The sequence below is a fragment of the Streptomyces sp. NPDC012888 genome, assembly GCF_042900645.1.
Classification (GTDB): Bacteria; Actinomycetota; Actinomycetes; order Streptomycetales; family Streptomycetaceae; genus Streptomyces.
This window is the reverse complement of record NZ_JBIBBM010000003.1, coordinates 370,943-485,521: the sequence shown is the minus strand read 5'-3', so window position 1 is coordinate 485,521 and position 114,579 is coordinate 370,943. Positions and strand designations below refer to the sequence as shown.

The window sequence follows — 114,579 nt, the reverse complement described above, 5'->3', positions numbered from 1 at the left end:
CTGGGTGGAGGAGGTCGTACCGGTCACACGGGATGGTAACCGGGTGCCCCGCGCGGGCCCAGGGAGTTTCCGAACCACGGGACGCAGGGCCGCACCGGCCGCCCAGCAGCCCCACGCTCCCCGCGGCCGGCCGGGCCCGGGCCGGTAACTCGCCACCGTGTGGCGACATTTGACCGAATCGGCGTGCGCTCCCCGCCTCGGGTTCCGCTCATGATGAAAAGACTCGTATGTCCAGGGAGGCGTAGTGATCGAACCTGGCAAAGGAACAGCGAGCAACATTCTCAACCCGGTGGGGCCGGCCACCACGCGGCCGCTCACCGTCGGTGTCGAGGAGGAGTTCCTCCTCGTCGACGCCCGCACCTTCACCGTCGTCCCGGTCGCTCCGCTCGTCCTCGCCACCGTCGCCGGGGAGCCAGCGCAGCTGCACGCCGAGGGCACCCGCTACCAGGTGGAGATCTCCACCCCGGTCGCCGATTCCGCCGCCGGCCTGCGCGTGGAGCTCGGGGCGCTGCGACGTTCCCTCGCCCGGGCCGCCCGCTCGCACGGCTGCCGGCTGCTGGCCAGTCCCTCGCCGGTGGTGGCCGTGGCACAGCCGCTGCACCTGACCGACGACGAGCCGCGGCAGCGCGAGCAGCACCGCCGCTTCGGCGCGCTCACCGACACCCTGGTCGGCTGCGGCCGCCACATCCACATCGGCAGCCTCGACGTGGACACGGCCGTGGCCGTGGCCAACCGGGTCAGGCCGTGGCTGCCCACGCTGATCGCGATCGCGGCCAACTCGCCGTTCTGGCAGGGCCGGGACACCGGTCACGCCAGCTGGCGCGCCATGGCCTGGTCGGCCTGGCCCTCCGCGGGCCTGCCGCCGCACTTCACGTCGACGGCCCACTACCGCCGTTCGGTGCAGACCCTGCTCGGCTCCGGGGCCGCCCTGGACACCAAGATGGTCTACTGGGACCTCCGCCCCTCGGGGAACTGGCCCACCCTCGAGATCCGGGCCCCCGACATGTCCCCCGACCTGGAGACCGCGGTGCTCCAGGCGGAACTGGGCCGGGCGCTGGTGGCCACGGCGCTGCGCGAGATCGCCGAGCGGCTGCCGGAACCGGAGGTACGGGACGACGTCCTGCGGCTGGCCCGCTGGCGCGGCGCCCACGACGGCCTGGAGGGCTTCGGCCTCGACCCGTACACCGGCACCGAACTCCCGGCGGCGGCCCTCGCGGAGGCCCTGCTGGACCGGGTGGCCCCCGAACTGGCGGTGACCGGCGACCTCGACCACGCCGCCGACACCCTGGGCTCGCTGCTCCGCGACGGCTCGGGCGCCCACCGCCAGCGCGCGGCGTTCGCCCGCAGGGGCGACCTGACGGACGTCCTGCGCCATCTGGCCGACCAGACGGAAGCCTTCTGACCCACCGGCCCCCGCCCCGCCCCGAGGGGGCCCGACCCCGGCCCCTCCGGACACCCCGACCGGCACCACCCCGCCGGCAAAAGAAGAAGCCGCAGGTGCAATCGTTTCTGCACCTGCGGCTGCTTGCGGTGGGGCGGGTGGGACTCGAACCCACGGCCGACGGATTATGAGTCCGCTGCTCTAACCGGCTGAGCTACCGCCCCTCCACGGCGTGGCGCGTACAAGTGTGCGCGCCGTCTGCCGCAGCATAGCCGCTCATACGATCTCCTGCTCCAGGTGGCTCGCATGATCGGCCGCGCCTGCCCTGTGAGACCACGCCGGGGGCTGCCCGGTTCCACGTCCGGGGGGAAAAGACCGAAAAAAAGACGAGGACCCACTCGGGGGTCCTCGTCTCGATCGCTCCCCCGGCTGGACTCGAACCAGCAACCCTCCGGTTAACAGCCGAATGCTCTGCCAATTGAGCTACAGGGGATCGCGCTCCCCCGACTGGACTCGAACCAGTAACCTGCCGGTTAACAGCCGGCTGCTCTGCCAATTGAGCTACAGGGGATTGCTGCGTTGCATCGAACGGCACTCCTACGGCCTCGCCGGAGGGCGGTCGCTCGTTGCGAGACATACATTAGCGCAAGCAGGGGGGTGCTCCGCCAATCGGTATCGACAGCGGGCCGGGCACCGACTCGACGAAGGGTGGCAGGCATGCGGTACAAGGTCGTGTTCGCCGTCGGACTCGCCTTCGGGTACGTCCTGGGCACGCGGGCCGGGCGTGAGCGGTACGAGGAGATGCGGAAGTCGGCGCGGGAGATCGCACGGAACCCCGCGGTCCGCAACGCCGCCGAGCAAGTGGGGCAGACCGGGCGGGAGGTCGCGGGCAAGGCCTTCGCCGCGGTCGGCGACCGGATCCCCGCCTCGGTGGCCGGCCGGGTTCGCTCGCTGCGGGAGCGGGGCCAGGGCTACGACGACGACTGGGGCACCAGCAACACCTGAGGGCGGCGTGGGGCGGGTGCGGCAGAATTCTCCGCATGGGGATAGTCGCCGGGCTGGACAGCTCTTCCGCCTTCACTCGCATCGTCGTCTGCGACACCGACACGGGTGCCGTACTCCGCCAGGGGTACGCACCCCATCCGCTGCCGACCGGGGAACCCGGTGAGACGAGCCCGTACGAGATCGACCCGCAGGCCTGGCTGCTCTCCCTCGGGGAGGCGGCCGGCGGCGGGATCCTCGAAGGGGTCCAGGCCATCGGCGTCAGCGCGCAGCAGCACGGTCTGCTGGCCCTGGACGCGCAGGGCGCCCTCGTGCGGCCCGCCCTGGTCGGCAGCGACAAGCGGGCGCAGGTCGCGGCCGCGGACCTGGTGGAGCGGCTCGGCGGCCGGGCCGGCTGGGTGGAGGCCGTCGGCTCGGTCCCCCAGCACGCCCAGCCCGTGGCGAAGCTGGCGTGGCTGGCGCGCAACGAGCCGGAGGCCGCCCGCCGCACCGCGGTGCTGATGCAGCCGCACGACTGGCTGGTCTGGCAGCTGCTGGGCCGGCCGGCCCGGCGCACCACCGACCGGGGCGGGGCCTCCGGCACCGGTTACTGGTCGGCGGCCACCGGCTCCTACCGGCCCGATCTGGTCGAGCTCGCGCTCGGGCACATGGCGATGCTGCCGGAGGTGCTCGGCCCGGCCGACGCCGCCGGCACCACCCCGGAGGGCCTGCTGATCTCGGCCGGCACCGGCGAGACCATGGCCGCCGCCCTCGGGCTGGGCGTGGGACCGGGCGACGCCGTGGTCTCGCTCGGCGCATCCGGGTCGGTGATGGCCGTGCACCACGAGGCGCTGGCCGAGCCGGGCGGGCTGATCACCTCGCTCGCCGACGCCAGCGGCATGCACCTGCCGGTGGTCAACACCTCCAACGCGGTGCGGCCGCTGCGGGGCACCGCCGAGCTGCTGGGCACCGACCTGGCGGGCCTGAGCGAGCTCGCGCTGAAGTCCACGCCGGGCGCGCACGGGCTGGTGCTGCTGCCCTACCTCGAGGGCGAGCGGACCCCGAACCTGCCGCACACCGCGGGCACCCTGACCGGTCTGCGGCGGGACTCGATGAAGCCGGAGCACCTGGCCCGGGCCGCCTTCGAGGGCATGCTGTGCGGGCTGGTGGACGCCCTGGACGTGCTGCGCACCCGCGGGGTCCCGATCCGGCGGGTGTTCCTGCTGGGCGCCGCCGCCGAGCTGCCCGCCGTACAGGCCGCCGCGCCGGGGCTGTTCGGTACGCAGATCGTCGTACCGCAGCCGGCGGACTACGCGGCGCTGGGCGCGGCCCGGCAGGCGGCGTGGGCGCTGGGCGTGGCGCAGGGCACGCTCGCCGCGCACACCCCGCCGGCGTGGCCCGCGGCGGCGGCCCAGGTGTTCGAGCCGGACGGGGAGTTGCCGGCCTGGCAGGCGGTGCGCCAGCAGTACGTGGCGACCCGCGAGCAGGTGCACCCCGGGGCGTTCCTGGCCTAGGCGCGGCGTAGGGCGCGGGTCGCGGGCCGGTCGTTCTTTTGGACCGGCTTTGCGAAAAGCGGTGGGGTTCCGGCCGGTGGGTGGCCGAAGATGGGGTGACCCCCCGATCTTGCCGACCCGGAGCCTGCGCGTGCTCATACGACTTCTGCGGACCCATCTGGGCCCGTACCGCAAACCGATCGCCCTGCTGGTGCTGCTGCAGTTCCTGCAGACCAGCGCGAGCCTGTACCTGCCCACGCTGAACGCGGACATCATCGACGACGGTGTCGTGAACGGTGACACCGGCTACATCCTGGGCTTCGGCTCGCTGATGCTGCTGGTGTCGCTGGTGCAGCTGGTGTGCAACGTCGGCGCCGTCTACTACGGGGCGCGGACCTCGGCCGCGCTCGGCCGGGACGTGCGGGCGGCGGTGTTCGACCGGGTGCAGGGCTTCTCGGCGCGGGAGGTGGGGCAGTTCGGGGCGCCGTCGCTGATCACGCGTACCACCAACGACGTGCAGCAGGTCCAGATGCTGGTGCTGATGGCGTTCACCCTGATGGTGTCGGCGCCGATCATGTGCGTGGGCGGGATCGTGATGGCGCTGTCGCTGGACGTGCCGCTGTCCGGGGTGCTGGTCGCGGTGGTGCCGGTGCTGGGCGTCTCGGTCGGGCTGATCGTGATGAAGACCCGGCCGCTGTTCCGGCTGATGCAGGAGCGGCTGGACACGGTGAACCGGGTGCTGCGCGAGCAGATCACCGGCAACCGGGTGATCCGTGCCTTCGTGCGCGACGAGTACGAGAAGGGGCGCTTCGAGCGGGCCAACGCCGAGCTGACCGACGTCTCCCTGGCCTCCGGGCGCTGGCTGGCGCTGATGTTCCCGACGGTGATCGTCGTGGTGAACATCTCCAGCGTGGCGGTGGTCTGGTTCGGTGCCATGCGGATCGACGGCGGCGGCATGGAGATCGGCCAGCTGACGGCCTTCCTCGCCTACCTGATGCAGATCGTGATGGCCGTGATGATGGCCACCTTCATGTTCATGATGGTGCCGCGCGCGGAGGTGTGCGCGGAGCGCGTGCAGGAGGTCCTCGACACCGAGTCCAGCGTGGTCCCGCCGGCGGAGCCGGTCCGCACGCTGGCCCGCCGCGGGGAGCTGGAGCTGCGCGGCGCCGACTTCTGTTACCCGGGTGCCGAGGCGATGGTGCTGCGCGGGGTGGACCTGGTGGCGCGGCCCGGCGAGACCACGGCGGTGATCGGGTCCACCGGTAGCGGGAAGTCCACGCTGCTGGGGCTGGTGCCCAGGCTGTTCGACGCGACCGGCGGCGAGGTCCTGGTCGACGGTGAGGACGTACGGCGGATCGATCCGGCGCTGCTGGCGCGGACGGTGGGCATGGTCCCGCAGAAGCCGTACCTGTTCTCCGGGACGGTGGCGTCCAACCTGCGCTACGGACGGCCCGACGCGACGGACGAGGAGCTGTGGCGGGCCCTGGAGGTGGCGCAGGCCAAGGAGTTCGTCTCGGCGCTGGAGGGTGGTCTGGAGGCGCCCGTCGCCCAGGGCGGCACCAATGTCTCCGGCGGTCAGCGGCAGCGTCTGGCGATCGCCCGGACGCTGGTGCAGCGGCCGGAGATCTACCTGTTCGACGACTCGTTCTCGGCGCTGGACTACGCGACGGACGCGGCGCTGCGGGCGGCGCTGGCGCGGGAGACCGAGGACGCCACGGTGGTGATCGTCGCGCAGCGGGTGTCGACCATCCGGGACGCCGACCGGATCGTGGTCCTTGACGAGGGCCGGGTGGTGGGTGTCGGACGGCACCACGAGCTGATGGCCGGCAACGAGACCTACCGGGAGATCGTGCTCTCCCAGCTGACGGAGGCGGAGGCCGCATGAGCGGGCCCGGTGGACGGATGATGATGGGGTCGTCGGGCCAGGGTGCCCTCGACTTCAGGAACTCGGGGCGGCGGCTGCTGGGGCAGATCGCAGTGGACCGGGGGAAGTTGTGGGGCATGGTCGCGGCCGTGTTCGGCAGCGTGACGATGACGGTGGTCGGGCCGAAGATCCTCGGCGAGGCGACCGACCTGGTGTTCGCCGGGATCGTGGGCCGGGAGATGCCGGCCGGGCTCACCAAGGAGCAGGCCCTGGAGGGGCTGCGGGCCGAGGGCCGGGACGGCGCCGCGGACATGCTCTCGGGCACCGACTTCACTCCCGGCCAGGGCATCGACTTCGGTGCGGTCGGCGCGGTGGCGGTGTGGGCGCTGGTGGTGTTCACGCTGGCGGGGCTGCTGATGCTGGTGGCGACCCGGCTGTCGAACCACCTGATCAACGGCAGCGTGTACCGGATGCGCGAGGAGCTGCAGGCGAAGCTGTCGCGGTTGCCGCTGTCCTACTTCGACCGGCAGAAGCGCGGCGAGGTGCTGAGCCGGGCCACGAACGACATCGACAACATCGGCCAGACGCTGCAGCAGACGCTGGGCCAGCTGCTGAACTCGCTGCTGACGATCGTCGGCGTGCTGGCGATGATGTTCTGGATATCGCCGCTGCTGGCGTTGGTCGCGCTGGTGACCGTGCCGGTGTCGGTGGTGATCGCGGGGCGGATCGGCAAGAAGTCGCAGCCGCAGTTCGTGGCGCAGTGGAAGCACACGGGCACGCTGAACGCGCACGTGGAGGAGATGTACTCGGGGCACGCCCTGGTGAAGGTGTTCGGCCGGCAGGAGGAGTCCGCGGCGGTCTTCGCCGAGCAGAACGAGGAGTTGTTCAGGGCCTCGTTCCGGGCGCAGTTCATCAGCGGGATCATGCAGCCGGTGATGTTCTTCGTGTCGAACGTCAACTACGTGCTGGTGGCGGTGGTCGGCGGGCTGAAGGTGGCCTCGGGCACCCTGTCGATCGGTGACGTGCAGGCGTTCATCCAGTACTCGCGGCAGTTCTCGATGCCGCTGACGCAGGTCGCGTCGATGGCGAACCTGGTGCAGTCCGGGGTGGCGTCGGCGGAGCGGATCTACGAGGTGCTGGACGCGCCGGAGCAGGAGGCCGAGCCGGAGCTGCCGGAGCGGCCGGAGCGGGTCCGGGGCCGGGTCACGCTGGAGAAGGTGGCGTTCCGCTACGAGCCGGACAAGCCGCTGATCGAGGACCTGTCGCTGGCGGTGGACCCGGGGCAGACGGTGGCCATCGTGGGCCCGACCGGTGCGGGCAAGACGACCCTGGTGAACCTCCTGATGCGGTTCTACGAGGTGACCGGCGGGCGGATAGCGCTGGACGGGGTGGACGTCGCGCGGATGACCCGCGAGGAACTGCGGTCCCGGATCGGGATGGTGCTCCAGGACACCTGGCTGTTCGGCGGCACGATCGCGGAGAACATCGCGTACGGCGCCTCGCGCGAGGTGAGCCGGGAGGAGGTCGAGGCGGCGGCGCGGGCCGCGCACGCGGACCGGTTCATCCGGACCCTGCCGGACGGCTACGACACCGTGCTGGACGACGAGGGCGCCGGGGTCAGCGCGGGCGAGAAGCAGCTGATCACGATCGCGCGGGCGTTCCTGTCCGAGCCGGTGATCCTGGTGCTGGACGAGGCGACGAGTTCGGTGGACACCCGTACCGAGGTGCTGATCCAGAAGGCGATGGCCCGTCTGTCGGACGGCCGCACGTCGTTCGTGATCGCGCACCGGCTGTCCACGATCCGCGACGCGGACGTGATCCTGGTGATGGAGAACGGCTCGATCGTGGAGCAGGGCACGCACGAGGAGCTGCTGTCCTCCGGCGGCGCGTACGCCCGCCTCTACGCGGCGCAGTTCGCGCAGGCGGTGGCCGAGGTCGACTGAGCGGTGGGGGCGTCTCCTCCGGGGGCGCCCCCGCCCGTCCCGCCCGCCCGGCCCGGCTCGCGCCCGGCTCGCGCGCGGTGCTCAGTCCAGGTAGCCGCGCAGCTGGTCGGCGAAGGTGTGGTCGCGCAGCTTGTTGAGGGTCTTGGACTCGATCTGGCGGATCCGTTCGCGGGTCACGCCGAAGATCCGTCCTATCTCCTCCAGGGTGCGGGGGCGGCCGTCGTCGAGTCCGTAGCGGAGCTGGACCACCTTGCGTTCACGCTCGCCCAGGGTGGACAGCACGGCCTCCAGGTGCTCGCGCAGCAGGAAGAAGGCGGCGGACTCGACGGGCGAGGCGGCGTCGCCGTCCTCGATGAGGTCGCCGAGGGCCACGTCCTCCTCCTCGCCGACGGGGGCGTGCAGGGAGACGGGTTCCTGGGCGAGCCGGAGCACCTCGCTGACCCGCTCGGGGGTGAGTTCCAAGTGCCGGGCGACCTCTTCGGCGGTGGGTTCGTAGCCGCGTTCCTGGAGCATGCGGCGCTGCACGCGGACGACCCGGTTGATCAGTTCGACCACGTGGACGGGCACCCGGATGGTGCGGGCCTGGTCGGCGAGGGCCCGGGACATGGCCTGGCGTATCCACCAGGTGGCGTAGGTGGAGAACTTGAAGCCGCGCGCGTAGTCGAACTTCTCGACGGCGCGGATGAGTCCGAGGTTGCCCTCCTGCACCAGGTCGAGCATGGTCAGGCCGCGTCCGACGTAGCGTTTGGCCACGGACACCACGAGCCGCAGGTTGGCCTCGATCAGCCGGCGTTTGGCCATGCGGCCCATGACGACGAGGCGGTCGAGGTCGACGGCGAGCTGGGAGTCGAGGTCGGGGGTGCTGCCGAGCTTCTCCTCGGCGAACAGTCCGGCTTCGACGCGGCGGGCGAGTTCGACCTCCTCGGCGGCGGTGAGGAGCGGGATTCTGCCTATCTCGCGCAGGTACTGCCGGAACAGGTCGGCTGACGGCCCCCCGCCGGCGCCCTCCGCCCCCCGGCGCTGGTCCGGTATCCGTTCGATGACCTCCAGCGGCTCCGGTTCGTCGTCTTCGTCCACGGCGTCGACCTCGGCCTCCCCCACGGTTCCGGCCTCGGCTTCGGCTTCGGCCTCGGGCCCGGCCGCCGGTCCGGCCCCGTCGGGGCCGTGGTCGACGGGGTGCTGATGGGTCACGGCAAGGGTCTGGGTCTGCACGGGGGCGACCTCCAGGGCTGGAGAGGACTCAGGCACCGCAACTCAGTGTGGGCCACGGCGCGTTGCCGCCACGAGGGTCGTGCGGGCACTTTCTGCGTCCGGTGCGTGACCGGATGGTTACCCACCGACCGGAAGTCCGATGCGCGTCGCACACCCGTGCGCCCCGGTTCAGTCGTCGAGCGGCTCCAGCCGGACCGCGCAGGTCTTGAACTCGGGCATGCGGGAGACCGGGTCGAGGGCCGGGTTGGTGAGCGTGTTGGCGCGTCCCTCGCCGGGCCAGTGGAAGGGCATGAAGACGGTGTCCGCGCGGATGGTGTCGGTGATGCGGGCCGGGGCGACGGCCCGGCCGCGGCGCGAGACGACGGCCAGCGGGCGGCCCTCGGCCGCGCCGACGCGTTCGGCCAGGCGGGGGTGGATCTCCACGAAGGGGCCGGGTGCGGCGGCGTTGAGTTCGTCCACGCGCCGGGTCTGGGCTCCGGACTGGTACTGGGCGACGACCCGGCCGGTGGTGAGCAGGAACGGGTACTCCTCGTCGGGGACCTCGGCGGAGTCGCGGTGTCCGACGGGCACGAAGCGGGCGCGGCCGTCCTCGGTGTGGAAGCGGTCGAGGAAGAGGCGGGGGGTGCCGGGGGGCGGGGTGCCTTCGGGGCAGGGCCAGAAGACGCCCTGGTGTTCCCCGATGGCGCGGTAGGAGATCCCCGAGTAGTCGGCGGGGCCGCCGGCGGAGGCACGGCGGAGCTCTTCGAAGACCTCCTCGGGAGAGGTGGGGAAGGACTTCTCCAGGGCCGGCCGGCCGAGGCCGGGACCGAGACGGGCGGCCAGGCCGTTCAGCACGTCCAGGTCACTGCGGACGCCGGGGGGCGGGGTGAGGGCCTGGCGCCGGAGCAGGACCCTGCCCTCCAGGTTGGTGGTGGTGCCGGTCTCCTCGGCCCACTGGGTGACGGGCAGGACGACGTCGGCGAGCGCGGCGGTCTCGGAGAGGACCACGTCGGCGACGGCGAGGAAGTCCAGGGAGCGGATGCGTTCCTCTACGTGGGCGGCGCGCGGGGCGGAGACCACGGGGTTGGAGGCCATGAGGAGCAGGGCGCGGAGGTCGGTGCCGAGGGCGTCGAGGAGTTCGTAGGCGCTGCGGCCGGGGCCGGGAAGGGTGTCGGGGTCGACTCCCCAGACCTCGGCGACGTGGGCGCGGGCGGCGGGGTCGGTGAGTTTGCGGTAGCCGGGCAGCTGGTCGGCCTTCTGGCCGTGCTCGCGGCCGCCCTGGCCGTTGCCCTGACCGGTGAGGCAGCCGTATCCGGAGTGGGGGCGGCCGGCCCGGCCGGTGGCCAGGGCGAGGTTGATCCAGGCGGAGACGGTGTCGGTTCCCTTGGACTGCTGTTCCGGGCCGCGGGCGGTGAGGATCATGCCGGTGGGCGGGGCGCAGAACATCTCGACTGCGGCACGGAGTTTGGGGACCGGGACGCCCGTGACGCGTTCGACCAGTTCGGGCCAGTGGGCCATGGCGGCGGCGCGGGTCTCGGTCCAGCCGGTGGTGCGGGCGGCGATGAACTCCTCGTCGGTGCGTCCTTCGGCGACGACCAGGTGGAGCAGGCCGAGGGCGAGGGCGAGGTCGGTGCCGGGACGGGGGGCGAGGTGGAGGTCCGCCTGGGCTGCGGTGCGGGTGCGGCGCGGGTCGATCACGATGAGCCTGCCGCCGTTCTCCTTGAGTTCGGTGAGGTAGCGGAGGGCGGGCGGCATCGTCTCGGCCAGGTTGGAGCCGACCAGGATCAGGCAGCCGGTGTGCGGGACGTCGGACAGCGGGAACGGTAGGCCCCGGTCGAGCCCGAAGGCCCGCTGGTGGGCGGCGGCGGCCGAGGACATGCAGAACCGGCCGTTGTAGTCGATCTGCGAGGTGCCCAGCGCGATCCGGGCGAACTTGCCCAGGGCGTAGGCCTTCTCGTTGGTGAGGCCGCCGCCGCCGAAGACGGCGACGGAGTCCGGGCCGTGGGCGGCCCGCGTCCGGGCCAGGCCTTCGGCGGTCCGGTCGAGGGCCTCCTCCCAGGTGGCCGGTTCGAGCCGTCCCGTGGCGTGGGAGCGGACGAGCGGCCCGGTGAGCCTCACCCGGGAGGAGAGCAGGGCGGGCGCGGTGCGGCCCTTGCCGCACAGTGCGCCCCGGTTGACGGGGAACTCCTCGCGTTCCTCCACCTCCACCGAGCCGTCCCCGGTGGGCCGGAGGTTCATGCCGCACTGGAGGGCGCAGTACGGGCAGTGGGTGGCGGTGGTGGCGGTGGTGTGCATGCACCCAGGGTGTGCCGGGGCTGTTACGCGGACGGCCGCCGCCGGTTACGCCTCCCGTACCGGTTCCTCAGCACCGCCGCCGGCGCCCGGTGAGGGGGGACGCGGTGGTGGCCGGTCGAGCACCTCGACGTAGACGATGCGGCCGTGCACGACGTCCACGTTCAGCATTCCCTGCCGGGGAAGGAGGGCGACCGTGCGGTGTCCGGGTCCGTACGGCGTGCCGGGCGGGTGCGGGTGTGTGTACACGCTCTGGCAGGAGCCGTCACCGCAGCCGCACGGCGCGACGATGCGGAGGTCGTGGGCGACCACGGCCAGGTCCCGTTCGCCCTCTTCCTCCAGGAGGGCCATGAGCTCGGCCGTCAGCTCGGGCAGGACCTCGCGCAGGAGCGGCGGCTCCGGAACGCGGGGCGCGGTGTCCTCTGCCACGCGGGGGTCACCCGCCGGTGAGGTGGCGGACGGTGAGGCCGGCCGTCCAGCCGCCGTCGACGGCGAGTTCGGCGCCGGTCATGTAGCCGGCGGCGTCCGAGAGCAGGAAGGCCACGGCGGCGGCGATCTCCTCCGGGAGGCCGACGCGGCCCAGCGGGGCGCCCGGGTACCCGCCCTCGCCGGCCTGGATGCCGAGCGGGGCGGTCATCGGGGTGAGGGTCATGCCGGGGTGGACCGAGTTGACCCGGATGCGCGCCTCCGCCAGCTCCACGGCCCCGATCTTCGACAGGCCCCGCACGCCCCATTTGGAGGCGCCGTACCCGGCGGTGAGGGCGAGGCCGGTGAGTCCCGCCGCCGAGGACATGTTGACGATCGAGCCGCCCCCGCCGGCCCGCAGCAGCGGGATCGCGGTCCTGATGCCGATGAACACGCCGACCAGGTTGATCTCGACGACCCGGCGGAAGTGGTCGACGCTCTCGTGTTCCAGTGGTGTGCCGGTGGCTATCCCGGCGTTGTTGACCAGGCCGTCGAGCCGGCCGAACTCGGCCACGGCGTGGTCGAGGGCGGCCTGCCACTCGGCCTCGCTGGTGACGTCGTGCTTCAGGAACCGTGCCGCGTCCCCGAGCTCCGCGGCGGTGGCCGCGCCCTCCTCCTCCAGCACGTCGGTGATCAGGACCTTGCCGCCGCCGTCCACGACGGCACGTGCGGCGGCGGCGCTGAGGCCCCGGGCCCCGCCGGTGATGACGACGACCTTGCCGCCGAGATCGGCCATGGCCATGCCCCCCATGCTCCCCACCCCAATATGACTAATCGGAATATCGGCGGCGTCAGTCTGCCAGAGCCGTCAGGGCCCGCGACACCCCTTGCTCCCTCGGTCCCAGGAAGGTCGGTTCGGGCTTGAACGCGGCGTCCAGCGCGGCCTTGCCGGCCGCGAACACCTCGCGGGCACCGCCGTAGTACCAGGTCGCGTCGTGCACATCGGCCACCCCCACGCCGTGGGCGTCGACCCCGGCCGCCCCGCACAGGGCGACCGCCCGGCGTATGTGGAAGCCCTGGCTGATCAGCACCGCCCGGTCCACGCCGAAGATCCGCTTGGCCCGGACGCAGGAGTCCCAGCTGTCGAAGCCGGCGTAGTCGCTGACGATCCGGTCGTCGGGTATGCCGTGGGCCGTGAGGTATCTGCGCATGGCCTCCGGCTCGTCGTACTCCACCCGGCTGTTGTCGCCCGTCACCAGCACCACCTTCACCCGGCCCGCCCGGTACAGCTCGGCCGCCGCGTCCAGCCGCCGGGCCAGGTACGGCGTCGGCCGCTCCCCCAGCAGCCCGGCCCCGAAGACCATCGCCACGTCGGCCGCCGGGACGTCCGCCGTGCCGTGCAGCCGGCCCCCGGACGCCGCGTGCGTCCACGCCGACGGCAGCAGCGCCAGCACGCAGCCCGCCATCAGCGCCTGCACCACCCGCCGCTGCCGCCGCCGTGACCACGCGGACCACCGCGTCCCCGTCCCCATGCCGCTCCCCCTCACTCGTCCCTCCCGCGGCCCTCACGCCGCTCGAACAGTCCGACGAACGGCCCCGGCCCGCCAGTTCCTCCCCCACCCCCTTTCACTCGTACGAATGACCGAGTGAGCTCCCGGAAAACAGCCGTCACGCCCGCGCAACGACCCGGCAACGCGAACCCGCCACCATCGGTGCGTATGCCAGCCACCCTCGTCGCCGTCGCCCACGGCAGCCGCGACCCCCGCGCCCTCACCACCGTCACCGCCCTGCTGGAGCGGGTCCGCGCGCTCCGCCCCGGCCTCGACGTGCGCCTCGGCCACGTCGAGCTCGACACGCCGCTCCTCGGGGACACGCTGCACGCCCTCCCCGCCGGCACCGGGGCCGTCCTCGTACCCCTGCTCCTCGGCCGCGGCCACCACGTCAAACGCGACCTCCCGGACACCGCCGCCCGCGCCGCCCACCTGCGCATCCGCCAGGCCGCCCCGCTCGGCCCGCACCCCCTCCTCGCCGAAGCCCTGCACGACCGGCTGCGCGCCGCCGGCTGGCTGCCCGGCACGGCCGTGGTCCTCGCCGCCGCCGGCTCCCGCGACCCCGACTCCGCCGCCGACACCCGCCGCACCGCCGCCCTGCTCGCCGCCCGCCTCGGCGGCGTCCCCGTCGTCCCCGCGTACGCCTCCGCCGCGGCCCCGTCCGTGCCCGAGGCCGTACGGGCCCTCGCCGCCCGCAGCCACGAGGTGGCCGTCGCCTCCTACTTCACCGCCCCCGGCCGGTTCGCCACCCAGAGCGCCGCCGCCGCGCCCGGCCCGGCCGCGGCCCCCCTCGGCGACCACCCCGCGCTGGCCCGGCTCGTCCTCGCCCGCTACGACCTCGCCCTCCGGCAGCCGTACCGCGGCCCCCGGCCGGAACTCGTCCCGGCCTGATCCCGCTTTGCGGGCCCCTCCGGTTACCGTCTCCTCATGGAAGGCACCGCACCCGCCCCGGCCCTGGACCCCTACGACCCCTCCGACACCGAGCGCTGGGCGGCAGAACCCGACAAACGGCCAGGCCGGACGGCTTTCCAGCGGGACCGGGCGCGCGTGCTGCACTCCGGCGCCCTGCGCCGCCTCGCCGGCAAGACCCAGGTGGTCACCCCCGGCAGCCGCTCCCACGACTGGGACGCCAGCCCCCGCACCCGGCTCACCCACTCCCTGGAGTGCGCCCAGGTGGGACGGGAACTCGGCGCGGCCCTCGGCTGCGACCCCGACCTCGTCGAGGCGGCCTGCCTGTCCCACGACATGGGCCACCCGCCGTTCGGGCACAACGGCGAGGAGGTGCTCAACGAGTTCGCCGCGGACTGCGGCGGCTTCGAGGGCAACGCGCAGTCGCTGCGCCTGCTGACCCGGCTGGAGCCGAAACGGTTCGTGCCCGACCCGGTCACCGGCGAGCCGGTCAGCGTCGGCCTGAACCTGACCCGGGCCGCGCTCGACGCGGCCACCAAGTACCCCTGGCCGCGCGGGCTGCACCCCACCGACCCGGGCTCGGTGAAGTTCGGCGCGTACGAGGACGACCTGCCGGTCTTCACCTGGCTGCGGCAGGGCGCGCCCGGGGACCGCAAGTGCTTCGAGGCCCAGGTGATGGACTGGTCGGACGACGTGGCGTACTCCGTCCACGACTTCGAGGACGGCCTGCACGCCGCCCACCTCGACCCGAACATGCTGCTCGCCGAGCCCGAGCGGCGCGCCATCGCCGAGGTGGCGATCGGCCGCTACGTGCCCGCCGGCACCGACCCGGCGGAGATCGGCGAGGCCCTGGACCGGCTGCTGGAAGAGGACTGGTGGCCGCACGGGTACGACGGCTCGGCCGTCGCCCAGGCCCGTCTCAAGGACGCCACCAGCCAGTTGATCGGCCGGTTCTGCCTGGCCGCCGAAGGGGCCACCCGGGAGGCGTACGGGCACGGCCGGCTCACCCGGTACTCCGCCGAGCTGGTGGTCCCCCGGCAGACCCGCGTCGAGTGCGCCGTGCTCAAGGCCGTCGCCGACCTGTACGTGATGCAGCGGGCCGAGCAGGAACGGGTCCGGGCCGAGCAGCGCATCGTCCTGGCCGAACTCGCGGACGCCCTGCTGGCCCGCGCCCCCGAGGGACTGGACCCCCAGTTCCGCGCCCTGTTCGACGCGGCGCCCGACGACCGGGCGCGGAAACGCGCGGTCATCGACCAGATCGCCTCCCTCACCGACGCCTCCGCCCGCTCGCTGCACACCCGCCTCACGGCCCGCCCGGGACACCCCGCGCGGTGAGCCGATCGGGCCACGGCCCCTTCACGCGGCACGCTCGGTGCGGGACGCTCGCATGTGGTCGCATGTGACGAAGAGGTTATGAGGAGGCATCAGGTGGTCGACGCACACCGGACGTTCGTCATCGTCGGCGGGGGTCTGGCCGGGGCCAAGGCGGCGGAAACACTGAGGTCGGAGGGGTTCACCGGCCGGGTCATCCTGATCGGCGACGAGCGCGACCACCCGTACGAACGGCCGCCGCTGTCCAAGGGCTACCTGCTGGGCAAGGAGGAGCGCGACAGCGTGTTCGTCCACGAACCGGCCTGGTACGCGCGCGCCGACGTCGAGCTGCACCTCGGCCAGCCCGCCGTCCAGCTGGAGCGCGCGGAGAAGCGGGTGGTGCTCGGCGACGGCACGGCCCTCCACTACGACAAGTTGCTGCTGGCCACCGGCTCCGAGCCGCGCCGCCTGGACATCCCGGGCACCGGGCTGGCCGGGGTGCACCACCTGCGCCGGCTCGCCCACGCGGAGCGGCTGCGCGGCACCCTGGCGGCCCTCGGCCGGGACAACGGCCGGCTGGTGATCGCGGGCGCCGGCTGGATCGGCCTGGAGGTCGCCGCCGCGGCCCGCAACTACGGGGCCGAGGTCACCGTGATCGAGCCGGAGGCCACCCCCCTGTACACCGTGCTGGGCCCGGAGCTCGGACAGCTCTTCGCCGACCTGCACCGCGAGCACGGGGTGGTGTTCCACTTCGGCGCCCGGCTGACCGAGATCACCGGCCAGGACGGGATGGTGCTGGCCGTCCGCACCGACGACGGCGAGGAACACCCGGCGCACGCGGTCCTCGCCGCGATCGGCGCGGCCCCGCGCACCGCGCTCGCCGAGACCTCCGGGCTGGCCCTGGTGGACCGGGCGCACGGCGGCGGCGTCGCCGTGGACGCCTCGCTGCGCACCTCCGACCCCGACGTGTACGCGGCCGGCGACGTGGCGGCGGCCCACCATCCGCTGTTCGGGACCCGGCTGCGGGTCGAGCACTGGGCGAACGCCCTCAACGGCGGCCCGGCCGCGGCGCGGGCCATGCTGGGCCAGGAGGTGAGCTACGACCGGGTGCCGTACTTCTTCTCCGACCAGTACGACCTGGGCATGGAGTACTCCGGGTACGCCCCGCCCGGGAGCTACGACCAGGTCGTGGTCCGCGGTGATGCCGGACGCCGCGAGTTCATCGCCTTCTGGCTGTCGGGGGGCCGGGTGCTGGCGGGCATGAACGTGAACGTCTGGGACGTGACCGACCGCATCCAGGCGCTGATCAGGTCGGGGGCCGCCGTGGACCCCGACGCGCTCGCCGACCCGGCGGTTCCGCTGGAGTCGCTGGCGCCGGCCGCGGGGCGGGAGGGCGCCTGACCGGATCGTCGTACTCCGGCCGTAGACTTCACGCGTGGCAGGCAGGATCAACGACGACGACGTGAAGGCGGTACGGGACGCGGTCCCGATCGACGCCGTCGTCTCCGAGTACCTCCAGCTGCGCAACGCCGGCGGCGGCAACCTCAAGGGCCTCTGCCCCTTCCACGACGAGAAGTCCCCGTCCTTCCAGGTCAGCCCCAGCAAGGGGCTGTACCACTGCTTCGGCTGCCAGGCGGGCGGGGACACCCTCGACTTCATCATGAAGATCGACCACCTCTCCTTCTCGGAGGCGGTGGAGCGGCTGGCCGGCCAGGCCGGCATCACCCTGCGGTACGAGGAGGGCGGCTACACCGCCGGAACCAGCGGCCGCGGCGAGCGGATCCGGCTGGTCGAGGCGCACAGGGAGGCCGCCCGGTTCTACGTCGCCCAGCTGGAGTCCCCGGAGGCGGAGATCGGCCGCAGGTTCCTGGCGGAGCGCGGCTTCGACCAGGCCGCCGCGGCGCACTTCGAGGTGGGGTACAGCCCGGCCGGCTGGGACCACCTGACCCGGTTCCTGCGCGGGCGGGGCTTCAGCGACAAGGAGCTGATCCTGTCCGGGCTCGCCCAGGACAGCCGCAGCGGGAAGCCGATCGACCGGTTCCGGGGGCGGCTGATGTGGCCGATCCGGGACATCACCGGCGAGGTGGTGGGCTTCGGCGCGCGCAAGCTGCGCGACGACGACAACGGCCCCAAGTACCTGAACACCCCGGAGACGCCGATCTACCGGAAGTCGCAGGTCCTGTACGGCATCGACCTGGCGAAGAAGGAGATCGCGAAGACCTCCCGGGCGGTGGTGGTCGAGGGCTACACCGACGTGATGGCCTGCCACCTGGCCGGGGTGACCACCGCGATCGCGACCTGTGGCACGGCCTTCGGCGGGGACCACATCAAGATCCTGCGGCGGCTGCTGATGGACAACGCGACCGCCGAGGTGATCTTCACCTTCGACGGCGACGCGGCCGGCCAGAAGGCCGCGCTGCGGGCCTTCGAGGACGACCAGAAGTTCGCGGCGGAGACCTCCATCGCGATCACCCCCGGCGGGATGGACCCGTGCGAGCTGCGGCTGGCCGAGGGCGACGAGGCGGTGCAGGGGCTGGTGGAGTCCCGTACTCCGCTGTTCGAGTTCGCGATGCGACACATCGTGTCCCGGCACAACCTGGACCATCCCACGGGCCGGGCGGCCGCCCTGGACGAGGCGGCCCCGGTGGTCGCCAAGATCAAGAACGTCGCCATCCAGCACGAGTCGGCGGTGCAGCTGGCGGGGATGCTCGGCATCCTCGACGAGCAGTTCGTGGTCAAGCGGGTGGCGCAGCAGGCCCGCTGGGCGCGCGAGCGGGGCTCCGCGGGACCGGGAGGTCCGGGCGGCCGGACGCCGCAGCCGTCGCGCGGACAGGCGTACGACGGGGTCGCCGCGCCCGCTCCGGCCGCGGGCCCGGGCCCGGCGCTGAACCTGCGCAACCCGGCCCACCGGGCGGAGCGGGAGCTGCTCAAGCTGGCGCTGCAGCGGCCGGAGCTGGTGGCCCCGGCGTTCGACGCGTACGGGGTGGACGAGTTCACCGCCCCGCCGTACGCGGCGGTCCGGCAGGCCGTGCACGAGGCGGGTGGCGTGGCGGCGGCCGACGAGGGCTACCTGGCCCGGGTCCGCGACGTGGCGCCGAACGACACGGTCCGGGCGCTGGTGACCGAGCTGATGGTGGAACCGCTCCAGCGGAAGACCGTGGACGAGGTGTACGCGGGCGAGTTCCTCGTCGCGGTGCGGCTGCTGGCGGTGGACCGCCGGGTCAACGAGTTGAACAGCGCGATCGTCCGGCTGAACCCGCAGGCGCAGGCGGAGCGGCACCAGGAGATCAACCAGGAGCTGTGGGTGCTCCAGCAGTACGGGCGGCGGCTGCGGGAGCAGGGCGCGGCCGGGCTGTGACGCGCCCCGCCCGCCGTCAGCGGGCGGGAGGGTTCAGCGGCCGAGCCAGTCGCCGCCGGGGATCGGGGTGCCGGACTCGGCGAGCCGCCGGGCCACCAGCGGCGACGCCAGGTAGACCCACGCCGGGACCGTGGTGCCGTCCGGGCGGAGCGCCGCGCGGGTGACCCGGTCGTAGACGTTCCGCGGGCGGCCTGGGCCGTGGTACTCCTCCAGCCGGTCCAGCGCGCGCAGCAGTTCCCCGTACGCCCCGGGCGCGGCGGTGACCAGTTCGCCGGCTATGGAGGTGCCGGGGTGTTCGACGGCGTACGGGTAGCCGGGGCCCTCGTAGAGCCGCGCGCCGGGGAGCCGGGCGGGTTCCTCGGCGGCGGTGCGGCCGAGGAGGAAGAGGGCGTGGTTGTGTTCCCCCGGGCGGAGGGTGCCGTAGACGAAGAACGGCAGCTCGGCGGTCACGGGGCGACCTCCTCGGCGACCCAGGCGAGGTAGCCGGCGGACCCCCGTACCACCGGGGTGGCGATGACCTCGGGGGTGTCGTAGGGGTGCGCGGCGAGCAGCCGGTCCTCCAGGGCGGGGTAGCGCTCGGCGGTGGTCTTGAACAGGACCTGCCACTCCTGGGTGGTCTCCGTCAGGCCCTTCCACCGGTACACCGAGGTCACGGGGCCGGAGACCTGGGCGCAGGCCGCCAGCCGGGCCTCCACCAGCAGCCGGGCCAGCTCGGCGGCGGCCCCGGCGGAGTCCAGGGTGGTGAGCACGGTGAGGACGGCGGGCTGCGGGACGGGCGGCTGCTCGCCCGGCCGGTCGACTGGTGTCACGGGTTTCCTCCCTGCGGATACGACGGTGGTGCGGCCGCCGGTGCGCGGGGGCCTCCGCTACCGGTCGGAGGCCCCGTCCGGCCCGCCGGGCCACCCTACGCACGCCCGGGCCCGCTCAAACGCCGGTCCGGCCGCAAGGCGCCGGACCGCGCCGGCCGGCCCCGCCGGCGGTTGGGGCGGCCGGGCCGGCGTCGGGGCGGCCGGGCCGGCGTCGGGGCGGGGGTCACCCGTGCGGAGGTCGGTGGGGGCGGCGGTCGAGGGGGGCTCTGACGTGCCCCGATGCGGCCGGCGGCGGGAGCGGGGGCCGGATCTGACGGGGCATCGGCATGCGGCCGGGCCCGTGCCGGGTTTAGCTCGACGCACGACCTTCGTGTCACGAGGAGCGAGGTACTCCCCATGCGCCGACGCACCGCCCGTCTGCTGACCGCCACCGCGCTGACCGCCGCCGCCTTCTCCGGCCCGGTCGCCGGTGCGGTCGCCGGTGCGGTCGCGCCGGTGCCGCTCGCCGAGGGGGACTTCGCGCCGCTGGAGGTGTGGCCCAAGTCGGCCGCGCCGGGCGCCACCGTCACCGTCAACACCACGGCCTGCGGGCCCGGCGGGCACGCCGACGGCGACGCCACCACGGTCGGCGGCGGCCGGTTCCGGCTGGTTCCGGGCACCCACGAGGAGGTGGTCGTGGGACAGTTCCAGATCGCCCGCGGCACCCGGCCCGGCACCTACGACATCGGTGCCACCTGCGCCGACGGCGAGTACGCCACCGGCGACCTGGTCGTCGTCGAACGGCAGGGCCCCCAGGGCCGTGTCCGGACGGGGGTGGGCGGCGGTACGACCACCGCGGCCGATCCCCCCAAGATCGCGGCGGGAGCGGCAGTGCTGGCCGCGGCCGCCGCCGGCGGTACCTGGCTCCTGCGTCGCCGGGCGAGCGGCACGCAGGGCTGACGGGCGCCCACCGCGGCCCCGGCCGCGGCCCGACCGGTACCGCCCCCCGTCGCCCGCCCCGCGAGGTCCCCCCGTTCGCGGGGACGGGCGACGGCCAGTTGACCGTCACACGCGCCGAGGGGGTGCCATGCGAGGCGACATGCGGCCGGCCGGCCGCCGCGGGGCCGACCGGACCGGGCACGGGACCGGGCACCGGACCGCCCGCGGTACCGCCCGCCGTACCGGGATCGCCGTCGACCCCCGCACCCGTACCGCCGGCCGCGCCGGACTCCTCGCGCTCGCCGCCTGTGTCGGCGTCTGGCTGGTCACCAGCGGTTCCGCCGAGCAGGTACGGCCGCCCCAGCCCTCCCCCGCCGAGGCCCTGGCCGGCATCCCGCCCGGCCCGGCCGGCGGGGCACCCGCCCCGCTGCCCGGCTCCCGGCCGACCCGCATCCGTATCCCGGGCATCGGTGTGGACGCCCCGCTGACCGGCCTCGGACTGGAGCCCGACGGCAGCCTCCAGACGCCCCCGGCGCACCGCCTGGACCTCGCCGGCTGGTACCGGGAGGGGACCACGCCCGGCTCCGCCGGCACCGCGATCGTCGCCGGGCACGTGGACCACGCCACCGGGCCCGCCGTGTTCTACCGGCTGGGGGCGCTGCGGCGCGGCGCGCGGATCGAGGTGCCGCGCGAGGACGGGCGCACGGCCGTGTTCACCGTGCACGCGGTGGAGGTGTACGACGCGGACGCGTTCCCCGACGAGCGGGTGTACGGGCAGGCCGGGCGGGCCGAGCTGCGGGTGATCACCTGCGGCGGCCGCTTCTCCCCCGGCACCGGGTACCGGGGGAACGTGGTGGTCTTCGCCCACCTCACCGGGACGTACCGGGAGCCGGGACCGGCGGCGGTCAGGCCCACTGCTCCAGACCGAGCTTGACGACGAGCGCGCAGACCACCGTCAGCAGCACCATCCGGACGAAGCCGCTGCCCTTCTTCAGGGCGAGCCGGGCGCCGGCCATGCCGCCCGCCAGGTTGAAGGCGGCCATCAGGGCGGCCAGCTGCCACAGCACCGCGCCCTGGAAGGCGAACACGGCGAGCGCGCCCGCGTTGGTGCCGGCGTTCACGATCTTGGCGGTGGCGGAGGCGGTGAGCAGGTCGAGGTGGAGCAGGGCGGTGAGGGACAGCACGAGGAAGGTGCCGGTGCCGGGCCCGATCAGGCCGTCGTAGAAGCCGATGCCGAGGCCGGCCAGCAGGATCGCGGCGACCACCCGGCGGCGGGTGACCGGTCCGGAGGCGGGCGCCGCCCCGAACGCGGGCCGGAAGATCACGAAGGCGGCGACCAGCAGCAGCACCACCATGATCACCGGGGTCATGGTCTCCTTCCGGAAGGCCCCGGCGAGCAGCGCTCCGCCCGCCGCCCCCGCCGTGGCGGCCGCGCCGATCCGCAGTGCCACGCGGACGTCCACCGGCGCCTTGCGGGCGAAGGTGACGGCCGCACCGGTGGTACCGACGATCGCCACCGCCTTGTTGGTGCCGAGCGCGTGGGTGAGCGGTACGTTCGCGGGCAGGCCGAGCAGCAGGGCCGGCAGGAGCAGCAGGCCTCCGCCGCCCACCACGGCGTCGATCCAGCCTGCCGCCGCGGCGGCCACGCACAGCACGATGATCATCGTCGTCGATATGTCAGGCACGTCCCGACCTTATGGATCACCGCGGTGCGGCGGGGACCGGCTCCGGGTTTCTTGCGCAAGGTTTGAGGTTTCCCCCGCCCCCCCCGGCCGCGGAGGGGGCCTCACCGGGGCCGTTCCCCCTCTGGGAGGGCGGTGTTCCGTCCGGGTAACAAACGCGATGCGGCGGGGAAACAGCGGCCGCGCAGGCTCTTGGCATGACCTCGCAACAGCGTGTGGTGGTGATCGGCGGCGGCCTGGCGGGCCTGCGGCTCGCCCAGCGGCTCACCGCTCCGACGGCCGCTCCGGCGGTCGCGGCCCCGTCCGCGGCCGCGACCGCATCCACGGCCGCGACCGCGACGGCCGTCACCGTCCTCGGTGAGGAACCGCACGCCCCGTACAACCGGGTGCTGCTCGCCGAGGTCCTCGCCGGCCGGTACGCGCCCGAGGTCGCCGCCCTGCCCGCGCCCGGCCCGGCACTGCGCCGGGGCGTGCGCGCGGTGCGGATCGACCGGGCCGAGCGGCGGGTGCACTGCGACGACGGCTCGGTCGAGCCGTACGACGCTCTGGTGCTCGCCACCGGCTCCAACCCGGTGCTGCCGCCGCTGCGCGGCCTGTTCGAGCCGGAGGGACGGGAACTCCCGGACGGGGTCCACGCGTTCCGCACCATGGACGACTGCCTCGCCCTGTCCGGCGCCGTCCGGCCGGGCCTGCGCGCCGTGGTCATCGGCGGCGGGCTGCTCGGCGTGTCCGCCGCCCGCGCCCTGGCCTCGCGGGGCGCACAGGTGGTGCTGGCACAGCAGGGCGAACGCCTGATGGAGCGCCAGCTCGACGTGGAGGCGTCGGCCCTGCTGCACTCCCACCTGGCCGGACTGGGGGTGGAGATCCACACCCAGTGCCGCGTCCGCGGCCTGGTCACCGCCCGGCCCGCGGCCAGGCGCCCGGCGGGCGAGCGGACCGGTTCCGACCGGCCCGGTGCCGAGCGGACGGGGCCCGGCCGGCGGGTCACCGGTGTCGAGCTCGCCGACGGCTACCGCCTCGACGCCGACCTCGTCGTCCTGGCCTGCGGCGTACGGCCGCGCACCGGCCTCGCCCTGGCCGCCGGGCTCGACGTGCGCAAGGGCGTGGTCGTGGACGACGAGCTGCGCACCTCCGACCCCCGGATCCACGCGATCGGCGACTGCGCCGAGCACGCCGGCCTGGTCTACGGCCTGGCCGGCCCGGCCCTGGATCAGGCGGACGCCCTGGCCGCCCTGCTCTCGGCCGGTCCCACCGGCCCCCGCCGCTACACCGGCACCCGCGCGCTCACCCGGCTCACCCTCCCCACCGGCATCGACCTGGCCGCCTTCGGCGAGACCACCCCCCGCCCCGGCGACGACGTGGTCCGGCTCTCCGACGCCACCCGCCGGACGTACCGGAAGGTCGTCGTCCGCGACGACCGGCTGGTCGGCGGAGTCCTGCTCGGCGAGCTCTCCACCGTGGGCGCCCTCGCCCGCACCTGGGAGGGCGACGAGCTCCTGCCCACCGGCTCCGACCTGTTCCACCTGCTCACCGACGACGGAGGCTCCTGACAATGACCAAGCCCACGATCCTGCTCATCGGGCACGGCATGGTCGGCCAGCGCTATCTGGAAGCGCTCGCCGAGCGCGGGGCGACCGCCACGCACCGGGTCGTCGTGCTCTGCGAGGAGCCCCGCCCCGCCTACGACCGGGTCCACCTGACCTCGTACTTCTCCGGGAGCACCCCGGAGGACCTCTCCCTCACTCCCGCCGGGTTCATGGCCGAGCACGGCATCGAACTGCACCTCGGCGACCCGGCCGTGGCCCTCGACCGGTCCGCCCGCACGGTCACCGCCCGGTCCGGGCAGGTCTTCGCGTACGACGTGCTGGTGCTCGCCACCGGCTCGTACCCGTTCGTGCCGCCGGTCCCCGGCAAGGACGCGCCGGGCTGCTTCGTCTACCGGACCATCGAGGACCTGCTGGCCATCGAGGAGTACGCCGCGGGCCGGACCCGGGGCGCGGTCGTCGGGGGCGGTCTGCTCGGCCTGGAGGCCGCGGGCGCGCTCCAGGGACTCGGGCTGGAGACCCGGATCGTGGAGTTCGCGCCCCGCCTGATGCCCGTCCAGGTCGACGAGGGCGGCGGCGCGGCCCTGCTGCGCACCGTCGAGTCGATGGGGCTGACCGTGCACACCGGTGTGGGTACGCACGAGGTGCTGGCGGACGGACCGGACGGCGCGGTCAGCGCGATGGTTCTCTCCGACGGGCAGGTGGTGGAGACGGAGCTGGTGGTGTTCTCCGCCGGGGTCCGGCCCCGCGACCAGCTGGCCCGCGAGGCCGGCCTGGCGGTGGGCGAGCGCGGCGGCATCGCCGTCGACGAACGCTGCCGCACCTCCGATCCCCGGGTCTACGCCATCGGCGAGTGCGCGCTGGCCGCCGACGGCCGGGTGTACGGGCTGGTCGCACCCGGCTACGAGATGGCCGTGACGGCCGCCGAGGACCTGTTGGGGCGGACCGCGTCCTTCACCGGCGCCGACCTGTCGACCAAACTCAAGCTGCTCGGCGTGGACGTGGCCTCCTTCGGCGACGCGCACGGCACCGCCGAGGGCTGCCTGGACGTGGTGTACTCCGACTCCCGTTCCGGCGTGTACAAGAAGCTGGTGGTCGCCCCCGACGGGGCGCTCCTGGGCGGGGTCCTGGTCGGCGACGCCGACGCGTACGGGATGCTGCGGCCGCTGACCGGCACCGTCCCGCCGGTCTCGCCGGAGCAGCTGGTGCTGCCGGCCGGCGCGGGGGCGCCGGTCGCCCTGGGTCCGTCCGCGCTGCCCGACCACGCGGTGGTCTGCTCCTGCCACAACGTGACCAAGAAGGAGATCGCCGCCTGCTCCACCCTGGCCGAGGTGAAGAAGTGCACCAAGGCGGGTACCGGCTGCGGCAGCTGCGTGAAGGTGATCGGCCAACTGTTGCCGGCGAGCACCGACAAAGGGCTGTGCGACTGCTTCCCGTACACCCGTGCCGAGCTCTACGAGATCGTCCGCACCCGCCGCCTGAGCTCGTACGCGGAACTCCTCGACGGGCACGGACGGGAGTCGGCCCGCGGCGGGGACGGCTGCGAGGTCTGCAAGCCGGCCGTCGGCTCGATCATCGCCTCGCTCGCCCCGGCGATCGGGGCCAGCGGCTACGTCCTGGCCGGCGAGCAGGCCGCCCTGCAGGACACCAACGACCACTTCCTGGCCAACATGCAGCGCAACGGCTCGTACTCGGTGGTGCCGCGGATCCCCGGCGGTGAGATCACCCCGGAGAAGCTGATCGTGATCGGTGAGGTGGCCCGCGACTTCGGCCTGTACACGAAGATCACCGGCGGTCAGCGGATCGACCTGTTCGGCGCCCGGGTCGACGAGCTGCCGCGGATCTGGGCCCGCCTGGTGGAGGCGGGGTTCGAGTCGGGGCACGCGTACGGGAAGGCCCTGCGGACGGTGAAGTCCTGCGTGGGGCAGACCTGGTGCCGGTACGGGGTGCAGGACAGCGTGCGGATGGCCATCGACCTGGAGCTGCGCTACCGGGGCCTGCGCGCCCCGCACAAGCTGAAGTCGGCGGTGTCCGGCTGCGCCCGCGAGTGCGCGGAGGCGCAGAGCAAGGACTTCGGGGTGATCGCCACGGCGAGTGGCTGGAACCTGTACGTCGGCGGGAACGGCGGGGCCACCCCCCGGCACGCCGACCTGCTCGCGCAGGACCTGTCCGATGCCGAGCTGGTCCGGCTGATCGACCGGTTCCTGATGTTCTACATCCGCACCGCCGACCGGCTGGAGCGGACCTCGACCTGGCTGGAGCGGCTGGAGGGCGGGCTGGATCACCTGCGGGACGTGGTCGTGCACGACTCGCTGGGGTTGTGCGACGAGCTGGAGGCGCTGATGGCCGAGCACGTCGCGCACTACCGGGACGAGTGGGCCGAGACCCTCGAGGACCCGGACCGGCTGCGCCGCTTCGTGTCCTTCGTCAACGCCCCCGGCGCCCCGGACCCGACCGTGCGTTTCACCCCCGAGCGGGGACAGGTAAAGCCGGACCTGACCGTACTCACCCTTGGAGGAACCCGATGACCGTCGAACTGCGCGTCGCGGAGGGCTGGCTGACCGTGTGCGAGCTCGCGCAGCTCACTCCCGGACGCGGGGTGGCGGCGCTGCTGCCCGACGGGAGCCAGGCCGCGGTCTTCCTGGACCGGGCCGGCCGCCCGTACGCGATCGGCAACCAGGACCCCTTCACCGGCGCGCAGGTGCTCTCGCGCGGGCTGCTGGGGGCGTCGGCGGGGCGGCCGTTCGTGGCGTCGCCGCTGCTCAAGCAGCGGTTCGACCTGGAGACGGGGCGCTGCCTGGACGACGAGGAGGTGGCGGTCCACACGTATCCGGTCCGGACCGCCGCGACCTCCTGAAGCCCAGTGCGGCCGCCGGGTCAGCCCTGGCCGGCGGCCGGGTCCATCCAGACGAACTCCCACACGTGGTGGTCGAGGTCCTCGAAGGCGCGGCCGTACATGAAGCCGAGGTCCATGGCGGGCCGGGGTTCGTGGCCGCCCGCCGCGAGGGCGGCGTCGAGGACCTCGTCGACCCTGGCCCGGCTGTCGGCGCTCAGGGCGAGCATGACCTCGGTGCTGGTGGCGGCGTCGGATACCGGCTTGGTGGCGAACTCCTTGAACTTCGCCTCGGTGAGCAGCATGGCGAAGATGGTGTCGCTGATGACCAGGCAGGCGGCCGTCTCGTCGGAGAACTGCGGGTTGAAGGAGTAGCCGAGGCTCTCCCAGAAGCCCTTTGCGGCGTCCAGGTCCTTGACCGGCAGGTTGACGAAGATCATCTGGGGCTGGGACATCGCGGTCTCTTCTCTCTCGGGTTCCGCCGGGTCCGGGTGCCCTGCGGTGCGTGCCGTGCGTGCCGTGCTGCGCCGCGCCGTGCGGTGCGGTGCGGTGCTGTCGAGAGTTGGACCGCGGCCGGCCGGGAAACTCATCGCTCCCCGGTGAGGTTTTTTCGTGGATCCCCGATGCGGCCCGAAAACCACAGGTCAGCAGGGGTGCGGGGGCAGACGGCGAAGGAGCGGAGCTCCAGGGCCGCCAGCGGCACGAAGCCCGGGCGCCGCTCGTCCAGCGCGAGGGGGTCGTCGGCGCCGGCCAGGCGGCGGTGCAGGGTCAGCGCGATGCTCTCGCCCTGTGCCTTGGCCCGTTCGGCGAGCGGGCCCTGGTGGAGCCCGTCCACGGTGGCCCGCCACAGCTGCACCCAGCGCCCGAAGTCCTCGCCGGTCATCGGGCGGACCGAGTGCAGGGCGGCGTGCGGGGCGAAGGCGTTGCGCCGGTAGTCCGCGGTGCGGAAGAGCGCGCGCTCCCAGAAGTCGGCGATCCGGGGGAGGTGGGCCTCCAGGTCCGTCCCGGCGATCCGGGTGAAGAACGGGCCGATCGCCGGGTCGGCGAAGGCGGCCGAATAGAAGCGGCGGAGGAGGACCTCCAGGTCCGCCCGCCCGGCGATGTCCCTGCGCTCGTTCATGGTTCGACCATTGTCACCCGGCCGCGGGCGGCCCAGGGCCGGAAGTCACCAAGTGCCGGGCCCATCGGCAGCGTCCGGATGTCCTGAAATAACCCCTGGAAGGACTTCGCCGGGGGATTGAACCCCGACCGGTCGCCCGTGCGTAATAAGGAATTGACGTCCAGTCAACTCTGGACTCCTAGGTTCCCAGGCGCGTGTGACCCCGCGATACCGTCCGGCCGCGGGGCCTTCCTCCCCCAGGAGTGAACCGTGGAACGTCGTACCTTCCTGCGCGGTGCCGTCATCGGCACGTCGGCCGCCGCCTTCGGCGGCACGCTGATGCGCGGCGCCGCCTACGCGGCCCCCGCACAGCCCGGCCCCGGCCCGTACGGGGCCCTGGGCGCGGCGGACGCGAACGGCATCATGCTGCCGGCCGGCTTCACCAGCCGGGTGATCGCCCGGTCCGGGCAGACCGTTTCCGGCACCTCGTACACCTGGCACAACGCCCCCGACGGCGGGGCCTGCTACACGGACGGCACCGGCTGGATCTACGTCTCGAACTCGGAGATCAACCCGGGTGGCGGCGCCAGCGCCGTCAGGTTCGACTCGTCCGGCACGATCACCGGCGCCTACCGCATCCTGTCGAACACCCGGCAGAACTGCGCGGGCGGCAAGACGCCGTGGAACACCTGGCTGTCCTGCGAGGAGGTCAGCCTCGGCTACGTGTACGAGACCGACCCCTACGGGGTGAACGCGGCGGTCCGGCGTCCCGCGATGGGCCGGTTCAAGCACGAGGCGGCGGCCGCCGACCCGGTGCGCCGGGCCATCTACCTCACCGAGGACGAGTCCGACGGCTGTTTCTACCGGTTCCTGCCCACCACCTGGGGGAACCTCTCCTCGGGCACGCTCCAGGTCCTGAAGGCCGGCACGGCCACCTCGGGCAGCTTCACCTGGCAGAACGTCCCCGACCCTGACGGCTCGCCCACCACCACCCGCAACCAGGTGTCCGGCGCCAAGCGCTTCAGCGGCGGCGAGGGCTGCCACTACGCCAACGACACGGTGTGGTTCACCACCAAGGGCGACAACCGGGTCTGGCAGCTCAACCTCACCGACAACACCTACGCGCTGGCCTACGACGACTCGCTCGTGGTCGGCGGCGGCGCTCCGCTCACCGGCGTCGACAACGTCACCGGCTCCTCCTACGGCGACCTGTACGTGGCCGAGGACGGCGGAAACATGGAGATCTGCGTGATCACCCCGGATGACACGGTCTCGCCGTTCCTCCGCATCACCGGCCAGTCCTCCTCGGAGATCTGCGGCCCGGCCTTCTCCCCGGCGGGGAACCGCCTGTACTTCTCCAGCCAGCGCGGCACCACGGGCAGCAGCTCGGGCGGCATCACCTACGAGGTGACCGGACCCTTCCGCGTCTGAGCACCCGGGCCGGCTCGTCCGGCGCACGCACCCCGGCGGGCCCTGCCCGCCGGGGTGCGCCCGCTTCAGGACGTCCGCTTCAGGAGGCCACCGCGCCGCCCTTGAGGAGCGCGGCGCCCAGCGGGGTGACCGTGTGCAGCACCGCGTTGCCGCGGCGCAGGGTGGTCACCAGGCCCGCCTCCCGCATCACGCAGGCGTGCTGGCTCGCCGAGGCCAGGGACACCCCGGCCCGGCGGGCCAGCTCGCTGGTGGTGGCGCCGTCGCCTATGGCCCGCAGCACCACCGAACGGGTGTGGCCCACCAGCTTCCCCAGGGTGCGTACGCGCTGGTCGTCCGAGCCTGCGGGACGGCACGCCTCGATCCCGGCCGAGGTGTGGGACACCTCTGCCGCGGCCGGGTAGACCAGGACGGGCGGCAGCTCCGGGTCGTGCAGGGTCACGGCGGTGCGCCGGCAGAAGAACGACGGCTGGAGCAGCAGCCCGCGCCCGCGCAGGTGGACGTCCCGGTCCGCCGGGTAGTCGCACTCCAGCACCGGGGCCCGCCAGCGCAGTCCGGGCGGCAGCGAGGCCAGCAGCTCGTCCGCGCCGCCGTCGAGCAGCGCCCGGCCGCGTGCGGCCCGCTCGGCCTCGATCTGGGCCTGGATGTGGGTCCAGTACGGCTCCACGGCCGCCCGGTGGTAGCCGCGCAGCTCGCGCAGCAACCGGGGCAGCATCGCGGTGCCGCCGTCCGCGAACTCGCGCAGCCGCGGCGAGAGCGCGGAGCCGCCGCCCACGAGGGCGAGCTCCTTCCGCAGCCGCTCGGCCCGGATGCCGCGCAGCGCGTCGAGGCCGACGTCCCATCCGTACCGGCCCTCGGCCGGGGTCAGGAAATCCGGGAAATAGCCGCGACTCGGGATGAGCGCACCGAGGAGCCGTGTTTCACTATTCAACCTGCTCCGTGTTTCCGTGCGCCATTCACCGAACAACCGGACATCCCGCCGGTCCCTTAAACGGTGAAAACTAAGAATCGTTTCCCACAACGCATCGGGACGCCCTGCCATCCGTACGCGTGCCAGGTCCACTCCAGTGAAATGGATACGCAGCACCGAACCCCCACCTGTGCAACCGCAATCCCCCCGCCCCACGAGTATGCATGCCGTCACACGACGTCACCACGCCCTTTCGGCCACAGTTGAAACCCCTTTCGGCAGGGGCGTGACAACCGAAATGCTGTACTCCGCCGGACACACTCCGGTGCGACCGAAACGCTCCGCGAAGGCCGTGGGGGGCTTTGCGGGGCCTGGCGGTCGGTCGCACCGGGAAGCGCCGACGTGCCCGGCAGATTGACAGCAGGCGGTGGACGGGTGGGGATCCGTCCGCCGCCTGCTGCCGTAAATATTGGTTGAACACAAAAAATTGCGCGTCTGCCCTCGGGGGTCAGGGAACCCGGGGGCAGACGCGCGGTCCGAAGCCGCCTGAGGGTCAGCGGCTGTCGGAGCCCTTGGCCTCGGCGGCGGCCCGGCCGGCCTCCAGGCGCGCCACCGGAATCCGGAACGGCGAGCAGGAGACGTAGTCGAGGCCGACCTCGTGGAAGAAGTGGACGGACTCGGGGTCACCGCCGTGCTCGCCGCAGACGCCGAGCTTGAGGTCGGGACGGGTGGCCCGGCCGTGCTTGACGGCGTGGCGGACCAGCGAGCCGACGCCGTCCTTGTCGATCGTCTCGAACGGGGAGACCCCGAAGATGCCCTTCTCCAGGTAGGCCGTGAAGAAGCTGGCCTCGACGTCGTCGCGGGAGAAGCCCCAGACGGTCTGGGTCAGGTCGTTGGTGCCGAAGGAGAAGAACTGGGCGGCCTCGGCGATCTGACCGGCGGTCAGCGCGGCCCGGGGCAGCTCGATCATGGTGCCGATGGTCAGCTTGAGGCTGGTGCCGGTGGCGGCCTCCACCTCGGCGATGACCGCGTCGGCCTCCTCGCGGACGATCTCCAGCTCCTGGACGGTGCCCACGAGCGGGATCATGATCTCGGCGCGCGGGTCGCCCTTGGCGTTCTTGCGCTCCGCGGCGGCCTCGGCGATCGCCCGGACCTGCATGGCGAACAGGCCGGGGATGACCAGACCGAGGCGGACGCCGCGCAGACCCAGCATCGGGTTCTGCTCGTGCAGCTTGTGCACGGCCTGGAGCAGGCGCAGGTCGTTCTCGTTGGCGTCCTTGCGGGACTCGGCGAGGGCGACGCGCACCGACAGCTCGGTGATGTCGGGCAGGAACTCGTGCAGCGGCGGGTCCAGCAGGCGGACGGTGACCGGCAGGCCGTCCATCGCCTCGAACAGCTCGACGAAGTCCTTCTTCTGCAGCGGCAGGAGGGCACTGAGTGCCTCCTCGCGCTCGCTGTCGGTGTCGGCCAGGATCAGGCGCTCCACCATCTCGCGGCGCTCGCCGAGGAACATGTGCTCGGTGCGGCACAGGCCGATGCCCTGGGCGCCGAACCGGCGGGCGCGGAGCGCGTCCTCGGCGTTGTCGGCGTTGGCGCGGACCCGCAGGCGGCGGACGCGGTCGGCGTAGGCCATGATCCGGTGGACGGCCGAGACGAGCTCGTCGGCCTCGTCGGCGCCGGCGTGCATGCGGCCCTCGAAGTACTCGACGACCGGGGACGGTACGACGGGTACCTCGCCGAGGTAGACCTTGCCCGTGGAGCCGTCGATGGAGACGACGTCGCCCTCCTCGACCACGTGGCCCGAGGCCGTGGTCATCCGGCGGCGCTTGGTGTCGACCTCCAGCTCCTCGGCACCGCAGACGCAGGTCTTGCCCATGCCGCGGGCGACGACGGCGGCGTGCGAGGTCTTGCCGCCGCGCGAGGTCAGGATGCCCTCGGAGGCGATCATGCCGTCCAGGTCGTCCGGGTTGGTCTCGCGGCGGATCAGGATGACCTTCTCGCCCGACCGCGACCACTTGACGGCGGTGTACGAGTCGAAGACGGCCTTGCCGACGGCCGCGCCCGGGGAGGCGGCGATGCCGCGGCCGATCTTCTCGACCTTGGCCGACTCGTCGAAGCGCGGGAACATCAGCTGCGCGAGCTGGGCGCCGTTGACCCGCTGGAGGGCCTCGGCCTCGTCGATCAGGCCCTGGTCGACGAGCTGGGTGGCGATCCGGAAGGCGGCACCGGCGGTGCGCTTGCCGACGCGGGTCTGCAGCATCCACAGCTGGCCGCGCTCGATCGTGAACTCGATGTCGCAGAGGTCCTTGTAGTGCGTCTCAAGGGTCTCCATGATGCCCATGAGCTGGTCGTAGGACTTCTTGTCGATCGACTCCAGGTCGGCCAGCGGCACCGTGTTCCGGATGCCCGCGACGACGTCCTCGCCCTGGGCGTTCTGCAGGTAGTCGCCGTAGACGCCCTGGTGACCGCTGGCGGGGTCGCGGGTGAAGGCGACGCCGGTGCCCGAGTCGGGGCCGAGGTTGCCGAAGACCATGGAGCAGATGTTGACCGCGGTGCCGAGGTCGCCGGGGATGCGCTCCTGGCGGCGGTAGAGCTTGGCGCGGTCGCCGTTCCAGGAGTCGAAGACGGCTTGGACGGCGAGGTCCATCTGCTCGCGGGGGTCCTGCGGGAACTCCCGGCCGGCCTCCTTCGCGACGATCTTCTTGAAGACCTTGACCAGCTTCTTCAGGTCGGCGGCGTCGAGGTCGGTGTCGACGGTGACCTTCTTGGCGGCCTTGGCCTCTTCCAGGGCGTCCTCGAAGAGCTCGCCGTCGACGCCGAGGACGGTCTTGCCGAACATCTGGATGAGGCGGCGGTACGAGTCCCAGGCGAAGCGCTCGTTGTCGGCCTGCTTGGCCAGACCGGCGACGGACTCGTCGGAGAGGCCGATGTTGAGGACGGTGTCCATCATGCCCGGCATGGAGAACTTGGCCCCGGAGCGGACGGAGACCAGCAGCGGGTCGTCGGACTGGCCGAGCTTCTTGCCCATCTTCGCTTCGAGGGCGTCCAGGTGGGCGCTGACCTCGTCGCGCAGCTCGGCCGGGGCCTCACCGCTCTCCAGGTAGACCTTGCAGGCCTCGGTGGTGATGGTGAAGCCGGGAGGGACCGGCAGACCCAGGTTGGTCATCTCGGCGAGGTTGGCTCCCTTGCCGCCGAGAAGGTCCTTGAGGTCGCGGTTGCCCTCGGTGAAGTCGTAGACGAACTTCTGCGCTTTGTTTTCCGACACGGGTCTCGAACTCCTCGAGGACTCGGTGGCTGCCCTGACGGCGAGGAACATACCCAGATCGAAGGCTTCTGGGTATGTCCACTTGGGCGACATACGGATGTAACCACCTGGGTGCCACTGGATCGAAAGTAACTGACAGGTAGCCAAAACCTCCGAAGAGCTTTCACCTCCCGAACACGGAAGCGTCAGGTGAGGCCTGCACCCGCTCGGATGAGCGATCATCGATACATTTGCGTTCAAGTCTTGAACACACAAAGGGTGGCACCCAGTGCCACCCTTTGGAAGTCTTACCCGTGATCTGAGTGCTCATCTGAGCACTCACCTCCCCATGCGTGGCGTATCTCACGCTGGGCGGGGACCGATTTCTCAGCCTCCGGACGTATCCAGCTCGGCCTCTTCGCTCACTCCCGCGCAGTCGTACGGGTCCTTCAGCCAGCCGTCGGGCAGGACAACCCGGTTGTTTCCGGACGTCCGGCCCCGGGGACCGTCCGCACCCTCGGGCCACGGCTGGTCCAGATCAAGCTCGCTCAGATGAGCGGTCAGCTCGGCCAGTGACGAAGTGACGGCCAGCTTCTTGCGCATCTCGGATCCGACCGAGAAGCCCTTGAGGTACCAGGCCACGTGCTTACGGAAGTCGATCACTCCGCGGGCCTCGTCCCCGATCCACTCCCCCAGCAGGGTGGCGTGGCGGACCATGACCTCCGCGACCTCGCGCAGGGCAGGGGCGCAGTAGTCGTCCGTACGACCTTCGAAGGCCGCCACCAGGTCGTTGAACAGCCACGGACGACCCAGGCAGCCGCGGCCCACGACCACGCCGTCGCACCCGGTCTCCCGGACCATCCGGAGCGCGTCCTCGGCACACCAGATGTCGCCGTTGCCGAGCACGGGGATCTCCGGGACGTGCTCCTTGAGGCGGGCTATCGACTCCCAGTCGGCGGTGCCGCCGTAGTGCTGGGCTGTGGTGCGGCCGTGCAGGGCGATGGCGGTGACGCCCTCCTCCACCGCGATCCGCCCGGCGTCCAGATAGGTCAGGTGGTCGTCGTCGATGCCCTTGCGCATCTTCATGGTGACCGGCAGGTCGCCCGCCCCGCTCACGGCCTCCCGGAGGATGGCGCGCAGCAGGTTGCGCTTGTACGGAAGGGCGGAGCCGCCGCCCTTGCGGGTGACCTTGGGGACCGGGCAGCCGAAGTTCAGGTCGATGTGGTCGGCGAGGTCCTCCTCGACGATCATGCGGACGGCCTTGCCGACGGTGGCCGGGTCCACCCCGTACAGCTGAATCGACCGCGGCTTCTCCGATTCGTCGAAGTGGATCAGCTGCATCGTCTTCTCGTTGCGCTCGACCAGGGCCCGCGTCGTGATCATTTCGCTCACGAACAGCCCCTTGCCGCCCGAGAACTCGCGGCAGAGGGTGCGGAACGGGGCATTGGTGATGCCCGCCATGGGGGCGAGCACCACCGGCGGCTGCACGGTGTGCGGTCCGATGGCGAGGGCGGCGGGGAGCGTGGTCATCCCCCCATTGTCGCGCATGCCGCGGAGATCGATGCTCCGTAGCATCGGCGGCATGCACGAGGTGAGTCACCGGCAACGCATGGTCGTGCTGGCGGTCTGCTGCATGAGTCTGCTGATCGTCAGCCTCGACAACACCGTCCTGAACGTGGCGCTGCCGCAGATGCGGCACGACCTCGACGCCCCCGTGTCGGGCATGCAGTGGACCATCGACGCCTACACGCTGACGATGGCCTCGCTGCTGATGCTCGCCGGCTCCACGGCCGACCGGATCGGACGCCGCAAGGTGTTCACGGCCGGCCTGGTCCTGTTCACCCTGGGCTCGCTGCTGTGCTCCCTGGCGCCCGGCCTGGGCTGGCTGATCGCCTTCCGGGCGGTGCAGGCGGTGGGCGCGGCCATGCTCAACCCGGTGGCGATGTCGATCATCGCCAACACCTTCACCGATCCCGCGGAGCGGGCCCGGGCGATCGGGATCTGGGGCGGGGTGGCGGGCATCTCGATGGCCGCCGGCCCGCTGATCGGCGGTGTCCTGGTGGACTCGGTGGGCTGGCGGTCCATCTTCTGGGTGAACCTGCCGATCGGCCTGGCCGCCCTGGTACTGACCCTGCGGTACATCCCGGAGTCGCGGGCGCCGCGGCCGCGCAGGCCGGACCCGTTGGGGCAGCTGCTGGTCATGGCCCTGCTGGGTTCGCTGACGTACGGGATCATCGAGGCGCCGACGGCGGGGCTGCGGTCGGGCCTGGTGCTGGGGTGCGCGGCGGTGGCCGTGGCGTCGTTCGTCGGTCTGCTGGTCCACGAGCCGCGGTGCGCGGAACCTCTGATCGACCTGCGGTTCTTCCGGAGCGCCCCGTTCAGCGGTGCGACGGTGATCGCGATCAGTGCCTTCGCGGGGCTCGCCGGGTTCCTCTTCCTGACCACGCTGTACCTCCAGGACGTGCGGGGACTGGACGCCCTGCACGCCGGACTGTGGATGCTGCCGCTGGCCCTCATGACCTGCCTGATCGCCCCGCTGTCGGGGCGGCTGGTGGGCAGCCGGGGGCCGCGGCTGCCGCTGGTGGTGGCGGGCGTGGGGATGGGCGGGAGCGGGCTGCTGTTCGCCGCGTTCGGTGCCGAGCGTTCCGACTGGCTGATGCTGGCCGCGTTCCTGCTGTTCGGCGTGGGCTTCGGCATGGTCAACTCGCCGATCACCAATACGGCGGTCTCCGGCATGCCGCGGTCCCAGGCGGGGGTGGCGGCGGCGGTCGCGGCCACCAGCCGGCAGACCGGCGGCACCCTGGGCGTGGCGGTGATCGGGTCGGTCCTGGCGGCGGGCCTGGCCCGGGGCGGGGAGTTCACCGGGGCCGCCCACCCGGCCTGGTGGATCATCACGGTCTGCGGGGCGCTCGTGCTGCTGCTCGGGGCGCTCACGACAGGGCGCTGGGCCCTCGCCACGGCCGAGCGGGCCGCGCGGGCGATCGAGCCGGCGGGCGGTCCCGGCCCGGAGGGCGGTCCGGGGCCGGGCCCGGGACCGGGTGCCGGGCCGGGCGCCGAGGCGGCGGCCCCGCGCGGCTGAGCCCACCGCCCGTCACCGGGCACCCTCCGATGCCGTCCCCGGCCCTGCCGGGGACGGCATCGTGCGTTCCGGTGGCTTCGGTGCGTTCCGGGCTGCCCGGACCCGTGTGCTGAGCGCTCGCCCCCACGTTCGAGTGACAGATATTGAAATCTGTCAGCCGTCATGCCACTCTCGATTTCATGAGCGCGAACCAGACCCAGAACCAGACCCAGAACCAGAACCGGACCCAGACCCATGACCGGACTAACAACCGGACCTCGACCCGGAACCCGACCGTCCTGGACGCCCCGGCCCGCACCCTGGGCCGCTCAGGCCCCGCCGTCTTCCCGCTGGGGCTCGGCTGCATGGGCATGTCCGCCCTGTACGGCGAGGCGGACCGCGCCGAGTCCCTCGCCACCATCCACGCCGCCCTCGACGCCGGCGTGACCCTGCTCGACACCGGCGACTTCTACGGCATGGGGCACAACGAGCTGCTGATCAACGAGGCGCTGCGGACCGCCCCGGCCGGCACGCGAGAGCGGGCCCTGACCAGCGTCAAGTTCGGCGCCCTGCGGACGGTGGAGGGCGGCTTCGCCGGCTACGACGGCCGGCCGGAGGCCGTCCGGAACTTCCTGGCCTACTCGCTCCAGCGGCTGGGCACGGACCACGTCGACATCTACCGGATCGCCCGCGTCGACCCGGACGTGCCGATCGAGGAGACCGTCGGCGCGATCGCCGAGGCCGTCCAGGCCGGACACGTGCGGCACATCGGACTCTCCGAGGTGGGGGCTGCCACCATGCGGCGGGCCGCCGCGGTGGCGCCGATCTCCGACCTCCAGATCGAGTACTCGCTGATATCCCGCGGCATCGAGGACGAGATCCTGCCGGCCGCCCGCGAGCTCGGGATAGGCATCACCGCGTACGGCGTACTGTCCCGCGGCCTGATCAGCGGGCACTTCACCCGTGACCGGCTCCTGGCGCCCGGCGACTTCCGCGGGATGAGCCCGCGGTTCCAGGGCGACAACCTCGGCCGCAACCTGGAGCTGGTGGAGGCCCTGCGCCAGGTCGCCGGGGCGAAGGGCGTCAGCGTGGCCCAGGCCGCCATCGCCTGGGTGCTCTCCCGCGGTGAGGACATAGTGCCCCTGGTCGGCGCCCGCCGGCGGGACCGCCTCGCCGAGGCACTGGGTGCCCTGGAGGTCGGTCTCGACGCCGCGGACCTGGCCGCGATAGAGGAAGCCGTGCCGGCCGGAGCGGCGGCGGGCGAACGCTACCCGGAGGCCCAGATGGCCCACCTCGACAGCGAGCACTGACCCGGCTGTACGGTCGTACCCATGCCACCCGCAGCGGCCGAACCCCTGACCCCCGAGCGCATCCTGGAGACCACCGAGGAGGTGCTCCGCCGCTACGGCCCGGCCAAGGCCACCGTGGTCGACGTGGCGCGCGCGCTGGGGGTCAGCCACGGCAGCGTGTACCGGCACTTCCCGTCCAAGGCCGCGCTGCGCGAGGCGGTCACCGACCGCTGGCTGGGCCGGACGGTCGGACAGCTGGAGGAGATCGCCACGGCCGCCGGCGAGCCGGCACCGTCCCGGCTGGAGGCCTGGCTGGAGGCGCTGTTCGACGCCAAGCGCCACAAGGCGGGCGACGACCCGGAGCTCTTCGCCACGTACACCGTGCTGCTGGCCGAGAACAGCCGCGTGGTCGACGCGCACCTCGCCGAGCTGGTCTCCCAGCTCACCCGGATCATCGAGGAGGGCGTGGCCGCGGGCACCCTCGCGGCTCCGGACGCCACGGCGTCGGCCCGCGCGGTCTTCGACGCCACCGCCCGCTTCCACGACCCGCAGTACGCGGCCGAGTGGCAGAGCCCGACGATCGGCGCCGAGTTCGAGGCCGTCGCCTCCCTGGTGGTGCGCGGCCTGCGGGCCTGAGGGCGGCGGGGAAGACGACGCGAAGGCCCCGGCCCCGTCGTACGGGGCCGGGGCCTTCGCCCGAGCGGTTCCTAGCAGCCCAGCAGGCGGGCGCCCAGGTAGGCCTGGATCTGGTCCAGGGAGACGCGCTCCTGCTTCATGGTGTCGCGCTCGCGCACGGTCACCGCGTTGTCGTCGAGGGTGTCGAAGTCGACGGTCACGCAGAACGGGGTGCCGATCTCGTCCTGACGGCGGTAGCGACGGCCGATGGCGCCCGCGTCGTCGAACTCGATGTTCCAGAGCTTGCGCAGGTCGGCCGCGAGGCCCTTGGCCTTCGGCGACAGCTTCTCGTTGCGGGACAGCGGCAGGACGGCGACCTTGACCGGGGCCAGGCGCGGGTCGAGGCGCATCACGGTGCGCTTCTCCATGACGCCCTTGGCGTTCGGGGCCTCGTCCTCGTTGTAGGCGTCGAGCATGAAGGCGAGCATGGCGCGGTTGACACCGGCCGCCGGCTCGATGACGTACGGGACGTAACGCTCGCCGGCCTCCTGGTCGAAGAACGACAGGTCCTGGCCGGAGGCCTCGGAGTGGGCCTTCAGGTCGAAGTCGGTGCGGTTGGCCACGCCCTCCAGCTCGGAGAACTCGCTGCCGCCGAAGTTGAAGCGGTACTCGATGTCGGCGGTGCGCTTCGAGTAGTGGGAGAGCTTCTCCTTCGGGTGCTCGTACCAGCGGATGTTCTCCTCGCGGATGCCGAGGTCGCGGTACCAGTTCCAGCGCTCGTTCATCCAGTACTCGTGCCACTGCTCGTCCTCGCCCGGCTTGACGAAGAACTCCATCTCCATCTGCTCGAACTCGCGGGTCCGGAAGATGAAGTTGCCCGGAGTGATCTCGTTCCGGAAGGACTTGCCCATCTGGGCGATGCCGAACGGCGGCTTCTTGCGCGAGGTCTGCTGGACCTGCCCGAAGTTGGTGAAGATGCCCTGGGCGGTCTCGGGGCGCAGGTACGCCTTGGAGCCGGTGTCCTGGGTCGGGCCGAGGTGGGTCTCCAGCATGCCGGAGAACTGCTTGGGCTCGGTGAACTGGCCCTTGGTGCCGCAGTTCGGGCAGTTGATGTCGGCCAGGCCGTTCGCGGGGAGGCGGCCGTGCTTGGCCTCGTAGGCCTCCTCCAGGTGGTCGGCGCGGTGGCGCTTGTGACAGGAGGTGCACTCGGTCAGCGGGTCCGAGAAGGTGGCGACGTGGCCGGAAGCCACCCAGACCTCGGGGGCCAGGATCACGGAGGAGTCGATACCGACCACGTCCTCACGGGCGGTGACCATCGCGCGCCACCACTGGCGCTTGATGTTCTCCTTGAGCTCGACACCCAGCGGTCCGTAGTCCCAGGCGGCACGCTGACCGCCGTAGATCTCGCTGCACGGGTAGACGAAGCCACGGCGCTTGCTGAGGCTGACGATGGTGTCGATCTTGTCGGCGGCCACGATGCTCTCTTCATTACGAGGACGAACGCGAATGCCTCAGGTTACCGGCGCCCGCCCCTCCCCTTTCAAATCGGATCCGCTTTCCAGTCCGGGCGATCAGCACCCTCACCTGGTTTTTTGACAACGGTTTCCATCTTGGATGAAAATGGATGTCATGAACGCACGACGCCTGATACCCACCGCCGCCCTCGCCGCGGCCGTCGCCCTCGGCGCCACGGCCCTCACCGCCTGTTCGGGGGCCGACGCGGCCGGCGGGGGCGAGGACGGCAAGCTCGACGTCGTGTCGTCGTTCTACCCCCTGCAGTTCCTCGCCGAGCAGATCGGCGGGGACCACGTGAAGGCCACCTCCCTGACCAAGCCGGGAGTCGAGCCGCACGACCTGGAGATCACCCCGAAGCAGACCGCCCAGCTCGGCGAGTCCGACGTGGTGCTCTACCTCAAGGACCTCCAGCCCGCCGTCGACAAGGCCGTCGCCCAGTCCGGCGTGAAGACCGTCGTGGACGCCGCGACCCTCACCCAGCTGGAGGCCCACGGCGCCTCCGGCCACGACGAGCACGGCCACGAGGGCGAGGAAGCCCACGCGGACCACGCCGAGGGCGACGGCCACGACCACGGCGAGGCCGGCCAGGACCCCCACGTCTGGCTCGACCCGGTGAAGTACGCCGAGATCGCCAAGGGTGTCGGCGCCGCCCTGGGCAAGGCCGACCCGGCCCACGCCGCCGACTACGAGAAGAACACCGGCGAACTGGTCGCCAAGCTGAACGCCCTCGACACCGAGTTCAAGGACGGCCTGAAGAACACGGCCTCCAGGACCTTCATCACCACCCACTCCGCCTTCGGCTACCTCGCCGAGCGCTACGGCCTCGAACAGGAGGGCATCGCCGGCGTCGACCCCGAGTCCGAGCCCAGCCCCGCCCGGATGAAGGAGCTCCAGGAGATCGCCAGGAAGGACAATGTCACCACGGTGTTCTTCGAGACCCTGGCCAGCGACAAGACGGCCCGGACGCTCGCCCAGGACACCGGCCTGAAGACCGACGTCCTCGACCCCATCGAGGGAATCACCGACAAGTCCCAGGGCGCTGACTATTTCGAGGTCATGCGGTCCAACCTGAAGAACCTCCAGAAGGCGCTCGGGAACAAGTGATGGCAGTAACGGAGGCGCGAGCCATGCAGAACGAGACGGCCGCCGCGGAAGCGGACCGACCCGTCATATCCCTGCGCGGGGCCACGGCCACGCTCGGCTCGCGCCCCGTGCTACGCGGGGTCGACCTCACCGTCCGCCGCGGGGAGGTCGTCGCCCTGCTCGGCGCCAACGGGTCGGGCAAGTCCACCGCCGTCCGGGCGGTCGTCGGCCAGGTCCCGCTGACCTCCGGCACGCTCTCGCTGTTCGGCACCGACTTCAAGCGGTTCCGCGACTGGTCCCGGGTCGGCTACGTCCCCCAGCGCACCACCGCCGCCAGCGGCGTCCCCGCCACCGTCCGCGAGGTCGTCTCCTCGGGCCGCCTGGCCCGTCGCCGGTTCGGCCTGATGCGCGCCGCCGACAAGGCCGCCGTCGGCCGGGCCCTGGCCCTGGTCGACATGGAGGCGCACGCCTCCGCCTCCGTGAACGCGCTCTCCGGCGGCCAGCACCAGCGGGTCCTGATCGCCCGCGCGCTCGCCGTGGAACCGGAACTGCTGATCATGGACGAGCCGATGGCCGGCGTCGACCTCGGCAACCAGGAGATCCTCGCCTCGGCCCTGCGCGAGCAGGTCGCCGCGGGCTCCACGGTCCTGCTCGTGCTGCACGAGCTCGGCCCGCTGGAGCCGCTGATCGACCGGGCCGTCGTCCTGCGCGACGGCTGCGTCGTCCACGACGGCCCGCCGCCGGAGGCCGTCGGCCAGCACGCGCTGCCCGGCCACGACCACGTACACCCGCACGCGGCGCACGACGCCGAGCCCCTCCGGACGGGACTGCTGAGCTGATGGACCTCCTCGACTACGCCTTCATGCAGCGGGCCCTGATCGCGGCCGCGCTGGTCGGCATCACCGCGCCCGCCATCGGCACCTACCTCGTCCAGCGGCGCCAGGCGGTCATGGGCGACGGCCTCGGCCACGTCGCCATGACCGGTGTCGCCCTCGGCTTCTTCTTCCAGGCCAGCCCGGTGTGGATGGCCACCCTGGTCGCCGTGCTCGGCGCCGTCGGCATGGAGCTGATCCGCTCCCGCGGCCGGACCAGCGGCGACGTCGCGCTCGCCATGCTCTTCTACGGCGGCCTGGCCGGCGGCGTCCTGATCATCAACATGGCCCCCGGCGGTTCCACGACCAACCTGGTCAGCGCCATGTTCGGCTCGATCACCACGGTCGCCCCCGAGGACGTCACCGCCGTGGTCGTCCTGGCCGCGTTCGTCATCGCGGTCACCATCGGACTGCGCAAGCAGCTGTTCGCCGTCTGCCAGGACGAGGAGTTCGCCCGGGTCACCGGACTTCCGGTGCGGGCCCTGAACCTGCTGATCGCCGTCACCGCCGCGGTCACCGTCACCGTCGCCATGCGCATCGTCGGCCTGCTGCTGGTCAGCGCGATGATGGTGATCCCGGTCGCCGCCGCCCAGCGCGTGACCCGCGGCTTCACCGCCACCCTCGGCCTCGCCATCGCGATCAGCCTGGCCGTCTCGCTCACCGGCACCGCCGCCACGTACTACATCGACGCGCCCTCGGGCGCCACCATCGTCCTGCTCGCCATCGCCGTTTTCATGATCATGACGGCGGTGTCCGCCCCGCTCGCCCGGCGGCGCGCCCGGAGGAAGGCCGCCGCCGAGGAGGTCTGCACGCGGGACGATGTGAAGGTCTGAAGGCTGGCACAATGGCCCGAGGCCGATCTGAGGAGGAACCGGTGGCGACTGCGCCTGGCGAGACGAATACCGCGCCAGTACGAGGACGGTCCACCCGGCAGCGGGCCGCCGTCGCGGCGGCCCTGGACGAGGTGGACGAGTTCCGCAGCGCCCAGGAGCTGCACGACATGCTCAAGCACCGCGGTGACTCCGTGGGCCTGACCACCGTCTACCGCACCCTCCAGTCCCTCGCCGACGCCGGCGAGGTCGACGTGCTGCGCACCAGCGACGGCGAGTCCGTCTACCGCCGCTGCTCCACCGGCGAGCACCACCACCACCTGGTCTGCCGCAAGTGCGGCAAGGCCGTGGAGGTGGAGGGCCCCGCCGTGGAGAGGTGGGCCGAGTCGATCGCGGCCGAACACGGCTTCGTGAACGTCGCCCACACGGTGGAGATCTTCGGGACCTGCGCCGACTGCGCGGCCGCCGCCGGATAGGCCGCGGCCCCTCCGCCGAACCAGAACCCGAACCAGAACCCGAACGAAAGGATCCCCGCCCGTGCTGCCACGGGCGGGGATCCTCTTCCGTCGTACGGGCGGTCAGCCGGCCGAGCCGGGCGCCTCGACCTGGTTGGGCACGGCCCCACCGAACCGGCGGTCGCGCTGGGCGTACTCCAGGCACGCCTGCCACAGGTTGCGGCGGTCGAAGTCCGGCCACAGCACGTCCTGGAAGACCATCTCGGCGTAGGCGCTCTGCCAGAGCAGGTAGTTGGAGGTGCGCTGCTCGCCGCTGGGACGCAGGAAGAGGTCCACGTCCGGCATGTCCGGGTAGTAGATGTACTTGGCGAAGGTCTTCTCGTTGACCTTCGACGGGTCGAGCCGGCCGGCCGCCACGTCCCGGGCGATGGCCTGCGCGGCGTCGGCGATCTCCGCGCGGCCGCCGTAGTTCACGCAGAAGTAGAGCGTCATCGCGTCGTTGTCGACGGTCTGCTCCTGGGCGATCTGCAGCTCCTGGACGACCGACTTCCACATCTTGGGCATGCGGCCCACCCAGCGGATCCGGATGCCGAGCTCGTTCATCTCGTCGCGGCGGCGGCGGATGACGTCCCGGTTGAAGTTCATCAGGAAGCGGACCTCGTCCGGGGAGCGCTTCCAGTTCTCCGTCGAGAAGGCGTAGAGGGAGAGGTTCTTGACGCCCATCTCCAGGCAGCCCTTGAGCACGTCGAGCACGACGCCCTCGCCGACCTTGTGGCCCTCGGTGCGGGGCAGGCCGCGCTCCTTGGCCCAGCGGCCGTTGCCGTCCATGACGATCGCGACGTGGTTCGGGACCAGCTCGCCGGGGATCTTCGGCGGGCGGGCGCCCGACGGGTGCGGCTCCGGAAGCTTGTAGTCGCGGCGGGGGCGTCCCAGGATCCCGCGTCGTGCCATGTGCCCAGCTCCTATTTCTCGACGTAACGCAGGGAGCGTAGTCCGCGCTCCAGGTGCCAGTGCAAATAGGCGGAGACCAGTCCGCTCCCCTCCCGCACGTGGCGCGCCTCACAGGCGTCCGCGTGGGCCCAGTCGCCCGTCAGCAGGGCGCTGAGCAGGGCGATGGCCTCCGACGAGGGTACGACGCTGCCGGCCACCCGGCAGTCCCCGCAGACGACCCCGCCGGCCGCGACCGAGAAGTGGCGGTTGGGGCCGTGGATCCCGCACCTGGCGCAGTCCTCGAAGCTGGGCGCGTAGCCGTTGACGGCGAGGGAGCGCAGCAGGAAGGCGTCGAGGATCAGGTTGGGGGCGTGCTCGCCCCGGGACAGCGTGCGCAGGGCGCCGACGAGCAGCAGGTACTGCTGGACGGCGGGTTCGCCCTCGTTCTCGGTGAACCGCTCCGCGGTCTCCAGCATGGCGGTGCCGGCGGTGTAGCGGGCGTAGTCGGTGACGATGCCGTTGCCGTACGGGGAGATGATCTCGGTCTGGGTGCACAGCGGCAGGCTGCGGCCGACGAGATCGCTGCCGCGGGCGAAGAACTGCACGTCGGCGTGGGAGAAAGGTTCCAGCCCGGCGCCGAACTTGGACTTGGTCCGGCGCACACCGCGCGCCACGGCCCGCACCCGCCCGTGCCCGCGCGTCAGCAGCGTGATGATGCGGTCCGCCTCGCCCAGCTTCTGGGTGCGCAGCACGATGCCGTCGTCGCGGAACAGACTCATGCGCCCATTGTCCCGCACGGGTGCGGGACAACGGGCGCCGAGGGCCGCCGGGGACCGGCGGGCGTCAGACGTGCGTCACACGTGCGTCAGACAGCCGTCAGGCCGCCATCGGGGTGCACAGGCCGGTGCGCGCCGGGTCGTAGCCCGGGAAGCCGTTGAGCTCGCGGTCGAAGTTGTCCTCGAACTTGCCGTACACGCCCTGGTCGTCGATCTTCACGACCGTCTCGTCGTGGCCGCGGAGCGAGGGCTGCGTGTAGTTGTGGCTGCCGGTGAAGACCAGGGACTTGTTCGGGGTCCCGCCGTAGGTGCCCTCGACGAGCAGGTACTTGGAGTGCAGGCCGAACCTGGGGTCGGCGTTGCAGGTGCCGAGGTGGTTCAGGTTGGCGGCCTTGAGCTTGGCGCGGACCGCGGACCCGATGCTTCCGGGCTCGTCGTTGAGGAAGACGTACACCTTGCAGCCGGCCGCCTTCAGTTCGGCCAGGCGCTCGGCGACGGCGAGCCGGGTGAACGCGTACATGGCCACGCGGACCTTGGTGGCGCCGCCGGCACAGCTCACCGGTGCCAGCATGTCGAGGACCGAGTCGTTGTGGACGCCGGGGGTGCTGCTCTCCTCGCGCGGGGAGAAGTACGCCGCGTACGGGGTGCCGGCGGCCGGCGGGCGGTTGCCGTAGTAGTCCTTGTCCGCCACTTCCTTCTCGTCCGGCGTGCCCTCGTTCACGACGTGCGTCTCACCCAGGGCGTTCGTGGAGAACGTCTGGAGGTCCTGGAAGTAGCCGCTGTAGGTGGCGTAGAGCTCCGGGCTGGGGACGGTGACGGCGTTGTTGAAGAACTTCAGCCGCTGGGACTCGACCAGGTTCGCCGAGCTCTGGAAGACGACGTCGCGGACGCCGGCGGTCTCCTCGAAGAGGAAGAACTTGTTGTGGTTGATCGGGTTCTTGCCGATCTCCGCCTCGGTGCGCGCGCCGATGCAGCCCCGGTTGCGCGGGCAGACGTAGACGAACGAGTCCTTGCTGCGGTCGGAGCCCAGCTCCTTGAGCAGCGGTGCGAACTCGCTGCCGTCCTGGTCCACGTCCCTGTTGGTCTGCGAGTACCAGTCCTGCGTGGGCTTCTTCAGGGCGTCGCTGTCGAGGACCAGCTGGACCTTGACCCCTTCGCGGTACGCGGCGATGAGGGCGGACCGGACCCGGCCGTCGGTGAAGCTGTACATCGAGCCCGAGATCCTGGTGCCCGGCTTGGCGTGGTCGATCAGGTCGACCAGCCGGTTGTTGATCTTGTCGGGGTCGCCCGAGCGGGGGTTGTTGAAGACCGCGTCCGGGGTCGCGGGCAGCGTGAAGGCGGGGTTGCGGACCGTGTAGTCGGCCGACTGGGCACCGCTGGCGGTGACGAGGGAGGCGACGGCCGCGAGGGCGGTCGTCGCGGCTATGCGGCCGAGGGCGCGCATGCGCATGGGACAAGTCCGTTCGTCCGTGGGACATGGCAGGCTCGTGGGGGGAAAGCGTGGGGGAACTGGATCTTACGCAACGCTTAACCCCCCTTGCTCCCGGCGCACGCAGGACGGGGACAGCCGTGCGCCCCGGCCGGAGGGGGTCCGGCCGGGGCGCACCGCCCCTTGGGAGGATCTCGGTGGATCAGCCCGCAGGAGTCCTGGCGGTGCCGCCGGCCGCGTCATCGGCGTCCGGGGCGTCCGGGGCGTCCTCGTCGGAGGCGGCCGCGGGAGTGGTGTCCGGGGTGCCGGACGGGGTGCCGGAGGCGGCCCCGGACTCGGACTCGGACTCGGTGTCGTCCGCGGCGCCGACCTTGACCATGACCTTCGCCTCGGCCTCCGCCTCGGCCTCGGTGCCCTCCTCGGCCCGGGCCTCGGGCTCCGCCTCCGCCTCGGCCTTGGCCTCGGCAGGGGCCCCGGCCGGGGCCGGGATGGCGGCCACGGCGCCGTGCGCGTCGTCCTTGGCCAGACCGTTGAAGATCAGGTTGAGGACGATGGCGGCCGTGGCACCGAGCGTCACACCGCTGTTGAGCAGCGAGGACAGGTCGGCGCTCATGTGCTCCTTGAAGAACACCGGCACGGTGGCGGGAAGCAGCGCGAAGGCCAGGGAGACGCCCACGACCAGCGCGTTCTTCTCCTCCTTGAGGTCCACCTTGGCGAGGGTCTGGATGCCGGCGAGGGCGACCATGGCGAACATGACGGTCGCGGCGCCGCCGAGGACGCCGTGCGGGACGGCGGCGACGATCGCGGCGGCCTTGGGCAGCAGACCCAGGATGATCATGAACACACCCGCGGCGACGACCACGAAGCGGCTCTTGACCTTGGTCATCCGCACCAGGCCGACGTTCTCCGCGAAGGCCACGTACGGGAAGGAGTTCAGCACGCCGCCCAGGGCGGTGGCGGCACCGTCGGCGCGCAGGGCGCGGGCCACGGTCTCGCTGTCGACCTCCTTGCCGACGATGTCGCCGACCGCGTAGGTGTCACCGGTCGTCTCGACCATCGTGATGAGCATGACGATGAGCATCAGGACGATCGGGAACCACTCGAACTTCGGCATGCCGAAGTGGAACGGGGTGGTGACGCCGATCCAGTCCGCGTTGGAGACGTCGCCGAACTTGGCGTCGCCGAGCAGGAAGGCCACGGCGGTGCCGGCGACCAGGCCGACGAGGATGGCGATCGAGGAGAGGAACGGCCGGCCCAGCTTCATCAGGACCAGGATGAAGAGCATGGTGCCGCCGGCGTAGGCGAAGTGCTTGGGATCGCCGAAGTCGGGGCTGCCGATGCCGCCCGCCGCGTCGTTGAGGCCGACCGGGATCAGGACGATGCCGAGCACCGTGATCACGGTGCCGGTGACCACCGGCGGGAAGAGCCGCATGACGCCGCGGAAGGCCTTGGGCGGCAGCCAGGCGAAGGCGAAGGTGGCGATACCGGCCGTGATGACCGCGCCGTAGATGACCAGCAGGGCCGCGGTACCGCCGCCGGCACCGAGGCCGATCGCGATCATCGGGGAGACGGCCGTGAAGGTCACGCCCTGGATCAGCGGCAGGCGCGCGCCGATCCGGCCGATGCCCCAGGCCTGGATGATGGAGGCGATACCGCAGGTGAAGAGGTCTGCGTTGATCAGGTAGACCAGCTGTTCAGGGCTCAGCTTCAGTGCGCTGCCCACGATGATCGGGACGATCACCGCGCCTGCGTAGAAGGCGAGTACGTGCTGGAAACCGTACAGCGCGAGCTTGGGGACCGGGAGCACCTCGTCGACCGGGTGCGAGCTCTGCTCTCCGTTGGAAAGCCGGGCGGCGACACGTGCCATCTCTGCCTTGCCCTTCAGGGGAGGTAGGTAATGAGAGGAATCTGGTTATCCCTGGCACGGGCGCGGATCGTGGTGCGAGGTTCCGCCAGGGTTGTCAGTGCGTTCACGTGGATCGAAGCCCCGCTGTGTTGCAGCAGGCGTCTTTTCGTGTGACCGGAATTGAACGCCTGTGGGAGGCGCCACAGATATCGTCGACTGCTACAAATTGTTGATGCCTGGAGATGCCCGATCTGTAGGTTTCTCCAGTAGCGCGGACGTCTGCCGAGGACTATGGGCCGTCGATGCGGACGATCCGTTTCCGGCCATACGGACGTGAAGCAGCCAACACCTGACCTGGGGAAACGGAGATCGCAAGGGTTCGGTGCAGCAAAGCGGGCAACCGGTTTCCGGACATCCGCTTGGTGGATCGCATGATCCCGGAGCAGCCCCGTCCCCTGAACGTACGGGCGAGTAAGGGGCACCCCGACGCCGGATCGTTATGCGCTGGGCGCCGGTTTTGTCCCGACTGCTGAGACGGCGGCGCCGACCGCCCCCGTGGTGGGCCCGTCAGCCGGTGGCCCGGACCGCCGCCAGCAGCCGCGACACCTCGTCCGTGTCCAGCCGCAGGGCGGCCCCCACCGTGGCCAGCACCTCCCGCTCCGCGGGGGTGTACGGGCCGTCCGCCAGGGCGATCCGGGCCCCCTGGAGCAGCACCGCCTCCCGGCCCGCGGCCGCCAGGTGCGGGGAGAGCGGCTCCAGTGCCTCGTGCAGCTCGATGGAGAGGGCGGCTCCGCAGCAGTCCGGGCCGTCGTACAGGCCGGGCAGCCGCCCGGGGTCCGACGACAGGGCCTCCACCAGGGCCGCGAGCTGGTCCTCGGCGCAGTCCTCGAAGCCGGCCGCACGTACGGTCGCCGCCGCGGCCTCCAGGGCGCTCCGCGAGGACGAGCCGCCCGCGGCGAGCACGGCCAGGGCCACGGTGTGCACCCCGTCGCGCAGCATCGCGGAGAACCGGGCCGTGGTCGGGTGGTCCAGCACGTCGGGGGCGAACCGGCCACGGCAGGCGGCGCATTCCACGACGGGCCCGGCGTGACCGCGCGGCAGCAGCGGCACGGCGAGGACGGTGAACCGGCGGCGGCCCGTGCGGCGGCGGTAGTTGCGGTCCCCGCCGCAGCCCGGGCAGAAGAACTCCCCGTCGGCCACCGTGGTCCAGGAGGTACGGATGCCCCAGAGCATCAGCTTCCGGCCGGTCCCACCCCGAACTGGCAGCACGTCCCACCTCCGTCACCCGGCGGCAGCATCGCCGCGCTGGCGTGATGTTAGCCACATCGATGAGGCTGCGTCAGTCGTCCGACAGGACAACATCGGGCGGAGCGCGGAGTTGGCCGATCTGCGCCCCTGGCTCACCACGCGCGCCCCCTATCCTCGCCGCCGTGCGAGAGAAGTCCTGTCTGGTCACCGGTGCCGCGAGCGGCATCGGCCGGGCCACCGCCCTGCTGCTGGCCCGCTCGGGCGCCCGGGTCACCGCGGCCGACATCGATGCCCCCGGGCTGGCCGCCCTGCGTACGCGGCTGGCCGCGGAGGGCCTGGCGATCGAGACGGTCACCGGTGACGTGTCCGATCCGGAGGAGAACCGGGCGACGGTGCGGGCCGCGGTCGCCGCGTACGGCCGGCTCGACGCCGCCGTCGCGAACGCGGGTGTGCTGCCCCTGTCGGACGTGACGGAGACCAGCCCGTCCGACTGGGACCACGTCATGGCAGTCGACGGCCGGGGCACGTTCCTCACCTGCAAGTACGCCATCGAGGCCATGACGGCCCAGGAGGATCCGGGCGGGGCGCTGGTCTGCGTGTCCTCCATCTCCGGGGTGGCCGGCCAGGCCCGGCAGGCCGCCTACGGCCCGGCGAAGTTCGTCGCCTCGGGGCTGACCAAGCACTTGGCGGTGGAGTGGGCGGCCCGCGGGATCCGGGTCAACGCCGTGGCCCCCGGAACCATCCGTACGGAGCGCGTCCGCGCCCTGCCGGACGAGCCGGGCGGACCGGAGTACCTGGAGGAGATCACCGCGGCCCACCCCATGCGCCGCCTCGGCGAACCGGAGGAGGTGGCCCGCGCCATCGCCTTCCTCGCCTCGGACGCGGCCTCCTTCATCACGGGCGCCATCCTCCCGGTGGACGGCGGCTACCTGGCCCGGTAGGCCCCGCACGGGGAGGGGCCCCCGCGCCGCCCCTGGCCGGGGCGGCGCGGGGGCCCGTCGGTGCTGCCTGTGGTCACTCGCGCCCGGCGCGGTTGACCGCGGAGATGACGGCCTTCAGGGAGGCGCGGGTGGTGTTGGCGTCGATGCCGATGCCCCACAGGACGCGGCCGTCGATGGCGCACTCGATGTACGAGGCGGCCTGGGCGGAGGCGCCCTCGCTCATCGTGTGCTCGGTGTAGTCCAGCAGGCGGGCGTCCACGCCGATGCCGGCCAGGGCGTCGAAGAACGCGGAGATCGGGCCGTTGCCGGTACCGGTCAGGACGGTGTCGGCGCCGTCGACGACCGCCTCGACGGTCAGCGTGTCGGTGCCGTCCTTGTCGGTGGCGGTCGAGCCGGAGCGCAGCTGGATGCGGCCCCACGGGTTCTCGGGGTTGGGCAGGTACTCGTCCTGGAAGACGTTCCAGATCGCCTTCGGGGTGACCTCTCCGCCCTCGGCGTCGGTCTTGGCCTGGATGATCTTCGAGAACTCGATCTGCATCCGGCGGGGCAGGTCCAGCTTGTGGTCGTTCTTCAGGACGTACGCGATGCCGCCCTTGCCGGACTGGGAGTTGACCCGGATGACGGCTTCGTAGGAGCGGCCCACGTCCTTGGGGTCGATCGGCAGGTACGGAACGGCCCACTCGATCTCGTCCACCGTCCGGCCGGCGGCGGCCGCGTCGGCCTCCATGGCGTCGAAGCCCTTCTTGATCGCGTCCTGGTGCGATCCGGAGAAGGCCGTGTAGACCAGGTCGCCCGCGTAGGGGTGGCGCGGGTGGACCTCCATCTGGTTGCAGTACTCGGAGGTCCGGCGGATCTCGTCGATCTGCGAGAAGTCGATCTGCGGGTCGACGCCCTGGGAGAACAGGTTCATGCCCAGGGTGATCAGGTCGACGTTGCCGGTGCGCTCGCCCTGGCCGAACAGGCAGCCCTCGACGCGGTCGGCGCCGGCCATGACGGCCAGCTCGGCGGCGGCCACGGCGGTGCCGCGGTCGTTGTGGGGGTGCGCGGACAGGCAGACGTACTCGCGGCGGGACAGGTTGCGGGACATCCACTCGAAGCGGTCCGCGTGCGTGGAGGGGGTCGAACGCTCCACGGTGGCGGGCAGGTTCAGGATGATCTCGCGGCCGGGGCCGGGCTGCCACACGTCGCAGACGGCCTCGCAGACCTCCAGGGCGAAGTCCAGCTCCGTGTCGGTGAAGATCTCCGGGCTGTACTGGTAGCCGAAGACGGTCTCGTCGCCCAGGATCTTCTCGGCGTACTCCATGACCAGGCGGGTGCCGTCGACGGCGATCTGCTTGATCTGTTCCTTGGAGCCGCGGAAGACCACCCGGCGGAAGGTCGGGGCGGTGGCGTTGTACATGTGCACGGTGGCCCGCCCGGCGCCGCGCAGGGACTCCACGGTCCGCTCGATCAGGTCCTCGCGGGCCTGGGTCAGTACGGAGATGGTGACGTCGTCCGGGACGGCGCCCTCTTCGATGATGGAGCGTACGAACGCGAAGTCGGTGTCGCTGGCGGAGGGGAACCCGACCTCGATCTCCTTGTAGCCCATGCGGACCAGCAGGTCGAACATCTCCCGCTTGCGGGCCGGGCTCATCGGGTCGATCAGCGCCTGGTTGCCGTCGCGCAGGTCGGTGGACAGCCAGCGGGGAGCCTTGGTGATGCGGGCGTTCGGCCAGGTGCGGTCCGGGATGTCCACCTGCTCGTACGCGCCGTACTTGTGGATCGGCATCCCGGAGGGCTTCTGGGTGTGGGTCGCGTTGGTGATGGGCGTGGGGCGACCGGCGTAGCTGTGCTGCTGGCTCATGGCGTAGGGCTCCTCGCGTGTCCGCGTGTAGATCGCTGGGACGGCCGACTGGTACTGCCTCGATCGCCGAGGCGGCGCAACACCAGACTCCGCGGGGAGGGGGTCGGCCTACGACTACAGGCCCTCGCCGCGGCAGCTAAGGAGAAGCAGCCCGAAACGCATGATGTGCCGAGCGTAGCCGAGCTTGCGACGGGGGCGCGCTGCCGTTCCAGTATGCGGGACCGGGTGGTCCGATTTACACCTGTATGTGGCATAGGTCTCGGTCGCGCCCGAGAGGTCCGGGTGAAGCGTCAACTCCGCGCAGCGCCTTTCGGACAACCGAATGAATCATGGTCGCACGGAGTGACAACGGCATGACCCACTGCCACATTTCCCGGCATGGATACGAACCGTCACCCCGTCTTCTGCACCATCGTGCCGCCCCACCTGCTCGACAAGGTGGTGCTGTCCGAGAACACCCGCCGCGCCGACTCCGCGCAGCGCACCCTCGAACACGACTCCCTGCAGCGCACCCGGCGCCGGCTGACCGCCGTGCGCGGGATCGCGCCCACGCTGGCCGCGGCCACCTCCGAGCGCCCCGACCGGACGATCTACGACGCCCAGCACAAGACCAGGCTGCCCGGGGTGAAGGTGCGCGGCGAGGGCTCGGAGCCGGGGCAGGACGCGACCGTGAACCGCGCCTACGCCGGGCTCGGGGCCACCTTCGACCTGTTCCGGACGGCCTTCGGCCGGCACTCCATCGACGACGCCGGCCTGCCGCTGGAGGCCACCGTCCACTACGGCGTGGAGTACAACAACGCGTTCTGGGACGGCCGGCAGATGGTCTTCGGCGACGGTGACGGGGACCTGTTCCTCGACTTCACCGTCTCCGTCGACATCATCGGGCACGAGCTGGCGCACGGGGTCACCCAGTACACGGCCAACCTGGAGTACTACAAGCAGGCCGGCGCCCTGAACGAGTCGATGTCCGACGTGTTCGGCTCGCTGATCAAGCAGTACACCCTCGACCAGACCGCCGACCGAGCCGACTGGCTGATCGGGGCCGGGCTGCTCGGCCCGGACGTGAGCGGGGTCGCGCTGCGCTCGATGAAGGCCCCGGGCACCGCGTACGACGACGACGAGCTGGGCAAGGACCCGCAGCCGGCCACCATGGACGACTACGTCCACACCAACCGGGACAACGGCGGGGTGCACATCAACTCCGGCATCCCCAACCACGCCTTCTACCTGGTGGCCACCGCCCTGGGCGGCAAGGCCTGGGAGCGGGCCGGACTGATCTGGTACGACGTCCTCACCGGCGGCGAGCTCGGCACCAAGGCCGAGTTCGCGGACTTCGCGCGGCTGTCGGTCGCGGCGGCGCGGTCCCGGTTCGGCGAGGGCGGCGAGGAGCACCAGGCGGTGCTCAAGGCCTGGTCCCAGGTGGGTGTGCCGACCGAGGAGAACAGGTAGACAGTCCCCATGCGGATTCACGTGGTGCGGACGGGCGGTTTCGCGGGCATCGAACGGCAGGCGGAGGTGGACACCACGGGCCGGCCGGACGCCGACGAGTGGCAGGGCCTCGCGGAACGCGCCCTGGCCCCCGACCGTACGGGCGCACCGGCCGGGCGGCGCCCCGGTGGGGTCCCGGACGGGTTCTCGTACGTCATCACGGTCGACGGCAGGACGGTCAGGTGCGCGGACCCGCACCTGACCGACGCCCAGCGGGAGCTGATCCGCCGGGTCCTGAAAGAAGGTGCCTGAGCCGGACGGCCCTGCTTGGATGGCCCGATGGCGATTCTCGACGATCTTGAGCGGTACTACGACGGCGCGCCCCGCGCGGGCGGGGCGCGGACCGAGGACTTCGGCCCGCTGACCCTGTTCGTGCAGACGGGCGGCGGCTGGCAGTACTACGCCCGGCCGGTGCTGGCCGGCGGCGCGCCGGTCACGGAGGCCGACGTGCGCCGGGTACGGGAGCGGCAGCGGGAGCTCCAGGTGCCCGAGGCCTTCGAATGGGTGGCCGAAACCACGCCCTCGATGGCGGCGGCCGCCGAGGCGGCCGGGCTGCACGTGCACGCCCACCCCCTGATGGGACTCGACCCGGACGCCGCGCCGCCGGTCCCGCATCCGGAGGTCACGCTGCTCGGCGCGGACCACCCGCTGCTGTGCGCCGCGGTGACGGTCCCGGTGCTGGCCTTCGCGGCACCCGGCACGGCACTCGGCGAGGCCGGCCCGGCCGAGCTGGCGTCCGCCATGGCGGACGCCGGGGCCGCGGACCGCACCGCACACGTGGCGAGCCGCCTCGCGGACGGGCGCAGCGGGATGGCCGCGGCGGTCCGCGACGGCGTGGTGCTGGCCTCGGGCATGCACAACCCGGTCGGCCCGGTGGCCGAGGTGGTCGCCGTCGCCACGCTGCCCGCGGCCCGCAGGCAGGGCCTGGCCCTGGGGGTCACCACCGCGCTGGTCGCGGACGCGCGGGCGCGCGGCGCGGGCACGGTGTTCCTGTCGGCCGGGGACGAGGACGTGGCCCGGGTGTACGCCAGGGCCGGCTTCCGCCGGGTGGGCACGGCGATGATCGCGGAGCCCGCGGCGGAGTAACCGGCGGGGCGGGCGCGGGGCTTTTGCCGGAACGGCAAGAATGTTTGTCCGGCCGGGACGGAGCGGCGGAGCATCGAGGTGTATCCCGCACCGCGAACCGGAAGGCGAGTCATGACCGGACACCCGCACCCCCACCCGCAGCCGCACTCCCAGCCGCACGAGCACGCCCAGCCGCACGGGCACGCCCACGACCACTCCGCCTCCGAGCAGGAGTTCTGGGACTCCCGCTACCGCGAGAGCGAGCGGATCTGGAGCGGCAACCCGAACTCCGTCCTGCTCCGCGAGGTGGACGGCCTGGCCCCCGGCCGGGCCCTGGACCTCGGCTGCGGCGAGGGCGCGGACGCCGTCTGGCTGGCCCGGCAGGGCTGGCGGGTGACGGGCACCGACATCTCGCCCGTGGCGCTGGAGCGGGCGGCGGCGCACGCCGCCGAGGCGGGAGTCGCCGACCGGATCGCCTTCGAGCGGCACGACCTCGGGGAGTCGTTCCCCGCCGGCGAGTTCGACCTGGTGTCCGCGTGCTTCCTGCACAGCCCGGGCGACATGCCACGCGAGCGGATCCTGCGCACGGCCGCGGCGGCGGTCGCCCGCGGCGGGGTCCTGCTGGTCGTCGGCCACGGGGGCGCCGCGCCCGGGACCGAGAACCCGCACCCTGACCTGCACTTCCCGACGCCCGAGGAGGTCCTGGCGGACCTGGAGCTGCCCGAGGGCGGCTGGGAGGTGCTGGTCTGCGCGGAGCACGCGCGGGTCGGTGCCGAGGCGGCCCGTCCGGGGCCGGGCTTCGACAACACCCTCAAGCTGCGGCGCCTGGCCTGACTGCGCCGTGGCGGCCGCCCGCCGGGCCCGGGTCCACCGGGCCGGCCCAGGCGGTCGTCAGAAGCCGAGCTTGCGCAGCTGCTTGGGGTCGCGCTGCCAGTCCTTGGCGACCTTCACGTGCAGGTCGAGGTAGACCGGGGTGCCGAGCAGCGCCTCGATGTGCTTGCGCGACTTCATCCCGACCTCCTTCAGGCGGGACCCCTTCGGGCCGATGATGATGCCCTTCTGGCTGGGCCGCTCGATGTAGACGTTCGCGTGGATGTCCAGCAGCGGGCGGTCCTTGGGCCGGTTCTCGCGCGGCAGCATCTCCTCCACCACCACGGCGATGGAGTGCGGCAGTTCGTCCCGTACTCCCTCCAGCGCGGCCTCCCGGATCAGCTCCGCGACCATCACCATCTCGGGCTCGTCCGTGAGGTCGCCCTCCGGGTACAGCGGCGGGCTCTCCGGCAGCATCGGGGCGATCAGGTCGGCGAGCAGCTGGACCTGCTTGTCGCCGACCGCCGACACCGGCACGATCTCCGCCCATTCGATGCCGAGCTCGGCGCCCAGCCGCTGGATGGCGATCAGCTGCTCGGCCAGGGCCTTGGAGTCGACCAGGTCGGTCTTGGTCACGATGGCGATCTTCGGGGTCTTCTTGATCGCCGCGAGCTCCTTGGCGATGAACTTGTCGCCGGGGCCGAGCTTCTGGTCGGCGGGCAGGCAGAAGCCGATGACGTCGACCTCGGCCCAGGTGGTGCGCACCACGTCGTTGAGCCGCTCGCCGAGCAGGGTGCGCGGCTTGTGCAGGCCGGGGGTGTCCACCAGGACCAGCTGGGCGTCCGGGCGGTGCACGATGCCGCGGACGGTGTGCCGGGTGGTCTGCGGCCGGTTGGAGGTGATCGCGACCTTCGTGCCCACGAGTGCGTTGGTCAGGGTCGACTTGCCCGCGTTGGGGCGGCCGACGAAGCAGGCGAAGCCCGCGCGGTGCGGGGCGGTGGGCTCGGGGGAACGATCGCTCATACGGGCCATTCTCCCCGATGCCGCTCCCCACGCCGACCAGGCCGCCGCCGTGAGGGCGAGCAGCCCGCCCAGGGCGGCGGTGAGTCCCGGGCGGGCGGCGTGGGCCGCGGTGGCCCGGTCGGCCGTCCCGTCGGCCCGGGCGTGCACGGTGACGCCGGCCCACTCCGGCCCGGCGGGGCCGGACCACGGCTCGGTGAGGGTGACGCGGTGGCCGGGGAGGAGTTCGGCGGGCAGCCGGGTGGCGGCGCGGTCGAGCAGGGTCCGGCCGAGCGCCCCGGAGGCGGTGATGCGGACCCGCGGGCGCAGGGTGACGTTGCCGAGGTTGTGCAGGGTGTACGTGATCCCGGTGGTCCCGGCGGTCCCGGCGGTTCCGGCGGTTCCGGCGGTTCCGGCGGCGCCGGGGTCGCGGCGTACGGCGAGGCCCTCCACGGCGAGGGCGGGCGCGGTGGGTCCGGTGACCCGGAGGTAGACGCGGGCGGCCACGGCCCGCTGGACCCCGATGCCGGGGGCGCCGCCCCGCAGTGCTTCGGGGGCGCGGTCCTCCAGGGCGACGACGGCTCCGGGGTGGTCGCCCGGCTCGGCCCGTTCGGGGACGGCGAGGGTGAACGGCACGTCGGCGCGGGAGCGGGCGGGGACGGTGACGCGGTCCCGGGCGAGCCGGATCCAGGCGCCGGTGGCCAGGCGGGGCTCGGCGGGCCCGCGGACCGCGAAGCCGCCGTCGCGTGCGGTGTTGTGGGCGTCGGCGGCGTACAGCCGGAAGGTGAGCGGGCGGTCGGTGCGGTTGGTGACCGTGACGGTGTCGGCGACCGTGCCGCCCGGGTCCGCGGCGAGATGGAAATAGGGCCGCTGTCCGACGGCGGTGGCGGCGGGCAGCACCGCCCACTGCCCGTTGTCGGCGGCCGCCGCCCGCCCGGCGGGGCCGAGGAGTACCACGGCCAGCGCGGCGAGCAGGGCGGGCAGGAGCGCCGGGGTCCCGCGCGGGTGCCGCGGCCGGCCGGTCACGAGAGGGTCAGGGTGAGGGTGGCCGTGTACGCGCCGGGCGGTGCGTACGGCGGGACCTGGAGGGTGACGCCGGCATCGGCGGTGAACGTGCCGCCCCCGGCTTCGCCGTCGGGGGTGGAGGCGAGGACGGCGCCGTCCGGACCGACCGGGCCGGGGCTGCCCGGGGCGCAGGTGCTGGGGCTGCTGGGGGTGGTGGCGCAGGCGGGGGTCCAGCTGAGGGAGGCCCCGGGGATGCGGTGGCCGCCGGGTCCGGCGAAGTCGGTGACCTTGCCGACGAGGGACCAGCCGGCCGGGCCGCCGCGCGCGTCCTTGACGGTGACGGTGCCGATCCGCCCGGCCGCGCCGCCGCCCTCGCCGTACGGGACGGGGCCGAGGACGACGTCCTCCCCCGCCTGGGTCATGGACAGCCCGCCCGGTTCGACGGTGGCGGTGATCCGCTGGGCGGCGGGCGGCACGGGGAGGGGTTCGACGACGGTGTACGCGGCGGGGCCGGAGCCCTTCTCCGCGGTCCAGGCGCGGCCTTCGTACGCGACGACGGCTGTGGTGGTGCGGTCGGTGACGGCCAGGACGGCGCTGAGGAAGCCGCGGTCGTCGGCGGTGGCGGTGGCGCGGTCGGCGGTGTGGGCGGTGCCGGCCCGGCGGCCGGTCACGGTGACGGCGGCGCCCGGGGTGAAACCGCCCGCGGTGACCTCCACGCGGTCGCCGGGCCGGCCGCGGGGCGCGCCGAGGGCGACGTAGCGCAGGTTGGCGGTGGGCGCGGGGGCGGCGGTGAGGCGACCGGCGACTGGGACCGGCCCGGCGGGGGTGCAGACGGTGTCGCCGAGGGAGTGACCTGCGGGCGTCAGGGTGGTCTCGCCGGGGGCGGTGACGGTGAAGGTGCCGGTCATCAGGAAGGTGCCGAGGGTGCCGCCGGGCGGGACGGGTTCGTTTCGGCGGACGCCGGTGACGGTGACCTCGCCGGTCTGCGCGCCGGCCAGGCGGAGGGTGCCGGTGGGGGTGAGCACGTCGGCGGGCAGGCCGGTGGGCAACGGGTTCACGGCCGGGGTGCGGGTGATCCGGTAGGTGACGGTGACGGTGTCGCCGACCCTCGGCGCGGGGTCGCCGACGGTGATCACGGCGGTGGTGGGTCCGTCGGCGGGCGGCTGCCCGGCCTCCTGTGGCGGCACGCACTGGGTGGGGAACACGACCTGGCCGGGTGGCGGTACGGCGGCGGGATCCGCGGCCGCGGTCCCGCCCGCACCGGCGAGGACGGCCAAGCCCATGGCCGCGCCCACCCAGCTCCGTCCGCGCATCGCCCACCCCCGGTCCCGCGGTTGCGCCCGTCGGCGCCATTCAGGGGCGACGGGCGCGAGAAGTCAATGCGCCCCCTCGCCACCGTCTGATGGCCCATCAGCCACTGCGACCATCCCCCGCCCGGGCGAACCCCCAGGGACACCGGGCCGGGGGTGCGGGTGGCCCGGGCCGGTGCTCGGCCTGCGGGCCGTGGATGGCTGGTCGCGCAGTTCCCCGCGCCCCTGGCGGGGCGGCATGCCCCGGCGCAGGGCCGCCCGCACGGGACGGCGGCACACGGCACGGCCCTTGCCGGGCAGGGGCGGTCAGCCTGCCGGGGTCGTGGACTTGAGCGTGCCGTCGGGGCCCGCCAGGAGGACCGGCGTGTCCGGCCCGCCGAGGTCGCGCACGGCGGCCCGGTCGGCCTCCGCCGGAGCATCCGCGGCGCTGACCACCGCCGCGGCCTCCAGGGACCGCGCGCCGCTGGCGACGGCCATGGCGACGGCCGTCTGCAGCGCGCTCAGCCTGAGCGAGTCGAGCTCGACGGTACCGGCGACGTACGTGCGGCCGGTCTCGTCCCGGACCGCCGCGCCCTCCGGCACCCCGTTGCGGGCCCGGGCGCTCCGCGCCAGCGTGATGATCTTGCTGTCCTCGGGGTCGATCCCGGTGGTGTCAGTCATGGTCGAAAGCATAGGGAGGCCCGCTCGGGACCGCCTCGGCGGCCCGTGGAACCCCCACGGGGCGCGACCCCGCCCCTCACGGCCGGTCGAGCCTCAGCCGCTCGGCCCGCGGCAGGCCCGCCACCACCAGGTCGTACGAGTCCTCGATGAGCTCCCGCACCATCCGCTCCGGCAGCCCGCCCACCGTCACCGTGTTCCAGTGCCGCTGGTTCAGGTGCCAGCCCGGCACGACCGCCGGGTGCGCGGCCCGCAGCTCCACGGCGAGCTCCGGGTCGCACTTGAGGCTGACCCGCAAGGGGTCGGAGTCCAGGGCGGAGAGGGCGAACATCTTGCCCAGGACCTTGAACACCGAGGTCTCCGCGTCGAACGGGAACTCCTCCACGGCCCCGTTGAAGCCGAGGCAGAAGGCGCGGAGCCCGGCCGGGTTCATGCCGCGGGGTCCTCGTCGGCGTCCGCCGCCGGCATCGGCTCGGCCAGCACCGTCACGATCTTGTTGCGGCGGCCGGCCGGGGCCTCCGCGGTCAGTCGCACGGAGCGGCCGTCGGGCAGTTCCACCAGGGTCGTCGCGCCGGCGATCGGCACCCGGCCGAGCGCCTTCGCCAGCAGGCCGCCGACCGTCTCCACGTCCTCGTCGTCGAAGGAGCCGATGCCGAACAGCTCACCGAGGTCGGTGATGTCCAGCCGGGCCGTCACGCGGTAGCGGTCGCCGCCCAGCTCCTCCACCGGCGGGATCTCCCGGTCGTACTCGTCGGTGATCTCGCCGACGATCTCCTCCAGGATGTCCTCGATGGTGACGATGCCCGCGGTGCCGCCGTACTCGTCGATGACGACGGCGACGTGGTTGCGGACCTGCTGCATCTCCCGCAGCAGGTCGCCCGCGTTCTTGGTGTCCGGTACGAACACCGCCTGCCGCATGGCCGTGGAGACCGGGTCGGTCTCGGCGTCCCGGCTGATGTGGGTCTTGCGGACGAGGTCCTTGAGGTAGACGATCCCGACGATGTCGTCCTCGTTCTCGCCGGTGACGGGGATCCGGGAGAAACCCGAGCGCAGCGCCAGCGTGGTGGCCTGCCGGACGGTCTTCCACCGCTCGATGCACACCAGGTCGGTGCGGGGCACCATCACCTCGCGCACCAGGGTGTCGCCGAGCTCGAAGACCTGGTGCACCATCCGGCGCTCGTCGTCCTCGATCAGCGATTCCTTCTCCGCGAGGTCCACCATGGCCCGCAGTTCGGCCTCGGAGGCGAACGGGCCCTTGCGGAAGCCCTTGCCGGGGGTGAGCGCGTTGCCGAGGAGGATCAGCAACTGCGGCACCGGCCCCATGATCCGGGCCAGCGGGACCAGGACGTACGCGGCGGCCGTCGCGGTGTTCAGCGGGTGCTGGCGGCCGATCGTGCGGGGCGAGACCCCGACCGCCACGAAGGACACCAGCACCATCACGGCGATGGCCGTGAGCAGCGCCGTCCAGTTCTCGCCGAGGCGGTCCAGGCAGACGTACGTGACCAGCACGCCGGCGGCCATCTCGCAGGTCACGCGGACCAGCAGGGCGACGTTGACGTACCGGGTGGGGTCGGCGGCGACCTGCGCCAGCCGGGCGCTGCCGCGCCGCCCCTCCCGCACGGCCTGCTCCGCGCGGAAGCTGGAGACCCGGGCGATGCCCGCCTCGGCGCACGCGGCGAGCCAGGCGACCATGACCAGGACGACCGCCCCGGTGATCAGCTGCGTGGCGGTCACGAGACGGTGGGGGCGGGAGACGGGCCGGTCAGGCCGCGCTCGGCCCGCCAGCCGTCCACGATGGCGGCCTGGAGGCCGAACATCTCGGCCTTCTCGTCCGGCTCCTCGTGGTCGTAACCGAGCAGGTGCAGCACCCCGTGGACGGTCAGGAGCTGGAGCTCCTCGTCCATGGAGTGCTGCGTCGGGGCCTCGCGGCCCTGCTTCTCCGCGACCTCGGGGCAGAGCACGATGTCGCCGAGGAGCCCCTGCGGGGGCTCCTCGTCGTCCTTGGCCGGCGGCCGGAGCTCGTCCATGGGGAAGGACATGACGTCGGTGGGGCCGGGCAGGTCCATCCACTGGATGTGGAGCTGCTCCATCGCCTCCTCGTCCACGACGATCACGGAGAGCTCGGAGAGCGGGTGGATCCGCATCCGGGTGAGCGCGTAGCGGGCGATGTCGAGGATCGCCTGCTCGTCGACCTCGGTTCCGGACTCGTTGTTGACGTCGATCGACATGGTGCTGTTCTGCTCTACTTCCCGTTTCGGTTGTCGTACTGCTCGTACGCGTCGACGATACGGCCGACGAGCTTGTGCCGGACGACATCCTGGGAGGTGAGCCGGGAGAAGTGCACGTCCTGGACGCCTTCGAGGATGTCCTGGACCTGCTTGAGGCCGGACTTGGTGCCGCCCGGGAGGTCGATCTGGGTGATGTCACCCGTGATCACGATCTTCGAGTCGAAACCGAGCCGGGTCAGGAACATCTTCATCTGCTCGGGGTTCGTGTTCTGCGCCTCGTCGAGGATGATGAACGCGTCGTTGAGCGTCCGTCCCCGCATGTAGGCGAGCGGTGCCACCTCGATGGTGCCGGCCGCCATGAGCCGCGGAATGGAGTCCGGGTCGAGCATGTCGTGCAGGGCGTCGTACAGCGGGCGCAGGTACGGGTCGATCTTCTCGTAGAGCGTGCCGGGGAGGAAGCCCAGACGCTCGCCCGCCTCGACGGCGGGCCGGGTCAGGATGATCCGGTTGACCTGCTTGGACTGCAGGGCCTGGACGGCCTTCGCCATGGCGAGATAGGTCTTGCCGGTGCCGGCGGGACCGATGCCGAAGACGATCGTGTGCTTGTCGATCGCGTCGACGTACCGCTTCTGGTTGAGGGTCTTGGGGCGGATGGTACGACCGCGGCTGGAGAGGATGTTCTGGGTGAGCACCTCGGCCGGGGTCTCGTCCGGACCCTCGCCGCTCTCGCTCGCCCTGAGCATGGCGATCGACCGTTCCACTGCGTCCTCCGTCATCGGCTGACCGGTGCGGAGCACCAGCATCATCTCGTCGAACAGGCGCTGGATCAGGGCGACTTCCGCCGCTTCCCCGACCGCGCTGACCTGGTTGCCCCGAACGTGGATGTCGGCCTTCGGGAACGCCTTCTCTATGACGCGCAACAGGGCGTCGCCCGAGCCGAGCACCGTCACCATCGGGTGTTTGGCGGGAACGGTGAAGTGGGCTCGCGCCTGCCCCGGCGCCAGGCTGTGGGCTGTGGGTGTCTGAGTCATGGGCCGGCTCTCTGGCCTGCGCATACCTCCTGTTGCGGGGTCGCACCGATCGACGACCTCTGGAATACCAAGCGTACGCCGCCGTCCGCGATGCCCAGAGGGGTTTTCCGCCCCGCCTCCAGCGGCCCGCCGAACGGCCGCCGCGGCGCGGCGGGCCCCTCAGGCGGTGCGCCGGAAGCCGATGGTGGGTACGGCCCGGCGGCGCGCGGCGGCCGTACCCCCGGCCGGCGCCGGCGGGCCGAGGAGCTCGCCGAGGAAGGCGTACCGGCGCAGCGGGTCCCGGGCGGCGGGCGCGTGGGCCGTCTCGTGGCCCGGGTCGGGGCGGCCGACCTGGGCGTGCCACCAGTGCGCGACCTCCTCCCAGCCGGGGGCGGAGAGCGACCCGCCGAACTCCTGCACCGAGAGGGCGGCCGTCAGGCCCGCGAAGGCGAGCCGGTCGGCCAGCGGCCAGCCGGCCAGGGTGCCGGTGACGAACCCGGCCACGTACACGTCCCCGGCGCCCGTCGGGTCCAGTTCCTCCACGGTGATCGCGGGGACCTCGGCCGTCTCCCCGGTCCGGCCGTCCACCGCGTACGACCCCTCCGCACCCATGGTCACCACCGCGATCGGCACCCGCTCGGCCAGCGCCCGGGCGGCGGCGCGCGGGCAGTCGGTGCGGGTGTAGCGCATGGCCTCGCCGGCGTTCGGCAGGAAGGCCTCGCAGTGTTGCAGGTCGGTCAGCGCGTCCAGGTCCCAGCGGCCGCTCTCGTCCCAGCCGACGTCCGCGAAGACGCGGGTCCCGGCGCGGGCGGCCGCGGCCACCCAGGGCTCCGGGCGGCACGGGGTCAGCGAGGCGACGGCGGCCCGGGCCGGGGGCGGGCCGGCCGGGAACCCGGGCCGGTCCGGGACGCCCACGTGAGCCGTCCGGGGCAGCGTGCCCGCGCCGCAGGCCGGCGGGGCCTCGTGGCCGTGCGAGACCATGGTGCGCTCGCCCTCGTAGGCCATGGAGACGGTGACCGGGCTGTGCCAGCCGGGGATGGTCCGCGACATCGACAGGTCGATGCCCTCGCCCTGCTCCAACGCGTCCCAGCAGTACTCGCCGTAGTGGTCGTCGCCGAACGCGGCCGCGAGGGAGGTGCGCAGACCTAGCCGGGCCAGTGCGGTGGCCATGTTGGCGACCCCGCCGGGGCTGGAGCCCATGCCCCGGGCCCAGGACTCGGTGCCGCGGACCGGTGCGGAGTCCAGCCCGGTGAAGATGATGTCCAGGAAGACCGTGCCGGTCAGGAAGACGTCGCAGCGCGGGTCCGCCGGCGTGCGGAGCCCGGCGAGCGGGTCGACCGCGCCGACGAGGCCGTCCCTGGCGTTCCTGATGTTCCGGCTGGTCACGGTCTACTCCCCGGGGTCAGTGGAAGCTGCGAGCCATGCCCGTCGGGCTCCGACGGGAAACCCAGTGTGGCCCAGATCACCGCAGAAACGCTCATCTCCGGGTGGAGCGCGCCCCGTGCTCGCTCTCCCGCCCCGCCCGTCTAGGGCCGCTTGGGCAGCGGGACGCGCACCAGGTCCTCGGCCACCGTGAGGTCGCCCTCGTAGCCGGCGCGGCGGGCCTGCCGTTCGAACTCCGAAGGGTCCGTGTAGCGCTGCGAGAAGTGGGTGAGGACCAGGTGCCGCACCCCGGCGTCCCGGGCGGCGCGGGCGGCCTGGCCGGCCGTCAGGTGGCCGTGTTCGGTGGCCAGGGCCTCCTCCTCGTCGAGGAAGGTGGACTCGATCACCAGCATGTCGCAGCCCTCGGCGAGCGCGTGCACCCCGTCGCAGAGGCGGGTGTCCATGACGAAGGCGAACCGCTGCCCGCGCCGGTGCTCGCTGACCTGTTCCAGGGTGACGCCACCCAGAGCGCCCTCGCGCTGGATGCGGCCCACGTCGGGCCCCTTGATGCCGTGCCGGGCCAGCAGTTCCGGCAGTATCCGCCGGCCGTCGGGCTCGGTGATCCGGTAGCCGAAGGACTCCACCGGGTGGGACAGCCGCCGGGCCTCCAGGACGTACGAGGGCCCCTTGGCGAGCTCCCCGTCGCCGGCCACGGGCTCCTCGTCCAGCAGGACGGTCTCCCGGTAGGCCGTCGCGTACCGGAGCCGGTCGAAGAACTTCTGCCCGGAGGCCGGGTAGTGGGCGGCGACCGGGTGCGGTACCCGGTCGAGGTTGATCCGCTGGATCACCCCGGCCAGGCCGAGGCTGTGGTCCCCGTGGAAGTGGGTGACGCAGATCCGGTTGATGTCGTGCGCGGCCACGCCCGCCCGGAGCATCTGCCGCTGGGTGCCCTCGCCGGGATCGAAGAGGATGCCCTCGCCGTCCCAGCGCAGCAGGTAGCCGTTGTGGTTGCGGTGGCGGGTGGGCACCTGACTGGCGGTGCCCAGGACGACGAACTCACGTGCGGACATGGCTGATTCCTACGCCGCTTCCCCTGGCCGTGCCATCGCTTTTCCCCGCGGGACTATCCGGGCGGCCACTGGAGGCCGCGGCCGCCCAGCACGTGCGCGTGCGCGTGGAACACCGTCTGGCCCGCGCCGGAACCGGTGTTGAAGACGATCCGGTAGCCGTGGTCGGCGACCTTCTCCTGCGCGGCGACCTCTCCGGCCTCGCGCAGCACGTCGGCGGTCAGCTGCGGGTCCGCGGCGGCCAGCGCGGCGGCGTCGGCGTGGTGCGCCTTGGGGATGACCAGGACGTGGGTGGGCGCCTGCGGGTTGATGTCCCGGAAGGCGACGGTGGTCTCGGTCTCGCGGACCACCGTCGCCGGGACCTCACCCGTGACGATCTTGCAGAACAGGCAGTCCGCCTGCGGTTCCCCGGCCATGTGCCTCGCCTCCCGTGCTGGTGATCGCTCCGGGGCATCGTATCCGCCGCCGGCCCGCAGCGGGCCCGCTACGCCCAGCGGCCGGTGCGGGCCAGCAGGACGGCCACCGCGGCCGTGCCCGCGGTGGAGGTGCGCAGCACGGAGCGGCCCAGCCGGTAGGGGCGTGCCCCGGCGCCGGCGAAGAGGGCCAGCTCCTCGGGGGAGACCCCGCCCTCGGGGCCGACCACGACGACGATGGAGCCGGTGGCGGGGAGGGCGGCGGTGGCGAGGGCCTCGGAGGGCGTGTCGCGGTCCTCGTGCAGGACCACCGCCAGGTCGGCCCCCGCCAGCAGCTCGGCGACCTGCTTGGTGGACATGGCGTCGGCGACCTCGGGGAAGCGGACGCGGCGGGACTGCTTGCCCGCTTCGCGGGCCGTGGAGCGCCACTTGGCGAGGGACTTCGCGCCGCGGTCGCCGCGCCACTGGGTGATGCAGCGCGAGGCCTGCCAGGGCACCACGGCGTCGACTCCGGTCTCGGTCATCGTCTCGACCGCGACCTCGCCCCGGTCGCCCTTGGGCAGGGCCTGCACCACCGTGATCCGCACCGCGGGTTCAGGTTCGGCCGACACCCGGGTGACCTCGACGGCCAGCCGGTCCTTGCCCTCCGCGGCCGTGACCACGCAGTCCGCCCAGCCGCCCCGGCCGTCGGTGAGGACCACCGCCTCGCCGGTTCCCAGCCGCTTCACCGAGACAGCGTGCCGCCCCTCGGGGCCGTCCAGCACGTACCGCGGTCCCGCCGGGACCTCCTCGACCACGAACACCGGGGCCGTCATGACTCGTTCCTCCTCTGTACCGCCTGCAACACGCACTGGGCCTCGGCCACTTCGGCCGCCAGCACCTCCACCAGCTCCCCCGCCGGCAGCGACCGGGCCAGCCGGTGGCCCTGGCCCGCCCACAGCGCCATGCCCTGCGGGTCGCCGGCGGCGGCGGCCGCGCGGCGCAGTCCCGAGGTCAGGTGGTGGACCTGGGGGTAGGCGGCCGGGGCGTACGGTCCGTGCTCGCGCATGAACCGGTTGACCAGGCCGCGGGCGGGCCGCCCGGAGAAGGCCCGGGTGAGTTCCGTACGCACGAAGAGGGGGTCGGTCAGCGCCTTCTTGTGCAGGGGGTGGGCGCCGGACTCCGGGCAGGCCAGGAAGGCCGTGCCGAGCTGGGCGGCCTCGGCGCCGGCGGCGAGCACCGCGGCGATCTGCGAGCCGCGCATCAGTCCGCCCGCCGCGACGATGGGCAGGGCCACGGCCTCGCGTACCTGTGCGACCAGGGCGAGCAGGCCCACTCCGGTGCCGTCGGCCTGCGGGTCGTCGCGGTGGGTGCCCTGGTGGCCGCCCGCCTCGATGCCCTGGACGCAGAGGGCGTCGGCGCCGGCGTCCTGCGCGGTCAGGGCCTCGGCGACGGAGGTGACGGTGACGAGGGTGCGGGTGCCGCCCTTGCGGAGGCAGGTGAGCGCTGCGGCCGGGGGGCAGCCGAAGGTGAACGAGACGACGGGTACCGGGTCCTCGATGAGAATGGCCAGTTTCGCGTCCCAGCCGTCGTCGGTGTTGCCGACGGTGTCCTCCGCGGCGAGGGAGGTCTCGTACCAGGTGGCCTCCCCGGCCAGCTGGCCCCGGTAGGCCTCGACGGCGGCCGGGTCGGGCTGCCCGTACTGCGGGAGGAAGAGGTTGACGCCGAACGGCCGCCGGGTGAGTCCGCGCAGCTGCTTGATCTCCTGGTACATGCCGTCCGCGGTCTTGTAACCGCCGGCCAGGAAGCCGAGGCCGCCGGCCTGGGAGACGGCGGCGGCGAGCGGCGGGCAGGAGGCTCCGCCCGCCATGGGGGCCTGCACGATCGGGTAGGGGAAGAGACCGTTCAGTGCGGAGGACATGACCTGCATCGTGCCATGTCCCCCGCACCAGACCGAATCACACGATTCGCCTGGCATAGTCCGGTCGCGGCAACCGGCCAGGTGCCGTGATCACCCGGCCGGGACCGGGCTCACCGGCCGTTGAACGCGTCCTTCAGCCGGCTGAACAGGCCTTGCTGTCCGGGGGCGAACTGGCCCGTGGGGCGTTCCTCGCCGCGCAGCTTCGCCAGCTGCCGCAGCAGCTCCTCCTGCTGGGCGTCGAGCTTGGCCGGGGTCTGCACCTCGACGTGGACGATCAGGTCGCCGCGCCCGCCGCCGCGCAGGTGGGTGACGCCGCGGCCGTGCAGCGGGATCGACTGGCCGGACTGGGTGCCGGGACGGATGTCGACCTCCTCCATGCCGTCCAGGGTCTCCAGCGGGCACTTGGTGCCCAGTGCCGCCGCGGTCATCGGGATGGTGACCGTGCAGTGCAGGTCGTCGCCGCGGCGCTGGAACACCGGGTGGGGCAGCTCGTGGATCTCGACGTACAGGTCGCCGGCGGGGCCGCCGCCGGGGCCGACCTCGCCCTCGCCCGCGAGCTGGATCCGGGTGCCGTTCTCCACGCCGGCCGGGATCTTGACCGTGAGGTTGCGGCGGGACCGGACGCGCCCGTCGCCCGCGCACTCGGGGCAGGGGGTCGGGACCACGGTGCCGAAGCCCTGGCACTGCGGGCACGGGCGGGAGGTCATGACCTGGCCGAGGAAGGACCGGGTGACCTGGGAGACCTCACCGCGGCCGCGGCACATGTCGCAGGTCTGCGCGGAGGTGCCGGGTGCGGCGCCCTCGCCGGAGCAGGTCGTGCACACGACGGCGGTGTCGACCTGGATGTCCTTGGTGGTCCCGAAGGCGGACTCGTCCAGCTCCAGGTCCAGGCGGATCATGGCGTCCTGGCCGCGCCGGGTGCGCGAGCGCGGGCCGCGCTGGGACGCCTGCCCGAAGAAGGCGTCCATGATGTCCGAGAAGTTGCCGAAGCCGCCGGCCCCGAAACCGCCCGCGCCCGCACCGCCCGAGGAGGACAGCGGGTCGCCGCCGAGGTCGTAGACCTGCTTCTTCTGCGGGTCCGACAGCACCTCGTAGGCGGCGTTGATCTCCTTGAAACGCTCCTGCGTCTTGGGATCGGGGTTGACGTCCGGGTGCAGCTCGCGGGCAAGCCGCCGGAAGGCCTTCTTGATCTCGTCCTGCGATGCGTCGCGGCGCACGCCGAGTACGGCGTAGTAGTCCGTGGCCACTTACGACTCCGCCAGGATCTGTCCGACGTAACGTGCCACTGCGCGTACCGCTCCCATCGTTCCGGGGTAGTCCATGCGGGTCGGTCCGACCACGCCCATCTTGGCGACTGTCTCGCCGCCCGAACCGTAGCCGACGGAGACGACCGACGTGGAGTTGAGTCCTTCGTAGGCGTTCTCGTGGCCGATGCGTACGGTCATCCCCGACTCGCCGGCCTCGCCGAGCAGCTTGAGGAGCACGACCTGCTCCTCCAGCGCCTCCAGCACGGGCCTGATCGTCAGCGGGAAGTCGTGTCCGAAGCGGGTGAGATTGGCGGTTCCGCCGATCATCAGCCGCTCCTCGGTCTCCTCGACCAGGGTTTCGAGGAGGGTGGCGAGCACCGTCTGGACCGTGGCGCGGTCCTCGGTCTCGAAGGATTCCGGCAGGTCCTGCACCAGCTGCGGCACGTCCGCGAAGCGGCGGCCGACGACCTTGCCGTTGAGCCGGGCCCGCAGGTCCGCGAGGGACTGCTCGCCGAACGGCGCGGGGCAGTCGACCATGCGCTGCTCGACCCGGCCGGTGTCGGTGATCAGGACGAGCATCAGGCGGGCGGGCGCGAGCATCAGCAGCTCGACGTGCCGGACGGTGGACCGGGTCAGGGAGGGGTACTGGACCACGGCGACCTGCCGGGTCAGCTGCGCGAGCAGCCGTACCGTGCGCCCCACCACGTCGTCGAGGTCGACGGCGCCGTCGAGGAAGTTCTGGATGGCCCGCCGTTCGGGCGTGGACAGCGGCTTGACCCCGGCCAGGCGGTCGACGAAGAGCCGGTAGCCCTTGTCGGTGGGGATCCGGCCGGCGCTGGTGTGGGGCTGGGCGATGTAGCCCTCCTCCTCCAGCACGGCCATGTCGTTGCGCACGGTGGCGGGCGAGACGCCGAGCTGGTGGCGCTCGGTGAGGGCCTTGGAGCCGACGGGCTCCTCCGTTCCGACGTAGTCCTGGACGATGGCGCGCAGCACTTCGAGCCTGCGTTCACTGAGCATGCGCGCCACCTCCAGCTGTGAGCGTCGTCGTGGTTGGCACTCAACGGGCGGGAGTGCCAGGAATCCCCCGGCTCAGTGTACGGCTGGCAGGTACACCCAAGGCAAGGGAGCTCGTCACGGTAGCGTCGCGCCATGGACGTGCGTTGGGAAGAGGCGGGGTGGGAGCGGCTGACCGGGCGGACGGGGCGGCGCAGGCTCCCCGGCTGGGACTGTACGGCCGGACTGGTGGTCGGGGACGCCTCGGTGCTGCTGGTGGACCCGGGTTCGAGCCTGCGGGAGGGGGCGGAACTGCGGGCCCAGGCGGAGCGGCTGACCGGCCGCGGCGTGACCCATATCGCATTCACGCACGGCCATTTCGATCACGTCCTGGGCGGCGGGGCGTTCCCGGGCGCGGAGGTGTTCGGCCCGGTGGGGCTCGAACTGCTGCTGGGCTCGGCCTCCGGGCGCGGGGAACTGCGCGCGGACGCGGTCCGGCACGGCCTGCCGGAGCCGGACGCCGCGGAGTCCACGGAGCGGCTCGCCGTCCCCCGGCACCTGGTCTCCGGCGAATGGACCCTGGACCTCGGCGGGCTGCAGGTGCTGCTGGCGAACGTCGGGCCCGGGCACACCGGCCACGACCTGGCCGTCTTCGTGCCCGGGGGCCGGGAGGTGGTGTTCTGCGGGGACCTGGTCGAGGAGTCCGGGGAGCCGTTGGCCGGCCCCGACGCGATGCCGCGGCAGTGGCCGGCCGCGCTGGACCGGCTGCTGTCGCTCGGCGGCGAGGAGGCGCTTTACGTGCCGGGCCACGGGGCGGTGGTCGACGCGGCCTTCGTGCGTGAGCAGCGCGCCACACTCGCGGCACGTTTCGGCGTGTCGCCTTGATCGGCGGGACTCCACCCCTACCCTCGGCCGAATGCGCGAGTACTCCCCCGACCTGACCCCCTCCTGGAAGCGCGCGAAGCCGGTGCCGGAGGTGCCCGCCGATCCGGAACTGGTGGTGGAGGTCGCGGGTACCGACTTCTGCGGGGCGGTGGTGGCCTGCGAGGCGGGCACGGTGACCCTGGAGGACCGCTTCGGCAAGCGCCGGGTCTTCCCGCTGGAGCCGCGCGGCTTCCTGCTGGAGGGCGAGGTGGTCACCCTGGTACGCCCCTCACGCGCGGCGGCCGGCGCCGGCGCCGGCGCCCCGGCCCTCACGCCCTCGGGCTCGATCGCGGTCCCGGGGGCGCGGGCCCGGGTGGCCCGGGCGGGCCGCATCTACGTGGAGGGCCGGCACGACGCCGAACTGGTGGAGAAGGTCTGGGGCGACGACCTCCGCATCGAGGGCGTGGTCGTGGAGTACCTCTCCGGCGTGGACGACCTGCCGGCGATCGTCGCCGACTTCGCCCCTGGCCCGGACGCCCGCCTCGGCGTCCTGGTGGACCACCTGGTCCCCGGCTCGAAGGAGTCCCGGCTGGCGGCCCGGGTGTCGTCGACTCCGGACGTCCTGGTGGTCGGCCACCCCTACGTCGACGTCTGGCAGGCGGTCAAGCCGTCGGCCCTGGGCATCCCGTCCTGGCCGGTCGTCCCGCGGGGCCAGGACTGGAAGACGGGCGTCTGCCGCGCGCTGGGCTGGCCCCCGAACACCGGGGCGGCCTGGCAGCGGATCCTGTCCCGGGTCACCTCCTACCGCGACCTGGAGCCGGCCCTCCTGGGCCGCGTGGAAGAACTGATCGACTTCGTCACCACCCCCTGACCCCCACCCCGCCCGGACCGGCCCACCGCCGCTCGACACGCGCCCCAGCCCCCTCCCGAGCCCACCCGGACCCCCGGCCGGGCGGACGCCCCCGCCCGGCCCCCGCCGGGCCGACGCCCCACCCGGCCCCCCACCGGACCGGCGCCCCCGCCCGGACCGAGCCGCGCGGGCCACGCCCCGGCCGGGGCCGGTTCGCGTGGGCAACGCCCTGCCCCGGCACGTCCAGCCCGGTCGGCACATCCAGCCTCGCCGGCGATTGAGGCGCGGGGTGTGGGGCAGCGCCCCATGTGGCCGGGCGGAGCCCCCGCCGGGCCCGCTCAAACGCCGCTCGGGCTTGATATGCCCCGCCCGGACCCGGCTCCGCGGCGACGCCCTCGCCGGGCCACTCCAGCCCCGCCGGGACCCGGCCGCGCGCCAACGCCCTCGCCGGGCCACTCCAGCCCCGCCGGCGATTGAGGCGCGGGGTGCGGGGCAGCGCCCCACGTGGCCGGGCGGAACCCCCGCCGGGCCCGCTCAAACGCCGCTCGGGCTTGATATGCCCCGCCCAGACCCGGCTCCGCGGCGACGCCCTCGCCGGGCCACTCCAGCCCCGCCGGCGATTGAGGCGCGGGGTGCGGGGCAGCGCCCCACGTGGCCGGCCGGAGCCCCCGCCGGACCCGCTCAAACGCCACTCGGGCTTGATATGCCCCGCCCAGACCCGGCTGCGCGGGCGACGCCCTTGCCCGGCCACTCCAGCCCCGCCGGCGATTGAGGCGCGGAGTGCGGGGCAGCGCCCCGCGCGGTCGGGCGGGGCTCCGGCTCGGGGGCGCCCCGGCAGGGGTGCGCGGCCGGCGCAGGGTCAGTCGACCAGGTCGCGGACCACCGCGTCGGCCAGGAGGCGCCCGCGCAGGGTGAGGACGGCGCGGCCGGCCCCGTACGGAGCGGCCGCGAGGAGGCCGTCCGCCAGCGCCCGGCGCGACGCGGCCAGCCCCGCCGGGGCCAGCAGGGACAGCGGGACGCCGTCCACCAGCCGGAGCTCCAGCAGGATCCGCTCGACGCGGCGGTCCTCCTCGGACAGGACCTCCCGGCCCGCGCCCGGCGAGCGCCCCTCCGCCAGCGCCCCCGCGTACGCGCCGGGGTGCTTCACGTTCCACCAGCGGACCCCGCCCACGTGGGAGTGGGCCCCGGGGCCCGCGCCCCACCAGTCGGCGCCGCGCCAGTACAGCTCGTTGTGCAGGCAGCGGCCCGCCTCCGAGGTGGCCCAGTTGGACACCTCGTACCAGTCGTAGCCCGCCGCGCCCAGCACCTCGTCCGCGATCAGGTAGCGGTCGGCGTGCACGTCGTCGTCGGTCATCGGGACCTCGCCGCGCCGGATCCGGCGGGCCAGCTGGGTGCCCTCCTCCACGATCAGCGCGTACGCGGAGACGTGGTCCGGGCCGGCCCCGATCGCCGCGTCCAGCGAGGCCCGCCAGTCGTCGTCGGTCTCCCCGGGGGTGCCGTAGATCAGGTCGAGGTTGACGTGGTCGAAGCCCGCCGCGCGGGCCTCGGCCACGCAGGCCTCGGGCCGCCCGGGGGTGTGCGTGCGGTCCAGCACCTTCAGCACGTGCCGCCGGGCGCTCTGCATGCCGAACGAGATCCGGTTGAACCCGCCCGCCCGCAGCTCGGCCAGGTACTCGGGGGTCACCGACTCCGGGTTGGCCTCGGTGGTGACCTCCGCGTCCGCGGCCAGCCCGAACTCGTCGCGGATCGCGCCGAGCATCCGGACGAGGTCGGCGGCCGCCAGCAGGGTCGGCGTGCCGCCGCCGACGAACACGGTCCGCACCTCGCGCGGGTCGTCCCCGAGCACCTTGCGGGCCAGGCGGACCTCGTCGGTCAGGGTGTCGGCGTAGTTGTCCCGGGAGGCCAGCACCCCGCCCGTGCCGCGCAGCTCGGTGGCGGTGTAGGTGTTGAAGTCGCAGTACCCGCAACGGGTCGCGCAGTACGGGACGTGCAGGTAGAACCCGAGCGGCCGCGCCGCCGAGCCCTGCAGGGCGTGAGACGGCAGCGACCCGTCCTCGGGCATGGGCTCACCATCGGGCAGTGCGGAAGGCATGGGTCCATTGTCCCGCACCGCCCGGTGTGCCCCGGGGCCGCGGCGGGGAGCCGCGGCCGGGGCGGCGGCTACGCCTCGCGCGTGCCCTCGTACATCTCCTCGATCAGCGCCTTGAACTCGCGCTCCACCACCGGCCGCTTCAGCTTCAGGCTGGGCGTGAGGTCGCCGTGCTCGACGTCGAGGTCGCGCGGCAGGATGCGGAACTTCTTGATCGTCTGCCAGCGCTGGAGGCCCTCGTTGAGGGTCTGGACGTACGTCTCGATCAGCCGGGCGGTCTCCGGGGCGGCGACGACCTCGCCGTAGGACTTGCCCTCCAGGCCGTTCTCGGCGGCCCAGCCGAGGATGGACGGGCCGTCGAGGGCGATGAGGGCGGTGCAGAAGTTCCGGTCCGCGCCGTGCACCACGATGTTGGAGACGTACGGGCAGACCGCCTTGAACTGGCCCTCGATCTCGGCGGGGGCGACGTACTTGCCGCCCGAGGTCTTGATCAGGTCCTTCTTGCGGTCGGTGATCCGCAGGTAGCCGTCGGGGGACAGCTCGCCGATGTCGCCGGTGTGCAGCCAGCCGTCGGACTCCAGGACCTCGGCGGTCTTCTCCGGCTGGTTGTGGTAGCCCTGCATGATGCCGGGGCCGCGCAGCAGGATCTCGCCGTCATCGGCGATGCGGACCTCGGTGCCGGGGAGCGGCTTGCCGACCGTGCCGGTGCGGTAGGCCTCGCCGGGGTTGACGAAGGAGGCCGCGCTCGACTCGGTGAGGCCGTAGCCCTCCAGGATGTGGATGCCGGCGCCGGAGAAGAAGAAGCCGATCTCCGGGGAGAGGCCGGAGGCGCCGGAGACGGCGGCCCGCAGGTTGCCGCCGAAGGCGTCGCGGAGCTTGGAGTAGACCAGCTTGTCGGCGATCGCGTGCTTGGCGGAGAGCGGGAAGGGCGCGCCGGCCTTGCCGGTGCGGCGGAAGTTGTCCTGGCTGGCCTTGGCGTAGTCGCGGGCGACGCCCGCCGCCCACTGGAAGATCTTGTACTTGGCGCCGCCGGCGGCCCGGGCCTTGGCGGCGACCCCGTTGTAGACCTTCTCGAAGATCCGCGGGACGGCCGCCATGTACGTCGGCTGGACCACCGGCAGGTTCTCGATGATCTTGTCGATGCGGCCGTCGACGGCGGTGACGTGGCCGACCTCGATCTGGCCGGAGGTGAGGACCTTGCCGAAGACGTGCGCGAGCGGCAGCCAGAGGTACTGGACGTCGTCCTTGGTGATCAGGCCGGTGGCGACGGTCGCCTTGGCCATGTAGGACCAGTTGTCGTGCGGCAGGCGTACGCCCTTGGGCCGGCCGGTGGTGCCGGAGGTGTAGATCAGGGTGGCGAGCTGGTCGGCGGTGATGGCCGCGATCCGCTCCTTGACCGCCGCGGGGTGCTTGGCGAGGTGCTCCTTGCCGAGCTTCTCCAGGTCGGCGACGGAGAGCACCCAGCCCTCCGGGTCGCCCTCGGCCGGGACCGCGTCGGCGGCCTCCAGGACGACGACGTGGGAGAGGCCGGGCAGGTCGGCACGGTGCTCGCGGGCCTTGGCCAGCTGGGAGCCGTCCTCGGCGATCAGCACCCGGCTGTCGGAGTCGGCCAGGATGTACGCCGACTCCTCGGCGTTGGTGCTCGGGTAGATGGTGGTGACGGCGCCGCCCGCGCACATCACGCCGAGGTCGGCGAGGATCCACTCGACCCGGGTGTTGGAGGCGAGGGCGACCCGCTGCTCGGGCTGGAGGCCGAGCGAGACCAGGCCGGCGGCGATGGCGAACACCCGGTCGGCGGCCTGCCCCCAGCTGAGGGACTTCCAGTCGTCGGGGCCCTGGCCGGTGGCCGCGGGGACGGGATAGCGGTAGGCCTCGGCGTCCGGGGTGGCGGCGACACGCTCAAGGAAGAGTGCCGCCACGGAGGGCGGGCGGTTCTCGATCATCGTCTGTGTGTCGCTCACGACATCCTCCGGACCACGCGGCAGGGTTTGGCTTGCACAACTGGGTAACTGGCCAGTAACCATCGAGCAGAGATCAGGGTAGGGGCCGTCCGGCCGGTGCGTAAGAGCTCCCGGGCGGCCGATTCATAACGAAAGAGGCCCCCGCGCGGGTGCGCGGGGGCCAGTTCCGGATCACGGGCGCCCGTGGCCTACTTCTTCTTGCCGCCGGACTCGTCGCTGGACAGCACCGCGATGAAGGCCTCCTGCGGGACCTCCACGGAGCCGACCATCTTCATCCGCTTCTTGCCTTCCTTCTGCTTCTCCAGCAGCTTCCGCTTACGGGAGATGTCACCGCCGTAGCACTTGGCGAGGACGTCCTTGCGGATGGCGCGGATCGTCTCGCGGGCGATGACCCGGGAGCCGATGGCGGCCTGGACGGGCACCTCGAAGGCCTGCCGCGGGATGAGCTCGCGCAGCTTGGCGACCAGGCGCACGCCGTACGCGTAGGCGGCGTCCTTGTGGGTGATGGCGGAGAAGGCGTCGACCTTGTCGCCGTGCAGCAGGATGTCGACCTTGACGAGGCTGGCGGCCTGCTCGCCGGTGGGCTCGTAGTCGAGGGAGGCGTATCCGCGGGTCTTGGACTTCAGCTGGTCGAAGAAGTCGAAGACGATCTCGGCGAGCGGGAGGGTGTAACGGATCTCGACCCGGTCCTCGGACAGGTAGTCCATGCCGAGGAGGGTGCCGCGCCGGTTCTGGCACAGCTCCATGATCGCGCCGATGAACTCGGTGGGCGCGAGGATCGTGGCGCGCACGACCGGCTCGTACACCTCGGAGATCTTGCCCTCGGGGAACTCGCTCGGGTTGGTCACCGTGATCTCGCTCTTGTCCTCCAGGACCACGCGGTAGACCACGTTGGGCGCGGTGGCGATCAGGTCGAGGCCGAACTCGCGCTCCAGGCGCTCGCGGATCACGTCGAGGTGCAGCAGGCCGAGGAAGCCGACGCGGAAACCGAAGCCGAGCGCGGCGGAGGTCTCCGGCTCGTAGACCAGGGCGGCGTCGTTGAGCTGGAGCTTGTCCAGGGCCTCGCGGAGGTCGGGGTAGTCCGAGCCGTCGAGCGGGTACAGGCCCGAGAAGACCATCGGCTTCGGGTCCTTGTAGCCGCCGAGCGCCTCGGTGGCGCCGCCGCTCTGCTGGGTGATGGTGTCGCCGACCTTGGACTGGCGGACGTCCTTCACGCCGGTGATCAGGTAGCCCACCTCGCCCACGGAGAGGCCGTCGGCCGGCAGCATCTCGGGCGAGTTGGTGCCGATCTCCAGCAGCTCGTGCGTGGCGCCGGTGGACATCATCCGGATGCGCTCGCGCTTGTTGAGCTTGCCGTCGACCACACGGACGTAGGTCACGACGCCGCGGTACGAGTCGTAGACCGAGTCGAAGATCATCGCGCGGGCGGGGGCGTCGGCGACGCCCACCGGGGCCGGCACGGTCTGGACGACCCGGTCGAGCAGGGCGTCCACGCCGAGGCCGGTCTTCGCGGAGACCCGCAGGACGTCGTCCGGCTCGCAGCCGACCAGGTTCGCCAGCTCCTCGGCGAACTTCTCCGGCTGGGCGGCCGGCAGGTCGATCTTGTTGAGGACGGGGACGATCGCGAGGTCGTTCTCCATCGCCAGGTACAGGTTGGCGAGGGTCTGGGCCTCGATGCCCTGGGCGGCGTCCACCAGGAGGACGGTGCCCTCGCACGCGGCGAGGGACCGGGACACCTCGTAGGTGAAGTCGACGTGCCCGGGGGTGTCGATCATGTTCAGGATGTGGGTCTTGCCCTGACCGTCGCCCGCGGTGGGCGCCCAGGGGAGACGGACCGCCTGCGACTTGATCGTGATGCCGCGCTCACGCTCGATGTCCATGCGGTCGAGGTACTGGGCACGCATCTGCCGCTGGTCGACGACGCCGGTGAGCTGGAGCATCCGGTCGGCGAGCGTCGACTTGCCGTGGTCGATGTGCGCGATGATGCAGAAGTTGCGGATCAGCGCCGGGTCGGTACGGCTCGGCTCGGGCACGTGGCTGGGGATGGCGGGCACGCAGTGTCCTGATTCTCGGGTCTCAGTCGGAACGTTACGCAGGCCTCCATGGTCCCATGGCCGGGCGGGTGTGCTCGGTTTGGGCCGCCCGAAGGGCTGCTGGTACTGTGGATAGCTGTGTCTCGCGTGCCCTCTCAGCAGTCGAGGCGCAATCCGAAGAAAAACCTCTGAACCTGAAAAGGCTCTTTCGTGGCGAACATCAAGTCCCAGATCAAGCGGAACAAGACCAACGAGAAGGCCCGCCTTCGCAACAAGTCGGTCAAGTCCGAGCTGCGCACCTTCATCCGCAAGGCCAACGAGGCCATCGTCGCCGGTGACGCCGAGAAGGCCACCGCCGCCGCCCGCGCCGCCTCGCGGAAGCTGGACAAGGCTGTCTCGAAGGGTGTCATCCACAAGAACGCCGCCGCCAACAAGAAGTCGGCGCTGGCCTCCAAGGTTGCCGCTCTCTGAGTCGAGCGATTGATGTGATCGCCGGGACGGACCAAGCGGGCCCTCTCATCCGCTCCTGACCGGCACCCCTCCCCCTGCCCCGGCGGGGGGAACCAGCGCCGCACGCGGCCTGCGTTCGCCACGCGGGTGCGGCGCACAGATGTAGTCGAAGGCCCCGGCCTCCGCCCTTCCCCAGGGTGGTGGCCGGGGCCTTCGTCGTCGCCGGGGCGTGCGCCCGTCAGTAGGAGGGGCGGCGGGCGCGGGCGGCCCGGGCCACGGCCACGACCGCCTTCTCCAGGGCGTACTCGGGGTCGTCCCCGCCGCCCTTGACGCCGGCGTCCGCTTCGGCGACCGCGCGCAGGGCCGCGGCCACGCCGTCCGCGGACCAGCCGCGCATCTGCTGGCGCACCCGGTCGATCTTCCACGGGGGCATGCCGAGGTCCCGGGCGAGATCGGCGGGGCGGGCGCCGCGGGGCGCGGAGGCCAGCTTGCCGATGGCGCGCACGGCCTGCGCCAGGGCGCTGGTGACCAGCACGGGGGCGACGCCGGTGGACAGGGACCAGCGCAGCGCCTCCAGCGCCTCCGCGGCCCGGCCCTCGACCGCCCGGTCGGCGACCTCGAAGCTGGAGGCCTCCGCGCGGCCCGTGTAGTAGCGGCCGACGACGGCCTCGTCGATGGTGCCCTCGACGTCCGCGCACAGCTGGGTCACGGCGCTGGCCAGTTCGCGCAGGTCGCTGCCGATGGCGTCCACCAGAGTCTGGCAGGCCTCCGGCGTGGCGGACCGGCCCAGGGTTCGGAACTCGCCGCGCACGAAGGCCAGACGGTCGCCCGCCCTGGTCATCTTCGGGCAGGCGACCTCGCGGGCACCGGCCTTGCGGGCCGCGTCCAGCAGTGCCTTGCCCTTGGCGCCGCCCGCGTGCAGCAGGACGAGGGTGATCTCCTCGACCGGCGCGCCGAGGTAGGCCTTCACGTCCTTGACGGTGTCGGCGGACAGGTCCTGGGCGTTGCGCACGACCACGACCTTGCGTTCGGCGAACAGCGAGGGGCTGGTCAGCTCGGCGAGGGTGCCCGGCTGGAGCTGCTCCGGGGCGAGGTCGCGGACGTCGGTGTCGGCGTCCGCGGCCCGGGCGGCCGCGACCACCTCCCGTACGGCGCGGTCGAGCAGCAGCTCCTCCTGTCCCACCGCGAGGGTGAGCGGGGCGAGCGGGTCGTCGGTGGAGTTCTTCCTGGTGGCCATCGCGTCCCAGCATCCCACGGCCCGCTGACACTCCCCCGCGGGCTGTCGGGAGAATGGTCCGGTGAACCTGCGACATGTACTGGTCCTGCCCGACCGCGACGCCGCCGAGGAGGTGGCCGAGGAGCTCGCCGCCCGCTTCGGGATCACCGAGGAACCACAGCTTTTCCGCGATGCCCTGGCCGGTGAGGACGACGCCGAGGACGCCCAGTGGCTGGTGGTCCTGGAGGACCCCGAGGGCCGCTACGAGCCGGCCGCCCTGGACGCCCTCGCCGAGGAGCACGAGGGCTGGCTGGAAGCGCCCTAGCCGCGCCTGGGGCCCGCCCGTGGCCCGGCTCCGGGCCCGGGACGGACCGGGCGCGGAGCGGGCCGACGGCCGGTCAGGCCTTGTGGACGATCTGGACGTCCAGCTCCACGCCGACCCGGGAGCCGATGGCCGCGATCCCGTGCGCCGGGGAGGCCTGCCAGGTCACCCCGAAGTCCTCGCGCTGGAGCTCGACCTCCGCCCGGCAGGCGGCCCTGGGTTCCCCCTCCAGACCGGTGCCCAGCCCGAGGTAACGGGTGTCCAGGGTGACCGAGCGGCTCACTCCGGCCAGGGTGAGCGCACCGGCGACGGTCCAGCCGCTTCCACTGCGGTGGATGAACCGGTCGCTGTAGAACTCCAGCGTCGGGTGGCGGGCCGCGTCCAGGAAGTCCGCCGAACGCAGGTGGTCGTCGCGGAGCTTGAGGCCGGTGTCGATGCTGGCCGCGTCGATGATGACGTGCATGGAGGAGTCCTCCATGCGGTCGGCTATCCGCACCGCGCCCGCGAAGGTGTTGAACCGGCCGCGGATCCGCGCGAAGCCGATGTGGCGGACCGTGAAGGCGATCGAGGAGTGGCTCCGGTCGATCTCCCAGTGGCCCGGCTGCGGCAGCAGCGGCGGTTCGACGGACTCCAGGACGATCTCCGCCGTGCCCGGCCGGTCGGGGTCCCCGACCAGCGTGGTCCCGTGGAACGGCGCGTACCCCTCGGCCTTGACGCTCAGCCGGTACTCGCCCGCCGGGACCGTCGCGGCGAAGCCGCCGTACGGGTCGGTCTCCCCGCTGACGATCCGCCGTCCGATCGGGTCGGTGACCTCGAACTCGGCCTGCCGCACAGGTTGGTGGACCGTGTCGAGGACCCTGCAGGCGAGCAGACCCGCCGCGGGCGGCAGGGTCAGAGTCGCGGATGTGGACGGACTGGCGTTTCCGGCCGTCTCCGATCCCCGCCGGCGACCGAACATGTGTGATGCACCCCCGTGCTGTCAGTACGTGCGCCCTTCTGGCGAAGACGCATTCGATCATGACGGCGGGTCGCGGGCAAACAGGAGCCCGGCTACCGCCGGTACGGGGCCCGCGGCGCCTGCCCGACGGCAGGGCCCGCAGCCCCGGCCCGGCGCCGGTCACCGCGACCGAGCCGTGGGTGTCGGTCCGCAGCACCGCCGCGCCGCCCGCCCGCAGCCGGGCGAGGGTGCGCGGGGCGGGGTGGCCGTAGCGGTTGTCCGCTCCGACCGGGACCAGCGCCAGCCGCGGCCGGACGCGTTCGAGCAGGGCGAGGTCCTGGTGCGCCGAGCCGTGGTGGGCGACCTTGAGGACGTCCACCGGGCCCAGGTCCGGACGGCGGATCAGGAGGGCCTGCTGGGCGGCCGGTTCGAGGTCGCCGAGCAGCAGCACGGTCAGCCCCGCCGTCCGGACCAGCAGGGCCACGCTCGCGTCGTTGGGCCCTTCCGGCACCGGCCCGTCGGCGGGCGGCCACAGCACCTCCCACTCCAGCGGCCCGGCCCGGCCCCGCTCCCCCTCCGTGGCGGTCCGCAAGGGGATCCGGGCCGCCGCCGCGGTGCGGCGCACCCACCCGGCCCGCTCCGGCGGCTCCTGCAGGACGGTGGTCTGGATCAGCCCCACCGAACGCCCCCGCAGCACCCCGGGCAGACCCGCCACGTGGTCGGCGTGGAAGTGGGTCAGGAGCAGCAGCGGGACGCGTTCCACGCCGAGCCGGCGCAGGCAGCGGTCCGCGTGCCCGGGCTCGGGTCCGGCGTCCACCACCACCGCGGTGCCCGGCGCCACCGCCAGGACCCCCGTGTCGCCCTGCCCCACCGCGCACTGGACGTACGCCCAGCCCGGCGGCGGCCACCCGGCCGGCAGCCGGGCCGGACGCAGCACCGCCAGCAACACCACCAGCACCACCGCGGCACACGCCCAGGGCCGGCGGGCGATGTGCGGGGCGCACACGACGAGGCCCAGGGTGAGGGCGGCCAGCAGCAGCCCGCCGGTCCACCCGCCGGGCCAGGCCAGCTCGGCGCCCGGGAGGGCCGCCCCGGTCCGGGCCACTGCCGCGATCCAGCCGGCGGGCACGCCGGCGCAGTGGGCCAGCAGCTCCGCGGCCGGCATCCACACCGGCGCGGCGGCCAGCGCCGCGAAACCCAGCACGGTGGCCGGCGCGGCGGCGACCTCGGCCAGCAGGTTGCACGGCAGCCCCACCAGGCTGACCCGGGCCGCGAACACCGCCACCACCGGCCCGCACACCGCCTGCGCGGCGGCGGTAGCGGCGAGGGCTTCGGCGAGCCGTGCGGGCACCCCGCGCCGCCGCAGCGCGGCACTCCACCGCGGCCCGAGGACCAGCAGGGCGGCCGTGGCCAGCACGGACAGCAGGAAGCCGTACTCACGGGCCAGCCAGGGCCGGACGAGGAGCAGCAGCAGTACGGCGGCGGCCAGGGCCGGCAGCAGCGATCTCCGCCGCCCGGTGCCGATCGCCAGCAGGGTGACCGCCCCGCAGGCGGCGGCCCGCAGCACGCTGGGCTCCGGGCGGCACACCACGACGAACGCGAGGGTCAGGCCGGCCCCGCACAGGGCGGTGGTGCGCAGCGACAGCCCCAGCCGGGGCGCCAGGCCGCGCCGTTCGGCGTGCTGGGCGGTTCCGGGCGGACCGATCAGCAGGAACAGCACCACGGTGAGGTTGGAGCCGGACACCGCGAGCAGGTGGCTCAGGTCGGTGGCCCGGAAGGCCTCGTGGAGGTCGGGCGGGATCCTGGAGGTGTCCCCGACCACCAGCCCCGGCAGCAGGGCCCGCGCGTCGGCCGGCAGCCCCGCACTGGCCTCCCGCAGCCCTGCCCGCAGCGCCCCGGCGAGCCGCTGTGCCCGGTCCGGGCCTCCGACGACCCGGGGCGGTGCCCGGCCGGGCACCCGGAGCACGGCGACCTGACGCTCGCCGCCGGCGGCCGGGGCGAGCCGGGCCATGGCCGTGAGCCGGGTCGAGGGGAGCAGCCGGGCCCACTGCTCGTGCCGGGCCATGACCAGCACCGGGCTTTCGACCCGAGTGGAGCGGCCGTCGGGGCCGGTGACGCGGGTGACGACGGCGTCCAGTACGACGGCGGGAGGCCCGGTCCTGGTCCGGCGGGGGTCCCCCGTGACCGTGAGCTCAGCGGTGACCCGCGCGTGGGAGGCGGCGAGGCCGGGCACCGGACCCGCCCTGGCCTCGGCCCGCGCGAGGCCCGCCACCAGGGCTCCGGCGGCCGCGCACAGCAGGGCGGCCGCCGTGGCGGTACCGAGCTGCCACCGCGGGCCCGGCCGGCCCCGGCCGGCCAGCACCAGGGCCCCCGCTCCGGCGGTGGCCAGGCCCGCGCCGGTGGCCGTCCACGCTCCCGGCGCGTCGAGCGCGAGGGCCGCGGCCGCCCAGGCGGCGCCGGCCGGTACGGCCAGGCGCAGGTCCAGCGGACCGGCGTCCACGGGGCGGTTCACGGCCGCACCAGCGGGCGCAGGTCGGCGAACCGGCGCTCGCCGATCCCGTTGACCTGGCGGAGTTCGTCGACGGAACGGAAGCCGCCGCGGGCGGTGCGGTAGTCGACGATGTGCTGGGCGAGCACCGGCCCGACGCCGGGCAACCCGTCGAGCTGCTCGACGGTGGCGCTGGCCAGGCTCAGCGGCGCGGCCGGTCCCGCGCCGGGGGCCGGGGCGGGCGGTGGAACGGCCTGGGCGGGCAAGCCGACGAGGAGGTGTTCGCCGTCGACGAGGAGCCGGGCCCGGTTCAGACCGGTGGTGTCGGTGCCCGGCCGGATCCCTCCGGCAGCGGCCAGGGCGTCGGCCACCCGGGAGCCGGCCGGCAGCTGCCGGACCCCCGGGTCGCGGACCTTGCCGCCGATGTCCACGACCACACGGGGACCGGACGCCGGGGAAGGCCGGGCGGCGGCCGGGGCCGGGACGACCACGGCGGCGGGAGCGGTGACCGGCTCGGGGCGGGCGGACCAGTACTGCTGCGCGGCGAACGCGACGGCCGCGACCAGCACGAGGGCCACGGCGGCCACCGGGCGGGGTTCCCACCCGCACCGGTCCCTGACCCGGGCGGTGAGGCGCTCCAGTGGGGTCTGCGCGCTGCGGGGCTCGGGGGGCGGGGCGGGCGGCGGCTCCTCCGGGACCGCGCGCACGGCCGGTGGCGGGGTGCCGTCGGCCAGCAGGGCGTGGGCGCGGAGCCGGACCGCGGCGGGGTCGGGGACGTACCGCCGGCGGCGCTCGCGGATCCGGCCGCGCCGGAACCTGCTGTCGGAACCGGGAGCACGGCCCGGCCCGGCGGCACCCCCGCCACGGCCGCCACCCCGGCCACGGCCGCCAACCCGGCCACGGCCGGGGCCGCCACCGGCGGCGCCGGTGGCGCCGGTGGCGCCGGTGGCGCCGGCCGACCGGGACGCGCTGGTGGAGAACGGGGTCGCGGAGGACGACGTGCTCACGGAGGACGACGTGCTCGCGGAGGACGGGATCGAAGGAGACGGGTTCGAAGGCGTTCCAGTAGTCATGGCACGACGGTAGGGAGAACGCCGCGACCCCGTCCGGAACCGGGGATTCCTGTGTGGAGCCGGGCACTTGTGGATATCCGGATCACCCCCGGGGGGTGATCAGCGGGGCGAGACCACCACTGCCAGCAGCCCCGGACCGGTGTGCGCGCCGATCACCGCGCCGACCTCGCTGACGTGCATCTCGACCAGGCCGGGGACGCGTTCGCGGAGCCGTCCGGCCAGCTTCTCCGCACGCTCCGGCGCCGCCAGGTGGTGGACGGCGACGTCCACCGGCCCGTTGCCCGCCCGGTCCACGGCGAGCTCTTCGAGCCGCGCGATGGCCTTGGAGGCCGTGCGGACCTTCTCCAGCATCTCGATCCTGCCCCCGTCGAGCTGGAGCAGCGGCTTGACCGCGAGGGCGGACCCGAGCAGCGCCTGGGCGGCGCCGATGCGGCCGCCGCGGCGCAGGTAGTCGAGCGTGTCGACGTAGAAGAAGGCGGACATGCCGGCGGCCCGCTTCTCGGCCGCGGCCACCGCCTCGTCCACCGAGCCGCCGGTCCCGGCGGTCTCCGCGGCGGCGAGGGCGCAGAAGCCGAGCGCCATGGCGACCATGCCGGTGTCGACGACGCGGACCGGTACGGGCGCGGTCTGCGCGGCGACGACGGCGGCGTCGTAGGTGCCGGAGAACTCGGCGGACAGGTGGAGGCTGACGATGCCGGTCGCTCCCGCGTCAGCGGCCGCCTGGTAGGCCCGCGTGAACTCCTGCGGGCTCGGGCGGGAGGTCGTGACCGGGCGCCGCTTCTGCAGCGCCTGGGCGAGGCTGCGGGCGGAGATCTCGGTGCCCTCTTCGAGGGCCTCGTCGCCGAGGACCACGGTCAGGGGGACGGCGGTGATCCCGTGCCGCGCCATCGCCTGCTGGGGCAGGTAGGCCGTGGAATCGGTGACGATCGCGACATGGCGGGACATGAGGCGGAGGTTACCGCCAGTGGGGGCGGCTCGGCAGCCCGGGGCTCCCCTGTGGGGCGGCTGCGCCTCGGGGGTCCGCCGCCCTGCCCCGGAACCGGGGCTCGCACCGGTCCCGGCCGGCCACCGGCGGCTCCGCCCCCCACGCGCACGCACCAACGCACCCGCACCCGCACCCCGACCGCCGGCCTGGCCGGCAGGCCCGTCCTGCGGGGCCCCGTCAGGTGGTGGCTTCCGGCCGGGGCGCCTTCTGCCAGGGGTACGGGGCCGGCTTCGCGGTCGGGGGCAGGGCCGCCGCCTCGGGGCCCGGCGTGCTGGAGCCCGTACCGGAGGGGGCCTGCCGGGGCTCGGTGAGGTCGTCCAGCGGGTTGGAGCGGGACGACCAGTCGCGGAGGGCGCCGGACTCGACCTCGATCTCGGCGGACAGGGCCGTCAGGTCGTCCTCGGCGAAGCGGCGGGCCCGGTCGCGGGCCGCCCACCGCAGGGATTCCGCGGCGTGCGTGATGCGCTCCGTGCGCTCCCGGAGCTCGGGGAGGCGTTCCGCCAGGCTGGACTTGTCGGGCTCGGACTCCAGCCGCTTGAGCTCCTCGTCCAGCTCGTGCCCGTGCTCGCTCAGGCGCTCGAACAGGCCGAGGGACTCCCGGAGCGAGGCGTCGGTGCGGGCACCGTCCTCCAGGGCCTGCCGGGTGGCCCGCAAGGAGGCCCGCAGGTCCAGCCGCAGCTGGGCCAGCGCGCCCGCCGTACCGATCTGCCCGAAGCTCTTCGCCTTCAGCGCGGTGTCCTCGACGGTGCGCCGGGCCTGGTTGACCGTCCGCTCCACGCCCCGCTTCGCCGCGCCCACCGCCTTGACCGTCAGGTACGCCCCGAGGCCGACGACGACCAGCATCATCAGCGCGAAGATGATCAACGCGGCCTCCATGTCGGCCCCTTTCCCCAAGGCTTCACGTGTCCCTCCACCGTAAACGCCGAGGGCAGGCCGGGGGTTCCAATCGGACCCCCAACCTGCCCGTACGGGGAAACCCCCAGCCCGTCAGACGACGATGTTGACCAGCTTGGGGGCGCGGACGATCACCTTGCGGATCTCGGCCCCGCCCAGCGCCGCGACCACGGCCGGGTCGCTGACCGCCAGCTGCTCCAGGTCGTCCTCGGAGATCGCCGGGGACACCTCCAGGCGCGCCTTGACCTTGCCCTTGATCTGGACGACGCAGGTCACGGCCTCGTCGACCACGTACGCCGGGTCCGCGACCGGGAAGTCCCGGTGCACCACGGAGTCGGTGTGGCCCAGGCGGTGCCACAGCTCCTCCGCGATGTGCGGGGCCAGCGGGGCCACCAGCAGCACCAGGCGCTCGGCCACCGACCGCTCCAGCGGCTTGCCGGCCTTGGTCAGGAAGTTGTTCAGCTCGGTGATCTTGGCGATGGCGGTGTTGAACCGCAGGCCCGCCATGTCGCTGCCGGCCCCGTCGATGGCCTTGTGCAGGGCGCGCAGCGTCGCCTCGTCCGGCTCACCGTCGACGACCGTGACCGCGCCGGTCTCCTCGTCGACGATGTTGCGCCACAGGCGCTGCAGCAGCCGGTACTGGCCGACCACGGCGCGGGTGTCCCACGGCCGCGACACGTCCAGCGGGCCCATCGCCATCTCGTACAGGCGCAGGGTGTCCGCGCCGTACTCCTCGCAGATGGTCTCGGGGGTGACGGCGTTCTTCAGGGACTTGCCCATCTTGCCCAGCTCGCGCTTGACCGGCTCGCCCTCGAAGAAGAACTTGCCGTCGCGCTCCTCGACCTCGGTGGCCGTGACCGGGAAGCCGCGCTCGTCGCGGTAGACGTAGGCCTGGATCATGCCCTGGTTGAACAGCTTGTGGAACGGCTCCGCCGAGGAGACGTGGCCCAGGTCGAACAGCACCTTCGACCAGAAGCGGGCGTACAGCAGGTGCAGCACCGCGTGCTCGGCGCCGCCCACGTACAGGTCCACGCCGCCGTGCGGGGCGCTGTCCCGCGGGCCCATCCAGTACCGCTCGATCTCCGGGTCGACCAGGGCGGACCCGTTGTGCGGGTCCAGGTAGCGCAGCTCGTACCAGCAGGAGCCGGCCCAGTTGGGCATGGTGTTGGTCTCGCGGCGGTAGGAGCGCACTCCGCGGCCGTCGCCCAGGTCCAGCTCGACGTGGACCCAGTCGGTCTTGCGCGACAGCGGGGTCTCCGGCTGGGAGTCGGCGTCGTCCGGCTCGAAGGTGCGCGGCGAGTAGTCCTCGACCTCGGGCAGCTCCAGCGGCAGCATCGACTCGGGCAGGGCGTGCGCGACGCCGTCCTCGTCGTAGACGATCGGGAAGGGCTCGCCCCAGTACCGCTGGCGGCTGAACAGCCAGTCGCGCAGGCGGAAGTTGACGGTGCCCTCGCCGATGCCGCGCTCGGTCAGCCACTCGGTGACGGCGGCCTTGGCCTCCGCCACGCCCAGGCCGTTCAGGGAGACGCTCTCGTTGGCGGAGTCGACCAGCTGGGCGTCGTACGAGACGAACGCGTCCTCCCACTCGGCCGTGTCCGTGCCGCGGCCGTCGGTGGGCTCGACCACGCAGCGGATGGGCAGCTCGAAGGCGCGCGCGAACTCGAAGTCCCGGCTGTCGTGCGCCGGGACGGCCATGATGGCGCCGGTGCCGTAACCCATCAGGACGTAGTCGGAGATGAAGACGGGGACCTTCTCGCCGCTGACCGGGTTGACGGCGTACTCGCCGGTGAAGACGCCGGTCTTGTCCTTGGCCTCGGCCTGCCGCTCGACGTCCGACTTGGAGGCGGCCTGCTTGCGGTACGCGTCGACGGCCTCGGCCGGGGTGGCGTGCCCGCCGGTCCACACCTCGTGGGTGCCCTCGGGCCAGGCGGCCGGGACGAACTTCTCGACCAGCGGGTGCTCGGGCGCCAGCACCAGGTAGGTGGCGCCGAACAGGGTGTCGGGGCGGGTGGTGAAGACGGTGACGGCCTCGTCGCCCAGGGCGAAGTCGACGCGGGCGCCCTCGGAGCGGCCGATCCAGTTCCGCTGCTGCAGCTTGATGGCCTCGGGCCAGTCCAGGGCCTCCAGGTCGTCCAGCAGGCGGTCCGCGTAGGCGGTGATCCGCATGTTCCACTGGCTCAGCCGGGCCTTGAAGACCGGGAAGTTGCCGCGCTCGGACCGGCCGTCGGAGGTGACCTCCTCGTTGGCCAGGACGGTGCCCAGGCCCGGGCACCAGTTGACCGGCGCGTCGGAGGAGTAGGCCAGGCGGTAGCCGTTCAGCACGTCGGCCCGCTCGGCGGCGGTCAGGTCGGCCCAGGCGCGCCCGCCGGGGACCTCGCGGGAGCCGTCCTCGAAGGAGGCGACCAGCTCGGCGACGGGGCGGGCCTTGCGCGCCTCGGGGTCGTACCAGGAGTTGTAGATCTGCAGGAAGATCCACTGGGTCCACTTGTAGTAGTCCGGGTCGATCGTGGCGAACGACCGGCGCTTGTCGTGGCCCAGGCCCAGCCGGCGCAGCTGGACCTTCATGTTCTCGATGTTCGCCTCGGTCGACACGCGCGGGTGGGTGCCGGTCTGCACGGCGTACTGCTCGGCGGGCAGGCCGAAGGCGTCGAAGCCCAGGGTGTGCAGGACGTTGTGGCCGGTCATCCGCTGGTGGCGGGCGAACACGTCGGTGGCGATGTACCCCAGGGGGTGGCCGACGTGCAGTCCGGCACCGGACGGGTACGGGAACATGTCCATGATGAACTTCTTGGGCCGCGCGGCCACGGCCGGGTCTCCGGCCAGGTCACCGGTCGGGTTCGGCGCCTCGTAGGTGCCCTCCGCGTCCCATACGTCCTGCCAGCGTGCCTCGATGTCTGCGGCCAGGGCAGCCGTGTAACGGTGCGCCTCGGCCGCCTCGGGGGCCGGGGTGTTCGTCTCGCTCATGATTCCTGAAGGCTCCATCGATCGTCTCTGCCGTCTCTGCCTGCCCAAACGAAAAAACCCCTCGCACAGGAGGGGACGCCGCGCCGATGCCGACCGGCGTTCTGTGCCGGTCGGTGCTGATCAGCGCGGCTCGGTAAGCAGAAGGCGTACGGCACGCATGGCGTCAGGGTACCGCAGGGCCCATGACTCCCGCCCGAGTGACCGCACAACGAGAGGCGGGCCACCCGATCCGGGTGGCCCGCCTGTCTTCTGTGGAGCTAAGGAGAATTGAACTCCTGACCTCTTGCATGCCATGCAAGCGCTCTACCAACTGAGCTATAGCCCCTTGTCCTGCTCGCCGCCCTGGTTTCCGGCCGGTTTCCCGTTCCGTCCCCCCTGGCGACACCCAGAACATTACACGGTTCGGGGCCAGGACCAAAAATCGGTTTCGAGGGTGTCCGTTTCGTCAGCTTCAGGCCTGGTATGCCCCTGTTGCTGCCGTCAGGCTCTGGCGAACTGGTAGAAGCGCTTCAGCGTGCAGTGCTCGTCGAGCAGCCGGCCGTAGATCGGCTCCCCCTCCAGCTCCCGGTACGTCTCGATGGGGTCGCCTTTTATGATCAGCGCCCGCGCGCATTCCTCGCACCAGTACTGGTAGTCGGGGTTGACCGGGTCCATGTCCCGCACGATCGGCGTGCCGTTGTTGCACCAGTCGCACCGCCGCCGGTGTGCACCCATGCGTCAGCGACTCCCTCCCGTTCAGAGCCGTCCGGGCCGTCGTCTCCCCCTGGCGGCCGTCCGATTCTGCCACGCCGGTCCCCGGAAGGGTCAGTGGAGACAAAAGCAAAGATCCCGCCCCCTGTTGGGGACGGGATCCTTCTACTGTGGAGCTAAGGAGAATTGAACTCCTGACCTCTTGCATGCCATGCAAGCGCTCTACCAACTGAGCTATAGCCCCTTGCTTCTCCGCCGTGTCCCCCGCCGTTTCCTGCGGTGTTCCCTGCGGACAAGAAGAACCATAGCCTGTGACCAGCCGGAAAGTGAAATCCGCTCCCCGGCCGCCGGCGGGGGCTCCCGCCGGGCGGTCAGTCGTCGTCGCCGAGCACCGGTTCCGGCAGGGTCCCGGCGTTGTGCTCCAGCAGCCGCCAGCCGCGGGCGCCCTCGCCCAGCACGGACCAGCAGCAGTTGGACAGCCCGCCCAGGCTCTCCCAGTCGTACGCCTCCAGGCCCAGCAGGCGGCCGATGGTGGTGCGGATGGTGCCGCCGTGGCTGACGACGACCAGCGTGCCGTTCGGGCCCAGCCGGTCGGCGTGCTTGAGCACCACCGGGGCCGCCCGGTCGGCGACCTCGGTCTCCAGTTCGCCGCCGCCGCGGCGCACGGGCTCGCCGCGCTTCCACGCCGCGTACTGCTCGCCGTACTGCGCGAGGATCTCGTCGTGGGTCAGGCCCTGCCAGTGGCCCGCGTACGTCTCCCGCAGCGCCTCGTCGTGCTCGACGGACAGGTTGGTGACGGCGGCCAGCTCGGCGGCCGTGGCCGCGGCCCGCTTGAGGTCGGAGGCCACGATGGCGTCAGGCCGCAGCGAGACGAGCAGCCGCGCCGCACGCCGGGCCTGCGCCAGACCGGTCTCGGTCAGCTCGATGTCCGTGGAGCCCTGGAAGCGGCGCTCCAGGTTCCAGGAGGTCTGTCCGTGGCGCCACAGGACGATCCTGCGGCCGGTTCCGCGGGAGGTGCCGGTCGCGCTCAGAACAGATCACCGTCCAGGTCGTCGTCGCCCTGGGCGGCACGCAGCTTGGCGTGCTCCTCGGCCTTGCCCTTGGTGAGCTTGGCGTCCTCGGGGAGCTCGATCTCGGGGCAGTCCTTCCACAGGCGCTCCAGCGCGTAGAAGACCCGCTCCTCGCTGTGCTGCACGTGGACGACGATGTCGACGTAGTCGAGCAGGATCCAGCGGGCGTCGCGGTCGCCCTCCCGGCGCACCGGCTTGGCGCCGAGCTCCTTGAGCAGCCGCTCCTCGATCTCGTCGACGATCGACTTGACCTGGCGGTCGTTGGGGGCCGAGGCGAGCAGGAAGGCGTCGGTGATCGACAGCACGTCGCTGACGTCGTACGCGATGATGTCGTGCGCGAGCCGGTCGGCCGCCGCCTGGGCGGCGGCGGTGATGAGCTCGATGGAGCGGTCCGTGGCGGTCACTGGCCATGCTTTCGGGTCGAGGGCAGATCCTTACAAGGGTCTCACGCTCCGCCGACGGGGCCCACGCCGTACGACACGCGGCCGGTCAGGGGGCCTCGTAGTCCTTGCCGAGGGTGACCACGACCTCCGCGTTCATGCTGGTCTCGCCCTTCTGCACGGTCTTCTCCGGGAGGCCCAGCGTCTTGGCGACCTCCACGGCCCGCCCGCGCTGCGCGTCGTCCTGGTAGGTGATGCGGCTGCCGGTCTGGGCCTGGCCCGCCCGGCCGCCGTCGACCAGGGTGTAGCCGCCGTTGACCAGGGCCGCCCTGGCCGCAGAGCGGGACTTCTCGCTGCCGCTGGCGTCCTTGAGGCCGACGCGGGCCGCCGCGTCGCCCTGCGGGGCGCTGACGGTACCGCCGAGGACGTCCTTGACGACGGTCCGGGCGGCCTCGTCGGTGAGGGTGCCGTCGGGCCTCACGGGGAGCAGGTCGGTGCGGTAGGCGCCGGTCTTGGCGTGTTCGGCGAGCCGGGCGAGCGAGCCGCCGAGGGCCTCCTCGGTCAGCGAGGGGTCGAGGATCATGCCGAGGTAGCCGATGGTCAGTACGACGGCCCCGCGGTCGCTGGGCAGCTTGCGCAGGGTGGCGTGCACGACCGCGCCGAAGCGCTGGAGCTGCCTGGTCTCGGGCTCGCCCTGGCCGCGGTGGGTGGCGTAGGCGACGGCCATGGCGCCGTCCAGGCTCTGCTTGGCGCCCTGGCCGACCGCCGGGGTCCGGGCCTTGTCGTCGGCGGGTACGGCGGTGTCGGTGTCGACCTCGATGCCGCCGACGGCCTGGACGAGGTTCTCCAGGTAGGGGGTGTCCAGCCGCCAGGTGCCGCCGAGGCGGGTGCCGAGCATCGAGTCGAGGGCCTCGCGGGTGCCGCCGAGTCCGTCCTCCTCGACGGACTTGCCGAGGGGGGCCGAGGTGCCGTCGTCCTTGGGGACGGTCAGGGCGTTCGGCAGCAGGACGGTGGCGCCCTGCTTCGCGGTGACGTTGTCGACGAGCAGGGCGGTGGAGGTGCCGCCCTTCTTGGTGTCGTGCAGGTGTACGACGATCATGTCGCGCTGCTGCGGTCCGGACGCGGTGGCCGGGCCCCCGCCGGTGCCCGGGCCGTCGAGGAAGGGGAGCTTCCCGGCGTACCAGAGGTAGCCCAGGCCGCCGGCGACGAACAGGGCGAGCACCACCATCAGGGCGACGACGCGGTTGCGGCCGCGGCGGCGGGCCTCCTCGCGGCGTTCGGTGCGGCTCTCGGTGAACTTGAGCCAGTCGATGACGTCCTCGGAGTCCTCGTCGGGCTGGTCGAGGAAGGCGAACTGTTCGGTGCGGTAGTCCTGGGTGCGGCGCGGCTCGGGGACGGGCGCGGGCGCGGGCGCGGGTGCCGGTGCCGGTGCCGGGTCGCCGGCGGGGGCCGGGGCGGGATGCTGCGGGGAGTGCGCCTGCTGCTGGGGGATCCACTGCTGCGCGGGCTGCTGCTGCTGCGGCTGGTCGTAGCCGTAGTACTGCTGGGGCTGCTGGGTGGCGTAGGGGTCGGGGCCGGTGCCTGTGCCTGTGCCGTACGGCTGCTGCTGTTGCTGCGGGTACTGCTGCTGCTCGTGCTGCTGCTGCGGGTAAGGGGCGTACTGGTCGTGCGGGTGCTGCGCCTGGGCGGGCACCTGGGCGTACACCGGCTGACCGTAAGCGTCGTAGCCGATGAACTGCGGTTCCTGCCGGTCGTCCACCGCGGTGCCCCTCTCGTCGGACCCTCAGGCTCCCCGGTACAGCTCTCGTTTGTCGATGTACCGGACCACGCCGTCCGGTACGAGGTACCAGACCGGGTCGCCGGCCGCCACGCGCGCGCGGCAGTCGGTGGAGGAGATGGCGAGCGCGGGGACCTCCACCAGGGAGACCCCGCCCTCGGGCAGGCCGTCGTCGGTGAGGAGGTGGCCCGGGCGGGTGACGCCGATGAAGTGGGCCAGCGAGAACAGCTCCTCGGCGTCGCGCCAGGTGAGGATCTGCGCGAGGGCGTCGGCGCCCGTGATGAAGAAGAGGTCCGCGTTCTCGTTGAGCCGGCGCAGGTCGCGCAGGGTGTCGATGGTGTACGTCGGGCCGCCCCGGTCGATGTCGATGCGGCTGACGGAGAACTGCGGGTTGGAGGCGGTCGCGATGACCGTCATCAGGTACCGGTCCTCGGCGGGGGACACCACCCCGTGCGACTTCTGCCACGGCTCGCCGGTGGGCACGAAGACCACTTCGTCGAGGTGGAACAGGGCGGCCACCTCGCTGGCGGCCACCAGGTGTCCGTGGTGGATCGGGTCGAATGTCCCGCCCATCACGCCGAGCCGGCGCTTGACCGGACCGGTAGGCGTTTCCTGCTCTCCCATGAGCGCAGACCATACCGGCCCGGGGCCGCGGTCACGCCGTCGCGGTATGACTAGCGGTCGCGGTTGAGACGGGTGGTCACCCACAGCATCAGCATGAGCACGAGGAACGCGCCGCCGCCGGTGATGTAGGGGTTGAGGCTGTCGTGGTTGCCGCCGTGCTGCTCGGCCCCCTCCGAGGCGAGGAGGACCAGGCTCTGGGCGGTGGAGGAGAGGCTCATCAGGCAGGTACCTATCGGGTCGGGTGAGCGGAGACTTCGCTCACATCGTATGCGGGTGCCTGGGGCACGCTCACGCCGACTCAGGCGTTGGAGAGGATAGACGCAAGGGCGAGCAGCCGATCAAGGGGGAGGCGCAATGACCGAGACGGGTCACGAGAAGGTGCCGGCGCGGGACCGCAGGAGGTTCCCCGGCATCTCCTCACGGGCGTACGAGCATCCGGCGGACAGGTCCGCGCTGGTGGCGCTGCGCAAGCTGAGCGGTTTCGACACCGTGTTCAAGGCGCTGAGCGGGCTGCTGCCGGAGCGCAGTCTGCGGCTGCTGTTCCTGTCCGACTCGGTGCGGGTCGGGGACACCCAGTTCCCGCACCTGTACGCGATGCTGCGGGACGCCTGCTGGATCCTGGACCTGGAGAAGGTCCCGCAGATGTACGTCCAGCAGGACCCCAAGCCGAACGCGATGTGCATCGGGCTGGACGAGCCGATCATCGTGGTGACCACGGGCCTGGTCGAGCTGCTCGACGAGGAGGAGATGCGGGCGGTGGTGGGCCACGAGGTGGGCCACGCCCTGTCGGGCCACTCGGTGTACCGGACCATCCTGCTGTTCCTGACGAACCTGGCGCTGAAGGTCGCCTGGATCCCGCTGGGCAACATGGCGATCATGGCGATCGTGACGGCGCTGCGGGAGTGGTTCCGCAAGTCGGAGCTGTCGGCGGACCGGGCCGGGCTGCTGGTCGGGCAGGACGTGCAGGCCTCCATGCGAGGACTGATGAAGATCGCGGGCGGCAACCACCTGCACGAGATGAACGTGGACGCCTTCCTGGCGCAGGCCGAGGAGTACGAGTCCAGTGGCGACCTGCGCGACTCCGTCCTGAAGATCCTCAACGTGCTCCCGCGGACGCATCCCTTCGCGACGGTGCGGGCGGCGGAGCTGAAGAAGTGGGCGGAGAGCCGGGATTACCAGCGGATCATGGACGGCCACTACCCGCGCCGCGAGGAGGACGAGGACACCTCCGTGACCGACTCCTTCCGCCAGTCCGCCTCGCACTACGCGGATTCGGTCCGGAGCAGCGGCGATCCGCTGATGAAGCTGGTGACCGACATCGCGGGCGGAGCCGGGGACCTCGGCGGCCGGCTGCGGGACCGGTTCACGGGCGGCGGCAAGGGCGGCGGCCCGGCGGACGGCGGGGGTGCTACGGACCGGGGCTGACCGGCGCCCGTCCGGGCGGGGCCGGGCCGGTGGGCTGCCCCGGCCGCGCGGGCTGGTCGGGCCGGCCGGGCTGCTCCGTCTCGCTGTTGGTGCTCGCCAGTACGCCGCACAGCCCGGCGGTGCGGCGGACCCGGCCGCCGGCGAACGGGTCGGTGGCGGGCGGACCGACGGTGGTGGCCCGGCTGCCCGCCGGCAGCGGGGTGAAGACGAGGGCCGGTTCGACCGCGCAGTCGTGCGGGCCGGCCATCACGTAGGCCGAGAACAGCTCGGCGCGCCGGGCCACCAGGTCGTCGCGGTCGAAGCGGAACCGGAGTTCCCGGCGCACCGTGAACAGGGACGCCGATTCGGGTCCCGCGGCGACGGGACGCACCGCGTACACGAAGGTGTGGTCGGCGGCGACCTCCAGGACGTCGCGGGCCACCTCCTCGAAGGCCAGGGTGCCGTGGACCCGGACCCGGGAGTCGGCGGTGACGGTGACGGCCGGGTCGAAGCGGACCAGCCAGCCGGTGGCGGCGTGCCGTCCGTCCCCGGTGGGCGACCGCATGCTGCGGTCGAACTGTTCCAGCTGGTCGGGGTCGAGGAGCACGCGGACCGGCCGGACGGCGGTGCCGTTGAGGACGTCGGGGTCGAGCGAGGACTGCACGATGTAGTCCTTGGCGATGGACAGGGCGGTGACGACCTGGGCGTCGGTGAAGTGGAGGGTGCGGCGCACCGCCGGCAGGGTGATGCCGGCCGCGCCGACGCGGTACTGGGCCGCCGGGCTGTCGGCGTACAGGTCGGCCGGCCGGCCGCCCCGGACCGTCTCGGCGGGGGCGAGCGGGACCACCGTGCTGATCAGCGGATCGGTGGTGCCGTCGGAAGGTGCTACGTACGGGTTCCGCAGGCCCATCCAGACGGCGGCGCCGAAGGCCAACGCGATGAGCAGCACCAGCACCAGGCCCTGGCGGGCCGCCCGGCCGGGAGTGCTGGTGCGGGGCGTGCCGGAGGACCAGCGGGAGCGGCTGCGGACGGCCCGCGCGTGATCGCCCATGCGTTCGTCGGCGGAGAACTCCTGGAGGCGGGCGGCCCGCACGAAGTCCTCGTCGAACACCACGGACCGGTATTCGTCCTCGCCACCGCCGAAGCCGTCGGGGGTGCCTTCGGGGGGTTCTCCTGGCACGGCCATGCGCGTCTCCCTGCTATGGGAGGGGGTCGTACCTTCAGGGTTGGCGGCCGACCGGGTACGTAAACGCGCCATCGCCACTGACTTCGGTCAGCGGGGTCCTGGCGGGGGGCGGGCCCTGGCCGTCGTCGCCCGTGCTGCCGCGGTAGACGGCGGTGAAGGCGAGCGCGACCATGCCGACGCCCATCACGACGGCGAGCACCCAGGCGACCGGGCGGAGCCAGCGGGACCGGCCCCGGTAGGGGCGCAGGGCGCCGCCGTAGGCGCCGTACGGGTCGTCGCCGTATTCGCGGTACGGGTCGTACGGGCCGTCGTACGTGCCGTCGCCGCGGTGGCGGTCCGGGTCGCCTTCGGTCCAGCCGAACGGGTACCCCTCGAAGGGGTCCTCGTCGGCGGGCAGGCCGCCTGCGACGGCGCGCGCTGCTTCCGCCTCGCGGCGGCGCTCCGCCGCGCTCGGCTCATGGATCTCGGCGCTCCGGACGAAGGCCTCGTCGAACACCACGGAAGCGAAGTCCCACTCCGCTGCTCCGCGGTTCTCGTCGGGCTCCCCGTCGTCCTGGAACGGCTTGCCCCCCACGTCGTCCGGCACGGAACCAGCGTAGACCTGGGGGGCCGCTTTGGGCAGGTCGTGCGCGGCAATTCGGCCACGCCCGGTTCGCCCGCCGGTTACCGCACGTGACCGTCGCCGGTGACGATGTACTTGGTGGAGGTGAGCTCCGGCAGGCCCATGGGGCCGCGGGCGTGCAGCTTCTGGGTGGAGATGCCGATCTCCGCGCCGAAGCCGAACTGGCCACCGTCGGTGAACCGGGTGGAGGCGTTCACGGCGACGGTGGTGGAGTCGACCAGCTGGGTGAAGCGGCGGGCGGCGGCCTGGGAGGTGGTGACGATGGCCTCGGTGTGGCCGGAGGTCCAGCGGCGGATGTGGGCGACGGCGTCGTCCAGGGAGTCCACGACGCCGGCGGCGATGTCGTAGGAGAGGTATTCGGCGGCCCAGTCCTCGTCGGTGGCGGGCACGGCGTTGACCTTGGAGTCCTCGGCGGCGGCGAGGACCCGCGCGTCGGCGTGGACGGTGACCCCGGCGTCGGCGAGGGCGTCGAGGGCGCGGGGCAGGAAGGCGTCGGCGATGTCGCGGTGGACGAGCAGGGTCTCGGCGGCGTTGCAGACGGAGGGGCGCTGGGCCTTGGAGTTGACGAGGATCTCCACGGCCATGTCGAGGTCGGCCTGGGCGTCCACGTAGACGTGGCAGTTGCCGGTGCCGGTCTCGATGACCGGGACGGTGGACTCCTCGACGACGGTCTTGATGAGGGAGGCGCCGCCGCGCGGGATCAGGACGTCGACGAGGCCGCGGGCTCGCATCAGCTCGCGGACGGAGTCGCGGGACTCGCCGGGCACGAGCTGGATGGCGTCGGCGGGGATGCCGGTGCTCTCCACGGCGTCGCGGAGGATCGCGACGAGGGCGGTGTTGGAGGCGTAGGCGGAGGAGCTGCCGCGCAGCAGGACGGCGTTGCCGGACTTCAGGCAGAGGGCGGCGGCGTCGACGGTGACGTTGGGGCGGGCCTCGTAGATGATGCCGACGACGCCGAGGGGGACGCGGATCTGGCGGAGGTCGATGCCGTTGGGGAGGGTGGAGCCGCGGACGACCTCGCCGACGGGGTCGGGGAGGGCGGCGACGTCGCGCACGTCGGAGGCGATGGCGCGGATCCGCTCGGGGGTGAGGGTGAGGCGGTCGATGACGGTCTCGCTGGTGCCGGCTTCGCGGGCCTTGGCGATGTCGGTGGCGTTGGCCTCGACGATCTCGGCGGTACGGGCCTCCAGGGCGTCGGCGATCGCCAGCAGCGCGGTGTCCTTGGCGGACCGCGGGAGGGGGGCGGTGGCCGCGGCGGCGGTGCGGGCGCGGTGCGCGGTGGCGATGACGGGCGAGGCGTTCGAGGTCATGCCGCCCAGGGTAATCCGCGCGACGCTCCCCTCCCGGGCGTATCCCACCCCCCGAGACACCACCCCGGCCCGCGGGGCCCCGGCCGGTCTGGCCCGGCCCGGCCCGGTGTGGGCAATCGTCCCGCTGGGCGGGACGGGTGGGCACACCGGGACGCCCCCGCGCAGCGGCCGTACCCCCGCCCGGCCGAAGCCGCCGCCCGGCGGGGTGGGCGTACCCCCGCCCGGCCGAAGCCGCCGCCCGGCGGGGTGGGCGTACCCCCGCCCGGGGGCCGGGCCGGGGGCCGCAACCGGGCCGGGCCAGGGCCGGGGGCTCCGCTGTCGGGCGGGGCCGGGGGGCGGGGTGCACGCTGCGTGGCCGGTGCGGGCCGGTGTGCCGTGTGCCCACCCGTGCCGCCCCAGCGGCACGACTGCCCACACGGAGGCAGGCGGCGCCACCGCCCGGCCGCGGGCGACCACACGGCGGCGGGCCGGTGCCGCCGCGGCCGGGCGGGCGGGGGTCAGTACGGGTGGACGCCTACCGGGTGGGCCGGGGGTGGGCCGTAGCCCTCGGCCACGCGTTGGTGGTACGTGGCGCGGTCGATGACCTCCAGCCCCACGATCTCCCACGCCGGCAGCTTCGCCGTGGAGCGGTGCTCCCCCCACAGGCGGAGGGCCACCGCCGCCGCGTCGTGGAGGTCGCGCGCCTCCTCCCAGTAGCGGATCTCCGCGTGGTCGCCGGCGTAGCGGCTGGTCAGCAGGAAGGGGTGGTCGTGGGCCAGCTGCTCCAGGCCGCGTCGCACCTCCGCCAGCGGCACCGGTTTGCCGGAGACGCTCAGGGTGACGTGCCACAGGCGGGCCTCCGCCGGGTCCTCGTGTCCGCCGCCGCCCGCGACGCTGGTCAGCGCTCGTCTCACCGGTCGCCTCCTTACGCCCTGCCGGTGTGCCCGCCTCCCACAGTTGACCAGGCCCGGGCCCGCCTTGCGGCGGTTTTGCAGAACCTCAGCCCTGGAGCAGAACCAGATCGTCCCGGTGGACGACCTCCCGTTCGTACTCGGGTCCGAGTTCCCGCGCGAGCTCGCGAGTGGAGCGCCCCAGCAGCTGCGGCAGTTCCTTCGCGTCGAAGTTGACCAGGCCCCGGGCGATGGGCCGGCCGTCGGCCGTGCGCAGTTCGACGGGGTCGCCCGCGGTGAAGTCGCCCTCGACGGCCGCGATGCCGGCGGGCAGGAGCGAGCTGCCGCGTTCGGTGACGGCGCGTACCGCGCCCGCGTCGAGGACGAGGTGGCCCTGAGGGGTGGAGGCGTGCTGGAGCCACAGCAGGCGGTCCGCGGAGCGCTTGCCCGTGGCGTGGAAGTGGGTGCCGGTGAGACGGCCGGCGAGGGCGTCCGCGGCCTGGCTGGCGGAGGTGAGGACGACGGGGATGCCCGCGGCGGCGGCGATCCGGGCCGCCTCGACCTTGGTGACCATGCCGCCGGTGCCCACGCCCGCCTTGCCGGCGCTGCCGATGCTGACGTGCGCGATGTCGTCGGGGCCGCGGACCTCCTCGATCCGGGTGGTGCCGGGGAGGGAGGGGTCGCCGTCGTAGAGGCCGTCGACGTCGGAGAGGAGGACGAGCAGGTCGGCGCGGACGAGGTGGGCCACCAGCGCGGCCAGCCGGTCGTTGTCGCCGAAGCGGATCTCGTCCGTGGCGACGGTGTCATTCTCGTTGACGACGGGCAGGGCGCCCATGCTCAGGAGCTGGTCCAGGGTGCGGTACGCGTTGCGGTAGTGCGCGCGGCGGCTGGTGTCGTCGGTGGTGAGCAGCACCTGGCCGACGCGGACTCCGTAGCGGGCGAAGGAGGCGGTGTACCGGGCGACGAGCAGGCCCTGGCCGACGCTGGCGGCCGCCTGCTGCCGGGCCAGGTCGGTGGGGCGGCGGCGCAGGCCGAGCGGGGAGAGGCCGGCGGCGATGGCGCCGGAGGAGACCAGCACGATCTCCTTCTCGCCGCCGCTGCGGGCCTTGGCCAGGACGTCGACCAGGGCGTCGACCCTGTCGGCGTCGAGGCCGCCGGCCGCGGTGGTGAGGGAGGAGGAGCCGACCTTCACCACGATCCTGCGGGCGTCCACGATGCCCGCCCGTCGCCCATCCTGACTTGCCCCTGACACGTACTTCCCCTTGCCCGACGAGCCCGACATTCCTGGACTCAATCTAAGGGCTGCCGGCGGAGGGGCGCGCCCGGGTTTCAGACCGTGGACGCGGGCCGGGTGGACGGCTGCTCGGCCTGTGCCTCGGCGGCGCGGGCCGCGCCGGGGACGAGGATCTTGCGGGAGAGCAGGAAGGTGAACGGGATCGCGACCACCGCGGCGACCAGCGGCGCGATCCGGGTGTCCATGCCGGCCCAGGTGACCAGCGCGTACAGGCCCACCGACTGGATGACGTAGTTGGTGACGTTGGTCAGCGGGAAGAGCAGGAACTTCTTCCAGGTGGGCCGGGTCCGGTAGGTGAAGTACGTGTTCATGAAGAACGAGCCGACCATCGACAGCAGGAAGGCGAGGGTGTACGCGGCGAAGTACGGCATCCACGGGTGCAGGAGCAGGTAGATGCCGAAGAAGGTGCCGGTGTTGACCGCTCCGACGAGGCCGAAGCGGACGATCTGGCCGAGCTGCTCCTTCACCGGGCGTCCCGGTCGGCGCCGTGTGATTCCTTCACCAGGAAGTGCGGGCGGCGCTTGGTCTCGTAGTAGATGCGGCCGATGTACTCGCCGATGAGGCCGAGCATGGTCATCTGGACGCCGCCCAGGCCGACGATGATCGCGACGAGGGTGACGTAACCGGGGGTGGTGACCCCCGTGGTGAGGGCCTGGCCGATCACCCAGAGGGTGTAGAGCGCGCCCAGCGCGGTCAGGGCGGCGCCGATCCAGATCGCCAGCCGGAGCGGGCGGTTGTTGAACGAGATCAGCCCGTCCATGGCGTAGTTCAGCAGGGAGCCGAACTTCCACTTGGTCTCGCCGGCCTCGCGCTGCGCGTTCTGGTAGTCGAACGTGACGGTGTCGAAACCGATCCAGGAGAACAGGCCCTTGGAGAACCGGTTGTACTCGCCGAGGGAGAGGAGCGCGTCCACGGCGGGCCGGGACAGCAGCCGGAAGTCGCCGACGCCGTCGGTGAGCTCGACGTCCACCCAGCTGTTGACCGCGCGGTAGTAGAGGCGGCTCAGCGCGCTGCGGACCTTCTTGTCGCCCTCGCGGTTGCGGCGGGCGATGATCTGGTCGTGGCCGAGGTCGTAGAGGTCGAGCATCCTGCCGATCAGCTCCGGCGGGTGCTGGAGGTCGGCGTCCATGATGACGACCGCGTCGCCGGTGGCTTCGCGCAGGCCGGCGAGCATGCCGGCCTCCTTGCCGAAGTTGCGGCTGAAGGAGACGTACCGGGTCTGCTCGGGCTGCTGCTCGGCGATCTTGCGCAGCTTGGCGAGGGTGCCGTCGCGGCTGCCGTCGTCGACGTAGCAGACTTCGTATTCCACCGGGAGGGAGTCGAGGACCTTGCGGATCTCCGTGTCGAAGCTGTCGATCACGGCTTCTTCGTTGTAGCAAGGAACGACTACGGACAGCTTCGTCATGAACACTTCCTGCTGGGGCGGATCCGCATGCCCTAGAAGTATGCACGCCGCTCGCCCGGCGACCGGAGTCGAGTGGAACACAGGGTAGTTTTGACGGGTTAAGCGGAATGGAACAAATAGGGATCGAGGTGCACGTGCCTGACGTCTCCGTGGTCGTGATCGTCTACAACGACGCAGAGCGTCTGCCGACGGCCGTCCAGTCGGTTGTGGACCAGACCCTGCAGGGGGTCGAAGTCGTCATCGTCGACGACTGCAGCAAGGACCGGTCGTTCGAGGTCGCCAAGGAACTCGAGGCCGCGCACCCGGGGAGAGTGCGCGCATTCCAGCTGCCGCAGAACAGCGGTGGCTGCGGTGCTCCGCGCAACCACGGCATCCAGCAGGCCGCCGGCACCTACGTCATGTTCCTCGACAGTGACGACGTGCTGGAGCGCAACGCCTGCCGGAACATGCTGGACGCCGCCGAGCGGACCGGAGCCGACCTGGTCTCCGGCATGTGCGTACGGGTCCACCTCGACAACCGCTTCCGCAAGACCACCGAGTGGTACCCGTGGATCTACTCCCGGACGCGGACGCTGGAGTCCGTCACCGAGTACCCCGACCTGCTGGTCTACGACACCCTCTCCACGAACAAGTGCTACCGGCGCGAGTTCCTGCTGGAGCAGGGCCTGGAGTTCCCCGTCGGCATCCACTACGAGGACCTGCTGTTCTCCGCGCAGGCGTACGTGGCGGCCGGCCGGATCACCCTGATCCCCAACCACGTCTACTTCTGGAACGTCCAGGAAAAGGCCGCTTCGAAGTCCATCAGCAACCGACGTCACGAAATCGCCAATTTCGTCCACCGGATGGAGATCCACCGCCGCGTCGACGAACTCCTGGCCGACAAGGGTTACGACCAGCTCAAGTCGGCGAAGGACGCCAAGTTCCTCAAGCACGACCTGGTGCTGCACCTCCGTGACCTGCACCTGCTGGACGACGACTACCGGCAGGAGTTCGCCCGGCTGGCCAACGGCTACCTGGCGGGCATCGACCCGGCCGCGTACGACCACGTCAACCACCTCCAGGCGATCTGCGCCTACCTGCTCGGCAAGGAGGACTGGGACAACCTCCTCCCGGCCGCCGAGTCGATGACCAACCGCGGCCGGCTGACCTCCGCGCTGGCCGAGCGCGACGGCCGCGTCTACTGGTGCGGCGAGCACCTCGACGAGGCCGAGGCCCGGCGGATACTGGACGTCACCGACCAGGGCTTCCACACCGCCCCGCTGTCCTCCCTCGCGCTGGGCAACCGGCTCACCTCGTACGAGGACGACGGCCGCGGCACCGTCCGGATGTCCGGCGCGGTGGTCAACCCGCTGGGGCGCATCGCCGCGGACGTCCCGCTCAAGGCGGAGCTGGAGTTCCGGGCCCGCAGGCAGATCGGCGTGAAGTCGTTCAGCTTCCCGGTGGAGTCGGTCCGGCACGCCGGTGACACGATCGAGTGGACCGCGAAGGCCGACGTCGGCCGCACCGTCCGGCCGCTCGGCATCATCGACGCCGTCTGGGACGTCCGGCTGAAGCTGACGGCCGGCGGCGACAAGATCCTCACCCGGGTCGCGGTCGGCGGGGTCGACCTGGAGGAGGCGGCCGCGCTGCGGGTCCGCCCCCGGCTGACCCGGCTGGTCTCGGACCGCTTCGAGCCGGAGATCACCAAGAAGGGCAACCTCTCCTACGTGCTCACCGCCGAGGGCGCGGCCGCGGTCCGCACCCAGGCGCTGATCAACAACGCCATGCAGGGCAGGGCCGCCGGACTGGTCAAGCGCAGCCTGAAGAAGGCGCTGAAGACCAAGCGGAACATCGGCTCCGGCGAGCAGAAGGTGAAGGTCTACCACGAGGTCTTCTCGAAGCTGCCGGTCAAGAAGGGCCTGGTCGTCTTCGAGAGCCACATGGGCAAGCAGTACAGCGACAGCCCGCGCGCCATCTACGAGGAGATGGTCCGCCAGGGCGTCGAGTTCGAGGCCGTGTGGTCCTACGCAGGCAAGCCCACCGGGTTCCCCAAGGACGCCACCCTCGTCAAGCGGTGGAGCTGGCAGTACCTGCGGGCCCTGGCCCAGGCCGAGTTCTGGATCGACAACCAGGGCTTCCCGCTGGCCCTGGCCAAGCGCCCGGGCACCACGTACATCCAGACCTGGCACGGCTCCGCGCTCAAGCGGATGGGCTTCCACGAGCCGCGCACCAAGGCGCTCGGCCAGGACGGGCAGGCCGCCTTCCAGAAGGCCATCGACCGGTTCGACCACTTCCTGGTCCGGTCCGAGTACGACACCCGCACCCTCGCCAAGGGCTTCCGGCTCCGCGAGGACGTGCTGCTGCGCTGCGGCTACCCGCGCAACGACGCGCTGGTCGAGGCGCAGCGGGCGGAGGCGGACAGCGGCGAGCGGGTGCGCGGGCCGCTGGCCGCCGAGCTGGGCATCGACCCGGGCAAGAAGGTGCTGCTGTACGCGCCGACGTTCCGGGCCGCCGCGGACGGTTCGGTGGAGGGCTTCAGCTTCCCGTTCGACGTGGAGGAGTTCGCCGACCGGCTGGGGGACCGTTTCACCCTGCTGGTGCGCACCCACTACCTGAACAGCGTCACCCTGCCGCCGTCGGTGGCCGGGCGCGTCATCGACGTGTCCAAGCACCATGACGTCACCCCGCTGCTGGCCCTGGCGGACGGCCTGATCACCGACTACTCCTCGGTGATGTTCGACTACGCGGTCCTGGACCGGCCGATGCTGTTCTTCGCGTACGACTACGAGGCCTACGCGACGGACACCCGCGGCACCTACTTCGACCTCAAGTCGAAGGCGCCCGGTCCGGTCGTGGCCACGGCCGACGAACTGCTGCAGGCGGTCGCCGCCTTCGACGAGGCGGACGCCAAGTACGCCGAGGCGAGGCAGCGTTTCCTGGCCGAGTTCGGTGAGTACGACCGCGGGGACGCCGCCCGCCGGATCGTCGAGAAGTTCTTCAAGGGGAGCGGCAAGTGAGCCGGGACATCTTCTTCGTCTCCAACAGCGTCGACGAGATCGGCGGGGTGACGACCTGGTCGCACCAGATGGCCCGGCTGCTGAGCGACCGCGGCCACCGCGTCCACGTGATCGGCATCGCGCCGGTCGAGGACCACATCCGCCAGGAGTTCCCGGCGGACCTGCCGTACGCGACCACCACGCTGTACGACGTACGGCCGCCCTCTCCGCGGGCGCTGCGCGGGCTCAAGGGGAAGCTGAACGCGCCGGAGCGGCGCCGCCAGGCGGCCCGGCGGGCCGCCATGCACGAGCAGGCGGAGAAGCTGAACGGGCTGTTCCGCGCGGCCCGGCCGGGTGCCGTGGTGATCTGCACCCAGGTGTGGGCGATGGAGTGGGTGGCGCTGGCCGACACCAAGGGGCTTACCGTGATCGGGATGAGCCACGAGTCGTTCGAGGCCAGCCACAAGTCCTCGCGGGGCTCCCGGGTCCGCCGGTTCTACAAGGACGTGGACCGGATGCTGGTGCTCACCCCGGAGGACGCGGACCTGTGGATCCGGGCGGGCATGGACAACACCGGCAGCATGCCGAACCCGCTGCCGTTCATGCCGGACGAGCCGGCGCCGCGCGAGGCGAAGGTGGTGGCCTGCGTGGGCCGGCTCGCCTTCGAGAAGGGCGTGGACCTGCTGCTGGACGCCTGGGCGGACGCCGCGCCGCAGCACCCCGACTGGAAGCTGCGGATCTACGGGGCCGGCGCGGAGGAGGCGACGCTGCGCGCGTACTGCACCTCCCTCGGCCTGGACGACTCGGTGGAGTGGATGGGCAGCACCGGTGACGTGCTGGGCGCGCTGCGCGGCGCCTCGGTGTTCGCGCAGGCCTCGCGCGCGGAGGGCTTCCCGATCACGCTGCTGGAGGCGATGGCGGCGGGCGTGGCCCCGGTGGCCTTCGACTGCGCGCCGGGCGTCCGCGAGATCGTCACGCACGCCGAGGACGGCCTGCTGGCCCGGCTCGGCAACACGGTGGAGCTGGCCGGGCACCTGGACCGGCTGATGTCCGACAAGGGGCTGCGGGACCGGATGGGCGATGCCGCGTTCCACAACGTGAAGCGGTACTCCAGTGCGGAGATCACCGACCGGTGGGAAGAGCTGTTCGCGTTCCTGCAGCGCTAGCCGCCGGCCGGCGCGGCACGAGGAGCACGTGAAGGAGGCCGCCCTCCCCGGGAAGCGGGGACGGCGGCCTCCTTCGTGTACCCGGGCCGTGCGGCCCGCCGGTCAGCGCTCGTGGTGGACCAGGCTCTTGTTGGCCTGCCAGCCGGCCCACGCCGAGACGATCATCTCGCGGACGTCGTGGCGGGCCTTCCAGCCCAGTTCGGCCGCGATCCGGTCGGCGGACGCGACGACCTTCGCCGGGTCGCCGGGGCGGCGCGGAGTGACGACCGGCGCCTGGTCGTGCCCGGTCAGTTCGCCGAGGAGGTCGACCATCTCGCGCACGGAGACGCCTTCGCCACGGCCGATGTTGACGGTGAGGTCCTTGTACTCGCCGGCGCCCGCCCACTCGGCGAGCTTGCGGGCGGCGGCCACGTGGGCCTCGGCGAGGTCCTCGACGTGGATGTAGTCGCGGATGCAGGTGCCGTCCGGGGTGGGGTAGTCGTCGCCGAAGATCCGCGCGCCCTCGCCCCGGTCGTACCGCTCGAAGACCATCGGGACCAGGTTGAACACGCCGGTGTCGGCGAGCTCGGGGGTCGCGGCGCCGGCCACGTTGAAGTAGCGCAGGCAGGCGGTGGCGATGCCGTGCGCCTTGCCGGCCGCCCGGACCAGCCACTCGCCGGCCAGCTTGGTCTCGCCGTACGGGCTGAGCGGCGCGGGCGGGGTCTGCTCGGTGACCAGGTCCACGTCGGGCATGCCGTAGACGGAGGCCGAGGAGGAGAACAGGAAGTTGCGGATGCCGGCGGCGGCGACCGCGCCGAGCAGGACCTGGAGGCCCTCCACGTTCTCGTGGTAGTAGTACAGCGGCTTCTCGACGGACTCGCCGACCTGCTTCTTGCCGGCCAGGTGGACCACGCCGGTGATCTTGTGCTCGCGGATGGTCTGGTCGAGGACCAGCCGGTCCAGGACCGAGCCGATCACCAGGGGCACGCCCTCGGGGACCCGGTCCTCGTTACCGGTGGACAGGTCGTCCAGGACCACGACCTTCTCCCCCGCGGCGACCATCGCGCGGACGACGTGCGAGCCGATGTACCCGGCTCCACCGGTGATCAGAAACGTCATTACGGGTCTCCCGAGTCTGTCCGTTGTCGTGCGGGCGCCCTGCTAGGCGCCACGGCCCATGCGGGCCCGGCCGAGGCGGTTGCGCGCGAGGCTCGCCACGCCGTTGGCCCCCGCTGCCAGTCGCAGCGCGAGCCCTCCGGCAGCAGTCCGGTAGGACTGCGCCAGCAGAACACCGTACCGGCTGCTGAACAACGCCCGGCGACGCAGCAGGTCACCGAGCGGCCGCAAGGAGGTAACCAGGACGTTTCCGTCCTCGCAGCGCACCTCCGCCCGCAGGTCCCACAGCTGGATCCCGCGCAGGCCGCGACGGCGGCCGAGCACGGTCAGCGCGGCGAGCTTGAAGGGCACCTCCGCGGCCCAGGAGCCCTCCTCGGCGGCGCGGAGCGGAACCGCGGGCTCCGACACCGGCTCGCCCCCTCCGGCGGGCAGGAAGAGCAGCCGCACGGTCGCCGGGCGGGCCTGCGCGAGCCGCCCGTACAGGTCGTGCACCCGGACGGCCAGCGCGCCGGCCCCGCCCGGGCGGGCGTCGACGGCGACCGGGAGCTCCTCGAACGGCAGCTCGGCGAGCCCGTCCAGGACGGCGCCGGGCAGCTCCTCGCTCCACACCGGGGTGCCGTCGGCGGACACCGCGTACGGCGGCAGCAGCGCGGGCGGCTCCGCGGCGAACCGGGCCAGCCGGGCGGTGCCGGCCGGCGGCACGGGCGTGGCCCGCAGGACCCGCACCAGCCAGCGGACCTTCGCCGGTGTGGCCTCGACGGCGGCCTCGTCGAAGGTGTCCAGGTACTCGCGGGTCAGCGTCCACCAGGCCCGCTGGTAGTCGGGGTCGGTGCCGAGCTCCCTGAGGTACATCCGCAGGTCGTACTCCAGGAACTTGACCCGGCAGGCGTGCCCGAGCTCCGGGGAGGAGGCCTGGAGGATCGCGGCGGCCCGCCGGTGCGCCTCCACTCGGGAGCGCCAGTTGCCGACGTCCTTGCGGTCCAGGGAGATCGACACCTGGGCTGCGCTGCGCCGCACGTGCCAGACGTAGACCAGGTCGTCGATGACGGCCACGCGGGGGCCGGCGGCCAGCACCCGCGCGGTGAAGACGAAGTCCTCGTAGACGAACCTGCCGTCGGGGAAGCGGATCCCGTTCTTCTCCAGGAACTCCCGCTCGTAGAGCTTGTTGACGCAGAGGGTGTCGCGGACCAGCTCCGGCCGCTGGTCCGGCCGTTCGATCACGTCGCCCGGGGTGTACAGGCCCGGCACCCAGGGGACCTCGTTGCCGTGCGGCAGCTCGCGGCGCACGCAGGCGCCCACGGTGACCTGTGCCTCGTGTCTGGTGGCGGCGGCCACCAGGGCGTCGGCGGCCCCCTCCGGCAGGACGTCGTCACTGTCGAGGAACAGCACGTACGGGGCGGTGGCGGCGGCGATGCCGTCGTTGCGGGGGGTGCCGCAGCCGCCGCTGTTCTCCGCCCGGTGGATCACCTTCAGGCGCGGGTGCTCGTCGGCCAGCCCGTCCAGCACCGCACCGGTGCCGTCGGACGACCTGTCGTTCACCGCGATCACCTCGCGGACGACCGGGCCCTGGGCGAGTGCCGAAGCGACGGCCTCGCCCACGAGCCCGGCGTCGTTGTAGGCGATCACGACGACGCTGACGCATGGGTTGTTCACCGGACGGATCCTACGGGAGCCGGGTAAACCTGGATTCACCCCTGCGGGCGAGTCATCAGAACGGGCGGAACTCGTCGAATTCGCGCTGCGCGGCGTCACCGCGCTGTGCTTCCTTGTCCTTGCGGCGCTGGACCGCCGGACGGGGGGCGTCCATGCGGTGGTCCTCGCCACGGCGGCCGAGCATCTCGGCGCCGGCCATCATGGTCGGCTCCCAGTCGAAGACCACCGCGTTCTCGTCCGGGCCGATCGCCACGCCGTCGCCCGCACGGGCGCCGGCCTTCATCAGCTGCTCTTCGACGCCGAGGCGGTTGAGCCGGTCCGCCAGGTAGCCGACGGCCTCGTCGTTGTTGAAGTCGGTCTGCCGGACCCAGCGCTCCGGCTTCTCGCCGCGCACGCGGTACAGGTCCTCCTGCTCGTCGTAGGTGACGGTGAAGCCCGCGTCGTCCACGGCCTTCGGGCGGATGACGATCCGGGTGGCCTCCTGCTTGGGCTTGCGCGCCCGGGCCCGGGCCACGATCTCCGCGAGGGCGAAGGACAGCTCCTTCAGGCCCGTACGGGCCACCGCGGACACCTCGAAGACCTTGTAGCCGCGCTCCTCCAGCTCGGGCCGGATCATCTCGGCGAGGTCCCGGCCGTCGGGGACGTCGACCTTGTTCAGCACCACCAGGCGGGGGCGCTTCTCCAGGCCGCCGCCGTAGAGCCGCAGCTCCTCCTCGATGACGTCGAGGTCGGAGACCGGGTCCCGGTCGGACTCCAGGGTGGCGGTGTCCAGTACGTGCACCAGCACGGAGCAGCGCTCCACGTGCCGGAGGAACTCCAGGCCCAGGCCGCGGCCCTGGCTGGCGCCGGGGATCAGGCCGGGGACGTCGGCGATGGTGTAGACGGTGGAGCCGGCGGTGACCACGCCCAGGTTCGGGACCAGGGTGGTGAACGGGTAGTCGGCGATCTTCGGCTTGGCCGCGGAGAGCACCGAGATCAGCGAGGACTTGCCGGCGCTGGGGTAGCCGACGAGGGCCACGTCGGCGACGGTCTTCAGCTCCAGGACGATGTCGCCGAGGTCACCGGGCTCGCCGAGCAGCGCGAAACCGGGCGCCTTGCGGCGGGCCGAGGCGAGCGCGGCGTTGCCGAGGCCGCCACGGCCGCCCTGGGCGGCGACGTAGGTGGTGCCCTCGCCGACCAGGTCGGCGAGGACGTTGCCCTGCTTGTCGAGGACGACCGTGCCGTCCGGAACGGGCAGGACCAGGTCCTGGCCGTCCTTGCCGGAGCGGTTGCCGCCCTCGCCGGGCTTGCCGTTGGTGGCCTTGCGGTGCGGGCTGTGGTGGTACTCCAGCAGCGTGGTGATCGACTGGTCGACGGTCAGGATCACGTCGCCGCCGCGGCCACCGTTGCCGCCGTCGGGGCCGCCGAGCGGCTTGAACTTCTCCCGGTGTACGGAGGCGCAGCCGTGGCCTCCGTTACCCGCGGCGACGTGCAGCTCGACGCGGTCCACGAAGGTGGTCATGGTTGTTCCTCCAGAGATGTACAGCGATGTACGGGAAAGTCCGTGCGCTACTGCCTGTGTAACGCGCCGAGGGCGGACCCGCTTCCCGGCACAGCCGGGAAGACTCAGATCCGCCCTCGGTGAGTTTCGAACGCCTAGATCAGATGATCGGATCAGGCGGCCGGAACGATGTTCACGACCTTGCGGCCACGGTGGGTGCCGAACTGCACCGCGCCGGCCTGCAGGGCGAACAGCGTGTCGTCGCCACCACGGCCGACACCGGCGCCCGGGTGGAAGTGGGTGCCGCGCTGGCGGACGAGGATCTCACCAGCGGAAACGACCTGACCGCCGAAGCGCTTCACGCCGAGCCGCTGGGCATTGGAGTCGCGACCGTTCCGGGTGGACGATGCGCCCTTCTTGTGTGCCATTGCTCAGTCCCTCTTTACTTCGCGGCCGTCGGGATGGACGTGACCTTGATCGCCGTGTACTGCTGACGGTGACCCTGGCGACGGCGGTAGCCCGTCTTGTTCTTGTAGCGCAGGATGTCGATCTTGGCGCCCTTGTGGTGGTCCACGACCTCGGCCTGGACCTTGATGCCGGCCAGGACCCACGGGTCGGAGGTCACGGCGTCGCCGTCGACAACGAGCAGGGTCGAGAGCTCGACCGTGTCGCCAACCTGGGCAGTGGAAATCTTGTCAACCTCAACGATGTCGCCGACAGCAACCTTGTGCTGGCGACCACCGCTGCGCACGATGGCGTACACGCGGATCTCTCTCTCGCTCGAATGGAACCCCTGAAGCCAGCCGACCCCGCGGAACGCGGGCGGCCTCCCCCGTGCCGCTTGCGGCCCGGGAGGTGAGGTGCTCAGTGGCTGGCGCGCACGTAGACACGCCGACGGCCAAGGTTACGGGCAGGGGTTTCAGAGGTCAAACCGGGTCCCCGCGGCGGCGAGGGCGCGGCGCAGCTCCCCGTGCACCGCGTCCGTGAACGGGTCCCCCGGCGGGCCGGGCGTCACCGCGGTGACCAGCGCGAGGCCGGCGCCGACCAGCTCGACGTCGTACGGCTCGTAGCCGCCGGACTCGCCCGCCGGGAGGTCCCGGTACGGGTCCTGCGCGGCGCGTACGGTCAGCAGCGGCCGGGCCGGCGGCTGGTAGAGCAGCGGGCCAGCGGACGAGCCACGCGTCGAGGAAGGCCTCCACGGCCGGTCCCGCCGGTCCTCGGGCCAGGAAGACGCTGTCGACGCCGGTGACGTCCATCGGGGTCCTCGTTCCGCGCATACGGGACCGCCCCGGCCCGCGGGTGCGGGGCCGGGGCGGTCCGTCGTCGTGCGACCTGGTCCGGTCCGGTCAGGCGTCCGTGTCGGTGGAGGCCGTGACGGAGGGAGCGTTCTGCTCCGCCGCCGCGGTCTTCTTGGTCGCCTTCTTGGCCGTGGTCTTCTTCGCCGTCGTCTTCTTGGCGACGGCCTTCTTCGCGGTCGTCGTCTTCTTGGCGACGGCCTTCTTCGCCGGGGCCTTCTTGGCAGCCGTCTTACGGGCCGTCTTCTTGGCCGGAGCCGTCTCCTCGGCCGGAGCCTCGGACTCGGCCGCGGCCTCCGCCGGGGCTTCGGCCTCGGCCGTCTCCGTCTCGGCCGGGGTGCCGACGACCACGACCGCGGCCTCGGCGCCCGCCGGGGAACCGGCCGGAGCGGTGGCCTTGCGGGTGGCACGGCGGCGCGGACGCGCCGGGGCGGCCTCGACGACCGGCTCCGGCTCGGCCACCGGCTCGGCCACCGGCTCGGTCACCGCGGCGGCCTCGACCGCCGGGACGACGACCTCGGCAGCGGCCTCGGCAGCGGCCTCGGCCGGCTTCGGCGAACCCGCCGGAGCGGTGGCCTTGCGGGTGGCACGGCGGCGCGGACGCGCCGGGGCGGCCTCGACGACCGGCTCCGGCTCGGCCACCGCGGTGGCCTCGACGGTCTCCGCCGCCGCCACGGCCTCGGCGACGACCTCGGCGGCCGGCTCCAGGACGGTGTCCGCGGGCTCGGTCACCGGCTCGGCCTGCACCACCGGCTCCACCACGGCCTCGGCGACCGGCTCGGCGACCGGCTCGACGGCCGGCTCCGCGGCCTGGGCCGGCACGGCCCGCGCGGAGCGCGGGGCACCGGCCGGGGCCGTGGCCTTGCGGGTGGCGCGGCGGCGGTTGCGGCGCGGGCTCAGGCCCGCCGCGGCCTCCGCCTCGGCGGCGCTGCCGTACAGCTCCTCGTCCGGCGTGAACGCCGGCTCCGGAAGAGCCACCGGAGCGGCGGCCTCCGCCGCGACCTCGGCCTCCGACTCGGTCTCCACGGCCGGAACGGACGCGGCGGTCTCGACCGCCTCGAACGCCAGGTCGTGCTCGTGCTCGTGGCCCCGGCCGCCGCGCTTGCGCGCCCGCTTGCCGTTGCCGCCGCCGACCGCGGCCGGCTGCTCCATGTGGACGATCACACCGCGCCCGTTGCAGTGGACGCAGGTCTCGGAGAACGACTCCAGCAGGCCCTGGCCCACCCGCTTGCGGGTCATCTGGACCAGGCCCAGCGAGGTGACCTCGGCGACCTGGTGCTTCGTACGGTCCCGGCCCAGGCACTCCAGCATGCGCCGCAGCACCAGGTCCCGGTTGGACTCCAGCACCATGTCGATGAAGTCGATGACGACGATGCCGCCCAGGTCGCGCAGCCGCAGCTGGCGCACGATCTCCTCGGCCGCCTCCAGGTTGTTCCGGGTGACGGTCTCCTCCAGGTTCCCGCCCTGGCCCGTGAACTTGCCGGTGTTGACGTCGATGACGACCATCGCCTCGGTCTTGTCGATCACCAGGGAGCCGCCCGAGGGCAGCCACACCTTGCGGTCGAGCGCCTTGGCCAGCTGCTCGTCGATCCGGTACGTCGCGAAGACGTCCACCTCGGAGGTCCAGCGCTGCAGGCGGCCCGCGAGGTCCGGCGCGACGTGCGAGACGTAGCCGTGGATGGTCTCCCACGCCTCGTCACCGCTGACGATGACCTTGGAGAAGTCCTCGTTGAAGATGTCGCGGACGACGCGGACCGTCATGTCCGGCTCGCCGTACAGCAGGCTCGGCGACGAGGTCGAGATCTGCTTCGACTTCTTCTGGATGTCCTCCCACTGCGCCTGCAGGCGCTCGACGTCGCGGCGCAGCTCGTCCTCGCTGGCGCCCTCGGCGGCGGTGCGCACGATGACGCCCGCGTCCTCGGGGACGATCTTCTTGAGGATGGTCTTCAGCCGGGCGCGCTCGGTGTCGGGCAGCTTGCGGCTGATGCCGGTCATCGAGCCCTCGGGCACGTAGACCAGGTAGCGGCCGGGCAGCGAGACCTGAGAGGTCAGGCGGGCGCCCTTGTGGCCGATCGGGTCCTTGGTGACCTGGACCAGCACGGACTGGCCGGACTTCAGGGCGGACTCGATGCGGCGCGGCCCGTTGGCCATGCCGAGCGCCTCGAAGTTGACCTCGCCGGCGTACAGGACGGCGTTGCGGCCCTTGCCGATGTCGATGAAGGCGGCCTCCATCGACGGCAGCACGTTCTGGACCTTGCCCAGGTAGACGTTGCCGACGTACGAGGTGGCCTGCTCCTTGTTGACGTAGTGCTCGACGAGCACGTTGTCCTCGAGGACGCCGATCTGGGTGCGCTCGCCGTTCTGGCGGACGACCATCACGCGCTCGACTGCCTCGCGGCGGGCCAGGAACTCGGCCTCGGTGATGATCGGGACACGTCGGCGGCCCTGCTCGCGGCCCTCGCGGCGGCGCTGCTTCTTGGCCTCCAGGCGGGTGGAGCCCTTGATGGACTGCACCTCGTCCGTGCTCGAACCGGGCTCCCTCTCCCGCGCCGGACGCGGCTCGCGCACCTTGACGACGGTGCGGACGCCGTCCTCCTCGGCGGCCTCGGCCTCGGTGCCGGCGTCACCGGAGCGGCGACGGCGGCGACGGCGACGGCGGCTGGAGGCGGAACCCAGGGCGCCGGTGCCCTCGTCCTCTTCCTCCTCGTCCTCTTCCTCGGACCCGGCGGCGGCCTCCTCGGCCTCCTCCATCTCCTCGGCGGCCTCGTCGAGGTCGACGGCCTCGCCGCGACGACGACGGCGGCCACCACGGCGACGGCGGCGCGACGGACGCTCGTCCGACTCCTCGGCCTCCGCTTCGGACTCGGCCTCTTCCTCCACCTCCGGGAGGTCGGCGACCTCGGCCGGGACGGTCTCGACGACCGGCTCGGGCTCGGCGGCGGCCTCGCCACGGCGGCGACGGCGACGGCCGGAGGGCCTCGCGGGAGCCTCGGCGACGGCCTCGGTCTCGGTCTCCTCCTCGGCCTCCTCGGCTTCGGCCTCCTGAGCGGCGAGGTGCGCGGCGGCGGCCGCCGCGGCAGCGGTCTCCGGGGTCTGGAACATCGGCTCGGCGAACACCGGGGCCTGGAAGACGGGCACCGCGGGACGGGTGACCCGGCGGCCACGCGGCGCGGGGGCCTCTTCGGCGGCGGGCGCGGGCTCGACCGGCTGCGCGGGGGCGGTGGCCCGGGTGGCGCGGCGACGGGTACGGCCCTTGGGCGCGTCGACGACGTCCGCGACGGTCACGGGGGCCTGGGCGGCCTGCGGGGCCTGCGGGGCCTCGGCGGTCTCGACTGCGGCCTCGGCGGCGGGCTCGGCCTCGGTCGGAGCGGTCACGGCGCGCGTCGCCCGACGGCGGGTACGGCCCTTCGGCGCGGCCTCGGCGACCTCGGCGGTTTCCGCAACCGGAGCCTCGACGCTCTCGGGGGCCTCGGGGGCCTCCTCCACCGGAGCCTCCGCGACCGGAGCGGTCGCGGCACGGGTGGCCCGGCGGCGCGTACGGCCCTTCGGCGCGGCCTCGGCGACCTCAGCGGCCCCGGCGGCTTCCGCGACCGGAGCCTCGACCACCTGGGGGGCCTCGGGGACCTCGGCGGCCTCCGCGACCGGAGCGGTCGCGGCACGGGTGGCCCGGCGGCGCGTACGGCCCTTCGGCGCGGCCTCGGCGACCTCAGCGGCCCCGGCGGCTTCCGC

Annotated in this window: 97 protein-coding genes, 5 tRNA genes and 2 pseudogenes (1 of these 104 running past the window's edge); 34 read left to right on the top strand and 70 right to left on the bottom strand. The window is 72.7% G+C overall.

Translation table 11 applies throughout. The features are described 5' to 3' along the window. Positions 1-27, bottom strand: partial view of an MFS transporter gene (locus ACFY61_RS07035; protein WP_389467942.1) — the 5' end (the start) only. Its footprint begins 1,248 nt before the window's first position; only the first 27 of its 1,275 coding nucleotides appear in the window; the start codon lies at positions 25-27; its stop codon lies off the left edge, out of view. Positions 28-289: 262 nt separating this feature from the next. Between ACFY61_RS07035 and ACFY61_RS07030 the strand changes: the two genes are divergently transcribed. Beyond that, positions 290-1,402, top strand: a complete 1,113-nt coding sequence (locus ACFY61_RS07030; RefSeq protein ID WP_389467939.1) for a glutamate--cysteine ligase — start codon at positions 290-292, stop codon at positions 1,400-1,402. A gap of 129 nt (positions 1,403-1,531) precedes the next feature. On the opposite strand, the gene ACFY61_RS07025 is transcribed toward ACFY61_RS07030, so the two are convergent. The 3 genes from ACFY61_RS07025 to ACFY61_RS07015 form a co-directional block, all read right to left on the bottom strand. Beyond that, a tRNA-Ile gene (locus ACFY61_RS07025) sits at positions 1,532-1,605 on the bottom strand. Between the two features lie 196 nt (positions 1,606-1,801). Next, positions 1,802-1,874: transfer RNA gene (locus ACFY61_RS07020), tRNA-Asn, on the bottom strand. A 5-nt stretch (positions 1,875-1,879) separates the two neighbouring features. Next, positions 1,880-1,952: transfer RNA gene (locus ACFY61_RS07015), tRNA-Asn, on the bottom strand. A 146-nt stretch (positions 1,953-2,098) separates the two neighbouring features. Between ACFY61_RS07015 and ACFY61_RS07010 the strand changes: the two genes are divergently transcribed. The 4 genes from ACFY61_RS07010 to ACFY61_RS06995 all read left to right on the top strand — a co-directional run bounded on the left by ACFY61_RS07010 (position 2,099) and on the right by ACFY61_RS06995 (position 7,662). Further along, entirely contained in the window at positions 2,099-2,386 is a 288-nt protein-coding gene (locus tag ACFY61_RS07010) for a YtxH domain-containing protein (protein ID WP_389467938.1), read from the top strand. Positions 2,387-2,421: 35 nt separating this feature from the next. Continuing rightward, positions 2,422-3,876: an FGGY family carbohydrate kinase gene (locus tag ACFY61_RS07005; protein ID WP_389467935.1), complete on the top strand. Its 1,455-nt coding sequence runs from the start codon at positions 2,422-2,424 to the stop codon at positions 3,874-3,876. A gap of 130 nt (positions 3,877-4,006) precedes the next feature. Next, complete coding sequence (locus ACFY61_RS07000) at positions 4,007-5,740, top strand: ABC transporter ATP-binding protein (RefSeq protein WP_389467932.1); 1,734 nt, start codon at positions 4,007-4,009, stop codon at positions 5,738-5,740. Further along, positions 5,737-7,662 (top strand): ABC transporter ATP-binding protein, encoded by a 1,926-nt coding sequence (locus ACFY61_RS06995; RefSeq protein ID WP_389467929.1) that lies wholly within the window; start codon positions 5,737-5,739, stop codon positions 7,660-7,662. Before ACFY61_RS07000 ends, ACFY61_RS06995 begins: the two co-directional genes overlap by 4 nt. A gap of 81 nt (positions 7,663-7,743) precedes the next feature. On the opposite strand, the gene ACFY61_RS06990 is transcribed toward ACFY61_RS06995, so the two are convergent. The 5 genes from ACFY61_RS06990 to ACFY61_RS06970 form a co-directional block, all read right to left on the bottom strand. Continuing rightward, entirely contained in the window at positions 7,744-8,874 is a 1,131-nt protein-coding gene (locus tag ACFY61_RS06990) for an RNA polymerase sigma factor (RefSeq protein ID WP_389468195.1), read from the bottom strand. Between the two features lie 168 nt (positions 8,875-9,042). Next, positions 9,043-11,148: a molybdopterin oxidoreductase family protein gene (locus tag ACFY61_RS06985; RefSeq protein ID WP_389467927.1), complete on the bottom strand. Its 2,106-nt coding sequence runs from the start codon at positions 11,146-11,148 to the stop codon at positions 9,043-9,045. Positions 11,149-11,193: 45 nt separating this feature from the next. Beyond that, positions 11,194-11,574: a hypothetical protein gene (locus ACFY61_RS06980; RefSeq protein ID WP_389467926.1), complete on the bottom strand. Its 381-nt coding sequence runs from the start codon at positions 11,572-11,574 to the stop codon at positions 11,194-11,196. A gap of 7 nt (positions 11,575-11,581) precedes the next feature. Then, positions 11,582-12,346, bottom strand: a complete 765-nt coding sequence (locus ACFY61_RS06975) for a glucose 1-dehydrogenase (RefSeq protein WP_389468192.1) — start codon at positions 12,344-12,346, stop codon at positions 11,582-11,584. 55 nt (positions 12,347-12,401) lie between these two features. Further along, positions 12,402-13,082, bottom strand: a complete 681-nt coding sequence (locus ACFY61_RS06970) for a vancomycin high temperature exclusion protein (RefSeq protein WP_389467924.1) — start codon at positions 13,080-13,082, stop codon at positions 12,402-12,404. Between the two features lie 186 nt (positions 13,083-13,268). Between ACFY61_RS06970 and ACFY61_RS06965 the strand changes: the two genes are divergently transcribed. The 4 genes from ACFY61_RS06965 to dnaG all read left to right on the top strand — a co-directional run bounded on the left by ACFY61_RS06965 (position 13,269) and on the right by dnaG (position 18,678). Next, positions 13,269-13,991: a sirohydrochlorin chelatase gene (locus ACFY61_RS06965; RefSeq protein WP_389467922.1), complete on the top strand. Its 723-nt coding sequence runs from the start codon at positions 13,269-13,271 to the stop codon at positions 13,989-13,991. A 36-nt stretch (positions 13,992-14,027) separates the two neighbouring features. Next, positions 14,028-15,344, top strand: a complete 1,317-nt coding sequence (locus ACFY61_RS06960) for a deoxyguanosinetriphosphate triphosphohydrolase (RefSeq protein ID WP_389467919.1) — start codon at positions 14,028-14,030, stop codon at positions 15,342-15,344. A 93-nt stretch (positions 15,345-15,437) separates the two neighbouring features. Continuing rightward, complete coding sequence (locus ACFY61_RS06955) at positions 15,438-16,721, top strand: NAD(P)/FAD-dependent oxidoreductase (protein ID WP_389467916.1); 1,284 nt, start codon at positions 15,438-15,440, stop codon at positions 16,719-16,721. Between the two features lie 34 nt (positions 16,722-16,755). Next, a complete protein-coding gene (gene dnaG / locus ACFY61_RS06950) occupies positions 16,756-18,678 on the top strand; it encodes a DNA primase (protein ID WP_389467913.1) in 1,923 nt (640 codons plus the stop codon). Positions 18,679-18,711: 33 nt separating this feature from the next. Here the strand turns inward: dnaG and ACFY61_RS06945 are convergent, their stop codons facing one another. Together ACFY61_RS06945 and cutA are read right to left on the bottom strand one after the other, a co-directional pair. Further along, positions 18,712-19,128: a gamma-glutamylcyclotransferase family protein gene (locus ACFY61_RS06945; protein WP_389467910.1), complete on the bottom strand. Its 417-nt coding sequence runs from the start codon at positions 19,126-19,128 to the stop codon at positions 18,712-18,714. Next, a complete protein-coding gene (gene cutA, locus ACFY61_RS06940) occupies positions 19,125-19,487 on the bottom strand; it encodes a divalent-cation tolerance protein CutA (protein ID WP_389467907.1) in 363 nt (120 codons plus the stop codon). Before cutA ends, ACFY61_RS06945 begins: the two co-directional genes overlap by 4 nt. A gap of 396 nt (positions 19,488-19,883) precedes the next feature. Between cutA and ACFY61_RS06935 the strand changes: the two genes are divergently transcribed. Both ACFY61_RS06935 and ACFY61_RS06930 read left to right on the top strand, forming a co-directional pair. Continuing rightward, positions 19,884-20,426, top strand: a complete 543-nt coding sequence (locus ACFY61_RS06935) for a hypothetical protein (RefSeq protein ID WP_389467904.1) — start codon at positions 19,884-19,886, stop codon at positions 20,424-20,426. Between the two features lie 127 nt (positions 20,427-20,553). After that, entirely contained in the window at positions 20,554-21,339 is a 786-nt protein-coding gene (locus ACFY61_RS06930) for a class F sortase (RefSeq protein ID WP_389467902.1), read from the top strand. Here ACFY61_RS06930 and ACFY61_RS06925 read toward each other — a convergent pair. Next, positions 21,311-22,090: a sulfite exporter TauE/SafE family protein gene (locus ACFY61_RS06925; protein WP_389467900.1), complete on the bottom strand. Its 780-nt coding sequence runs from the start codon at positions 22,088-22,090 to the stop codon at positions 21,311-21,313. The genes ACFY61_RS06930 and ACFY61_RS06925 overlap by 29 nt on opposite strands. A gap of 194 nt (positions 22,091-22,284) precedes the next feature. Here ACFY61_RS06925 and ACFY61_RS06920 point away from each other — a divergent pair, with 194 nt between their 5' ends. Genes ACFY61_RS06920 through nirD form a run of 3 tightly spaced genes read left to right on the top strand, consistent with a single transcriptional unit; the run spans position 22,285 to position 26,488 of the window. Next, positions 22,285-23,637 carry an NAD(P)/FAD-dependent oxidoreductase gene (locus tag ACFY61_RS06920; protein ID WP_389467897.1) on the top strand — a complete coding sequence of 451 codons (1,353 nt, stop codon included), beginning with the start codon at positions 22,285-22,287 and terminating at the stop codon, positions 23,635-23,637. Between the two features lie 2 nt (positions 23,638-23,639). Next, the gene (nirB, locus tag ACFY61_RS06915; RefSeq protein ID WP_389467894.1) at positions 23,640-26,159 is read left to right on the top strand and encodes a nitrite reductase large subunit NirB; all 2,520 of its coding nucleotides are present in this window, start codon (positions 23,640-23,642) and stop codon (positions 26,157-26,159) included. Further along, the gene (gene nirD / locus ACFY61_RS06910; RefSeq protein ID WP_389467891.1) at positions 26,156-26,488 is read left to right on the top strand and encodes a nitrite reductase small subunit NirD; all 333 of its coding nucleotides are present in this window, start codon (positions 26,156-26,158) and stop codon (positions 26,486-26,488) included. The genes nirB and nirD overlap by 4 nt, the downstream gene beginning before the upstream one ends. A 20-nt stretch (positions 26,489-26,508) precedes the next feature. Here nirD and ACFY61_RS06905 read toward each other — a convergent pair whose 3' ends face one another. Both ACFY61_RS06905 and ACFY61_RS06900 read right to left on the bottom strand, forming a co-directional pair. Next, positions 26,509-26,919 (bottom strand): VOC family protein, encoded by a 411-nt coding sequence (locus tag ACFY61_RS06905; RefSeq protein ID WP_389467889.1) that lies wholly within the window; start codon positions 26,917-26,919, stop codon positions 26,509-26,511. Between the two features lie 131 nt (positions 26,920-27,050). Beyond that, a complete protein-coding gene (locus ACFY61_RS06900; RefSeq protein ID WP_389467887.1) occupies positions 27,051-27,584 on the bottom strand; it encodes a group III truncated hemoglobin in 534 nt (177 codons plus the stop codon). Between the two features lie 249 nt (positions 27,585-27,833). Here ACFY61_RS06900 and ACFY61_RS06895 point away from each other — a divergent pair, with 249 nt between their 5' ends. Further along, positions 27,834-28,994: an alkaline phosphatase PhoX gene (locus ACFY61_RS06895; protein ID WP_389467884.1), complete on the top strand. Its 1,161-nt coding sequence runs from the start codon at positions 27,834-27,836 to the stop codon at positions 28,992-28,994. A 79-nt stretch (positions 28,995-29,073) separates the two neighbouring features. Here ACFY61_RS06895 and ACFY61_RS06890 read toward each other — a convergent pair whose 3' ends face one another. The 3 genes from ACFY61_RS06890 to dusB all read right to left on the bottom strand — a co-directional run bounded on the left by ACFY61_RS06890 (position 29,074) and on the right by dusB (position 34,693). Further along, positions 29,074-30,078 carry a helix-turn-helix domain-containing protein gene (locus ACFY61_RS06890; RefSeq protein WP_389467883.1) on the bottom strand — a complete coding sequence of 335 codons (1,005 nt, stop codon included), beginning with the start codon at positions 30,076-30,078 and terminating at the stop codon, positions 29,074-29,076. A 376-nt stretch (positions 30,079-30,454) separates the two neighbouring features. Next, complete coding sequence (gene ppdK, locus ACFY61_RS06885) at positions 30,455-33,166, bottom strand: pyruvate, phosphate dikinase (RefSeq protein WP_389467880.1); 2,712 nt, start codon at positions 33,164-33,166, stop codon at positions 30,455-30,457. 366 nt (positions 33,167-33,532) lie between these two features. Continuing rightward, the gene (dusB, locus tag ACFY61_RS06880; RefSeq protein ID WP_389467878.1) at positions 33,533-34,693 is read right to left on the bottom strand and encodes a tRNA dihydrouridine synthase DusB; all 1,161 of its coding nucleotides are present in this window, start codon (positions 34,691-34,693) and stop codon (positions 33,533-33,535) included. Positions 34,694-34,727: 34 nt separating this feature from the next. On the opposite strand from dusB, the gene ACFY61_RS06875 reads away from it, so the two are divergent. The 3 genes from ACFY61_RS06875 to ACFY61_RS06865 all read left to right on the top strand — a co-directional run bounded on the left by ACFY61_RS06875 (position 34,728) and on the right by ACFY61_RS06865 (position 38,128). Continuing rightward, positions 34,728-36,224, top strand: coding sequence for an MFS transporter (locus tag ACFY61_RS06875; protein ID WP_389467876.1), 1,497 nt, complete (start codon positions 34,728-34,730; stop codon positions 36,222-36,224). 344 nt (positions 36,225-36,568) lie between these two features. Next, positions 36,569-37,513 (top strand): aldo/keto reductase, encoded by a 945-nt coding sequence (locus ACFY61_RS06870; protein WP_389468190.1) that lies wholly within the window; start codon positions 36,569-36,571, stop codon positions 37,511-37,513. Positions 37,514-37,534: 21 nt separating this feature from the next. Beyond that, positions 37,535-38,128: a TetR family transcriptional regulator gene (locus ACFY61_RS06865; protein ID WP_389467874.1), complete on the top strand. Its 594-nt coding sequence runs from the start codon at positions 37,535-37,537 to the stop codon at positions 38,126-38,128. A 71-nt stretch (positions 38,129-38,199) separates the two neighbouring features. Here ACFY61_RS06865 and ACFY61_RS06860 read toward each other — a convergent pair whose 3' ends face one another. Continuing rightward, entirely contained in the window at positions 38,200-39,582 is a 1,383-nt protein-coding gene (locus tag ACFY61_RS06860) for a glycine--tRNA ligase (protein WP_389467872.1), read from the bottom strand. A gap of 154 nt (positions 39,583-39,736) precedes the next feature. On the opposite strand from ACFY61_RS06860, the gene ACFY61_RS06855 reads away from it, so the two are divergent. From ACFY61_RS06855 to ACFY61_RS06840, 4 genes are read left to right on the top strand one after another with little or no spacing between them, the layout of a single operon-like run. Continuing rightward, on the top strand, positions 39,737-40,726 hold the full coding sequence (locus tag ACFY61_RS06855) for a metal ABC transporter substrate-binding protein (protein WP_389467870.1): 990 nt from the start codon (positions 39,737-39,739) through the stop codon (positions 40,724-40,726). Between the two features lie 23 nt (positions 40,727-40,749). Beyond that, positions 40,750-41,544, top strand: a complete 795-nt coding sequence (locus ACFY61_RS06850) for a metal ABC transporter ATP-binding protein (RefSeq protein ID WP_389467867.1) — start codon at positions 40,750-40,752, stop codon at positions 41,542-41,544. After that, positions 41,544-42,410 carry a metal ABC transporter permease gene (locus ACFY61_RS06845; RefSeq protein ID WP_389467865.1) on the top strand — a complete coding sequence of 289 codons (867 nt, stop codon included), beginning with the start codon at positions 41,544-41,546 and terminating at the stop codon, positions 42,408-42,410. The genes ACFY61_RS06850 and ACFY61_RS06845 overlap by 1 nt, the downstream gene beginning before the upstream one ends. Before the next feature lie 41 nt (positions 42,411-42,451). Beyond that, on the top strand, positions 42,452-42,883 hold the full coding sequence (locus tag ACFY61_RS06840) for a Fur family transcriptional regulator (protein ID WP_389467863.1): 432 nt from the start codon (positions 42,452-42,454) through the stop codon (positions 42,881-42,883). Positions 42,884-42,985: 102 nt separating this feature from the next. On the opposite strand, the gene ACFY61_RS06835 is transcribed toward ACFY61_RS06840, so the two are convergent. From ACFY61_RS06835 to ACFY61_RS06815, 5 genes are all read right to left on the bottom strand, one after another. Beyond that, positions 42,986-43,813, bottom strand: coding sequence for an isoprenyl transferase (locus ACFY61_RS06835; protein WP_389467860.1), 828 nt, complete (start codon positions 43,811-43,813; stop codon positions 42,986-42,988). An 11-nt stretch (positions 43,814-43,824) separates the two neighbouring features. After that, entirely contained in the window at positions 43,825-44,571 is a 747-nt protein-coding gene (recO, locus tag ACFY61_RS06830) for a DNA repair protein RecO (protein WP_389467859.1), read from the bottom strand. Positions 44,572-44,668: 97 nt separating this feature from the next. Next, entirely contained in the window at positions 44,669-46,018 is a 1,350-nt protein-coding gene (locus ACFY61_RS06825) for a phosphatidylserine/phosphatidylglycerophosphate/cardiolipin synthase family protein (RefSeq protein ID WP_389467856.1), read from the bottom strand. A gap of 181 nt (positions 46,019-46,199) precedes the next feature. Next, positions 46,200-47,864 (bottom strand): nucleobase:cation symporter-2 family protein, encoded by a 1,665-nt coding sequence (locus tag ACFY61_RS06820; RefSeq protein WP_389467854.1) that lies wholly within the window; start codon positions 47,862-47,864, stop codon positions 46,200-46,202. A 546-nt stretch (positions 47,865-48,410) separates the two neighbouring features. After that, on the bottom strand, positions 48,411-49,112 hold the full coding sequence (locus ACFY61_RS06815; RefSeq protein ID WP_389467852.1) for a TerB family tellurite resistance protein: 702 nt from the start codon (positions 49,110-49,112) through the stop codon (positions 48,411-48,413). A gap of 161 nt (positions 49,113-49,273) precedes the next feature. Between ACFY61_RS06815 and ACFY61_RS06810 the strand changes: the two genes are divergently transcribed. Beyond that, positions 49,274-50,032, top strand: coding sequence for an SDR family NAD(P)-dependent oxidoreductase (locus ACFY61_RS06810; RefSeq protein WP_389467851.1), 759 nt, complete (start codon positions 49,274-49,276; stop codon positions 50,030-50,032). 73 nt (positions 50,033-50,105) lie between these two features. Here the strand turns inward: ACFY61_RS06810 and leuA are convergent, their stop codons facing one another. Then, positions 50,106-51,875: a 2-isopropylmalate synthase gene (gene leuA / locus ACFY61_RS06805; RefSeq protein WP_389467848.1), complete on the bottom strand. Its 1,770-nt coding sequence runs from the start codon at positions 51,873-51,875 to the stop codon at positions 50,106-50,108. 378 nt (positions 51,876-52,253) lie between these two features. Here leuA and ACFY61_RS06800 point away from each other — a divergent pair, with 378 nt between their 5' ends. The 4 genes from ACFY61_RS06800 to ACFY61_RS06785 all read left to right on the top strand — a co-directional run bounded on the left by ACFY61_RS06800 (position 52,254) and on the right by ACFY61_RS06785 (position 55,262). Further along, positions 52,254-53,324: a M4 family metallopeptidase gene (locus ACFY61_RS06800; RefSeq protein WP_389467845.1), complete on the top strand. Its 1,071-nt coding sequence runs from the start codon at positions 52,254-52,256 to the stop codon at positions 53,322-53,324. 9 nt (positions 53,325-53,333) lie between these two features. Then, a complete protein-coding gene (locus tag ACFY61_RS06795; RefSeq protein WP_389467842.1) occupies positions 53,334-53,615 on the top strand; it encodes a protealysin inhibitor emfourin in 282 nt (93 codons plus the stop codon). A 27-nt stretch (positions 53,616-53,642) separates the two neighbouring features. Further along, entirely contained in the window at positions 53,643-54,449 is an 807-nt protein-coding gene (locus ACFY61_RS06790; protein ID WP_389467840.1) for a GNAT family N-acetyltransferase, read from the top strand. Positions 54,450-54,560: 111 nt separating this feature from the next. Beyond that, positions 54,561-55,262, top strand: a complete 702-nt coding sequence (locus ACFY61_RS06785) for a class I SAM-dependent methyltransferase (RefSeq protein ID WP_389467837.1) — start codon at positions 54,561-54,563, stop codon at positions 55,260-55,262. 57 nt (positions 55,263-55,319) lie between these two features. Here the strand turns inward: ACFY61_RS06785 and era are convergent, their stop codons facing one another. From era to hrcA, 15 genes and pseudogenes are all read right to left on the bottom strand, one after another. Beyond that, positions 55,320-56,270, bottom strand: a complete 951-nt coding sequence (gene era, locus ACFY61_RS06780; protein WP_389468189.1) for a GTPase Era — start codon at positions 56,268-56,270, stop codon at positions 55,320-55,322. A 555-nt stretch (positions 56,271-56,825) separates the two neighbouring features. Further along, a pseudogene (locus tag ACFY61_RS06775) lies at positions 56,826-57,137 on the bottom strand (WxL protein peptidoglycan domain-containing protein); the annotation flags it as partial. A gap of 122 nt (positions 57,138-57,259) precedes the next feature. Further along, a complete protein-coding gene (locus ACFY61_RS06770; RefSeq protein WP_389467835.1) occupies positions 57,260-58,555 on the bottom strand; it encodes a beta-xylosidase in 1,296 nt (431 codons plus the stop codon). Positions 58,556-58,858: 303 nt separating this feature from the next. Then, entirely contained in the window at positions 58,859-59,212 is a 354-nt protein-coding gene (locus ACFY61_RS06765) for a cytidine deaminase (protein WP_389467833.1), read from the bottom strand. Between the two features lie 76 nt (positions 59,213-59,288). Next, positions 59,289-59,642, bottom strand: coding sequence for an MmcQ/YjbR family DNA-binding protein (locus ACFY61_RS06760; RefSeq protein WP_389467830.1), 354 nt, complete (start codon positions 59,640-59,642; stop codon positions 59,289-59,291). Beyond that, entirely contained in the window at positions 59,639-60,943 is a 1,305-nt protein-coding gene (locus tag ACFY61_RS06755) for a hemolysin family protein (RefSeq protein ID WP_389467827.1), read from the bottom strand. The genes ACFY61_RS06760 and ACFY61_RS06755 overlap by 4 nt, the downstream gene beginning before the upstream one ends. Beyond that, on the bottom strand, positions 60,940-61,437 hold the full coding sequence (gene ybeY, locus ACFY61_RS06750; protein WP_389467825.1) for an rRNA maturation RNase YbeY: 498 nt from the start codon (positions 61,435-61,437) through the stop codon (positions 60,940-60,942). The genes ACFY61_RS06755 and ybeY overlap by 4 nt, the downstream gene beginning before the upstream one ends. A 14-nt stretch (positions 61,438-61,451) precedes the next feature. Continuing rightward, the gene (locus tag ACFY61_RS06745; protein ID WP_389467822.1) at positions 61,452-62,468 is read right to left on the bottom strand and encodes a PhoH family protein; all 1,017 of its coding nucleotides are present in this window, start codon (positions 62,466-62,468) and stop codon (positions 61,452-61,454) included. Positions 62,469-62,627: 159 nt separating this feature from the next. After that, complete coding sequence (locus ACFY61_RS06740; protein WP_389467820.1) at positions 62,628-63,833, bottom strand: PfkB family carbohydrate kinase; 1,206 nt, start codon at positions 63,831-63,833, stop codon at positions 62,628-62,630. Positions 63,834-63,973: 140 nt separating this feature from the next. After that, the gene (locus ACFY61_RS06735) at positions 63,974-64,879 is read right to left on the bottom strand and encodes a ribonuclease Z (protein ID WP_389467818.1); all 906 of its coding nucleotides are present in this window, start codon (positions 64,877-64,879) and stop codon (positions 63,974-63,976) included. A 53-nt stretch (positions 64,880-64,932) separates the two neighbouring features. Beyond that, complete coding sequence (locus tag ACFY61_RS06730) at positions 64,933-65,292, bottom strand: histidine triad nucleotide-binding protein (RefSeq protein WP_389467817.1); 360 nt, start codon at positions 65,290-65,292, stop codon at positions 64,933-64,935. 68 nt (positions 65,293-65,360) lie between these two features. Next, on the bottom strand, positions 65,361-66,104 hold the full coding sequence (locus ACFY61_RS06725; protein WP_389467814.1) for a 16S rRNA (uracil(1498)-N(3))-methyltransferase: 744 nt from the start codon (positions 66,102-66,104) through the stop codon (positions 65,361-65,363). Further along, positions 66,101-67,189, bottom strand: a complete 1,089-nt coding sequence (locus ACFY61_RS06720; RefSeq protein ID WP_389467811.1) for a nitronate monooxygenase — start codon at positions 67,187-67,189, stop codon at positions 66,101-66,103. Before ACFY61_RS06720 ends, ACFY61_RS06725 begins: the two co-directional genes overlap by 4 nt. Before the next feature lie 110 nt (positions 67,190-67,299). After that, positions 67,300-68,436, bottom strand: coding sequence for a molecular chaperone DnaJ (gene dnaJ / locus ACFY61_RS06715; protein WP_389467809.1), 1,137 nt, complete (start codon positions 68,434-68,436; stop codon positions 67,300-67,302). After that, on the bottom strand, positions 68,437-69,453 hold the full coding sequence (gene hrcA, locus ACFY61_RS06710) for a heat-inducible transcriptional repressor HrcA (RefSeq protein ID WP_389467807.1): 1,017 nt from the start codon (positions 69,451-69,453) through the stop codon (positions 68,437-68,439). It lies immediately after the preceding gene. Between the two features lie 132 nt (positions 69,454-69,585). Here hrcA and ACFY61_RS06705 point away from each other — a divergent pair, with 132 nt between their 5' ends. Both ACFY61_RS06705 and ACFY61_RS06700 read left to right on the top strand, forming a co-directional pair. Then, positions 69,586-70,314 carry an MBL fold metallo-hydrolase gene (locus ACFY61_RS06705; protein WP_389467804.1) on the top strand — a complete coding sequence of 243 codons (729 nt, stop codon included), beginning with the start codon at positions 69,586-69,588 and terminating at the stop codon, positions 70,312-70,314. Between the two features lie 31 nt (positions 70,315-70,345). Beyond that, the gene (locus ACFY61_RS06700; RefSeq protein WP_389467802.1) at positions 70,346-71,164 is read left to right on the top strand and encodes a DUF3097 domain-containing protein; all 819 of its coding nucleotides are present in this window, start codon (positions 70,346-70,348) and stop codon (positions 71,162-71,164) included. A gap of 838 nt (positions 71,165-72,002) precedes the next feature. Here the strand turns inward: ACFY61_RS06700 and hemW are convergent. The 3 genes from hemW to lepA form a co-directional block, all read right to left on the bottom strand. Then, positions 72,003-73,235: a radical SAM family heme chaperone HemW gene (gene hemW / locus ACFY61_RS06695; RefSeq protein WP_389467799.1), complete on the bottom strand. Its 1,233-nt coding sequence runs from the start codon at positions 73,233-73,235 to the stop codon at positions 72,003-72,005. 68 nt (positions 73,236-73,303) lie between these two features. Further along, complete coding sequence (locus ACFY61_RS06690) at positions 73,304-75,193, bottom strand: AMP-dependent synthetase/ligase (protein ID WP_389467796.1); 1,890 nt, start codon at positions 75,191-75,193, stop codon at positions 73,304-73,306. 188 nt (positions 75,194-75,381) lie between these two features. Beyond that, complete coding sequence (lepA, locus tag ACFY61_RS06685; protein ID WP_389467793.1) at positions 75,382-77,247, bottom strand: translation elongation factor 4; 1,866 nt, start codon at positions 77,245-77,247, stop codon at positions 75,382-75,384. 189 nt (positions 77,248-77,436) lie between these two features. On the opposite strand from lepA, the gene rpsT reads away from it, so the two are divergent. After that, positions 77,437-77,697, top strand: coding sequence for a 30S ribosomal protein S20 (gene rpsT / locus ACFY61_RS06680; protein ID WP_389467791.1), 261 nt, complete (start codon positions 77,437-77,439; stop codon positions 77,695-77,697). Between the two features lie 217 nt (positions 77,698-77,914). On the opposite strand, the gene holA is transcribed toward rpsT, so the two are convergent. Continuing rightward, the gene (gene holA, locus ACFY61_RS06675; RefSeq protein ID WP_389467788.1) at positions 77,915-78,913 is read right to left on the bottom strand and encodes a DNA polymerase III subunit delta; all 999 of its coding nucleotides are present in this window, start codon (positions 78,911-78,913) and stop codon (positions 77,915-77,917) included. A 61-nt stretch (positions 78,914-78,974) separates the two neighbouring features. On the opposite strand from holA, the gene ACFY61_RS06670 reads away from it, so the two are divergent. After that, positions 78,975-79,217, top strand: coding sequence for a hypothetical protein (locus tag ACFY61_RS06670; protein WP_389467786.1), 243 nt, complete (start codon positions 78,975-78,977; stop codon positions 79,215-79,217). 73 nt (positions 79,218-79,290) lie between these two features. Here ACFY61_RS06670 and ACFY61_RS06665 read toward each other — a convergent pair whose 3' ends face one another. The 14 genes and pseudogenes from ACFY61_RS06665 to ACFY61_RS06600 form a co-directional block, all read right to left on the bottom strand. Continuing rightward, on the bottom strand, positions 79,291-80,172 hold the full coding sequence (locus ACFY61_RS06665) for a YceI family protein (protein ID WP_389467784.1): 882 nt from the start codon (positions 80,170-80,172) through the stop codon (positions 79,291-79,293). Positions 80,173-80,293: 121 nt separating this feature from the next. Further along, positions 80,294-82,663 (bottom strand): annotated as a pseudogene (locus tag ACFY61_RS06660) (ComEC/Rec2 family competence protein); the annotation flags it as partial. Next, positions 82,660-83,712 carry a helix-hairpin-helix domain-containing protein gene (locus ACFY61_RS06655; RefSeq protein ID WP_389467782.1) on the bottom strand — a complete coding sequence of 351 codons (1,053 nt, stop codon included), beginning with the start codon at positions 83,710-83,712 and terminating at the stop codon, positions 82,660-82,662. The gene ACFY61_RS06655 and the pseudogene ACFY61_RS06660, both read right to left, overlap by 4 nt. A 99-nt stretch (positions 83,713-83,811) precedes the next feature. Continuing rightward, positions 83,812-84,657: a DegV family protein gene (locus ACFY61_RS06650; RefSeq protein WP_389467780.1), complete on the bottom strand. Its 846-nt coding sequence runs from the start codon at positions 84,655-84,657 to the stop codon at positions 83,812-83,814. A gap of 217 nt (positions 84,658-84,874) precedes the next feature. Continuing rightward, entirely contained in the window at positions 84,875-85,573 is a 699-nt protein-coding gene (locus ACFY61_RS06645; RefSeq protein WP_389467777.1) for a hypothetical protein, read from the bottom strand. Between the two features lie 111 nt (positions 85,574-85,684). Beyond that, a complete protein-coding gene (leuS, locus tag ACFY61_RS06640) occupies positions 85,685-88,555 on the bottom strand; it encodes a leucine--tRNA ligase (RefSeq protein WP_389467776.1) in 2,871 nt (956 codons plus the stop codon). 252 nt (positions 88,556-88,807) lie between these two features. Then, positions 88,808-88,880: transfer RNA gene (locus ACFY61_RS06635), tRNA-Ala, on the bottom strand. A gap of 155 nt (positions 88,881-89,035) precedes the next feature. Beyond that, positions 89,036-89,269, bottom strand: coding sequence for a hypothetical protein (locus ACFY61_RS06630; RefSeq protein WP_008738908.1), 234 nt, complete (start codon positions 89,267-89,269; stop codon positions 89,036-89,038). A gap of 147 nt (positions 89,270-89,416) precedes the next feature. Beyond that, positions 89,417-89,489, bottom strand: a tRNA-Ala gene (locus ACFY61_RS06625). Positions 89,490-89,616: 127 nt separating this feature from the next. After that, positions 89,617-90,276: a histidine phosphatase family protein gene (locus tag ACFY61_RS06620; protein ID WP_389468186.1), complete on the bottom strand. Its 660-nt coding sequence runs from the start codon at positions 90,274-90,276 to the stop codon at positions 89,617-89,619. Continuing rightward, positions 90,273-90,719: a ribosome silencing factor gene (gene rsfS / locus ACFY61_RS06615; RefSeq protein ID WP_389467773.1), complete on the bottom strand. Its 447-nt coding sequence runs from the start codon at positions 90,717-90,719 to the stop codon at positions 90,273-90,275. Before rsfS ends, ACFY61_RS06620 begins: the two co-directional genes overlap by 4 nt. A gap of 85 nt (positions 90,720-90,804) precedes the next feature. After that, positions 90,805-92,454 (bottom strand): LCP family protein, encoded by a 1,650-nt coding sequence (locus tag ACFY61_RS06610; protein ID WP_389467771.1) that lies wholly within the window; start codon positions 92,452-92,454, stop codon positions 90,805-90,807. A 24-nt stretch (positions 92,455-92,478) separates the two neighbouring features. After that, positions 92,479-93,096 (bottom strand): nicotinate-nucleotide adenylyltransferase, encoded by a 618-nt coding sequence (gene nadD / locus ACFY61_RS06605; RefSeq protein WP_389467769.1) that lies wholly within the window; start codon positions 93,094-93,096, stop codon positions 92,479-92,481. A 50-nt stretch (positions 93,097-93,146) separates the two neighbouring features. Then, the gene (locus ACFY61_RS06600; protein ID WP_389467767.1) at positions 93,147-93,314 is read right to left on the bottom strand and encodes a hypothetical protein; all 168 of its coding nucleotides are present in this window, start codon (positions 93,312-93,314) and stop codon (positions 93,147-93,149) included. A gap of 136 nt (positions 93,315-93,450) precedes the next feature. Here ACFY61_RS06600 and ACFY61_RS06595 point away from each other — a divergent pair, with 136 nt between their 5' ends. After that, positions 93,451-94,521, top strand: a complete 1,071-nt coding sequence (locus ACFY61_RS06595) for a M48 family metallopeptidase (RefSeq protein WP_389467764.1) — start codon at positions 93,451-93,453, stop codon at positions 94,519-94,521. Here ACFY61_RS06595 and ACFY61_RS06590 read toward each other — a convergent pair. The 7 genes from ACFY61_RS06590 to ACFY61_RS06560 form a co-directional block, all read right to left on the bottom strand. After that, the gene (locus ACFY61_RS06590) at positions 94,505-95,686 is read right to left on the bottom strand and encodes a hypothetical protein (protein ID WP_389467762.1); all 1,182 of its coding nucleotides are present in this window, start codon (positions 95,684-95,686) and stop codon (positions 94,505-94,507) included. The two genes, ACFY61_RS06595 and ACFY61_RS06590, sit on opposite strands and share 17 nt — an antisense overlap. A gap of 34 nt (positions 95,687-95,720) precedes the next feature. After that, positions 95,721-96,272, bottom strand: coding sequence for a hypothetical protein (locus ACFY61_RS06585; RefSeq protein WP_389467759.1), 552 nt, complete (start codon positions 96,270-96,272; stop codon positions 95,721-95,723). A 77-nt stretch (positions 96,273-96,349) separates the two neighbouring features. Further along, positions 96,350-97,618 (bottom strand): glutamate-5-semialdehyde dehydrogenase, encoded by a 1,269-nt coding sequence (locus ACFY61_RS06580; protein ID WP_389467757.1) that lies wholly within the window; start codon positions 97,616-97,618, stop codon positions 96,350-96,352. 497 nt (positions 97,619-98,115) lie between these two features. Continuing rightward, entirely contained in the window at positions 98,116-98,511 is a 396-nt protein-coding gene (locus tag ACFY61_RS06575; protein WP_389467755.1) for a hypothetical protein, read from the bottom strand. An 85-nt stretch (positions 98,512-98,596) separates the two neighbouring features. Beyond that, positions 98,597-99,682: a glutamate 5-kinase gene (gene proB, locus ACFY61_RS06570; RefSeq protein WP_389468184.1), complete on the bottom strand. Its 1,086-nt coding sequence runs from the start codon at positions 99,680-99,682 to the stop codon at positions 98,597-98,599. Between the two features lie 134 nt (positions 99,683-99,816). Continuing rightward, positions 99,817-100,248, bottom strand: coding sequence for a GtrA family protein (locus ACFY61_RS06565; RefSeq protein WP_389467752.1), 432 nt, complete (start codon positions 100,246-100,248; stop codon positions 99,817-99,819). Beyond that, positions 100,245-101,186 (bottom strand): glycosyltransferase family 2 protein, encoded by a 942-nt coding sequence (locus ACFY61_RS06560; protein ID WP_389467749.1) that lies wholly within the window; start codon positions 101,184-101,186, stop codon positions 100,245-100,247. The genes ACFY61_RS06565 and ACFY61_RS06560 overlap by 4 nt, the downstream gene beginning before the upstream one ends. Positions 101,187-101,314: 128 nt before the next feature. Here ACFY61_RS06560 and ACFY61_RS06555 point away from each other — a divergent pair, with 128 nt between their 5' ends. Further along, entirely contained in the window at positions 101,315-104,182 is a 2,868-nt protein-coding gene (locus ACFY61_RS06555) for a CDP-glycerol glycerophosphotransferase family protein (protein ID WP_389468181.1), read from the top strand. Beyond that, positions 104,179-105,327, top strand: coding sequence for a glycosyltransferase (locus ACFY61_RS06550; RefSeq protein ID WP_389467747.1), 1,149 nt, complete (start codon positions 104,179-104,181; stop codon positions 105,325-105,327). The genes ACFY61_RS06555 and ACFY61_RS06550 overlap by 4 nt, the downstream gene beginning before the upstream one ends. A 102-nt stretch (positions 105,328-105,429) precedes the next feature. Here ACFY61_RS06550 and galE read toward each other — a convergent pair whose 3' ends face one another. The 6 genes from galE to ACFY61_RS06520 form a co-directional block, all read right to left on the bottom strand. After that, the gene (gene galE, locus ACFY61_RS06545; RefSeq protein WP_389467745.1) at positions 105,430-106,425 is read right to left on the bottom strand and encodes a UDP-glucose 4-epimerase GalE; all 996 of its coding nucleotides are present in this window, start codon (positions 106,423-106,425) and stop codon (positions 105,430-105,432) included. Positions 106,426-106,467: 42 nt separating this feature from the next. Continuing rightward, complete coding sequence (locus tag ACFY61_RS06540; RefSeq protein ID WP_389467743.1) at positions 106,468-108,075, bottom strand: glycosyltransferase; 1,608 nt, start codon at positions 108,073-108,075, stop codon at positions 106,468-106,470. 55 nt (positions 108,076-108,130) lie between these two features. After that, positions 108,131-109,576, bottom strand: a complete 1,446-nt coding sequence (gene obgE / locus ACFY61_RS06535; RefSeq protein ID WP_389467740.1) for a GTPase ObgE — start codon at positions 109,574-109,576, stop codon at positions 108,131-108,133. Between the two features lie 152 nt (positions 109,577-109,728). Further along, a complete protein-coding gene (gene rpmA, locus ACFY61_RS06530; RefSeq protein ID WP_008738950.1) occupies positions 109,729-109,983 on the bottom strand; it encodes a 50S ribosomal protein L27 in 255 nt (84 codons plus the stop codon). A 14-nt stretch (positions 109,984-109,997) separates the two neighbouring features. Then, entirely contained in the window at positions 109,998-110,318 is a 321-nt protein-coding gene (rplU, locus tag ACFY61_RS06525) for a 50S ribosomal protein L21 (protein WP_389467738.1), read from the bottom strand. Positions 110,319-110,901: 583 nt separating this feature from the next. After that, positions 110,902-114,579, bottom strand: a 3,678-nt coding sequence (locus ACFY61_RS06520; RefSeq protein WP_389467736.1) for a ribonuclease E/G, incomplete at its 5' end; no start/stop codon positions are given.

What these genes read in the sequence shown, in the direction of transcription:
- ACFY61_RS07010 (WP_389467938.1), top strand. Translation starts at nt 2,099, where the DNA reads ATGCGGTACAAGGTCGTGTTCGCCGTCGGACTCGCCTTCGGGTACGTC.
- ACFY61_RS06650 (WP_389467780.1), bottom strand. Translation starts at nt 84,657, where the DNA reads ATGTCCCGCCATGTCGCGATCGTCACCGATTCCACGGCCTACCTGCCC.
- ACFY61_RS06705 (WP_389467804.1), top strand. Translation starts at nt 69,586, where the DNA reads ATGGACGTGCGTTGGGAAGAGGCGGGGTGGGAGCGGCTGACCGGGCGG.
- rpmA (WP_008738950.1), bottom strand. Translation starts at nt 109,983, where the DNA reads ATGGCACACAAGAAGGGCGCATCGTCCACCCGGAACGGTCGCGACTCC.
- ACFY61_RS06970 (WP_389467924.1), bottom strand. Translation starts at nt 13,082, where the DNA reads ATGGGGACGGGGACGCGGTGGTCCGCGTGGTCACGGCGGCGGCAGCGG.
- era (WP_389468189.1), bottom strand. Translation starts at nt 56,270, where the DNA reads ATGGCCCGTATGAGCGATCGTTCCCCCGAGCCCACCGCCCCGCACCGC.
- hrcA (WP_389467807.1), bottom strand. Translation starts at nt 69,453, where the DNA reads ATGCTCAGTGAACGCAGGCTCGAAGTGCTGCGCGCCATCGTCCAGGAC.
- ACFY61_RS06645 (WP_389467777.1), bottom strand. Translation starts at nt 85,573, where the DNA reads ATGGAGGCCGCGTTGATCATCTTCGCGCTGATGATGCTGGTCGTCGTC.
- ACFY61_RS06630 (WP_008738908.1), bottom strand. Translation starts at nt 89,269, where the DNA reads ATGGGTGCACACCGGCGGCGGTGCGACTGGTGCAACAACGGCACGCCG.
- ACFY61_RS06790 (WP_389467840.1), top strand. Translation starts at nt 53,643, where the DNA reads ATGGCGATTCTCGACGATCTTGAGCGGTACTACGACGGCGCGCCCCGC.
- ACFY61_RS06730 (WP_389467817.1), bottom strand. Translation starts at nt 65,292, where the DNA reads ATGGCCGGGGAACCGCAGGCGGACTGCCTGTTCTGCAAGATCGTCACG.
- ACFY61_RS06600 (WP_389467767.1), bottom strand. Translation starts at nt 93,314, where the DNA reads ATGAGCCTCTCCTCCACCGCCCAGAGCCTGGTCCTCCTCGCCTCGGAG.
- ACFY61_RS07005 (WP_389467935.1), top strand. Translation starts at nt 2,422, where the DNA reads ATGGGGATAGTCGCCGGGCTGGACAGCTCTTCCGCCTTCACTCGCATC.
- ACFY61_RS06965 (WP_389467922.1), top strand. Translation starts at nt 13,269, where the DNA reads ATGCCAGCCACCCTCGTCGCCGTCGCCCACGGCAGCCGCGACCCCCGC.
- leuA (WP_389467848.1), bottom strand. Translation starts at nt 51,875, where the DNA reads ATGAGCCAGCAGCACAGCTACGCCGGTCGCCCCACGCCCATCACCAAC.
- ACFY61_RS06770 (WP_389467835.1), bottom strand. Translation starts at nt 58,555, where the DNA reads ATGCGCGGACGGAGCTGGGTGGGCGCGGCCATGGGCTTGGCCGTCCTC.
- ACFY61_RS06785 (WP_389467837.1), top strand. Translation starts at nt 54,561, where the DNA reads ATGACCGGACACCCGCACCCCCACCCGCAGCCGCACTCCCAGCCGCAC.
- ACFY61_RS06975 (WP_389468192.1), bottom strand. Translation starts at nt 12,346, where the DNA reads ATGGCCGATCTCGGCGGCAAGGTCGTCGTCATCACCGGCGGGGCCCGG.
- ACFY61_RS06745 (WP_389467822.1), bottom strand. Translation starts at nt 62,468, where the DNA reads ATGACTCAGACACCCACAGCCCACAGCCTGGCGCCGGGGCAGGCGCGA.
- recO (WP_389467859.1), bottom strand. Translation starts at nt 44,571, where the DNA reads ATGAGTCTGTTCCGCGACGACGGCATCGTGCTGCGCACCCAGAAGCTG.
- ACFY61_RS06850 (WP_389467867.1), top strand. Translation starts at nt 40,750, where the DNA reads ATGCAGAACGAGACGGCCGCCGCGGAAGCGGACCGACCCGTCATATCC.
- holA (WP_389467788.1), bottom strand. Translation starts at nt 78,913, where the DNA reads ATGGCCACCAGGAAGAACTCCACCGACGACCCGCTCGCCCCGCTCACC.
- ACFY61_RS06930 (WP_389467902.1), top strand. Translation starts at nt 20,554, where the DNA reads ATGCGAGGCGACATGCGGCCGGCCGGCCGCCGCGGGGCCGACCGGACC.
- ACFY61_RS06920 (WP_389467897.1), top strand. Translation starts at nt 22,285, where the DNA reads ATGACCTCGCAACAGCGTGTGGTGGTGATCGGCGGCGGCCTGGCGGGC.
- ACFY61_RS06855 (WP_389467870.1), top strand. Translation starts at nt 39,737, where the DNA reads ATGAACGCACGACGCCTGATACCCACCGCCGCCCTCGCCGCGGCCGTC.
- ACFY61_RS06835 (WP_389467860.1), bottom strand. Translation starts at nt 43,813, where the DNA reads ATGGCACGACGCGGGATCCTGGGACGCCCCCGCCGCGACTACAAGCTT.
- ACFY61_RS06580 (WP_389467757.1), bottom strand. Translation starts at nt 97,618, where the DNA reads ATGACCTCGAACGCCTCGCCCGTCATCGCCACCGCGCACCGCGCCCGC.
- dusB (WP_389467878.1), bottom strand. Translation starts at nt 34,693, where the DNA reads ATGCGCGACAATGGGGGGATGACCACGCTCCCCGCCGCCCTCGCCATC.
- ACFY61_RS06875 (WP_389467876.1), top strand. Translation starts at nt 34,728, where the DNA reads ATGCACGAGGTGAGTCACCGGCAACGCATGGTCGTGCTGGCGGTCTGC.
- ACFY61_RS06800 (WP_389467845.1), top strand. Translation starts at nt 52,254, where the DNA reads ATGGATACGAACCGTCACCCCGTCTTCTGCACCATCGTGCCGCCCCAC.
- ACFY61_RS06655 (WP_389467782.1), bottom strand. Translation starts at nt 83,712, where the DNA reads ATGACTACTGGAACGCCTTCGAACCCGTCTCCTTCGATCCCGTCCTCC.
- nirB (WP_389467894.1), top strand. Translation starts at nt 23,640, where the DNA reads ATGACCAAGCCCACGATCCTGCTCATCGGGCACGGCATGGTCGGCCAG.
- ACFY61_RS06765 (WP_389467833.1), bottom strand. Translation starts at nt 59,212, where the DNA reads ATGACTGACACCACCGGGATCGACCCCGAGGACAGCAAGATCATCACG.
- galE (WP_389467745.1), bottom strand. Translation starts at nt 106,425, where the DNA reads ATGACGTTTCTGATCACCGGTGGAGCCGGGTACATCGGCTCGCACGTC.
- ACFY61_RS06935 (WP_389467904.1), top strand. Translation starts at nt 19,884, where the DNA reads ATGCGCCGACGCACCGCCCGTCTGCTGACCGCCACCGCGCTGACCGCC.
- ACFY61_RS06960 (WP_389467919.1), top strand. Translation starts at nt 14,028, where the DNA reads ATGGAAGGCACCGCACCCGCCCCGGCCCTGGACCCCTACGACCCCTCC.
- ACFY61_RS06870 (WP_389468190.1), top strand. Translation starts at nt 36,569, where the DNA reads ATGGGCATGTCCGCCCTGTACGGCGAGGCGGACCGCGCCGAGTCCCTC.
- ACFY61_RS06795 (WP_389467842.1), top strand. Translation starts at nt 53,334, where the DNA reads ATGCGGATTCACGTGGTGCGGACGGGCGGTTTCGCGGGCATCGAACGG.
- ACFY61_RS06865 (WP_389467874.1), top strand. Translation starts at nt 37,535, where the DNA reads ATGCCACCCGCAGCGGCCGAACCCCTGACCCCCGAGCGCATCCTGGAG.
- ACFY61_RS06590 (WP_389467762.1), bottom strand. Translation starts at nt 95,686, where the DNA reads ATGGCCGTGCCAGGAGAACCCCCCGAAGGCACCCCCGACGGCTTCGGC.
- ACFY61_RS06595 (WP_389467764.1), top strand. Translation starts at nt 93,451, where the DNA reads ATGACCGAGACGGGTCACGAGAAGGTGCCGGCGCGGGACCGCAGGAGG.
- hemW (WP_389467799.1), bottom strand. Translation starts at nt 73,235, where the DNA reads ATGCCTTCCGCACTGCCCGATGGTGAGCCCATGCCCGAGGACGGGTCG.
- leuS (WP_389467776.1), bottom strand. Translation starts at nt 88,555, where the DNA reads ATGAGCGAGACGAACACCCCGGCCCCCGAGGCGGCCGAGGCGCACCGT.
- ybeY (WP_389467825.1), bottom strand. Translation starts at nt 61,437, where the DNA reads ATGTCGATCGACGTCAACAACGAGTCCGGAACCGAGGTCGACGAGCAG.
- ACFY61_RS06985 (WP_389467927.1), bottom strand. Translation starts at nt 11,148, where the DNA reads ATGCACACCACCGCCACCACCGCCACCCACTGCCCGTACTGCGCCCTC.
- ACFY61_RS06560 (WP_389467749.1), bottom strand. Translation starts at nt 101,186, where the DNA reads ATGACGAAGCTGTCCGTAGTCGTTCCTTGCTACAACGAAGAAGCCGTG.
- ACFY61_RS06845 (WP_389467865.1), top strand. Translation starts at nt 41,544, where the DNA reads ATGGACCTCCTCGACTACGCCTTCATGCAGCGGGCCCTGATCGCGGCC.
- ACFY61_RS06760 (WP_389467830.1), bottom strand. Translation starts at nt 59,642, where the DNA reads ATGAACCCGGCCGGGCTCCGCGCCTTCTGCCTCGGCTTCAACGGGGCC.
- ACFY61_RS06820 (WP_389467854.1), bottom strand. Translation starts at nt 47,864, where the DNA reads ATGGCACGTGTCGCCGCCCGGCTTTCCAACGGAGAGCAGAGCTCGCAC.
- ACFY61_RS06720 (WP_389467811.1), bottom strand. Translation starts at nt 67,189, where the DNA reads ATGTCCTCCGCACTGAACGGTCTCTTCCCCTACCCGATCGTGCAGGCC.
- ACFY61_RS06665 (WP_389467784.1), bottom strand. Translation starts at nt 80,172, where the DNA reads ATGTTCGGTCGCCGGCGGGGATCGGAGACGGCCGGAAACGCCAGTCCG.
- ACFY61_RS06700 (WP_389467802.1), top strand. Translation starts at nt 70,346, where the DNA reads ATGCGCGAGTACTCCCCCGACCTGACCCCCTCCTGGAAGCGCGCGAAG.
- ACFY61_RS06735 (WP_389467818.1), bottom strand. Translation starts at nt 64,879, where the DNA reads ATGTCCGCACGTGAGTTCGTCGTCCTGGGCACCGCCAGTCAGGTGCCC.
- ACFY61_RS06825 (WP_389467856.1), bottom strand. Translation starts at nt 46,018, where the DNA reads ATGCGCATGCGCGCCCTCGGCCGCATAGCCGCGACGACCGCCCTCGCG.
- nadD (WP_389467769.1), bottom strand. Translation starts at nt 93,096, where the DNA reads ATGGGAGAGCAGGAAACGCCTACCGGTCCGGTCAAGCGCCGGCTCGGC.
- ACFY61_RS06900 (WP_389467887.1), bottom strand. Translation starts at nt 27,584, where the DNA reads ATGAACGAGCGCAGGGACATCGCCGGGCGGGCGGACCTGGAGGTCCTC.
- obgE (WP_389467740.1), bottom strand. Translation starts at nt 109,576, where the DNA reads ATGACCACCTTCGTGGACCGCGTCGAGCTGCACGTCGCCGCGGGTAAC.
- nirD (WP_389467891.1), top strand. Translation starts at nt 26,156, where the DNA reads ATGACCGTCGAACTGCGCGTCGCGGAGGGCTGGCTGACCGTGTGCGAG.
- ACFY61_RS06995 (WP_389467929.1), top strand. Translation starts at nt 5,737, where the DNA reads ATGAGCGGGCCCGGTGGACGGATGATGATGGGGTCGTCGGGCCAGGGT.
- ACFY61_RS06905 (WP_389467889.1), bottom strand. Translation starts at nt 26,919, where the DNA reads ATGTCCCAGCCCCAGATGATCTTCGTCAACCTGCCGGTCAAGGACCTG.
- ACFY61_RS06725 (WP_389467814.1), bottom strand. Translation starts at nt 66,104, where the DNA reads ATGACGGCCCCGGTGTTCGTGGTCGAGGAGGTCCCGGCGGGACCGCGG.